This is a genomic window from Streptomyces sp. Rer75 (assembly GCF_013414305.1).
Lineage (GTDB): Bacteria > Actinomycetota > Actinomycetes > Streptomycetales > Streptomycetaceae > Streptomyces > Streptomyces himastatinicus.
Genome location: NZ_CP058693.1, coordinates 7,904,519 through 8,019,861 on the forward strand (window position 1 = coordinate 7,904,519; position 115,343 = coordinate 8,019,861).

At 72.6% G+C, this 115,343-nt stretch carries 96 protein-coding genes (1 of these 96 cut by a window edge); 60 read left to right on the forward strand and 36 right to left on the reverse strand.

The window, feature by feature from the left end:
- Both HYQ63_RS34005 and HYQ63_RS34010 read right to left on the reverse strand, forming a co-directional pair.
- A protein-coding gene (locus HYQ63_RS34005; RefSeq protein WP_179937599.1) for a glucarate dehydratase family protein crosses the window boundary here: on the reverse strand, positions 1–50 show its 5' portion. It extends 1,291 nt beyond the left edge of the window; 50 of the gene's 1,341 nt are visible here — the first part of the coding sequence; its start codon is at positions 48–50; its stop codon lies beyond the left edge, outside the window.
- Positions 47–1,039: a 5-dehydro-4-deoxyglucarate dehydratase gene (locus tag HYQ63_RS34010; RefSeq protein ID WP_179937600.1), complete on the reverse strand. Its 993-nt coding sequence runs from the start codon at positions 1,037–1,039 to the stop codon at positions 47–49. The genes HYQ63_RS34005 and HYQ63_RS34010 overlap by 4 nt, the downstream gene beginning before the upstream one ends.
- Before the next feature lie 115 nt (positions 1,040–1,154).
- On the opposite strand from HYQ63_RS34010, the gene HYQ63_RS34015 reads away from it, so the two are divergent.
- Complete coding sequence (locus HYQ63_RS34015) at positions 1,155–1,937, forward strand: IclR family transcriptional regulator (protein WP_179937601.1); 783 nt, start codon at positions 1,155–1,157, stop codon at positions 1,935–1,937.
- Positions 1,938–2,056: 119 nt separating this feature from the next.
- Here the strand turns inward: HYQ63_RS34015 and HYQ63_RS34020 are convergent, their stop codons facing one another.
- The 3 genes from HYQ63_RS34020 to HYQ63_RS34030 all read right to left on the reverse strand — a co-directional run bounded on the left by HYQ63_RS34020 (position 2,057) and on the right by HYQ63_RS34030 (position 3,479).
- Positions 2,057–2,500: a carboxymuconolactone decarboxylase family protein gene (locus HYQ63_RS34020; protein WP_257232315.1), complete on the reverse strand. Its 444-nt coding sequence runs from the start codon at positions 2,498–2,500 to the stop codon at positions 2,057–2,059.
- Between the two features lie 93 nt (positions 2,501–2,593).
- The gene (locus HYQ63_RS34025) at positions 2,594–3,070 is read right to left on the reverse strand and encodes an Rrf2 family transcriptional regulator (protein WP_218929596.1); all 477 of its coding nucleotides are present in this window, start codon (positions 3,068–3,070) and stop codon (positions 2,594–2,596) included.
- A 172-nt stretch (positions 3,071–3,242) separates the two neighbouring features.
- On the reverse strand, positions 3,243–3,479 hold the full coding sequence (locus HYQ63_RS34030; RefSeq protein ID WP_257232316.1) for a multidrug efflux SMR transporter: 237 nt from the start codon (positions 3,477–3,479) through the stop codon (positions 3,243–3,245).
- A gap of 164 nt (positions 3,480–3,643) precedes the next feature.
- On the opposite strand from HYQ63_RS34030, the gene HYQ63_RS34035 reads away from it, so the two are divergent.
- Positions 3,644–4,201, forward strand: coding sequence for a TetR/AcrR family transcriptional regulator (locus HYQ63_RS34035; protein ID WP_179937604.1), 558 nt, complete (start codon positions 3,644–3,646; stop codon positions 4,199–4,201).
- A 35-nt stretch (positions 4,202–4,236) separates the two neighbouring features.
- On the opposite strand, the gene HYQ63_RS34040 is transcribed toward HYQ63_RS34035, so the two are convergent.
- From HYQ63_RS34040 to HYQ63_RS34060, 5 genes are all read right to left on the reverse strand, one after another.
- Entirely contained in the window at positions 4,237–5,253 is a 1,017-nt protein-coding gene (locus tag HYQ63_RS34040; RefSeq protein WP_257232317.1) for a helix-turn-helix transcriptional regulator, read from the reverse strand.
- A gap of 86 nt (positions 5,254–5,339) precedes the next feature.
- Positions 5,340–9,035: a S8 family serine peptidase gene (locus HYQ63_RS34045; RefSeq protein WP_179937606.1), complete on the reverse strand. Its 3,696-nt coding sequence runs from the start codon at positions 9,033–9,035 to the stop codon at positions 5,340–5,342.
- A 153-nt stretch (positions 9,036–9,188) separates the two neighbouring features.
- Entirely contained in the window at positions 9,189–10,739 is a 1,551-nt protein-coding gene (locus HYQ63_RS34050) for a GMC family oxidoreductase (protein WP_179937607.1), read from the reverse strand.
- A gap of 14 nt (positions 10,740–10,753) precedes the next feature.
- Positions 10,754–12,304, reverse strand: a complete 1,551-nt coding sequence (locus HYQ63_RS34055) for an APC family permease (protein WP_179937608.1) — start codon at positions 12,302–12,304, stop codon at positions 10,754–10,756.
- Complete coding sequence (locus tag HYQ63_RS34060) at positions 12,301–13,770, reverse strand: aldehyde dehydrogenase family protein (protein WP_179937609.1); 1,470 nt, start codon at positions 13,768–13,770, stop codon at positions 12,301–12,303. The genes HYQ63_RS34055 and HYQ63_RS34060 overlap by 4 nt, the downstream gene beginning before the upstream one ends.
- Before the next feature lie 189 nt (positions 13,771–13,959).
- On the opposite strand from HYQ63_RS34060, the gene HYQ63_RS34065 reads away from it, so the two are divergent.
- Together HYQ63_RS34065 and HYQ63_RS34070 are read left to right on the forward strand one after the other, a co-directional pair.
- Positions 13,960–14,598 (forward strand): DUF1266 domain-containing protein, encoded by a 639-nt coding sequence (locus HYQ63_RS34065; protein WP_179937610.1) that lies wholly within the window; start codon positions 13,960–13,962, stop codon positions 14,596–14,598.
- A gap of 42 nt (positions 14,599–14,640) precedes the next feature.
- Positions 14,641–18,063, forward strand: a complete 3,423-nt coding sequence (locus HYQ63_RS34070) for a hypothetical protein (protein WP_179937611.1) — start codon at positions 14,641–14,643, stop codon at positions 18,061–18,063.
- 17 nt (positions 18,064–18,080) lie between these two features.
- Here HYQ63_RS34070 and HYQ63_RS34075 read toward each other — a convergent pair whose 3' ends face one another.
- A complete protein-coding gene (locus tag HYQ63_RS34075; protein ID WP_179940788.1) occupies positions 18,081–19,454 on the reverse strand; it encodes a helix-turn-helix transcriptional regulator in 1,374 nt (457 codons plus the stop codon).
- A gap of 221 nt (positions 19,455–19,675) precedes the next feature.
- Between HYQ63_RS34075 and HYQ63_RS34080 the strand changes: the two genes are divergently transcribed.
- Positions 19,676–20,287 carry a hypothetical protein gene (locus tag HYQ63_RS34080; protein ID WP_306664856.1) on the forward strand — a complete coding sequence of 204 codons (612 nt, stop codon included), beginning with the start codon at positions 19,676–19,678 and terminating at the stop codon, positions 20,285–20,287.
- A gap of 118 nt (positions 20,288–20,405) precedes the next feature.
- A complete protein-coding gene (locus HYQ63_RS34085; protein WP_179937613.1) occupies positions 20,406–21,089 on the forward strand; it encodes a GPP34 family phosphoprotein in 684 nt (227 codons plus the stop codon).
- A gap of 27 nt (positions 21,090–21,116) precedes the next feature.
- Here the strand turns inward: HYQ63_RS34085 and HYQ63_RS34090 are convergent, their stop codons facing one another.
- Entirely contained in the window at positions 21,117–21,533 is a 417-nt protein-coding gene (locus HYQ63_RS34090) for an SsgA family sporulation/cell division regulator (RefSeq protein WP_179937614.1), read from the reverse strand.
- Positions 21,534–21,780: 247 nt separating this feature from the next.
- On the opposite strand from HYQ63_RS34090, the gene HYQ63_RS34095 reads away from it, so the two are divergent.
- The 3 genes from HYQ63_RS34095 to HYQ63_RS34105 all read left to right on the forward strand — a co-directional run bounded on the left by HYQ63_RS34095 (position 21,781) and on the right by HYQ63_RS34105 (position 25,266).
- Complete coding sequence (locus HYQ63_RS34095) at positions 21,781–23,313, forward strand: RNA polymerase sigma factor (protein WP_179937615.1); 1,533 nt, start codon at positions 21,781–21,783, stop codon at positions 23,311–23,313.
- A 134-nt stretch (positions 23,314–23,447) separates the two neighbouring features.
- A complete protein-coding gene (locus HYQ63_RS34100; RefSeq protein WP_179937616.1) occupies positions 23,448–24,515 on the forward strand; it encodes an oxidoreductase in 1,068 nt (355 codons plus the stop codon).
- 31 nt (positions 24,516–24,546) lie between these two features.
- Entirely contained in the window at positions 24,547–25,266 is a 720-nt protein-coding gene (locus HYQ63_RS34105; protein ID WP_179937617.1) for an endonuclease V, read from the forward strand.
- Here HYQ63_RS34105 and HYQ63_RS34110 read toward each other — a convergent pair.
- On the reverse strand, positions 25,263–25,766 hold the full coding sequence (locus HYQ63_RS34110; RefSeq protein WP_257232318.1) for a DUF1203 domain-containing protein: 504 nt from the start codon (positions 25,764–25,766) through the stop codon (positions 25,263–25,265). The two genes, HYQ63_RS34105 and HYQ63_RS34110, sit on opposite strands and share 4 nt — an antisense overlap.
- Positions 25,767–25,942: 176 nt before the next feature.
- On the opposite strand from HYQ63_RS34110, the gene HYQ63_RS34115 reads away from it, so the two are divergent.
- The 6 genes from HYQ63_RS34115 (at position 25,943) to HYQ63_RS34140 (ending at position 34,781) form a co-directional block, all read left to right on the forward strand.
- Positions 25,943–26,881 (forward strand): dihydrodipicolinate synthase family protein, encoded by a 939-nt coding sequence (locus HYQ63_RS34115; RefSeq protein WP_179937618.1) that lies wholly within the window; start codon positions 25,943–25,945, stop codon positions 26,879–26,881.
- A complete protein-coding gene (locus HYQ63_RS34120; protein ID WP_179937619.1) occupies positions 26,878–28,326 on the forward strand; it encodes a sialate:H+ symport family MFS transporter in 1,449 nt (482 codons plus the stop codon). Before HYQ63_RS34115 ends, HYQ63_RS34120 begins: the two co-directional genes overlap by 4 nt.
- A 100-nt stretch (positions 28,327–28,426) precedes the next feature.
- A complete protein-coding gene (locus HYQ63_RS34125; protein ID WP_179937620.1) occupies positions 28,427–29,599 on the forward strand; it encodes a CaiB/BaiF CoA-transferase family protein in 1,173 nt (390 codons plus the stop codon).
- Positions 29,600–29,633: 34 nt separating this feature from the next.
- Positions 29,634–30,848, forward strand: coding sequence for an acetyl-CoA C-acetyltransferase (locus HYQ63_RS34130; RefSeq protein WP_179937621.1), 1,215 nt, complete (start codon positions 29,634–29,636; stop codon positions 30,846–30,848).
- Positions 30,849–31,576: 728 nt separating this feature from the next.
- The gene (locus HYQ63_RS34135) at positions 31,577–33,778 is read left to right on the forward strand and encodes a 3-hydroxyacyl-CoA dehydrogenase NAD-binding domain-containing protein (protein WP_179937622.1); all 2,202 of its coding nucleotides are present in this window, start codon (positions 31,577–31,579) and stop codon (positions 33,776–33,778) included.
- Between the two features lie 118 nt (positions 33,779–33,896).
- Entirely contained in the window at positions 33,897–34,781 is an 885-nt protein-coding gene (locus tag HYQ63_RS34140) for an alpha/beta fold hydrolase (RefSeq protein WP_257232319.1), read from the forward strand.
- A gap of 19 nt (positions 34,782–34,800) precedes the next feature.
- Here the strand turns inward: HYQ63_RS34140 and HYQ63_RS34145 are convergent, their stop codons facing one another.
- Positions 34,801–35,559 carry a MerR family transcriptional regulator gene (locus HYQ63_RS34145; RefSeq protein WP_179937623.1) on the reverse strand — a complete coding sequence of 253 codons (759 nt, stop codon included), beginning with the start codon at positions 35,557–35,559 and terminating at the stop codon, positions 34,801–34,803.
- Positions 35,560–35,760: 201 nt separating this feature from the next.
- On the opposite strand from HYQ63_RS34145, the gene HYQ63_RS34150 reads away from it, so the two are divergent.
- Together HYQ63_RS34150 and HYQ63_RS34155 are read left to right on the forward strand one after the other, a co-directional pair.
- Complete coding sequence (locus HYQ63_RS34150) at positions 35,761–39,516, forward strand: glycoside hydrolase family 2 TIM barrel-domain containing protein (protein ID WP_257232320.1); 3,756 nt, start codon at positions 35,761–35,763, stop codon at positions 39,514–39,516.
- 90 nt (positions 39,517–39,606) lie between these two features.
- On the forward strand, positions 39,607–40,455 hold the full coding sequence (locus tag HYQ63_RS34155) for an oxygenase MpaB family protein (RefSeq protein WP_179937624.1): 849 nt from the start codon (positions 39,607–39,609) through the stop codon (positions 40,453–40,455).
- 28 nt (positions 40,456–40,483) lie between these two features.
- On the opposite strand, the gene HYQ63_RS34160 is transcribed toward HYQ63_RS34155, so the two are convergent.
- Positions 40,484–41,968 carry a M1 family metallopeptidase gene (locus HYQ63_RS34160; protein WP_179937625.1) on the reverse strand — a complete coding sequence of 495 codons (1,485 nt, stop codon included), beginning with the start codon at positions 41,966–41,968 and terminating at the stop codon, positions 40,484–40,486.
- A gap of 187 nt (positions 41,969–42,155) precedes the next feature.
- Between HYQ63_RS34160 and HYQ63_RS34165 the strand changes: the two genes are divergently transcribed.
- The 5 genes from HYQ63_RS34165 to HYQ63_RS34185 all read left to right on the forward strand — a co-directional run bounded on the left by HYQ63_RS34165 (position 42,156) and on the right by HYQ63_RS34185 (position 50,618).
- Positions 42,156–44,126: a Xaa-Pro dipeptidyl-peptidase gene (locus HYQ63_RS34165; protein ID WP_306664857.1), complete on the forward strand. Its 1,971-nt coding sequence runs from the start codon at positions 42,156–42,158 to the stop codon at positions 44,124–44,126.
- Positions 44,127–44,216: 90 nt separating this feature from the next.
- Positions 44,217–45,548: a M14 family metallocarboxypeptidase gene (locus tag HYQ63_RS34170; protein ID WP_179937626.1), complete on the forward strand. Its 1,332-nt coding sequence runs from the start codon at positions 44,217–44,219 to the stop codon at positions 45,546–45,548.
- A 99-nt stretch (positions 45,549–45,647) separates the two neighbouring features.
- A complete protein-coding gene (locus tag HYQ63_RS34175) occupies positions 45,648–47,450 on the forward strand; it encodes a BCCT family transporter (protein WP_179937627.1) in 1,803 nt (600 codons plus the stop codon).
- Positions 47,451–47,640: 190 nt separating this feature from the next.
- Positions 47,641–48,675 (forward strand): oxidoreductase, encoded by a 1,035-nt coding sequence (locus HYQ63_RS34180; protein WP_179937628.1) that lies wholly within the window; start codon positions 47,641–47,643, stop codon positions 48,673–48,675.
- Between the two features lie 305 nt (positions 48,676–48,980).
- A complete protein-coding gene (locus tag HYQ63_RS34185; RefSeq protein WP_179937629.1) occupies positions 48,981–50,618 on the forward strand; it encodes an ABC-F family ATP-binding cassette domain-containing protein in 1,638 nt (545 codons plus the stop codon).
- A gap of 248 nt (positions 50,619–50,866) precedes the next feature.
- Here the strand turns inward: HYQ63_RS34185 and HYQ63_RS34190 are convergent, their stop codons facing one another.
- The 4 genes from HYQ63_RS34190 to HYQ63_RS34205 all read right to left on the reverse strand — a co-directional run bounded on the left by HYQ63_RS34190 (position 50,867) and on the right by HYQ63_RS34205 (position 55,408).
- A complete protein-coding gene (locus HYQ63_RS34190; RefSeq protein WP_179937630.1) occupies positions 50,867–53,251 on the reverse strand; it encodes a Tex family protein in 2,385 nt (794 codons plus the stop codon).
- 118 nt (positions 53,252–53,369) lie between these two features.
- Positions 53,370–53,513 carry an LPFR motif small protein gene (locus tag HYQ63_RS34195; protein ID WP_179937631.1) on the reverse strand — a complete coding sequence of 48 codons (144 nt, stop codon included), beginning with the start codon at positions 53,511–53,513 and terminating at the stop codon, positions 53,370–53,372.
- Between the two features lie 193 nt (positions 53,514–53,706).
- Positions 53,707–54,570, reverse strand: a complete 864-nt coding sequence (locus tag HYQ63_RS34200) for a hypothetical protein (protein WP_179937632.1) — start codon at positions 54,568–54,570, stop codon at positions 53,707–53,709.
- 79 nt (positions 54,571–54,649) lie between these two features.
- On the reverse strand, positions 54,650–55,408 hold the full coding sequence (locus HYQ63_RS34205; RefSeq protein ID WP_179937633.1) for an enoyl-CoA hydratase/isomerase family protein: 759 nt from the start codon (positions 55,406–55,408) through the stop codon (positions 54,650–54,652).
- 258 nt (positions 55,409–55,666) lie between these two features.
- Here HYQ63_RS34205 and HYQ63_RS34210 point away from each other — a divergent pair, with 258 nt between their 5' ends.
- Positions 55,667–56,245, forward strand: coding sequence for an ATP-binding protein (locus HYQ63_RS34210; RefSeq protein ID WP_179937634.1), 579 nt, complete (start codon positions 55,667–55,669; stop codon positions 56,243–56,245).
- On the opposite strand, the gene idi is transcribed toward HYQ63_RS34210, so the two are convergent.
- The 3 genes from idi to galE form a co-directional block, all read right to left on the reverse strand.
- Positions 56,178–56,792 (reverse strand): isopentenyl-diphosphate Delta-isomerase, encoded by a 615-nt coding sequence (gene idi, locus HYQ63_RS34215; protein ID WP_179937635.1) that lies wholly within the window; start codon positions 56,790–56,792, stop codon positions 56,178–56,180. The two genes, HYQ63_RS34210 and idi, sit on opposite strands and share 68 nt — an antisense overlap.
- A 55-nt stretch (positions 56,793–56,847) precedes the next feature.
- A complete protein-coding gene (locus HYQ63_RS34220) occupies positions 56,848–57,759 on the reverse strand; it encodes a cation diffusion facilitator family transporter (RefSeq protein WP_179937636.1) in 912 nt (303 codons plus the stop codon).
- A 110-nt stretch (positions 57,760–57,869) separates the two neighbouring features.
- Positions 57,870–58,850, reverse strand: coding sequence for a UDP-glucose 4-epimerase GalE (galE, locus tag HYQ63_RS34225; protein ID WP_179937637.1), 981 nt, complete (start codon positions 58,848–58,850; stop codon positions 57,870–57,872).
- Positions 58,851–59,118: 268 nt separating this feature from the next.
- On the opposite strand from galE, the gene HYQ63_RS34230 reads away from it, so the two are divergent.
- The 18 genes from HYQ63_RS34230 to HYQ63_RS34315 all read left to right on the forward strand — a co-directional run bounded on the left by HYQ63_RS34230 (position 59,119) and on the right by HYQ63_RS34315 (position 80,677).
- A complete protein-coding gene (locus HYQ63_RS34230; RefSeq protein WP_179940798.1) occupies positions 59,119–61,047 on the forward strand; it encodes a DUF5941 domain-containing protein in 1,929 nt (642 codons plus the stop codon).
- A complete protein-coding gene (locus HYQ63_RS34235; protein WP_179937638.1) occupies positions 61,044–61,781 on the forward strand; it encodes a sugar phosphate nucleotidyltransferase in 738 nt (245 codons plus the stop codon). Before HYQ63_RS34230 ends, HYQ63_RS34235 begins: the two co-directional genes overlap by 4 nt.
- Positions 61,769–62,842, forward strand: a complete 1,074-nt coding sequence (locus HYQ63_RS34240; RefSeq protein WP_179937639.1) for an iron-containing alcohol dehydrogenase family protein — start codon at positions 61,769–61,771, stop codon at positions 62,840–62,842. The genes HYQ63_RS34235 and HYQ63_RS34240 overlap by 13 nt, the downstream gene beginning before the upstream one ends.
- Entirely contained in the window at positions 62,808–63,599 is a 792-nt protein-coding gene (locus tag HYQ63_RS34245; RefSeq protein ID WP_179937640.1) for a CDP-alcohol phosphatidyltransferase family protein, read from the forward strand. Before HYQ63_RS34240 ends, HYQ63_RS34245 begins: the two co-directional genes overlap by 35 nt.
- Before the next feature lie 11 nt (positions 63,600–63,610).
- On the forward strand, positions 63,611–64,483 hold the full coding sequence (locus HYQ63_RS34250) for a glycosyltransferase family 2 protein (protein ID WP_179940800.1): 873 nt from the start codon (positions 63,611–63,613) through the stop codon (positions 64,481–64,483).
- Between the two features lie 80 nt (positions 64,484–64,563).
- Positions 64,564–65,496 carry an ABC transporter permease gene (locus tag HYQ63_RS34255; protein WP_179937641.1) on the forward strand — a complete coding sequence of 311 codons (933 nt, stop codon included), beginning with the start codon at positions 64,564–64,566 and terminating at the stop codon, positions 65,494–65,496.
- Positions 65,489–66,295 carry an ABC transporter ATP-binding protein gene (locus tag HYQ63_RS34260; protein WP_179937642.1) on the forward strand — a complete coding sequence of 269 codons (807 nt, stop codon included), beginning with the start codon at positions 65,489–65,491 and terminating at the stop codon, positions 66,293–66,295. Before HYQ63_RS34255 ends, HYQ63_RS34260 begins: the two co-directional genes overlap by 8 nt.
- A 473-nt stretch (positions 66,296–66,768) precedes the next feature.
- On the forward strand, positions 66,769–67,509 hold the full coding sequence (locus tag HYQ63_RS34265) for a TetR/AcrR family transcriptional regulator (protein ID WP_039936968.1): 741 nt from the start codon (positions 66,769–66,771) through the stop codon (positions 67,507–67,509).
- Between the two features lie 411 nt (positions 67,510–67,920).
- Positions 67,921–68,790 (forward strand): squalene synthase HpnC, encoded by an 870-nt coding sequence (gene hpnC, locus HYQ63_RS34270; RefSeq protein ID WP_179940802.1) that lies wholly within the window; start codon positions 67,921–67,923, stop codon positions 68,788–68,790.
- Positions 68,787–69,737 (forward strand): presqualene diphosphate synthase HpnD, encoded by a 951-nt coding sequence (gene hpnD / locus HYQ63_RS34275; RefSeq protein WP_179937643.1) that lies wholly within the window; start codon positions 68,787–68,789, stop codon positions 69,735–69,737. Before hpnC ends, hpnD begins: the two co-directional genes overlap by 4 nt.
- A gap of 55 nt (positions 69,738–69,792) precedes the next feature.
- A complete protein-coding gene (gene hpnE, locus HYQ63_RS34280) occupies positions 69,793–71,274 on the forward strand; it encodes a hydroxysqualene dehydroxylase HpnE (protein ID WP_179937644.1) in 1,482 nt (493 codons plus the stop codon).
- The gene (locus tag HYQ63_RS34285) at positions 71,271–72,368 is read left to right on the forward strand and encodes a polyprenyl synthetase family protein (RefSeq protein ID WP_179937645.1); all 1,098 of its coding nucleotides are present in this window, start codon (positions 71,271–71,273) and stop codon (positions 72,366–72,368) included. Before hpnE ends, HYQ63_RS34285 begins: the two co-directional genes overlap by 4 nt.
- Before the next feature lie 124 nt (positions 72,369–72,492).
- On the forward strand, positions 72,493–74,436 hold the full coding sequence (gene shc, locus HYQ63_RS34290; protein ID WP_179937646.1) for a squalene--hopene cyclase: 1,944 nt from the start codon (positions 72,493–72,495) through the stop codon (positions 74,434–74,436).
- Positions 74,436–75,188, forward strand: a complete 753-nt coding sequence (locus tag HYQ63_RS34295) for a 1-hydroxy-2-methyl-2-butenyl 4-diphosphate reductase (protein ID WP_179937647.1) — start codon at positions 74,436–74,438, stop codon at positions 75,186–75,188. The genes shc and HYQ63_RS34295 overlap by 1 nt, the downstream gene beginning before the upstream one ends.
- Positions 75,139–76,155 (forward strand): adenosyl-hopene transferase HpnH, encoded by a 1,017-nt coding sequence (gene hpnH / locus HYQ63_RS34300; RefSeq protein ID WP_179937648.1) that lies wholly within the window; start codon positions 75,139–75,141, stop codon positions 76,153–76,155. The genes HYQ63_RS34295 and hpnH overlap by 50 nt, the downstream gene beginning before the upstream one ends.
- 22 nt (positions 76,156–76,177) lie before the next feature.
- Positions 76,178–78,088, forward strand: coding sequence for a 1-deoxy-D-xylulose-5-phosphate synthase (gene dxs / locus HYQ63_RS34305; protein WP_179937649.1), 1,911 nt, complete (start codon positions 76,178–76,180; stop codon positions 78,086–78,088).
- Positions 78,085–79,485: an aspartate aminotransferase family protein gene (locus tag HYQ63_RS34310; RefSeq protein WP_179937650.1), complete on the forward strand. Its 1,401-nt coding sequence runs from the start codon at positions 78,085–78,087 to the stop codon at positions 79,483–79,485. Before dxs ends, HYQ63_RS34310 begins: the two co-directional genes overlap by 4 nt.
- 19 nt (positions 79,486–79,504) lie before the next feature.
- Complete coding sequence (locus tag HYQ63_RS34315; RefSeq protein ID WP_179937651.1) at positions 79,505–80,677, forward strand: serpin family protein; 1,173 nt, start codon at positions 79,505–79,507, stop codon at positions 80,675–80,677.
- Positions 80,678–80,912: 235 nt separating this feature from the next.
- On the opposite strand, the gene HYQ63_RS34320 is transcribed toward HYQ63_RS34315, so the two are convergent.
- A complete protein-coding gene (locus tag HYQ63_RS34320; protein ID WP_123108055.1) occupies positions 80,913–81,731 on the reverse strand; it encodes a tyrosine-protein phosphatase in 819 nt (272 codons plus the stop codon).
- 173 nt (positions 81,732–81,904) lie between these two features.
- Between HYQ63_RS34320 and HYQ63_RS34325 the strand changes: the two genes are divergently transcribed.
- Positions 81,905–84,016, forward strand: coding sequence for an alpha-galactosidase (locus HYQ63_RS34325; protein ID WP_179937652.1), 2,112 nt, complete (start codon positions 81,905–81,907; stop codon positions 84,014–84,016).
- Between the two features lie 66 nt (positions 84,017–84,082).
- Complete coding sequence (locus HYQ63_RS34330) at positions 84,083–84,880, forward strand: SGNH/GDSL hydrolase family protein (RefSeq protein WP_179937653.1); 798 nt, start codon at positions 84,083–84,085, stop codon at positions 84,878–84,880.
- A gap of 37 nt (positions 84,881–84,917) precedes the next feature.
- On the opposite strand, the gene HYQ63_RS34335 is transcribed toward HYQ63_RS34330, so the two are convergent.
- On the reverse strand, positions 84,918–85,361 hold the full coding sequence (locus HYQ63_RS34335) for an ATP-binding protein (RefSeq protein WP_234357236.1): 444 nt from the start codon (positions 85,359–85,361) through the stop codon (positions 84,918–84,920).
- Positions 85,362–85,498: 137 nt separating this feature from the next.
- Here HYQ63_RS34335 and HYQ63_RS34340 point away from each other — a divergent pair, with 137 nt between their 5' ends.
- The 3 genes from HYQ63_RS34340 (at position 85,499) to HYQ63_RS34350 (ending at position 87,518) form a co-directional block, all read left to right on the forward strand.
- Positions 85,499–86,365: a helix-turn-helix transcriptional regulator gene (locus HYQ63_RS34340; RefSeq protein ID WP_123108059.1), complete on the forward strand. Its 867-nt coding sequence runs from the start codon at positions 85,499–85,501 to the stop codon at positions 86,363–86,365.
- Between the two features lie 3 nt (positions 86,366–86,368).
- Entirely contained in the window at positions 86,369–86,620 is a 252-nt protein-coding gene (locus HYQ63_RS34345; protein WP_123108060.1) for a DUF397 domain-containing protein, read from the forward strand.
- A gap of 109 nt (positions 86,621–86,729) precedes the next feature.
- The gene (locus HYQ63_RS34350) at positions 86,730–87,518 is read left to right on the forward strand and encodes an SAM-dependent methyltransferase (protein ID WP_306664858.1); all 789 of its coding nucleotides are present in this window, start codon (positions 86,730–86,732) and stop codon (positions 87,516–87,518) included.
- Between the two features lie 138 nt (positions 87,519–87,656).
- Here HYQ63_RS34350 and HYQ63_RS34355 read toward each other — a convergent pair whose 3' ends face one another.
- The 6 genes from HYQ63_RS34355 to HYQ63_RS34380 are packed head-to-tail and all read right to left on the reverse strand — an operon-like array spanning position 87,657 to position 93,808.
- Positions 87,657–88,505: an STM4011 family radical SAM protein gene (locus tag HYQ63_RS34355; protein WP_179937654.1), complete on the reverse strand. Its 849-nt coding sequence runs from the start codon at positions 88,503–88,505 to the stop codon at positions 87,657–87,659.
- A gap of 16 nt (positions 88,506–88,521) precedes the next feature.
- A complete protein-coding gene (locus HYQ63_RS34360; RefSeq protein ID WP_179937655.1) occupies positions 88,522–89,868 on the reverse strand; it encodes an STM4012 family radical SAM protein in 1,347 nt (448 codons plus the stop codon).
- 16 nt (positions 89,869–89,884) lie between these two features.
- Entirely contained in the window at positions 89,885–90,679 is a 795-nt protein-coding gene (locus HYQ63_RS34365) for an STM4013/SEN3800 family hydrolase (protein WP_179940806.1), read from the reverse strand.
- Positions 90,680–90,698: 19 nt separating this feature from the next.
- Positions 90,699–91,838 (reverse strand): STM4014 family protein, encoded by a 1,140-nt coding sequence (locus HYQ63_RS34370; protein ID WP_179937656.1) that lies wholly within the window; start codon positions 91,836–91,838, stop codon positions 90,699–90,701.
- Positions 91,819–92,799 (reverse strand): STM4015 family protein, encoded by a 981-nt coding sequence (locus HYQ63_RS34375; protein ID WP_179937657.1) that lies wholly within the window; start codon positions 92,797–92,799, stop codon positions 91,819–91,821. Before HYQ63_RS34375 ends, HYQ63_RS34370 begins: the two co-directional genes overlap by 20 nt.
- Positions 92,800–92,854: 55 nt before the next feature.
- Positions 92,855–93,808: an STM4015 family protein gene (locus HYQ63_RS34380; protein ID WP_179937658.1), complete on the reverse strand. Its 954-nt coding sequence runs from the start codon at positions 93,806–93,808 to the stop codon at positions 92,855–92,857.
- 222 nt (positions 93,809–94,030) lie between these two features.
- Between HYQ63_RS34380 and HYQ63_RS34385 the strand changes: the two genes are divergently transcribed.
- The 6 genes from HYQ63_RS34385 (at position 94,031) to HYQ63_RS34410 (ending at position 99,827) form a co-directional block, all read left to right on the forward strand.
- Positions 94,031–94,357, forward strand: coding sequence for a hypothetical protein (locus tag HYQ63_RS34385; protein WP_179937659.1), 327 nt, complete (start codon positions 94,031–94,033; stop codon positions 94,355–94,357).
- A 94-nt stretch (positions 94,358–94,451) separates the two neighbouring features.
- Complete coding sequence (locus HYQ63_RS34390; RefSeq protein ID WP_179940808.1) at positions 94,452–95,606, forward strand: DUF6745 domain-containing protein; 1,155 nt, start codon at positions 94,452–94,454, stop codon at positions 95,604–95,606.
- Positions 95,607–95,706: 100 nt separating this feature from the next.
- Positions 95,707–96,627, forward strand: a complete 921-nt coding sequence (locus tag HYQ63_RS34395; protein WP_179937660.1) for a glycoside hydrolase family 19 protein — start codon at positions 95,707–95,709, stop codon at positions 96,625–96,627.
- Between the two features lie 53 nt (positions 96,628–96,680).
- Positions 96,681–97,532 (forward strand): GNAT family N-acetyltransferase, encoded by an 852-nt coding sequence (locus HYQ63_RS34400; protein WP_179937661.1) that lies wholly within the window; start codon positions 96,681–96,683, stop codon positions 97,530–97,532.
- A 129-nt stretch (positions 97,533–97,661) separates the two neighbouring features.
- Positions 97,662–98,891, forward strand: a complete 1,230-nt coding sequence (locus HYQ63_RS34405; RefSeq protein WP_179937662.1) for an MBL fold metallo-hydrolase — start codon at positions 97,662–97,664, stop codon at positions 98,889–98,891.
- A 99-nt stretch (positions 98,892–98,990) separates the two neighbouring features.
- Positions 98,991–99,827, forward strand: a complete 837-nt coding sequence (locus HYQ63_RS34410) for a chitosanase (protein WP_179937663.1) — start codon at positions 98,991–98,993, stop codon at positions 99,825–99,827.
- Positions 99,828–99,931: 104 nt separating this feature from the next.
- Here the strand turns inward: HYQ63_RS34410 and HYQ63_RS34415 are convergent, their stop codons facing one another.
- The 3 genes from HYQ63_RS34415 to HYQ63_RS34425 form a co-directional block, all read right to left on the reverse strand.
- Positions 99,932–100,621 (reverse strand): gamma-glutamyl-gamma-aminobutyrate hydrolase family protein, encoded by a 690-nt coding sequence (locus tag HYQ63_RS34415; RefSeq protein WP_257232322.1) that lies wholly within the window; start codon positions 100,619–100,621, stop codon positions 99,932–99,934.
- Positions 100,622–100,637: 16 nt separating this feature from the next.
- On the reverse strand, positions 100,638–102,098 hold the full coding sequence (gene eat / locus HYQ63_RS34420) for an ethanolamine permease (protein WP_257232687.1): 1,461 nt from the start codon (positions 102,096–102,098) through the stop codon (positions 100,638–100,640).
- Positions 102,099–102,227: 129 nt separating this feature from the next.
- The gene (locus HYQ63_RS34425; RefSeq protein WP_257232323.1) at positions 102,228–103,031 is read right to left on the reverse strand and encodes a FadR/GntR family transcriptional regulator; all 804 of its coding nucleotides are present in this window, start codon (positions 103,029–103,031) and stop codon (positions 102,228–102,230) included.
- A 97-nt stretch (positions 103,032–103,128) separates the two neighbouring features.
- On the opposite strand from HYQ63_RS34425, the gene HYQ63_RS34430 reads away from it, so the two are divergent.
- From HYQ63_RS34430 to HYQ63_RS34445, 4 genes are all read left to right on the forward strand, one after another.
- The gene (locus HYQ63_RS34430; protein ID WP_179937666.1) at positions 103,129–104,496 is read left to right on the forward strand and encodes a glutamine synthetase family protein; all 1,368 of its coding nucleotides are present in this window, start codon (positions 103,129–103,131) and stop codon (positions 104,494–104,496) included.
- A gap of 11 nt (positions 104,497–104,507) precedes the next feature.
- Complete coding sequence (locus tag HYQ63_RS34435) at positions 104,508–105,926, forward strand: aldehyde dehydrogenase (RefSeq protein WP_179937667.1); 1,419 nt, start codon at positions 104,508–104,510, stop codon at positions 105,924–105,926.
- A gap of 1 nt (position 105,927) precedes the next feature.
- Positions 105,928–106,734: a 3-oxoacyl-ACP reductase gene (locus HYQ63_RS34440; RefSeq protein WP_257232324.1), complete on the forward strand. Its 807-nt coding sequence runs from the start codon at positions 105,928–105,930 to the stop codon at positions 106,732–106,734.
- A gap of 92 nt (positions 106,735–106,826) precedes the next feature.
- Positions 106,827–107,777: a DUF2510 domain-containing protein gene (locus HYQ63_RS34445; RefSeq protein WP_179937668.1), complete on the forward strand. Its 951-nt coding sequence runs from the start codon at positions 106,827–106,829 to the stop codon at positions 107,775–107,777.
- Between the two features lie 52 nt (positions 107,778–107,829).
- Here HYQ63_RS34445 and HYQ63_RS34450 read toward each other — a convergent pair whose 3' ends face one another.
- On the reverse strand, positions 107,830–109,026 hold the full coding sequence (locus HYQ63_RS34450) for an alanine racemase (protein WP_179937669.1): 1,197 nt from the start codon (positions 109,024–109,026) through the stop codon (positions 107,830–107,832).
- A gap of 271 nt (positions 109,027–109,297) precedes the next feature.
- On the opposite strand from HYQ63_RS34450, the gene HYQ63_RS34455 reads away from it, so the two are divergent.
- Both HYQ63_RS34455 and mycP read left to right on the forward strand, forming a co-directional pair.
- Positions 109,298–110,416, forward strand: a complete 1,119-nt coding sequence (locus tag HYQ63_RS34455; protein WP_179937670.1) for a hypothetical protein — start codon at positions 109,298–109,300, stop codon at positions 110,414–110,416.
- The gene (gene mycP / locus HYQ63_RS34460; RefSeq protein WP_179937671.1) at positions 110,413–111,618 is read left to right on the forward strand and encodes a type VII secretion-associated serine protease mycosin; all 1,206 of its coding nucleotides are present in this window, start codon (positions 110,413–110,415) and stop codon (positions 111,616–111,618) included. The genes HYQ63_RS34455 and mycP overlap by 4 nt, the downstream gene beginning before the upstream one ends.
- Before the next feature lie 88 nt (positions 111,619–111,706).
- Here the strand turns inward: mycP and HYQ63_RS34465 are convergent, their stop codons facing one another.
- Positions 111,707–112,702: a serine hydrolase gene (locus HYQ63_RS34465; RefSeq protein ID WP_179937672.1), complete on the reverse strand. Its 996-nt coding sequence runs from the start codon at positions 112,700–112,702 to the stop codon at positions 111,707–111,709.
- A 96-nt stretch (positions 112,703–112,798) separates the two neighbouring features.
- On the opposite strand from HYQ63_RS34465, the gene HYQ63_RS34470 reads away from it, so the two are divergent.
- Complete coding sequence (locus HYQ63_RS34470) at positions 112,799–113,533, forward strand: SseB family protein (protein WP_179937673.1); 735 nt, start codon at positions 112,799–112,801, stop codon at positions 113,531–113,533.
- Positions 113,534–113,653: 120 nt separating this feature from the next.
- Positions 113,654–114,451 carry an MIP/aquaporin family protein gene (locus HYQ63_RS34475; protein ID WP_179937674.1) on the forward strand — a complete coding sequence of 266 codons (798 nt, stop codon included), beginning with the start codon at positions 113,654–113,656 and terminating at the stop codon, positions 114,449–114,451.
- A 123-nt stretch (positions 114,452–114,574) separates the two neighbouring features.
- Here the strand turns inward: HYQ63_RS34475 and HYQ63_RS34480 are convergent, their stop codons facing one another.
- Positions 114,575–114,934, reverse strand: coding sequence for a DUF1844 domain-containing protein (locus HYQ63_RS34480; protein WP_123105515.1), 360 nt, complete (start codon positions 114,932–114,934; stop codon positions 114,575–114,577).
- Between the last annotated feature and the right edge of the window lie 409 nt (positions 114,935–115,343).

The window sequence follows — 115,343 nt, forward strand, 5'->3', positions numbered from 1 at the left end:
TCGGGCGTCTGGGGGGTCGTGCCGGTCGTCTGCGCCTGAGTCTGCGTCATCGTGCGGCTCCCACGAGGTCGAGTCCGGTGGTCAGAAGGGCTTCCAGGTCGGCCAGATCGTCCGGGCCGGGGTCGGCGAGCGGTGCGCGCACCGGGCCGACCGGCCGCCCGCGCAGCCGCGCCGCCGCCTTGACCAGCGAGACGGCATAGCCCGGGACGCGGTCGCGCAGCTCGACCAGGGGTACGTAGAAGTCACGCAGCAGCCGCTCCACCGTAGCGTCGTCGCCGTCGCGCTGGGCGGTGAAGAAGGCGTTCGCGATCTCGGGGGCGAAGGCGTGCACGGCCGACGAGTACGCGGTGATGCCGATGCTGGCGTACGGGCGGGCCTGGACCTCGGCGGTCGCGGCGCCGTTGAAGAACAGGAAGTCGTCCGGCGCGGCCAGCTTCAGGCGCTGGAGCCGGTCCAGATCGCTGTGCCCGTCCTTGAGTCCGATGACGCCGGGGATCGCGACCAGCTCGCGCAGCCCGTCCATGGTGAAGGCGACCTGGTCGCGCTGGTACGCGATCAGCGGCAGCCGGGTGCGGGCGGCGATCTGCCGGATCTGCTCGACCAGCCCCGACTGCGGGCCCCTCACCAGATAGTGCGGCAGCACGAGCGCGGCGTCCGCGCCCGCCTCCTCCGCGATCCGGGCGAACCGCGCCGCCTGCGCCCAGCCGTAGCCGATCCCGGCGACGACCGGCAGCCGGCCGTCGGCCTCGCGGACGGCCGCGGTGATGACCTCGCGGTACTCGTCCTCGTCCAGGGAGAAGAATTCCCCCGTGCCGCACGCCGGGAAGATCGCGCCCGGGCCGGTCTCGATCTGCATCGCGAGGTAATCGCGGTACGCGGGCAGATCGAGCGCGGCCGCGCCGTCGCCCGCGGCCCCCTTGCCGCCCTCGCCCCCCTTGTCGCCGGTGAAGCTGGTCAGCGGGAACGAGAGCACGCCGCTCGCCATCCCGTCGCGCAACCGGGCCGCCGTCGTCGCCGCATCGGCCGTGAGGGCCGTCATGACTCGTCTCCCTATGTAGATGACATCTACGTATGAAGATAGAGGTTAGGAATGTGCACGCAGGGGCGTCAATAGGTGGGACACCGGTGCCGTGCCGCGGATTACGATGCGACCCATGGCGGAAACCGGTGGCGTACGCGAAGTGAAGTCCGCGGGCCGCACCGTGCAGCTCCTCGAACTGCTCGCGGCCCGCGGCGACCAGCCCGCCCGGCTCCGGGAGCTGGCCGAGGAACTGGACGTGCCGCGCAGCAGCATGTACGCGCTGCTCCAGACGCTCATCGACCGCGGGTGGGTACGCACCGACGTCACCGGCTCGCTGTACGGCATCGGCATCCGGGCCCTGCTCACCGGTACCAGCTACCTCGACAGCGACCCGCGGGTGCGGGCGGCACGGCCCTACTTGGACGAGGCGTCCGACGCCCTCGGCGAGACCATCCACTTCGCCCGGCTGGACGGCGGCGACGTCGTCTACCTCGCCACCCGCGAGTCGCACGAATACCTCCGGCCCTTCAGCCGGGTGGGCCGCCGCCTCCCCTCGTACGCCGGAGCCCTCGGCAAGGCGCTGCTCGCGGAACGCCCCGACGACGAACTCCCCCTGCCGGAAGGGCCCTTGGAGCCACTGACCCCGATGACCCACCCGGACCGGGCATCCCTGGTCGCCGACCTGGCCCGCACCCGGGAACGCGGCTACGCGGTGGACCGCGAGGAGGGCGTCACCGGCATCGTGGGCTTCGGCTTCGCCCTCCGGTACGACGCCCCGGCGGTGGATGCCATCAGCTGCTCGGTGCCGACGGCCCGGCTGACGGAGGGCCGGGAGGAGCGGATCGTGGCGGTGATGCGGGAGATCCGGGAGAAGATCGAAGCGGTGGTCCCGCGGGCGGCGACGCAGTGGCGGTAGCGGGGCTGGTGGCGGGCCGCTTGGGGCGCCGTCGGGCACACGCCAGTGTCGCTGGACGGGGCGCCCGCCGAAGTGGGCGCCCCTCTTCCGGGTGTGGTTCTGCGGTGGGTGTCAGGTCCTCATCGGAAGGAGCCGGCTACCAGGCCGGTGGCGACGTTCACACGATTCCAGGCGTTCACCGACGCAATCGCCATCACGAGGGCGGCGAGCGCATCCGGGGCGAAGTGGCGGGCGGCGGTGTCCCAGACGTCATCGGGTACGCCCTCGGGGTTGTCCGTTATCCGCGTGACCGCCTCGGCGAGCGCCAGCGCGGCGCGTTCCCGGTCGGTGAAGAACGGAGTGTCCCGCCACGCGGCGACCGACCAAAGCCGTTCGTTGGTCTCGCCCGCGTCACTGGCCCGGTGTGAGTGCAAGTCGACGCACACCGAACAGCCGTTGATCTGGCTGACACGCAATCTGACCAGTTCCAGGACATCGTTCGAAGCAGGACTGTCGTGGAGGAACTCCTCCATCGCGGACAGGGCCTGATAGCCACGTCCGGCGACCTTGTACACGTTCGCCATGCGAGGTTGCATTTCGATTCGATCCTTTCGTTTCTGAACAAAAGATGTTCAGGAATCTTTGTCGCGAAGGCCGCGCCCACGGCGTGACGCGGTTCAGCGTGCGGGTTGAGTCAGACGGTTCCGCGCCATCCGTGGCGCGTCAGGGTGCTTGCTCTCGACCGATTCCTTGATGTCGGCGAGCGTCTGGGCGGCAAGCTCCCGCCGCCACGCCAGCTCCGCCCGGCGCATCGCCTGTGAGACCAGGCAATGCTTGCGGTAGTCGACATCCGACCTCCCGCCGGGCCCGTCACGCATGATCTGCTGGCATCGGAAGGCGTCTCGCTCGCCCTCGATTGCGACCACGACGTCAAGGAGCGTGATCTGCTCCGGTACCCGCGCGAGCCGAAAGCCGCCGCGCGGCCCGGAGGTCGACGTGACGATCCCGGCGCGCGCCAACGCCTGCAGTTGCCGGTTCAGATACGCCGGCGGCAGGTCGTAGAAGGCCGCCAGCTTCCGCGCCGTCACAGCTTGGTGCTCCGCCCAGGCGAGGTTGAGGCAGCTGTGCAGGGCCCATTCGACACCCTCACTCATCTGCATACCTCGATATTTAGCATCCAGGACCTCCACAATCAAATGGCGGGGAGACGACCGGAAGACAGCCCCGGCCGTCTCCCCGTTTCCTCGGGCCCCTACTCGGTGGATGTGACCCGCGCGAGAGCAACTCCGGCAATGATGAGCGCCAGTCCGGCCACCCGGCCGGCGCTCACCGGGTCCTTGTGGATCGTGATGCCGAGGTAATGGCGCCGATTCCGGTGAACACCGCGTACGCCGTGCCCACCGGCAGGTCCTTCATTGCCAGCGACAGCAGGTAGACGGCGACGGCGGCGAGGAAGAAGCAGATCAGGGTGGGTAGCGGCCGGGTGAAGCCCGCCGTGGGCTTGATGCTCTGCGACCAGGCCACCTCCACGGCACCGGCGGCCAGCAGCAACAGCCAGCTCACGGAGTCGGCGGCGCGCGCTCGCGTCGAGGTGCAGCAGGGTGGAGCTCATGAGTGTGCCTCCCTGGGGTCAAGTGAAACGGACACCATGTCCGGTTGCGCGTTTCGAAGACTAGCAACCGGACAGGTTGTCCACCTATTCCGGAGGAGGCCCTAGGCTGGCCCCCGTGACCAAGGAACGCGCCGATGCCGCTCGCAACCGGGGAAAAGTGCTCGCCGCCGCGGCCGAACTGTTCGCCGCGAAGGACCCGCGCACCGTCACGATGGAGGACATCGCACGGGCCGCCGGCGTAGGCCGGGGGACGCTGTACCGGCGGTACCCGGACGTCGCCTCCATCGCCACCGCGCTGCTGGACGAACACGAAAAGGCCCTGCAGCACGAGTTGCTCCAGGGCCCGCCGCCGCTGGGACCGGGGGCGCCGCCCCACGAACGGCTGGCCGCCTTCTACACGGCCATGGCCGAACTCCTCGACCAGCACATCCATCTGGCACTCGGCGCCGAGATCGGCGCCAGGCGGTACGCCACCGGCGCCTATGGCTTCTGGCGCGCCCACGTCCTGGCCCTCCTCCGCGTGGCCGACGTGGCCGACCCGGACGCCCTGGCCGACACCCTGCTGGCCCCGCTGGCGCCCGACGTCTTCGCCCACCAGCGCGAGCGAGGAGTTTCGACCGCCCGCCTAACCGCTGCGCTCACCGAACTCGCCCGCGTCCTGGACCGCTGGTGACCTGAGGCAGTTTCGGGCGGATGCCGCGTTCGAGGCTAGGTCCAGCCTCGGTGGGCGGCTCGGGCGCCTGCTTGGAAGCGGCCTCGGGCGCCCAGGCGGAGTTGGAGGCTGCTGATGCGGCGGCGCAGGGTGCGCAGGCTGATGCCCAGGTGGCGGGCTATCGCTTCGTCCTTCATGCCCACCGCCAGCAGGCCCACCAGGTTGCGGTCCGCCTCGGTGAGGTCTTCGTGGCTCTCCTCCCGTACGCCGCTCAGGGGCGTGGCCTGCTGCCACAGGGTTTCGAAGAGGGTCCGCAGCGCGTCCGTGAGGGCGGAGTGGCGGACGATCACGGCGCAGTAGCCCGGGCCCGCGTCCGTGCTGGTCAGCGGCAGCATCGCGCAGCGGCCGTCGATGACCAGGAGCTTCATGGGGACGGCGGGGAGCACCCGTGCCTGTTCGCCGAGGGCGACCATGCCTTCGGCGTAGGCGAGGAGCTGGGGTGTCTCCAGGGAGGAGACGGAGTAGATCGTGCGGTAGGAGACACCGCGGCGCAGGACCTCGCTCTGAAGGTCGAGTTGCGGGGTGAGCGGGGCGAGGTAGGGCGGGGCATCGAAGAGGCAGATGTCGTGTTCGGCCCGGGCGTACAGCTCTTCCAGCCGCGCCGCGTTGGCGCTCTCGCCGTGCACCACTTCGATCAGTCCGGATGGTTCGGCGCGCAGCGCCCCGGCCGCGTAGACCTTGGCCAGGTCCTCGGCGGTGGCGGCGAGGAGTTCGGATTCGGTTTCGCGTTTGCGGATGAGGGCCCGCACGGCGATGCGGGGGTCGACGGGGCGCAGTCCGCCCGTGGAGTCGGGTGCCTGGAGGAGGCCGAGGCGTAGGAGGCGGGCGCAGCCGCGGCGGATGCGGGAGGGGGAGGTGCGGAGCAGCTCCGACCAGCCGGTGACGCCCGCGTCGGGCTGGTGGAGGATCGCGTGGTACAGCGTCTCGTCGAAGTCGGAGACCCCCGCCGCGGCCCAGGGGCTCGGGGGCGCGGCAGGGGTCTCGTCGGATGCGGATGCTGCTCTGCTGTCCACTTCTGGCGGCTCCAGCGTGTCGATGCAACGATTCAAACAACGGCACGCTAGACGGTGTTTGTTACCGCCGAAGGAAGGATTTCAGCCTACTTCAGGCCATATGCACGAATGACCGTTTGATCGATTCGGTTGCCGTCGGCGTCGGTGGCCTGGACGCGCAGGCCGGTGAAACCGTTGGTGGCGCCGAGCCGGGGGTGGTCGACGGTGGCCCGGTACGCGGCGCCGGTGCGATCGAGTTTCACCGCCTTCCAGGTGGCGCCGTCGTCGTAGGTCACCCACGCCTTGAGCGAGCGCACCTTCGCTGCCTGGGCGCCCTCCTGGTGGCGTGGGGTGAGGCCGAAGGTGAAGCGGTGTCCGGCCTTGGCGCGGCCCAGCAGGTCGACGCCGAGGTCGTAGTCGAGGGAGAGCAGGGGGAGGGCGGTGGCCTCGGCGGTGTGGGCGGAGGTGAAGTCCCACTGGGTGGTGGTCCTGGTCGAGTACGCCGACCAGGCGGCGGTGCGCCGTGCGTCGATGGTCAGCCGGTAGTCGGCCTTCGCGGCCGGTACGGCGAAGGTGCCCGAGCCGTAGGACGCCTCGCCGACCAGGGTGCCGTCCGCGTACAGGCTGGTCTTGACCGCGTCCACGCCGTCCTTGGCCGCGCCCGCGGAGCCGTAGTGTCCGGTGCCCGAGTCGGAGAACTCGGGGATGGCGAGGGTGAGTTGGTCGCCTTCGCGCTGCGATGTGCCGAACTCGGCGGCGGTGGTGGGGCGGATGGCGGGCGACAGCCAGTCCACGGTCTCCTTCGTCCCGGGCGCGTAGGTCCGCAGCGGTGACCACTGCCGTCCGCCGCCGTCGTAGTCCTGCATGGCGGTGTGCCAGACGCGGGTGTCGGGGTCGGCGGTGTAGTACTCGGTGCGCTCGGTGCCGAGCGGCACCTCGGACTTCTGCTCCACCGAGAAGCGCTGGTAGGGGCGGTAGGTGTGGGTGGCCTCGGCGCCGAGCTGGTCCTTCCCGGGGGCGTGGTAGCGGGCGGTGACCTTGTGGGTGGTGCGGCTGTTGAGCGGGTACGTGAGGTTCTCGCCGATGGCGTCCCGTTCCGGCAGTACCGCGTCGTACAGGTACGGGCTGTTGGCCGTGCCGCCCAGCTCGATGGTCACCTTGGACTGGCCGTCCAGCAGGCTGAGCAGCTTGTCGCCCTCCTCGCCGGGTACGGACATGACGGGGATGGTCGCGCTGTCGACCGCGGTGATCCACAGACCGGCCGTGGTCTTGCGGTAGGCGAGGACGTAGGCGGCGCCCGCCTTGGTGGCGTTGACGACCGCTTCGTCGGGCCATCCGTCGGGCGCCAGGCCCACCAGCACGGCCTTGCCCTTCACGTCCAGGCCCTCGAAGTCCTCGGGCGTACCGGCCCCGGCGGACACCAGCCGCACCTTCCGCTTACCGTCGATCTTGACGGGCCAGCCGGTGTACGTGGTCGCGTACTGCGGGTTCAGCGTCACCCGCTCGGGGCTGGTGACGCGCGCGGTCAGCTCGGTCTTCTCCAGTCGCCAGCGGCTGTAGAACTCGAAGAGGCCCTCGGTGACCTTCTCGGTCGGCGCCGCGTAGATGTGCTTCTTCCACTTGCCCATCGAGTAGGTCAGGCCGAAGGAGCTGCCGCCCTCCAGCTCCCGGTGCCAGGAGGTCGTCACGCCCTGGGATTCCGGGTCCTTCTCCTTGGTCTTTGGCTTGATTTCGACGGCCTTGCGGGCGTCGAGGGTGAGGGCGGTGTCGCCCGTCAGCTCGATCTGCGGATCGCCCACGACGCTCGTCGCGACCTCGCGCTTCCCGCTGTCGTAGACCGGGATCCAGGTGGCGAGGGAGTACGTGCCCGGCGGCAGCTGGAAGGTGTCGGAGCCGCGCATGAAGCCGAACTGGTTCTGGCTCCCGTCACTGAGCCGCTGGAGGGTGTAGAGCCCCCCGGGCGACTGGTTGCCCTCGCGGTCCAGGAGCGTGACGTTGAGGTCGTGGAGCTTCTCGGCCTTCTCGTAGGCGACGGCGGTGGTCACCTTGACCGTGCCGCCCGCGCCGTCGTCACCGGTGGCGGTGATGTATCCGGCGTGGCGGCCCGCAGCCGCCTTGGCCGGGTCGACGGTGACCAGGGCCTTCACTTCGCCGTTCGCGGGCACGGTCACGGTGTCGGAGCCGAGCGTGAGGGAGTCGTCGCCGACCGAGGACGCCAGCTTCAGCGTCACCGGCTTGTCGGTGGCGTTGGTGTACCTGATGGTTTTGGGGTCGGCCTGGTCGGCGTCGTACGCGTACTGGCCGTAGTTGAGGACCGGGGTCCCGAACACGTTCTGGGTGGCCGCGCGCGGTACGTCGACCCGGCCGTCGCCCTGGGTGAACGGGCCGTCCGACGCCCTGGTCCTGGCGGTGCTGGCCAGGGCGTCCTTGATCTGCCGGCCGGTCCAGTCGGGGTGGGTCTCCGCGACGATCGCCGCCGCGCCCGCGACGTGCGGCGTCGCCATGGAGGTGCCGCTCGACGTGGTGTACAGGTCGTTGACGGGGGTTCCCATGGTCGTACCGGCCGCGCGGGCCGCCGTGATGTTCACGCCGGGCGCGGTGATGTCGGGCTTGATCGCGTAGTCCCCGGTGCGCGGTCCGCGGCTGGAGAAGGTCGCCCACTTGTCGGACTTGTCGACGGCGCCGACGGTGAGGGCCGAGTCGGCGATGCCGGGGGTCTCCACGGTCCCTTCGAACGGGCCGGAGTTGCCCGCCGCGATCACGAACAGCGCGCCGGAGGACGCCGACAGCTGGTCGACCGCCTCGCTCAGCGGATCCGAGGGGCCGGACGCCGGGCCGCCGAGCGACATGGAGACGATCTTGGCATCGGAGGCGGCGGCCCACTCCATGCCCTCGATGATCCACGACGAGTAGCCCTCGCCCGCGTCGTTCATCACCTTGCCGACCAGCAGCTTCGCGCCCGGCGCCACGCCCTTGTACTTCCCGTCGGACCCGGCGCCGCCGCCCGCGATGGTGTCGGCCACATGGGTGCCGTGGCCGTGGCCGTCCTTGACGGTCTGGTCCGGGACGAAGCTCTTGGAGTCGGCGACGGCGTCCTTGACGTCCGGATGGGTGGCGTCGATGCCGGTGTCCAGCACGGCGACCTTGACGCCCTTGCCGTCGTGTCCGGCCTTCCACATCTCCGGGGCGCCGATCTGCGGGACGCTGACGTCGAGCGACGCCTTGACCTTGCGGTCCAGCCAGAGCTTCCGTAACCCCTTGTCGCGGCTGACGTCGGCCCAGAAGTCCGCCGCGTCGGCCTTTGCGGCGCTGAGCGCCGCACCGTCCACGCTGCTCAGGGCGAGGGTCTTGCGCGCGCCCTCGGGGGTCGGGTGCGCGCCGTCGGTGCGGTAGGTGGCGATGACCGGGATCGAGCCGGTCTTCCGGTCGTCGTAGCCCTGCTTCACGAGTTGGGTGATGTTGAACAGGCCCGCGTCGACCCGGCCCTTGGACATCAGCCGGAGCGCGTCCACGGGTACGACGCTGATTTCCTCGTCCTGCTGGGTGGTCACGAACTCCGCCGACTCGCGGCCCGGCGCCCGCTGCACCTCCACGGCGTACGTGCCGTCGGGGCCGGTGGTGACGGTGACCGTGTCACCGGTGATCAGGGTGACCGTGTGCTGTTGCGTACGAACCGGCGGGGCGGTCTGTGGGGCCTTCGCGGCGGACCGGGACGGCTGGGCGCCGACCGCCGGGGCGGCCATGGCGGCGGCCACCACACCGGCGGCGCCCACCACAGCCACGAGGCGACGCACTCTTCGCATCGGCTGGCTTCCTCCCTCATCGCATCCGACTCTCCTGTCGGAAGGTGCGATCAGAGTGGTCGCCGGGGGTGTGCGGGCTCAAGGGAATCCTGTGGCCGCGCGGTGCCAACGCCTTGATTGGCCACCGGAGTTACATGGGTGGGCCGGGTGCCGTCATGGGTGGCGGCGCTTGAGCATGTCGGCGCATTTCTCGCCGATCATCATCGTGGTGATGCACGGGTTGACGGCCACCAGGTGCGGCATCACCGAGCCGTCGGCCACCCGAAGCCCCGTCACGCCCTTGACCCGCAGCTGCGGGTCGAGCGGGGCGGCCGGGTCGTCGGGGGCGCCCATCTTCGCCGTGCACGACGGGTGGTAGACGGTGTTGTGGGTGTCGCGGATGTACGCGAACAGCTCGTCGTCGGTGTCCACGTCGGGGCCCGGGGCGAGTTCGGCGCCCGCCCAGAGGGCCAGGGCGGGGCGGGCGGCGATGTTGCGGGCCAGCCGCAGGCCGTAAATCATCACGCGGATGTCGTGGTCGTGGGTGAAGTAGCGGGGGTCGACCTTCGGCTTGTCGCGGAAGTCGCGGGAGCGCAGCCGTACGGTGCCGGTGGAGCGGGCGCGGGTGACATTCGGCGTGAGACAGAAGGCGTTCTCGGACGTCGGATAGCCGTGGCGGTAGGTGTGCATGTCGAACGGCACGGACCCGTAGTGGAACATGAGGTCGGGCCGGTCGAGATCGGGCTCGGTGGCGGCGAAGATGCCGATCTCCCACCACTGGGTGGAGCTGCGGACCATGGGCTGTTCGGCGTTCCACATGATGACGCCCTCGGGGTGGTCCTGGAGGTTCTCGCCGACGCCGGGGGAGTCCACGATCACCTCCACCCCCACGTCGCGCAGATGGTCCGCGGGCCCGATGCCCGACAGCATCAGCAGCTTCGGGGTGTCGATGGCGCCGCAGGAGACGATGACCTCGCGCCGGGCGTGCACGGTGTGGGTGCGGATGAGGTCGGGGGCGAGGTAGTCGACGCCGATGCAGCGCCGGTCCGCGTCCAGCAGCAGCCGCTTGGCCTGGAGCCCGGTGCGTACGGTCAGGTTGGGACGCCCGGACATGACCGGGTGGAGGTAGGCGACGGAGGCGGAGCAACGGGTGCCGTCCTCGCGCGCGTTGATCTGGAACCAGTGGGCGCCGCGCACCACCGTCTCGCCGGTGTTGAACGGCGTGAGGGGGATGCCCGCCTCCTCGCACGCGGCCAGCAGCGCCCGGCCGCACGGGTCGTGGGGCGGCACGGTGCGCAGGGTGACCGGGCCGCCGCGGCCGTGGTGGTCCCCGGGCGCGTCGTTGTTCTCCAGCCGCTGGAACAGCGGGTACGTCTCCTCGGCGCTCCACCCCGTACAGCCGGCCCCGGCCCATTCGTCCAGGTCCTCGGCGGGCGCCCAGAAGGCGATGCAGGAGTTGTGGGAGGAGCAGCCGCCCAGCACCTTGGCGCGGGCGTGCCGCAGGAAGCTGTTGCCCTTCTTCTGCGTCTCGACGGGATAGTCCCAGTCGTAGCCGGACTCCAGCAGCGCCATCCACCGCTCCAGCCGCAGGACGTTGTCGTCGCCGACGTCCGAGGGGCCCGCCTCCAGGAGGCACACCGACACCGACGGGTCCTCGCTCAGCCGGGCCGCGACGACCGACCCGGCCGTGCCGCCCCCGGCCACCACGTAGTCGAATTCGTCCACGGGCCTGTCCTCCCTCACGGGGTGGTGGGGGCGGCGTGCTCGGCGAGTACGCCGGTGTGTCTGCGCTGCACGAACCAGTAGTAGGCGAAGCCACCGAGGGCGACGACGGCGATGAACAGGACCGCGCCCCAGCGCAGATACCAGTGCTGCGGACCGGTGGCGTTGTAGACCTCGGTGCGCGGCCAGGCGAGGTTGACGGACATCGCGAGGCCCCACAGCACGGCCAGCACGTTGACCGGCACGCCGAAGCGGCCCAGCGAGAAGCGGCCGGTGGCCGGTTGCCACCGGCCCCTCAGCCGCCGCACCAGCATGGGCAGGGTGACCAGCAGATACGCCATGTAGATCATGATGATCGCGATGCTGGTGACCACCGAGAAGATCTGCGGCTGGTTGATGTTGATGACCAGGATCGCGACCGCCACCACACCGATGAGGATCGCCGGGAGCACCGGCGTCTGGAAGCGCGGATGGACATGGGCGAGCCGGGAGCCGCCGGGCAGGTTGTTGTCCCGCGCCATGGCGAACATCAGCCGGATGCCGGCGGTGTGCACGGCCAGCGCGCACACGGTGATGGCGACCACCACGCACCACAGCATGATCTCGCCCATGGTGGTTCCGAGGGTGGTCAGCACCACGTACTGGAGGCCGTCCTCCGCCAGCGCCTTCGCGTGCAGGTTCTCCACCGCCATCAGGGCGAACAGCAGGATGAACCCGCCGATGAGGAACGACGCGACGAGTGCCCGCAGGATGGCGCGCGGCGCGTTGCGGCCCGGATCCACGGACTCCTCGCCGAGCGACGACGCCGTGTCGAAGCCGTACATGACGTACGCGGAGGCCAGCGAGGCGGTCAGAAAGGCGCCGAAGTAGCCCAGCGACTGCCCCTCGTTGCGGCCGAAGGTGTCCAGCACGACGGACGGGCCGCGGGTGAGGTGCGCGGCCAGCAGCAGGATCAGCACGATCGCGGCGACCAGCTCGATGGCCACCCCGGCGGAGTTGATACGGGCCATCAGCTTCACCCCGAAGCCGTTCACCAGGGTGGTGAACAGGATCAGGATCGAGCCCAGCACGACCGCGTTGGCCGCCCGCTCGGTGCCGCTGCTGCCGTCGCCGACGAGCTGGAACCACGAGGAGATCTGCGGCAGCGTGATCTGGTACGCGAGCGCCACCGCGGCCAGCGACACCATCGAGGCGGTCATCATCATCCAGCCGCCCAGCCAGCCGACGTGCGGACCGCCCAGCAGCTTGGACCAGTTGTACACCGACCCCGCCACCGGATAGCGCCCCGCCAGCTCGCAGAAGCACAGCGCCACCATCAGCTGGCCGAGGAACACCATCGGCCATGACCACCAGTAGGCCGGGCCGCCGTGCGTCACGCCGAAGTAGAAGAGCTGGAAGGTGCCGGTGAGGATGGAGATGTAGCTGACCCCGGCGGCGAAGGTGTGGAAGTTGCCGAGCGTGCGCTTGAGTTCCGGCCGGTAGCCGAGTTCGGTGAGCGAGTCGTCGTCGTGTGCGGTGTCCGCCCGGGGGCCGGGGCGGGGTGGCTCGGTGGGATCGGACGCCGTCACGCGAACCACCGCTGGGGGCGGGGCGCGGTGTTGCGCCAGATGTGCTTGGCCTCCTGGTACTCGTGCAGCCCCGCGGGGCCCAGCTCACGGCCGATGCCCGACTGCTTCATCCCGCCCCACTCGGCCTGCGGGACATACGGATGGAAGTCGTTGATCCAGACCGTTCCGGCGCGCAGCCGCGACGCCACCCGGTGCGCCTTCTCCGCGTCCTGCGTCCACACCGCGCCCGCCAGCCCGTACACCGTGTCGTTGGCGAGCGCCAGCGCCTCCTCCTCGTCCCGGAACCGCTCCACCGTGAGCACCGGGCCGAACGACTCCTCCTGCACCACCGTCATGTCCGGCGTGCAGTCGTCCAGCACCGTCGGCAGGTAGTAGTGGCCGCCCTCCAGCGACGGTTCGTCGGGCGGGCCCCCGCCGCAGCGCAGCACCGCGCCCTCGTCGATCCCCGCCGCCACGTAACTGGCCACCTTGTCGCGGTGCGCGGCCGAGATCAGCGGCCCGGTGCGGGCGTTCTCGTCGAACGGGCCACCGAGCCGGATCGCCCGGGCGCGGGCCACCACCTCGTCCACGAACGCGTCGTGCACCTGCTCCTGGACCAGCAGCCGCGCACCCGCCGAGCACACCTGCCCGGAGTGCAGGAACACGGCCGTCAGCGCGTAGTCGACGGCGGTGTCGAAATCGGAGTCGGTGAAGACGATATTGGGGTTCTTGCCGCCCAGCTCCAGAGCGATCTTCTTGACCGTGGGCGCGGCAGCCGCCATGATCCACCGCCCGGTCATCACCCCGCCCGTGAAGGACACCATGTCCACCCGCTCGTCCGTGACCAGCGGCGCGCCCGTCGTCGATCCGGCCCCCAGGACGAGATTGGCCGCGCCCGGCGGCACCCCCGCCTCGGTGAGCAGCCGCAGCAGCCCGATCGCGGTGTGCGGGGTCAGCTCGCTGGGCTTGAGGACGAACGTGTTCCCGGCGGCCAGCGCGGGCGCCACCTTCCAGGCCGTCTGGAGCAGCGGATAGTTCCACGGCGTGATCAGGGCACACACCCCGACCGGTTCGTGCACCACCCGGCTGTCGATCTCCGGGCTGCCCGCGTCCAGCACCCGGTCCGCGCCACCGGTGGCGACCAGATGGCCGAAGTAGCGGAAGCACCCCGCGATGTCGTCGAGGTCGTACTCGCTCTCCACCAGCCGCTTCCCCGTGTCCAGGGACTCGGCGCGGGCCAGATCCGCCTTGTCGCGCTCCAGCAGATCCGCCACGCGCAGCAGCAGCCGCCCGCGCTCGGCGGCCGGAGTGCCCGGCCACGACCCGCGGTCGAACGCGTCCCGGGCCGCCGCGACGGCCACGGCCATGTCCTTCGGCCCGGCCTCGTCCACCGTGGCCACCAGGGACCCGTCCGCCGGGCAGCGGATCTCCCGGGTGTGTCCGTCGAGGGCGGCGGTCCACTCTCCGCCGATGAACAGCTCCGGCATGTCTACCCCCTCGTTTTGGGGCTGTACGGCCGGTCGGGCGGGGTTGCGCGAGCGCCGGACGCACCCAGCCAGGGGGTGACCGACGCACGGCCGACCCACACCATGAGCGTAAGTGCCACCGGGCGCCCCCGCACGGCGTACGGACCCCGGTTGACCGCGGGCAGCGGCTCTGCCAGCATCATTCGCCTCATGGCTGGCTGGATACAGTTCGGCGGCACCCTGGTCAAGATGGCCGTGGGCCCGTCGGCAAAGAAGCGCTACCCCACCCCGCTGACCTCCCACCAGCGGTGGATGGTCTCGCTCGCGGCGATCCTCGCCGAGCGCACCCCGGGGCACTCGCATACCCTGCTGTACCCGCTCAAGCGCATCGACGTGTCGACCTCCCGGGGACGGCTCTCGGAGAGCTGGGGCATCACCACCACGGAGGACCTGCACGGCGTACTGCACCGGCTGGCGACCACGGGACACCGTACGCAGATGGCCGCGGCCATCGGGCACCCGCCGCTGGCCTGGGACATCGCCCGCTACGCGGACATCACCCGCTACGGCCTGGCCTCCGGGTACATCGACGAGCCCACCGCGTGGCGGCTGCTGCGCGAGGTCGTGGCGCCGGTCGCGCGCACGTACGGCTCGTGGAAGGAGTACGCGGACGACTTCATGACCGGCCGACTGGCCTGGATGCGCGCCCTCAGCGGCACCGACGACGAGGACTGGCCGGTGTCGCAGGAGGAGACGGCGCGGGCCGTCCAGCGGCTGGTGGACCCGATGAACCAGGACAGCCCCTGGCAGCGGACCCCCTGGGAGGCCATCTACCAGCCGGACGTCTGACCCGTCGCGTCTCCGGCCACCGGGCCGGGGAGAATCCTCCGCATGGTGTACGACCCCGACGCGCCCCGCGCCCTCGCCGACGAACTGATCGCCGCCCTCGACCCCTTGCCCTATCCGCGGCGCATGCGGGAGCTGGCCGTGCGGGTGAGGGTGGCCAGCGCCCAGGGCCAACTGGCCGGACTCGTCGGGGAGTTGACGGGGCGCGGGGCGTACGAGCGGCGGCTGGCCGCCGCCGCGGCCGCGATCGGCGGGCGGACCGGTCACCTGGAGACGCTGCTCACCGACCCCGACCCCCTGGTGCGGTGTCACGCCCTGAGAGGGGCCGGTGCCGGGGCGCGGGTCCGGGACGAGGCGCTGGAGGCGGCGTTCGAGGACGCGCCCGCCGCCGTACGGCGCCAGCTGATCCGGGCCGTCGTCGCCCAGCGCCGCACCGCCCTCGCCGACCGGCTGGTCGACCCGCTGCGGGAGCGCTGGGGCGACGCCGAGGCGGCGCGGCTGCTGCCGGGCTGCGGGGCGGACACCGTCGTACGGCTGCTGCCCGCGCTGTTCCACGCGGTCGGCAGCTGGCGGCCCCTCACCACCCGCCACCCCGCCGCCGTCCTCGACGAGGCCGAGCGGCAGCTGACCGCGCTGCCCGTGGCGCTGCGAGCCTCCTGGTGGCTGCGGTACGCGCCCGGGGTGGCGCTCGCCGCCCGGGCCGAACCGCACCGCGTACTGGACCTGCTGGAGCGGCGGTGCCACAGCCCGCTGCCCCCGCCGCTGTGGCACCGGCTGGGCACGCTGGTGGCCGCCGACCCCGGCCGTACGCTCGATCTGCTGCTCACGCCCGAGCACGCGCACCTGCTGCGCGGCCGGGGGCTGGAACGGGCCGTGCTGCGCCGCCTCGTGACGGCCGACCCGCCCGAACTCGACGCCCTGGGCCGAGCCCTGGCCCACGACGCCCAGGCCCTGGCGCGGCTGCTCACCGCCCTTCCGCCCGCCCGCCGCGCCGCCTTCTTCGACGCCGCCACCGCCGAACACGACCCCTCCCACGCCGCCCTGGCACCCGCCGTCCTCGACGCCCTGCCGCGCCCGCGCCGCCAGGCGGAGGCGCGCCGCATGGCCACGCAGGCACGCGAGCGCGGCGCGCACTGGGCCACGGTGCTCGAAGCGGTCGCGTACTTGCCGGTCGAGGAGGCGCGGGAGGAGCTGCTGACGGCCACTCGCCGCCCCGCCGCGGACGACCGCGCCACCGCCTACCCGCTGCTGATCCGCAACGCCGCCCGCTCCGGCGACCCGGACGCCGTCACCGCGCTGCTGCGGCAGCTGGAGCGGCTGCGCAACGAGCAGGACCCGGTGCGCCACGCCGCCCTCGACGCGCTCGCCGCGACCCCGCCCGCCCTGTTCACCGACGACGCCGCCGAACCCCTGGACCGCGTCGCCACCGACGCCATCCAGGCCCGCGACTCCTCCACCGCCACCCGGCAGGCGCTGCGCCGCCTCGCCGTCGCCCTGCTGCGCGAACACGCCGTCACCGGGCGGCGCGAACTGCTCGGCTGGGGCTTGCGCACCGTCACCCGGCTCGCGGGCAGCGTCGGCGCCGCCGACCTCGGCCGCCTCGACCACCAGCTGCGGCGCGGCCAGGAACACACCGTCTTCGAGGCGCTGCGCCCCTGGCTGGAGGCGGGCGCCGAACGCGTCGACCACGAGCTGACCTTCGCCCTCGCCCGGTCCCTCGGGCGGCGCGCCCACACCATGCCCGAGCTCCAGGAACTGCTGCGGCAGGCCATCGCGTTCGGCCGCGGCGAAACCGCCCGCACCGCGATCGCCCGGTGGCTGGAGCCGCCCCGCGAACGGGACGACCGGGTGGCCGAACTCCTCGCCCAGGAGCCCTCGGCCGCCGTCCTGCCCCCGGTCCTGGCCGTGCTGACCCGGCGCCGCACCGATCTGCTCGACCTCGTGCTCGGCGACACCCCGCCGTACGGCCGCTTCCTCACCCACGGCACCCACTGGACGCCGCCCACCGGCCGCGACGCCGCCCGCTGGCTGCCCCGCCAACAGGCAGCCGCCGCCCGCCTGCTGGCCAGGGCCGCGGCCGACACCACCCTGCCGCCGCTCGAGCGCGCCTCCGCGATCGCCCGCGCCGCGCCGCTCGACGAGGGCACGCCGCTGGTCAGGACGTGGGCCGCCGCCGAGGACGTGGTGCTCGCCGAGGCCGCGCTCGCCGCCCTGCCCCACACCCGCCGCCCCGGGGACGCCCTGCCGCTGCTGCTCGCCCACGCGGGCGGCGACCGCGCGCGGGTGGCGGTGTACGCGGCGGCCGGGGCCGCCCGGTACGTCGCACCGTCCCGGCTGGACCGGCTCATCCGCGGCGTCCTCGCGCCCGACGGCGTCGCCACCGCCGTACCGTCCGTCCCGGCCAAGGTCACCAGCCGCAAGGAGGCCGCCCGGATCGCCGCCACCCACCTCCCCGCACCCGACGCGGCCACCCTGCTCGCCGACGCCCAGGGGCTCCCCGGCCAGCACCCCGACGTCCAGGCCGTCTGCGTCCGCTTCGCGGCCCGGCTGCTCGGCACCAAGCGCGCCTGGGAGCTGCTGACCGCCGCGGCCGGCGGGCGCCGCGAACTGCGCCACGCCGTCCTGCGCACCCGGCCGCTCGACCTCCCCGAACTCCACCGCGAGCGCTACGCCCAGCTCATCCGCGTCGTCTGCGACACCGAGGACCCCGAGGTGGCCGCCTCCGGCCACGCGGCGCTCGCCCGCTGGTCGCCCTGGGCGCCGGACGCGGCCGCGCTGCTGGTCGCGGCCGTCACCGACCTCGGCAACCGGGCCAGTTGGCGGTCCGCCGCCGACGCCCTGCTCGCCCTCATGGCCGCCGCGCCCGACGGCACCTCCGAGGACAACCCGCTCGCCTGGGCGCTGGCCGCCCTCGTCACCGCCGACGCCCGGACCGGCATGCCCGACGCCGAACCGGACCGCGACCGGCCCGCCCGCCAGCGCATCCGCCACCTGGCCACGCGACTCGCCCAGCACGGGCGGATGCGGCCGCGGGAGATGCGGCGCCACGCGCTGGGCGCCGCCGAACTCCTCGCCGGATACGAGACGTTCGTCCCCGAGGCCGCCCACGTCCTCGTCCACGCCCTCGACCTGGACGCCCGGCCGAGCGCGCTGACCGCCGCGCTCGCCCGCCTCGCCCGGCTGCACGCCTCCCGCCCCGCGCTCGCCGCCCGCACCGCCGACGTCCTGCGGGACCGGCTCACCGCCGCGTCCCGGCCGGGCGGGCGGGAAGGGCTGCTGCGCGCCGCGTGGCAGCTGGAGGAGGACGGCGGACACGCCGCCGGGCTCTTCGCCGCGGTGCTCACCGGCGTCGGCGGCCCCCGTACGGAATGGGCGGAGCCCTGGCGGGAGCGGGTGCGGGGCTTGCGGCGGCATCCGCACCCGGATGTGCGGGACGCGGCGCTGCGGCTGACGACGGTGGGGGAGTAGGGCCCTTCGGCCGCTCCTCAGCTGCCGTCGCGCCAGGCCCCTTCGCCGTAGTCGTACCCGTACGTGGGGCGGCCCTTGATGCCGCTGGTGCGGAACGGCGCGCCGTTGTCGTCGATCCGCACCGTCCCGGAGCGGTCCCCGCTCGTCCACTCCAGCTCCAGGTACCAGCGGCAGTCGCAGCCCGCCGTACGGGCGTTGATCAGCAGCACCTCCGGGTCCGACGCCGAGACGCGGTACGGGAAGCGGACGGCGGGGATCGGCTTGCCCTCGTCGTTGCCGTCGGTGGGGCGGGCCTGCGGGCGGGCGGCGTCCAGGTCGACGGAGAAGGCGCGCGGGGTGAGGGCGCCGCCGCAGCCGTTGTCCATGGCGAACGACGACCAGGCGAGCGGCGTACGGCGCCCCACGACCCGTACGTGCAGGGCCCGTAGTACGACCGCGGACTCCGCCCGCCCCTGGACGGTCGCCTCGACGTTGGTGGTCCCGCCGTGCACCGCGTCATGGGCGGCGGCCCAGGCCGGGGCGTCCCGCTCGGTGGGCGGTGGGGCGACGTCGGCGGGCGGCCGGTCGATGACGTAGCGGTGGTCGCAACCGTTCTCCCAGACGTGGGAGCGGGTGCTGAGCGTGAGGGGCAGGCGGGTGGGGCCGTTCCGGGGCGGACGGGTCGCGCCGGGCGTGGCCGTCGCGTCGCCGTCGTGCCGTCCCGGCTTCTTGCTGTGCGGCGCGCCCGACCGCGGCCCGTCGCCGCTCTCCTCGCGGTCCAGATGGCCGCGGGCGGTGGGCCCGGCGGCGGGCGGGCGCGTGGCGGGGGCCTTGGGCGTAGCCGATGCCGGGGGCGAGGCGGCAGAGGGGCTCCCCGGCTGGCCGCCACCGCCCGACGACCGCACCTCCACGGCCGTGACGGCGAGGACGACGACGGCGGCTGCGCCCGCCACCAGGGCCCACGGCCGAGTACGCCATGCGGCACGGGCCGCCCCGCCGGACGCGGCCCCGTCTGATGCCGCCCCGTCTGATGCCGCCCCGTCTGACGCCGCGTCGGACGAAACGGCCCGTAAGCGCGCCCGCGCCGCGAACCGCTCGCGCGCGGTGCCGCCCGCCGCCTCGCCCCGGTCGGCTGCCCGAGCTGCCCGAGCCGGCCGGTGCGCGTCGGCGAGGATCCAGCGGCGGTGGAGGGCGATCAGCTCCTCCGGGGTCGCGCCGCACAGGCGGGCGAAGCGCTCTACGGGGGCGTAGTCCGTGGGGACAGCGTCGCCGTTGCAGTAGCGGTGCAGTGTGGACGTGCTGACGTGCAGGTGTGTGGCCAAGGCCCCGTAGCTGCGTCCCGAACGCTCCTTCAGCGCGCGCAGGCTCTCCGCGAACTCCTCGACGTCATCGGCTCTGCCCACCGGCCCCATCCCCCTCCTCGTACCGCTGGAACGTCCCGCGGGCGCGTTCCAGGGTGTCGTCATCCCCCCCCAAGTCAGCGTACGTGCAGGCATTCCCGCGTCCCGGATGCCACGCCTGCCGTAGCGGTCGCGGCGCGGTGCCGCACAGTCTTGGACTGCCGCCGCGAACTCCGCGGCCATGGCACCCATACGAATGGCACTCATACGAAGCGGGGAACCCTTCCATGCGCATGTCTTCGCAACGCCTCCGCGCCGCCGCCCTCGGCGCCCTCACCGCGGCCGCCCTGGTGGCGGGATCCGCGACCGCAACCGCGGCCCCGGGCACGCCCGGCCACCTCGTACCGAAGGAGCTGCCGCCGCACCCGTCGTCGGACTGGTACGCGAGCGACGTCACCCCGGGGCTGCCCGGAGACGTCCCCTTCTGCGTCGAGGACACGCTGCCCTCGGCCGGGGCCACCCATCGGACCTTCTGGACCGAGTACGACACGTCCGCGAGCCAGATCGTGGTCAAGGCGGCCACCGTGGACGCGGCGCGCAAGCTCGCCGCGGCCGCCGAGAAGAAGGTACGGAACTGCGCCGCCGACTGGGAGGGCGACTTCCCCGAGGGCACGGCGTCCTGGCGGGACTACGGCACGCTCCCGGCCGAGGACGGCGCCCATGTGTACGGGGTCCACACCTCGTACCCGGACTCGGAGCCGGGCATCCACCTGTTCGGGGTGGGGCGTGACGGGCGGACCGTCACCGTCGTCGCGTGGGGCGAGATGGGGACCTACGAGCACGCCCCGGTCGACGCGTTCCGGCGGACGACCACCACGGCGGTCGTGAAGCTGTACCACCCGTAAGGGCGGCGCAGGCGGCTACGCGCACACACAGGGGGGTGCGCGTCGCCGTCGCCGCGGGAGGGCACACGGTTAGGGTCGGTGCACCCGCCCGACCGGATCACGCCGCCCGGAGGATCCCGTGCCGAACGGTTCGCTCTCCCTCGCCGCCACCCTCTACCTGCTCGCCTTCGACCCGGACAGCGGCAAGCCCGTCACGCATCTGGGCTATCTCGTCCAGGCCGGGGCGCTCACCGAACTCGCGCAGCGCGAGCTGCTCGTCGACGCGGAGGGCTGTCCGAAGCCGCTGCCCGACGCGCGGACCGGGGACCCGGCGCTGGACGGGCTGCTGGAGCTGATCGAGGAGTCCCGGCCGCGCACCTGGGGGACCTGGGTGGGACATCACCCGCATCTGACGGAGAAGGCGGTACGGGACCAGCTGCGGGGGGCCGGGTATGTGCGCGTGACCTCACGGCGGGTGCTCGGCCTGTTCCCGGTCAAGGAGTACGGGCTGGAACGGTCGCAGCTGGTCGCGGAGATGCGGGACGAGGCGGTGCGCGTCCTGTACGGGGGACTGCCCGCGGCCGAGGTGTCCGAGCGGGACGCCGCGCTGATCGCGCTCGCCGCCGCGGGCGGGCTGACGACCGTCGTCACGCACAAGGACCTCAAGGCGCACCGGAAGCGGATCGCGGAGCTGGAGGCGCGCAGCGGCGCGCCGGGGGCCGCGCTGGAGGGCGTGGTCGACCATGTGCGGGCGGGGCTCGCCGCCGCGGTCGCCACGGCGCTGTCGGCGGCGACCGCCGCCGCGGCCACGACCACCAACTGACCCGGTTGCCCGGCGAACGGATTTCTCTCAGGAGCAGTCTCTGAGCAGGGACGCCAGCCCGTCGTCCAGGTCCAGCTCCCCGCCCTCGGCCCCCTCCGGCACCACCGCGTACGAGCGGGCCAGGAACCGCCGCAGATCCGCGGTGTCGAACTGCACCATCGCCATGCCCTCGGGGGCGTGGAACTCCAGCACGGTGCGCTGCGTTCCGCACGGCCACATCTGGACGTCACCGCTGCCCGCGGGTCCGCGCAGTCCGGCAGCGAGCAGTTCGCGCCCAAATGTCCACTCCACGGCGGAACCGTCGAGGGACGCGGTGGGCGGGAAGGAGACGCGGACGGCGAACGGATCGTCGCGCTCGTAGCGCAGGCATGCCGGGATGGCGCGTGCTTCCGGGGTCGACGCGATGAGGTGGGCCTGGACTGCTTGGTCGATGACAGTGGTCACAACGCCTGCTCCCTTGCGATTGCGATCGGTGCGGGTCCTCGCCGTCTCTACGTCCATAAGACGTACGGGCTGACTGGCCAGTGCACCCGCGCGGGGCGTGACGTGCGTCACGACCGGTTTTTCGGGGGGACATACGGCATTTAGGCTTGCCAAATCCATGCACGGTCTCGGGTGCCGTGCGGAGCTGTTACAAAACTTCCGCCGCACTCCGCTCTCCCGAGGCACCCACCCCAGGGGTTGTTCCACCATGACCGAACGTCCCGCGGCGCCGGACGCGGCCGCGTACACCCGGCTCTACGAATCCGAATATCCACGACTTGTCGGGTACGCCCGCACCCTCACCGGCAACCCCTGGACGGCGGGGGACCTCGTCGCCGAGGCGCACTTCCGCGTCTGGCGGCGGCTGCGCGCGGGGGAGTCCATCGACACCGACGCCATACCGGGCGAACTGACGGGCGTCATCCGCGGGCTCGCCGTGGCCTCGGTGAACTGGGGCCCGCCGCAGCAGGCCTCGCTGCTCGAACCGCTGATACGCGTCCTCGGCGAGCTGCCGCAGCGCTGGGTCACGGCGCTCTGGCTCGCCGAGGCGGAGGATGCGTCGCCGGAGGAGGCGGCCCGTCGTACGCGGACGACCGCCGAGGCCGCGGCCGCGCTCGTGGAGCGGGCCCGGGAGAGCCTGCGCCACGAGTTCCTGCGCGCGCAGCCGGGCACCCCGGCGAGCGCGGCGTGCGGTGGCCACTGGGACGGGCTGCCCGGCCATGTGCAGGGCACGGACGACCCGCACCAGGCCGAGCGGATCGCGGTGCACATCGACGGCTGCCGGGACTGCCGGTCCCGGATGGAGCGGCTGGTGGCGGCCGATGGCCGACTGGCCGCGCTGACCGGCCCGGCGTTGCTGGCGCTGTACGACCGGGGCACCGCGCCGTATCTGCGGCCGCTGGTCGCCGCGGGCGGCTGGGCCGCGACGGGCGCCGCGGCCGCGGGCGCCGGGACCGCTGGGGTGGGCGGTTCGGCGACCGTGCCGATCGGCGCCGCGCACGCGGCTCCGGCGAACGGCCCGCTCGTCTCCGGTCGCCGGTCGATGCGCCACCTGATGCACGGGCAGGTGCGCGAGGCGGGACCGGTCGCGGTCGCGGTGGCCGGGGCCGGGGTGCTGTTCGTCGCGGGTGCGGCGGTCATGACGGGGCTCGCCCTCACCAACGGCGGCGCGGCGGAGGCGGGTCAGCCCGCGGCGGCATCGGCGCCGAGTCATGAACCTTCCGACTCCTCACCTTCGTCGGGTTCGTCCGGTACGGACGCGACGGACGCCGCGTCGCAGAAGCCGGACGCGCCGCGGACGGACGGCACGCGTGAGGCGTCCCGGAGCAAGCCGTCCACGAAGGCGCCGGGCCCGTCGGACGTGCCGTCGAGCGCGGTGTCCCCTTCGCGGTCCACCACGCCGCCGGCCGCTCCCTCGGACCCGTCGTCGGACTCGTCGGACTCGCCCTCGGAGAAGCCGACGGCGCCGACCAAGTCGCCCAACCCATCTGAATCCGGGTCGACTCCGACATCCGACCCCACCTCCGACCCCTCGTCGCCCTCGCAGGACCCGACGGACGACGGTGGCTCCGACAGCGGTTCCGACGGCGGTTCCGACAGTGGTTCCGGTGGCGACAGCGACGGCGGCGGCACGAGCGACCCGCAGGAGACGCCGAGCCAGCCCGACAACCCGACCTCGGCGCCCACCGACGACTCGGAGAACTGCGTATCGGTGCTGGTACGGCTCTGTGTGAACGAGTGAACCGGCACGGCTGACGGCCGATCGGCGGCGCCCGCGGATGTCCGCGGGCGCCGCCGCGTGCTGGACGGCGTATCGCCCATGGGCTAGCTTCCCGCCCCATGACGGGCATGGGGATCATGGGCATGATGAGACGCATGGCGGCCGCCGGACTCTGCGGGGCGGCGCTCGCCGCCGCCCTCGCCTCGCCCGCGCAGGGCGAACCGGCCGGTGGGGCGGACGGTGTACGCGCCGGCTGGCGGCTGAAGGACAGCGGCACCGACGCCCGCTTCCGCGGACTCGCCGCCGTGAACCGCCGGACCGCCTGGGTCGCGGGGACGAAGGGCACGGTGCTGCGGACCCGCGACGGCGGCCGCAGTTGGCGGAACGTGTCCCCGCCCGGTGCGGAGGGGCTGGAGTTCCGCGACATCGAGGCGTTCGGGGCGCGGCGCGCGGTGGTGCTGGCCATCGGCGAGGGCGAGGCGTCGCGCGTCTTCGTCACGGACGACGGCGGCACCACCTGGAGCGAGACGTTCCGTAACCCCGATCCGCGCGCCTTCTACGACTGCCTGACCTTCTTCGACGCGCGCCACGGCATCGCGCTCAGCGACCCCGTGGACGGCAAGTACCGCATCCTCGGCACCGGTGACGGCGGCCGCACCTGGCGCGTTCTGCCCTCGGGCGGGATGCCCGCCGCGCAGCCGGGCGAGTCCGCGTTCGCCGCGAGCGGGCAGTGTCTGGTGAGCGCCGGGCGCCGGGACGCCTGGTTCGCCACCGGAGGCGCCGCCACCGCCCGGGTCTTCCACACCGCCGACCGCGGCCGCACCTGGACCGTCGCCGACGCGCCGCTCCCCGCCGGTGACCCGGCCCGCGGCGTGTTCGCCCTCGCCTTCCGCGACACCCGCCACGGCCTCGCCGTGGGCGGCGACTACCGACCCGGCCAGCCGTCCCCGCGCGCGGCCGCGGTCACCGCGGACGGCGGCGCGGCCTGGACCCCGGCCACCCAGCCCCCGCCCGCCTACCGTTCGGGCGTCACCTGGCTGCCGTACAGCCACCGCACCGCCCTCGCGGTCGGCCCGACCGGCACGGACGTGACGGCGGACGGCGGGCGCACCTGGCGCGCCCTCGACCCGGGCTCGTACGACTCGGTGGACTGCGCCCCGGACGGCGGCTGCTGGGCGTCGGGCGAGAAGGGCCGCATCGCCCGCCTGGAGCCGACCCGGTAGAGGTGTGCGCCGGGCGGTAGCGTGACCGGTCATGACGAGCGCCATCGATCCCCGCTATGAACTCCCGCGCGACTGGCCCACGACCGAGGCCGAGGCGACCGCCGTGCAGGAGCGGCTGCGGGGATCCGTCCGCGCGGAGGGCGGGGCCGTGCCCGCCCCGGGCGGCGGGGCCGGGGCGGTCGTCGGGGTGGACGTGGCGTACGACGACGAACGCGGCGTCGTCGCGGCGGCCGCCGTCGCGCTGGACGCCCGCACCCTCGCCGTCGTCGGGGAGACGACGGCGGTCGGCCGGGTCACCTTCCCGTACGTACCCGGGCTGCTGGCGTTCCGCGAGATCCCGGCCGTACTGGACGCGCTCGGCGCCCTCGACCGGCACGGTCACCGCCCCGACGTCGTGGTGTGCGACGGCTACGGCCTCGCCCACCCCCGCCGCTTCGGGCTGGCCAGCCACTTGGGGGTGCTCACCGGGCTGCCGACGATCGGCGTCGCCAAGAACCCCTTCACCTTCCGCCACGACCCGCCCGGTCCGCGCCGCGGCGACTGGACGCCGCTGCTCGACGGGGACGAGGAGGTCGGCCGGGCGCTGCGCACCCGGGACGGGGTGAAGCCGGTGTTCGTGTCCGTCGGCCACCGGGTGACCCTCGACGACGCCTGCGCGTACACCCTCCATCTGGCCCGCGACTACCGGCAGCCCGAGACCACCCGCCGCGCCGACGCGCTGTGCCGCCGCGCGCTGGCGGAGGCCGTTTAGCGGGCCCGCCGCGTTTCGGCCACGAAGCAGCCGAACTCGACGCAGCGCACATGCACCGCGGCCACCTCGGGGTCCGCGTACAGCTCCGCCAGGGTCTCCTCGCACGCCTCCTGCCCGCCGCCGGTCAGCAGGCGGCCGCGGAGGATGTCGCCCTTCGCGGAGTAGGCGCGCAGCACCCGGTGGTCGCCCCACATGCCGGACGGGAAGCCGGGGCCGGTCCAGCCGCCGCACTCCTCGGCATGGATGAAGACCGGCCCCTGCTCGTCGTACGGACCGGGCTCGGCGCCCGTCTCCTCGGCCCAGCGCCGCAGCGGGGCGTAGGAGACGAGGGCGATGGTCTCGCCCGGGAGGCTCCGGCCCAGGCAGCAGCGCAGCGGGCTGTTGCCGTCCTCGTCGTCCACCACCATGCGCGGCGGGTTGCCCGCGTCGTCCCTGATCCGCAGCTGCTTCGCCACCTCGGGCGCGATGGCCCGGATCTCGTAGGTCATGTTGTCGCTCATGCGTTTCATCGTCGTCCGCGGGTGCCGCGGTGTCCGGCGGTATTCGGACGGGACGCTGGGCGTACTTGACAGTGAGCTGGTGCTGAGTCAGATTCGCCCCAAAACATAGGACGTCCGACGTCCGTATCACCCGGCTATTCCCCCGTTCGTCGCGCAGCGCAGAAAGCAGGGTCCAGATGAGTCTTCCGGCTCCGCTCACCGGTGTCGTCCCGCCCCTGTGCACTCCCCTCACCCCCGCCGGTGAGGTCGACCGGGTCTCCCTCGCCGCCCTCGCCGAGCGGCTGATCGACGCGGGCGTGAGCGGCCTGTTCGCGCTCGGCTCCAGCGGCGAGACCGCGTATCTGGGCGACGGCAGGCGCCGTACCGTCCTGGAGACGGTGATCGAGGCGGCGGCCGGGCGGGTGCCGGTGCTCGCCGGGGCGATCGACATGGCGACCGAGCGGGTCGTGGACCACGCCCGTACCGCCGCCACGCTGGGCGCGGACGCGATCGTGGCCACCGCGCCCTTCTACACCCGCACCCATCCGGTGGAGATCGCCGACCACTTCCGGCGGGTGCGCGAGGGCGCGGGGCTGCCGCTGTTCGCGTACGACATCCCGGCCTCCGTCCACTCCAAGCTGACGCCCCGGATCGTGCTGCCGCTGGCCGCCGACGGCACACTCGCCGGGCTCAAGGACAGCAGCGGCGACGACGGCGCGCTGCGGCGGCTGCTCGTGGCGGCCCGCCGCCGCGGCCTCACCGACTCCTTCTCCGTGCTCACCGGTTCCGAACTCGCCGTGGACGGCGCCCTGCTGGCCGGTGCCCACGGCGTCGTCCCCGGGCTGGGCAACGTCGACCCTGCGGGCTACGTACGGCTCTACGAGCACGCCCGCGCGGGCCGCTGGGACCGGGCGCGGGCCGAACAGGACCGGCTGGCGGCGCTGTTCGCCCTCACCGACGCCGGTGATCCGGACGTGATGGGCGGCAGTTCCTCGGCGCTCGGCGCGTTCAAGGCGGCGCTGCACCTGCTGGGCGTCATCGCCTGCCCGGCGACGGCCGCGCCGCAGGTGCCGCTGGGGGACGACGCGGTGAAGAGGGTGCGTCAACTGCTGGAAGAGGGAGGGCTGTTGTCGTGACGGTCGAGGCATCGCACGGGCCCTGGTACCGCGAGGTCTCCCGGCGGCAGTGGAAGTCGCTGTTCGCCGCCTGGATCGGCTATCTGCTCGACGGTTTCGACTTCGTGCTCATCACGCTCGTGCTGACCGAGATAGCCGACGAGTTCGACCTCAGCGCGGCGTCGGCGGCGAGCCTGGTCTCGGGCGCCTTCATCACCCGCTGGCTCGGCGGGGCGCTGCTCGGGGCGATGGGGGACCGGTACGGGCGCAAGCCCGCGATGGTCGCCAGCATTCTGCTCTACTCCCTGGGCACCTTCGCGTGCGGCTTCGCCTGGAACTACTTCAGCCTGTTCGCCGCCCGGCTGCTGATTGGCATGGGCATGGCTGGCGAGTACAGCGCGAGCGCGACGTACGCCCTGGAGAGCTGGCCCGCCCAGCTGCGCAACCGCGCCTCCGGCTTTCTGATCTCCGGCTACGCGGGCGGCACCATCATCGCCGCCGAGCTGTACAAGTGGGTCGTACCCGCCTGGGGCTGGCGCTGGATGTTCTACGTCGGCGTCCTGCCCGTGTTCGTCGCACTGTGGGTGCGGCGCGCGCTTCCCGAGGCGGGGGACTGGCACGAGGAGGTGGCGGCGTCCGGCGCAGCCCGGCCCAATCCGTTCCGCCCCCTGTTCACCGGCCGCCTCGGGTACCTCAACGCGGCCCTGGCGGTGGCCGCGAGCGCCGCGCTGTTCTGCGTCTTCACCCCGCTGGGCGCGGGCTGGCGGTGGCCGCTGTCGCTGCTGGCGGCGGGCGCCCTGCTCGCCTTCGCCGCCCAGCTCGGCGGACGGCGCGGCTGGCTGGTGTACGTGGCGCTGATGTGCACCGTCTTCTGCGCCTTCCTCTACAGCTGGCCCATCCAGGCGCTGCTGCCCACCTATCTGAAGACCGAGCTGGGGTACGCGCCCTCCGAAGTCACCGACGCGATGTTCTACGCGGGCTTCGGCACCATGGTCGGCTGCTGGCTGGCCGGGTTCGCCGGTGACCGGTTCGGGACCCGGCGGGCCTATGCGTACACCCTGCTCGCCTCGCTGTGCTTCGTCTTCCCGGTCTTCGCGGTGCGGGACACGCTCGTGGGGCTGGGGGTGCTGCTGTTCTGTCTGCTCGCCCTGAGCCAGGGCATCTCCGGCATCCTGCCGAAGTACATCGCGAGCCACTTCCCCACGGAGAGCCGCGCCGCGTCGCTCGGCTTCGTCTACAACACGGGCGCCCTCGGCGGCGCGGTGGCCCCCGTGCTGGGTGCGCACCTGGCGGAGGGCATGCCGCTCGGGCAGGCCCTGGCGGTGCTGACGTCCGGTCTGACGCTGGTGGTGATCGTGCTGGTGGGAGCGGATGTGCCGCGCCGACTGGGCCGTCTGGTGGACCCGGAGCTCGCCGACGACCACCTGCTGCGGGAACGCCCGCTCCCGGCGGACACGCCGCGCTGAACACCCCGCCCCGGGTGGGGGCTTGTGGAATGGGGGGTGCGTTCCTAGCATCGGCGGTGTTACAGCGGTGGTGTCATACAGAGGCTGAGGACGGACCCGGATGGCGGCGGCAGCAGACGTGGGCGGAGCGACGGGGCACGGGCCGCTGGCCGGGGTGCGGGTGGTGGAGTTGGCCGGAATCGGGCCCGGGCCGTTCGCGGCCATGCTCCTCGGCGACCTGGGCGCCGATGTCGTACGGGTCGACCGCCCCGAGCGCCCCGGGGGCCTGAAGATCGACCCGGCGTACGACCTCGCCAACCGCAACAAGCGGTCCGTCCTGGTCGACCTGAAGTCCGAGCGCGGCCGGGACGCCGCGCTCGGCCTGATCGAGCGGGCCGACATCCTCATCGAGGGCTACCGCCCCGGCGTCGCCGAGCGGCTGGGCCTCGGCCCGGACACCTGCCTGGAGCGCAACCCCCGGCTCGTCTACGGCCGGATGACCGGCTGGGGCCAGGACGGCCCGCTGTCCGCGACGGCCGGGCACGACATCGGCTACATCGCCATCACCGGCGCCCTGGGCATGACCGGGGAGGCCGACGGCCCGCCGGTGGCGCCCGCGAACCTGCTCGGGGACTACGCGGGCGGCTCGCTCTACCTCGTCATCGGCGTCCTCGCCGCCCTCCAGCACGCCCGCTCCGGCGGCACCGGCCAGGTGGTGGACGCGGCGATCGTGGACGGCACCGCGCATCTGACCGCCGTCCTGCACGGCATGATGGCGGCCGGCGGCTGGCAGGACCGCCGCGGCAGCAACCTCCTCGACGGCGGCTGCCCCTTCTACGGCACGTACGAGACCGCCGACGGCGGCCACATGGCGGTCGGCGCGCTGGAGCCCGCGTTCTACGCCGAGTTCATCGACCTGCTCGGGGTCGCCGACCAGGCACCGGCACGCAAGGACATCGACGGCTGGGACCGGCTGCGCGCCGTCATCGCCGCCCGCTTCAAGGAGCGCACCCGCGAGGAGTGGACGGCGGTGTTCGCCGGGTCGGACGCCTGCGTCGCGCCCGTCCTGTCGCTGCGCGAGGCCCCCCACCATCCGCAACTCGCCGCCCGCGGCACCTTCGTCGACGAGGCGGGCATCACCCAGCCCGCGCCCGCCCCGCGCTTCTCCGCGACCCCCGGCCGGGTGCGCGGGGGCCCCGCCCGGCCCGGCGCGCACGCCGCCGAAGTGGCCCGCGACTGGGGCGTACCCGACGTCACTCCGACGACGCCGACCGCCGGCGAGTCCCCCTCCTGACGCGCCAACCGCCCACCCCCGAAAGGCAGCAGACGTGAGCACCGAAGCGTACGTGTACGACGCCATCCGCACCCCGCGCGGACGCGGCAAGGCCGACGGCGCCCTGCACGGCACCAAGCCCGTCGACCTCGTCGTGGGCCTCATCCACGAGATCCGGCGCCGTTTCCCCGAGCTGGACCCGGCCGCGATCGACGATGTGGTGCTCGGCGTCGTCAGCCCGCTCGGCGACCAGGGTTCCGACATCGCCAAGGTCGCCGCCATCGCGGCGGGGCTCCCGGTCACCGTGGCGGGCGTCCAGGAGAACCGCTTCTGCGCCTCGGGCCTGGAGGCCGTCAACCTGGCCGCGGCCAAGGTCCGTTCGGGATGGGAGGACCTGGTGCTGGCGGGCGGCGTCGAGTCGATGTCGCGCGTGAAGATGGGCTCCGACGGCGGCGCCTGGTTCGCCGACCCGATGACCAACTACGAGACCGGCTTCGTCCCCCAGGGCATCGGCGCCGACCTCATCGCCACCCTCGGCGGCTACACCCGCCACGACGTGGACACCTTCGCCGCGCTGTCGCAGGAGCGGGCGGCCCTGGCCTGGAAGGAGGGGCGCTTCGACCGCTCCGTCGTCCCGGTCCGCGACCGCGCCGGGCTGACCGTCCTCGACCGCGACGAGCACATCCGCCCCGGCACCACCCCCGAGACCCTGGCGGGGCTCAAGCCGTCGTTCGCGACGATCGGCGAGGCGGGCGGCTTCGACGCGGTGGCGCTCCAGAAGTACCACTGGGTGGAAGCCATCGACCACGTCCACCACGCGGGCAACTCCTCCGGCATCGTGGACGGCGCGGCCCTCGTCGCCATCGGCAACCGCGAGACCGGCGAGCGCTACGGGCTCACGCCCCGCGCCCGCATCGTCTCCGCCGCCGTCTCCGGCGCCGACCCGACCATCATGCTCACCGGCCCGGCCCCCGCCTCCCGCAAGGCCCTGGCCAAGGCCGGGCTGACCATCGACGACATCGATCTGGTCGAGATCAACGAGGCGTTCGCGGCGGTCGTGCTGCGCTTCGCCGAGGACATGGGCCTCGACCTGGACAAGGTCAACGTCAACGGCGGCGCGATCGCGATGGGCCACCCGTTGGGCGCCACCGGCGCGATGATCCTCGGCACGCTGGTGGACGAGCTGGAGCGGCGCGGCGAGCGGTACGGGTTGGCGACTCTGTGCGTGGGGGGTGGCATGGGCATCGCGACGGTGGTCGAACGGCTGTAGTCGTGCCCGGGCCTTTCCCCACCCCGCCCCTTCCCGAACCAGGGGCCCCGCCCCTGGCCCCCACCGGGGCTCCGCCCCCGGCCCCGGACCCCACCGGGGCTTCGCCCCTGGGCTCTACCTGGTCCCGGGGCTGGGCCTCACCGTGCTCTGCCACTGGGCCATACCGGGCCCAGGGGTTGGGCCCTACCGGGGCTCTGGGCCGGGCCCGACTGGGCTCCGGGCCTGGGACCCACCCGGGGCTCTGCCCCTGGGGGCTCTACCTGGGGCTCGGCTCCTGGGCCGCCGGGGCTGCGCCCCTGGGCCTTTCGGGGCTTTGGCTCTGGGCTCCACCCGGGGTTTCGGCCTTGGGCCTTCCGGGGCTCCGGCTCCGGGCCCACTCGGGGCTCCGCCCCTGGATCCCACTCGGGGCTCCGCCCCTGGATCCCACTCGGGGCTCTGCCCCTGGGCTCCAGCTGGGGCTCGGCTCCTGGGCCGCCGGGGCTTTGCCGCTGGGCCTTTCGGGGCTTTGGCTCTGGGCTCCACCCGGGGTTTCGGCCCTGGGCCCTCCGGGGCTCCGGCTCCGGTCCCGGTCCCACCCGGGGCTCCCGCCCCCGGCCCCGCCGGGGCCCGCGCGGCGGGGCCGCGGAGGGGCCCGGTGGGGCCGGGGACGGGGGAGCCCGTCCCGATCGTCATCCGCATCCGCTTCCGACCTGCTTCCGTTCCGCCCCCTCGCCCCTGGAGACCGTGAGATGAGCAACCCCGCCACCGCCTCGACCATCCGCTGGGAGCAGGGCGACGACGGCGTCGTCACCCTCGTGCTCGACGACCCCGGACAGTCCGCCAACACCATGAACGCCGCCTTCATCGCCTCCCTCGACGCGGTCGCCGACCGGCTGGAGGCGGAAGGCGAGTCGATCCGCGGCGTCATCATCACGTCCGCCAAGAAGACCTTCTTCGCGGGCGGCGACCTCAAGGACATGGTCACGCTGGGGCCCGACCAGGCCCAGCAGGCGTTTGAGACCAACCTGCGCATCAAGCGCGGACTGCGCCGCATCGAAACCCTCGGCAAGCCCGTCGTCGCCGCGATCAACGGCGCGGCGCTCGGCGGCGGTTTCGAGATCGCCCTCGCCTGTCACCACCGGGTCGCGCTCGACACTCCCGCGTCGCGAATCGGCTTCCCCGAGGTCACGCTCGGGCTGCTGCCGGGCAGCGGCGGGGTGGTCCGCTCGGTGCGGCTGCTCGGCGTCGCCGACGCCCTGCTCAAGGTGCTGCTCCAGGGCACCCGGTACGCCCCGCGCCGGGCGCTGGAGGCGGGGCTGGTGCACGAGGTCGTGGACACGCCGGACGAGATGCTGGCCAGGGCGCGCGCCTTCATCGACGCCCACCCCGAGTCGCGGCAGCCCTGGGACGAGAAGGGCTACCGGATCCCCGGCGGCACCCCGGCGGACCCGAAGTTCGCGGTCAACCTGCCCGCCTTCCCCGCCAATCTGCGCAAGCAGCTGAACGGCGCCCCCTACCCGGCGCCGCGCAACATCCTCGCCGCCGCCGTCGAGGGCTCGCAGGTCGACTTCGAGACGGCCCAGACCATCGAGGCCCGGTACTTCACCGAACTGGTCGTCGGCCAGACCGCCAAGAACATGATTCAGGCGTTCTTCTTCGACCTCCAGGCGGTCAACTCCGGTGCCAACCGGCCGCAGGGGATCGAGCCGCGCACGGTCCGCAAGGTCGCGGTGCTGGGCGCCGGCATGATGGGCGCGGGCATCGCCTACGCCTGCGCCAAGGCTGGTATCGAGGTCGTCCTGAAGGACGTCTCCGACGAGGCGGCCGCCAAGGGCAAGGCGTACGCGGAAGGGCTGCTGGCCAAGGCGGTCGCCAAGGGCCGTACGAGCGAGGCCCGGCGCGACGCCCTGCTGGCCCTGATCACCCCCACCGCCGACCCGCGCGACCTCGCGGGCTGTGACGCCGTCATCGAGGCGGTCTTCGAGGACCCGGCGCTCAAGCACAAGGTCTTCCAGGAGATCGAGTCCATCGTCGCGCCGGACGCGCTGCTGTGCTCCAACACCTCCACCCTGCCCATCACGATGCTGGCGGAGGGGGTTGAGCGCGCCGGTGACTTCATCGGGCTGCACTTCTTCTCACCCGTCGACAAGATGCCGCTGGTCGAGATCATCAAGGGTGAGCGCACCGGGGAGGAGGCGCTGGCCCGCGCCTTCGACCTGGTGCGGCAGATCAGCAAGACCCCGATCGTCGTCAGCGACTCCCGCGGCTTCTTCACCTCGCGCGTCATCGGACACTTCATCAACGAGGGCGTGGCGATGGTCGGCGAGGGCATCGACCCGGCCTCGGTCGAACAGGCCGCGGCCCAGGCGGGCTACCCCGCCAAGGTGCTCTCCCTGATGGACGAACTCACCCTGACCCTCCCGCGCAGGATCCGCGAGGAGACGCGGCGCGCGACGCTGGAGGCGGGCGGCGAGTGGCGGCCGCACCCGGCCGACGAGGTCATCGACCGCATGGTGGACGAGTTCGGGCGCCCGGGGCGCAGCGGGGGAGCGGGCTTCTACGAGTACGACGCGGCCACCGGCAAGCGCCTGGGGCTGTGGCCGGGGCTGCGCGAACACTTCGGCACCGGCGGCACCGGAGGCACCAGCGGCAAGAGCATCCCCTTCGAGGACATGAAGGAGCGCATGCTCTTCCGCGAGGCCCTCGACACGGTGCGGTTGCTGGAGGAGGGCGTGCTGACGTCCGTCGCCGACGCCAACATCGGCTCGATCCTGGGCATCGGCTTCCCCGGCTGGACGGGCGGGGTGCTCCAGTACATCAACGGCTACGAGGGCGGCGTGGCGGGCTTCGTGGCCCGCGCCCGGGAACTCGAGGCGGCGTACGGGGAGCGGTTCGCGCCGTCGCCGCTGCTGCTGGAGAAGGCGGAGCGGGGCGAACGCTTCACGGATTAACGGATGAGGGGACATTGAAGGGGCCCGGACCGGGGCGCCGATATCTGGCGAATATCGGCGCCTCGTTGGCGAGATATAGCCATGCATAAGTGCGCGCCGAGCGGGTGGACTGTCCCCCATGAGCAACACGAGCAACATGAGCAGCATGGGCAACGACCACCCCACCCCCACCGGCACCCTCTTCGTGCTGGTCCACGGGGCCTGGCACTCCTCCTGGCAGTGGGCGCCCACCCAGCGCGCCCTGGCCGGACTCGGCGCGGTGAGCCTCGCCGTCGATCTGCCGGGGCACGGCTTCGACGCCCCGGTGCCCTCGGGCTATCACGCCCCCGGCCAGCCGGGTCTGGCGACCGAGAAGTCCGCGCTGGCCGGGCTGACCCTGGAGGAGTGCGCCGGGGCCGTCGTCTCGGCGCTGCGCGCGGTGCGCGGCCACCGGCGGGTCGTCCTGGTCTCGCACAGCGCCGGTGGCGTCTCCGCCTCCCTGGCCGCGGAGCAGGCTCCGGAACTGGTCGACGAGCTGGTCTATCTGACGTCCGTCGTGCCCGCGGGACGCCCCCGCTTCGCCGACTACATGACGTCCCCGGAGCAGACCGCGACCACCCGCGGCCGGGGGCTGATGGTGGGCGACCCGGAGGCCATCGGCGCGTTCCGCATCAATCCGCTGTCCGCCGACCCGGAGTACGCGGAGGAGCTGCGGCGGGCCTACTACCACGACGTCCCCGCCGGGTCCTTCGACCGCTGGCGCCACGCCCTGAGCCCCGATATGCCGTTCGCGATACCGACCACCCCGGTCGCCCTCACCCGGGAGCGGTGGGGACGTATCCCGCGGACCTTCATCCGGTGCGCGGAGGACTGGGCGCTCACGCCCGCGGTGCAGGACCTGATGATCGCGGAGGCGGACGCGGCGATGCCGGACCAGCCGTTCGCGGTGCGGACGCTGCCGGGTGGCCACTCGCCGTTCGCCGTCCGCCCCGCCGAGCTGGCCGCCGCCCTCGTACAGAGCTGAGCGCACGCCCGACAAGGGCTCAGTCGGCGGCCATCCCGTACCAGGCGCGCAGCTCCTGCTTCATCGACCGCTGAAACGCGATCACCAGCGCCTGCACCACCAGCGGTTGCATGTCCGCCGACAGCGACTTCTTCGCCGCCACCCGCTCCGCCCCGCCGCCCGACTCCGGCTCCCGCTCCGGGCCCCACACCTCGTCGCGGAAGAGGCGGCCCAGCTCGCGGGCCACGGAGCGGCTGTGCTCCAGCACGACGGTGTGGGCCGCCAGGATCGTCTCCAGGTCGATCGGGACGTCCAGCAGCCGCAGGCCCAGGTGCAGCACTCCGGGGTCGACGCGGAAGACGTCCGGCCGGTCCGTGCGCTCCAGCGCGTGGAGGGCGGCCAGCCGGTCGACGTCCTCGTCCGACAGCGCGCGCCCCGCCCGCCGGGCCAGTTGGTCGCGGGTCGCCTCCTCGGGTGCCTCGGGCGCCCAGGAGGCGACGAGGGCGCGGTGGATGGCGAGGTCGTCCGCGCTCAGGTCCGCCGGGAGCTGCCGCAGATAGCGCTCGATGGCGGAGAGGGTCATGCCGTGGTGCTGCAACTCCTCGATCAGCGCGAGCCGCGACAGGTGCCCGGGTCCGTAGTGGCCCACCCGGCGCGGGCCGATGGCGGGCGGCGGAAGCAGCCCGCGGGTGCCGTAGAAGCGGATCGTACGGACGGTCACACCGGCCCGGGCCGCCAGCTCGTCGACGGTGAGGGTCGGTTCCTCGCTGGTCGACCCCTCGCTGTCGGGGGTGGTCATCGACGCGTCGCCTCGCTCTCCGGTGTGCTGCCCGATCGGGTACATCAGTATTGCTGTCTCATCATCACTGTGAAACCTTCCGTCCTCATCTGATCGCACAGAGATCCGTCCGCACCGTTGACGCTCTCTTTACCCGGCCAATAGCGTGCATCGCTGTTCAGCTGTGTTGGTTTTCTTGCGAATATGTGAGGTGAGGTCGGATTGGGCACGGTACGCGGCAGGTACGGCACACGACTGATCGCGGTGGCGGCTGCCATGGCCACGGCGCTCGGCGCCGCCCTCACCACGGCGGACAGCGCCGCCGGAAGAGCGCCGGACGCGGGCAAGTTCCCCGCCGATGTGCACAGTTACCTCGAGGATCCGGAGAAGACGGGTGAGGGCCAGGAGCCCCCGCACGCCCGGCTGAAGCCCACCGGGCCGGACGCGGAGAAGTGGCAGCGCAGCCTCGACGGCAGCTGGCGGTTCGCCCTCGCCGACAAGCCCGAGGACGCGCCCGAGGGCTTCTGGAAGGAGGACTACGACGCGTCCTCTTCCCGGGGATTCCAGCGCGTGAAGGTCCCGCACACCTGGCAGACCGACGACCTCGACCACCCGATCTTCCGCAACATCGACGGCGAGATCGTCCCCGAGAAACCCCCGAAGGTCCCGCGCGACGTCAACCCCACCGGGGCGTACCTCAAGGACGTCCAGGTGCCGAAGAGCTGGGACGGGCGGCGGCAGGTGCTCCGCTTCGACGGGATGACCTCCGCCGCGTTCGTCTGGGTCAACGGCCGCTACGTCGGCTACGACCAGGGCGGCTACGTCCCGGCCGAGTTCGACGTCACCGACTACCTGCGGCCCGGCCACAACCGCGTGGCCGTCCAGGTGCACCGCTGGAGCGCGGGCTCGTACCTGGAGGACTACGACCAGTGGCGCTTCGCGGGCATCTTCCGCTCCGTGTCGCTGTACTCCACCCCCAAGACCCGGATGGAGGACGCGTACGTCACCACCGACCTCGACACCGACTACCGGGACGCCACGCTGCGCACCGAGGTCGACATCGCGCGCGCCGAGGGCGGCGCGAAGGGGAAGCAGCGGGTCACGGGCGTGCTGTACGACCCGCGCGGCCGCGAGGTGCGGCGGCTGTCCGCCGAGGAAGCGGACGGCAAGGCCGAGCTGACGGCGGAGGTGAAGAACCCCGCCAAGTGGTCCGACGAGACGCCCAACCTGTACCGGCTGGTGCTGAAGCTGCGCGACGGCGACGGCAAGGTCACGCAGACCGTCCGGCAGAGCGTCGGCTTCCGCGAGGTCGAGGTCGAGGACAAGCAGCTCAAGCTCAACGGCAAGCGCATCCTCATCCGCGGCGTCAACCGCGCCGAGACCGACCCCACCACCGGCCGGTACGCCACCCGGGAGCGCATGGAGCAGGACGTACGGCTGATGAAGCGGCTGAACGTCAACGCGATCCGCACCTCCCACTACCCCTCGGACCCCTACCTCTACGAACTCGCCGACCGTGAGGGCATCCTCATCGACGACGAGATGGAGGTGGAGACCCACAGCTTCGAGAACTGCCCGGACGACTGCCTCGCCGAGAGGCCCGAGTGGCAGAAGGCGTTCCTCGAACGCCACCAGGGCATGGTCGAGCGGGACAAGAACCACCCCAGCGTCATCATGTGGGACACCGGCAACGAGGCCGGGCTCGGCAAGGCGCACTACACCATGGCCGAGTGGACGAAGAAGAACGAGCCGACCCGGCCGCTGTACCACCAGCCCAACCGGCCCGACGGCGACGCCCCCTTCGCCGACATCGCGGGGCCCCGCTACCCCACCCCCGCGTCCCTCGAATCCAAGGCCAAGACCTTCACCAAGCCGATCGTGATGGGCGAATACGCGCACGCGATGGGCAACAGCCTCGGCAACTTCCGGGAGTTCTGGGAGGTCATGCGGAAATACCCGGGCGCCCAGGGCGGCTTCATCTGGGACTGGGCCGAGCAGAACATCGAGCGCCCCCTGATCACCACCCCCGACTCCTCCGGCAACCGCATCGCCGCGAGCCTGTCCGGCAAGCCGCAGGTGGTCGACGGCAAGCGCGGCAAGGCGCTGTACCTGTCCGGTCTCGACGACTTCGTGGAGACCTACCGCGATCCGAAGCTCGATCTGACCGGCAAGGCGGTCACCCTCGACGCCCAGGTCAAGCCCGCCGAGGTGTTCACGGGCGACTTCACCATGGTCAGCAAGGGCGACCAGTACGTGCTGCGGATGAAGGACGCCGACACCCTGGAGTTCACGATCACCAGCGAGGGCAAGCCCCGCACGGTGACCGCGGACGTCCCCCAGGGCTGGACCGGCGCCTGGCACCGCGTCACCGGCACCTACGACGGCGGGCGCTTGAGCCTCTACGTCGACGGCAAGCAGCTCGCCGAGACCGCCTGGAGCGGCCGCATCGACTACACCGGCTACGACCTCGGCGTCGGCCGCAACGCCGACACGATGGAGGACGGCTACCCCGGACGCACCGCCAAGGGCACCATCGACCAGGTCCGCGTCTACGACACGGCCCTCGGCGCGGCCCGGCTCGCCGCCGGTGAGGACCCGAAGCGGGACGCCCTGATCGCCCTGGACTTCGACAGCTTCCAGCGCAAGGGCAGCTATCTGTCGTACGGCCTCTACGAGTCCGGGGTGGACGGCCTGGTCACCGCCGACCGCAAGCCGGAGCCCGAGACCGCCCAGCTCGCCTGGGTGCAGGCGCCGGTCCGGATCACCGACGCCGACGCCCGCGGCGGCAAGGTCAAGATCACCAACGAGCGCGTCTTCACCGGCACCTCCGACCTGCGCTTGCGCTGGAAGGTGACCGAGGGCGCGAAGACCGTCGCGAGCGGAACCCGCGCCCTGGACGTCGGGCCGGACGCGAGCGAAGAGGTCCAGCTGCCCGCCCCGCCCGCGAACCCGGACGGCTACGAGCGCTACCTCACCGTCCAGGCGGTGACCGCCCACGACGCGAACTGGGCGAAGGCCGGACACGTGGTCTCCTTCGGGCAGTTCGCGGTCGGCGGGAAGAAGGTCCCGGAGCCCGAGCGGGCGCGCAACGGCGACGCCAAGGCCACGTCCACCGTCGAGGGCGACACCGTCGAGGTCACCGGCCCCGACTTCCGCTACACCTTCGACAAGAAGAAGGGCACGCTCACCTCGATGCGCGCGGGCGGCCGTGAACTCCTCACCTCCGGCCCCGAACTCGACGTCTGGCGCGCCCCGATCAGCAACGAGCGCTCCGATTGGGGCACCGCCGAAGGCAAGCAGTGGCGCTCCCTCGGCCTCGACCGGCTGCGTGCCACCGTGGTCGGCATGGACGTGACCCCGGGCGACGACGGCACGGTCACCGTCGCCTTCCACACCACCGTGACCCCGCCCGAGGCGACCAACGCGTCCTTCGACCAGACCATGACGTACCGCGTCGACGGCTCCGGAGAGATCGGCGTCCGGCACCAGGTCCGGGCGCGAGACGAGGCGGCCAAGCTGTCGTACCTGCCGCGGGTGGGCATGAAGCTGAAGGTGCCGGAGCGGTACGACACGTTCCGGTGGTACGGCCGCGGCCCGGTCGAGAACTACAACGACCGCAAGGACGGCACGCCCATGGGCGTCTGGTCCTCCTCCGTCGAGGACCAGTACGTCGAGTACCTCAAGCCCCAGGACCACGGCAACCACGACGACGTGCGCTGGGCCTCGCTCACCGACGGCCGCGGCGGCGGCCTGCTGGTGTCGGGCGACCTGGAGGTGGGCGCGAGCGCGTACGACGACCTCGACCGCGCCGCCTACCCCCACCTCCTGAAGCGCAACGGCGGCTGGAACACCCTGCACGCCGACCACGCCGTCACCGGCGTCGGCGACACCCCGAACCCGGTGCGCGACCAGTACCGGGTCAAGGCCGACAAGGCGTACGACTACACCCTCACGCTGCGTCCGCTCCCGGCGGACTGACAGCGACCGCCCCTCCCAGCCGGTGCCCGGGCCCAGGCCCGGGCACCGGCGCGTTCTCCCGCAGCGAGGGGCGCGCGTGACGATGGAGGTATGAGCACCACATATCAGACCCCGCCGGAGCCGCCGCCCGTCGGCGGCATCCTGTGGTCCATCGCGGGCGACATACGCAGCGTCCTCGCCCTGCCCGCCGCCACGGCCATGCAGGTGGCGCACCCGGGCGTCGGCGCGGGCGTGGACCAGCACTCCGCCTTCCGCACCGACCCCTGGGGGCGTGGCGAGCGCTCCCTCCAGTCGGTCCAGCTGTGGGTGTACGGCGGGGAGCGGGCGGCGCAGGAGGGACGGCGGCTGCGTACGGCCCACGAACCCATCCGGGGCGTGGACGCGCACGGGCGCCCCTACCACGCGCTCGATCCCGCTCTCTACGCCTGGGTGCACGCCACCGCTTTCCCCGCCTACCTGCACGCACAGCGCTATCTGGGCCGCCGCCCGTTCACCGGGGCGGAGGAGCGGCAGCTCTACGCGGAGCTGCTCCGGGTCGGCCGGATCCTCGGCCTCGAGGACCGTGACATGCCGCGGACGGTCGAGGAGTTCTGGCCGTACTACCGGCGGGTGCTGCGCGAGGAGCTGGAGGCGACGGCCGTCGTACGGGAGCTCGTCGCGGCTGACGCGCCCCTGCCCCCGCCCGCCGCTCCGCTGCCGCGCGCCGCCTGGCCGCTGCTGCGCCCGCTGTTCCTCCGCTTCCGGGCGTTCCTGACGGCGGGGCTGATGCCGCCCGACGCCCGCGAGGTGATCGGGCTGCCGTGGACGGCGGCGCAGGAGCGGCGGCTGCGCCGGTTCGGGCTGGCCGTGCGGGTGCTGGTGCCGCTGCTGCCGGAGCGGTGGCGGTACCTCCCGATCGCCCGCGAGGCCCGCCGCGCCGCCCGCCGCCGGACCTCCTAGAACCAGGGGCCCGGCGGCCGACGCGACGTCACCGCTCGGAGTGCGCCGCCTGGATCTTCTGCCAGGACTTCGGCCGCACCGGCGCCTTCGCCGGGCTCAGCTCCGCCGCCCGCGCCTGCGTCGCCCCCGGCTTCGACGGGGTGAACAGCCAGGTGTCGAAGAGCGCGGCCAGCGGCTCGCCCGACACCTTCTCGGCGTACGCGACGAAGTCCTTCACCGAGGCGTTGCCGTACCGATTCTTCGTCGTCCAGCCCTTCAGGATCGCGAAGAAGTCCTTGTCGCCGACGCGGTTCCGCAGCGCCTGGAGCGCCAGCGCGCCCCGGTCGTACACCGCCTCGTGGAACTGGTTCTCCGCACCCGGGTTGCCCGGCTCGACCTTCCAGAACGGGTCGTCGGCCGGGTAGGAGTCGTACGTGTAGTCCGCCAGCTCCTGCGCCGTGCCCTCGCCCTCCTTCTCCGACCACAGCCACTGCGCGTAGCTCGCGAAGCCCTCGTTGATCCAGATGTCGCGCCAGTCCTTCACCGAGACGCTGTCGCCGAACCACTGGTGCGCCAGCTCGTGCACGACCACCGACACGTTCGAGCCCTTGGCGAACTTCTTCGGGCCGTAGAAGGGCCGGGTCTGGGTCTCCAGGGCGAATCCGGCGGACACGTTCGGCACATAGCCGCCCAGCGCCTCGAAGGGGTACGGGCCGAAGACCGTGGACTCCCAGTCGGCGATCTCGGCCGTCCGCTCGATGCTGGCCCGCGCCGCGCCCGCGGTGTCCCCGAGGTCCTTGCTGTAGGCGTTGAGGACGGGCAGCCCGTTCGCGGTGGTGTCCGTCGTGATGTCGAACTTGCCGACCGCGAGCGTGGCCAGATAGGTGGCCTGCGGCTTGCTGGAGCGCCAGTTGTAGCGGGTCCAGCCCAGCTGCGAGCTGTTCGACGTCAGGACGCCGTTGCTGATGGCCTGCGTACCGTCCGGCACCGCGACCGAGACGTCGTACGTGGCCTTGTCCAGCGGATGGTCGTTGCTCGGGAACCACCACCACGCCGACTCCGGCTCATTGGCCGCCACCCCGCCGTCCGGCGTCCGCTGCCAGCCCGTGAAGCCGCCCGCCTCCACCTTCGACGGCGTGCCGCTGTAGCGCACCACGACGGTGAAGGGACGGCCGGAGTCGAGCGCCGCGGACGGCGTGATCTCCAGCTCGTGGTCGCCTGTCCTGGTGAACGCCGCCTTCTTCCCGCCCACCAGCACCTCGCGCACATCGAGCGCGAAGTCGAGGTTGAAGCGGGACAGATCCTGCTTGGCCTTGGCGACGATCGTCGCCGTGCCCTCCAAGCGGTCCGTCTTCGGCTGGTACTTCAGCCGCAGGTCGTAGTGGGAGACGTCGTATCCGCCGTTGCCGTACGAGGGGTAGTAGGAGTCCCCGATGCCGGGCGCGCCGGGCGCCGGTTCGGCCGCCGACGCCGGGATCGCCAGCAGCAGGCAGGCCGCGGCCGCGCTCGGGACGATGAGTCTGTGGTGACGCACGAGTCCTCCAACTCGTAGGGGAGAACGATCACTCGCGACTCTATGTACTCCGTGTGCGCACTTCCCGTCCATCAATTATCTGACATGCAATCGACATCCAGCCGCCACAGGGCCCCGCCTTATTCATCAGGGCGCCGCGCCGTCCGCCCTCTTCTGCACAAGAGTTCACTCGCGCTACCGTCCGGCCGTGCTGCTACGTAGGCGGAAACCCCGCATCCACTGGGCCAGGCACCTCGTCCCGGCGGTCACCGCACTGGTGGCCGCCACCCTCTTACCGCTGTCTCCCCTCGGCACCTCACCGGCCCACGCGGCCACGGTGCGGGAGAGCAGACCCGTGTACTCCTACGACGACGCCATACGCGAATCCGTATGGGTGGACACGAAGCTCGACGGCGACGCGGACGGCAGGACCGACCGGGTCGCCGTCGACATCGTGCGGCCGCGCGAAGCCGCCCGGCAGGGCCGCAGGATTCCCGTGATCATGGACGCCAGTCCGTACTACTCCTGCTGCGGACGCGGCAACGAGAGCCAGACCAAGACCTATGACGCGAACGGCAAACCGGTCCTGTTCCCGCTCTTCTACGACAACTACTTCGTCCCGCGCGGCTATGCCACCGTCCTCGTCGACCTCGCCGGAACCAACCGCTCCGACGGCTGTGTCGACGTCGGCGGCCGCTCCGACATCCAGTCCGCCAAGGCCGTCGTCGACTGGCTGAACGGCCGCGCCACCGGCTACAGCGCCGCGTCCGGCGGCAAGCCCGTCACGGCGTCGTGGAGCAACGGCCGCACCGGCATGATCGGCAAGAGCTACGACGGCACCATCGCCAACGGCGTCGCCGCCACCGGCGTCAAGGGCCTGAAGACCATCGTGCCCATCGGCGCCATCTCCTCCTGGTACGACTACTACTTCGCCAAGGGCGCCGCCCTCTTCGGCTCCGGCCCGGACGGGCTCGCCTACCGGGTCGAGAGCGACGCCGCGCACGGGCGCTGCGACGCCGTACAGAAACGTCTCGTCGACGGTGCTCCGCGCAGCGGCGACTGGACCGGGCTGTGGAGCGCGCGCACTTACGTCCCCGACGCCCGCAAGGTGCGCGCCAGCGTCTTCGCCGTCCACGGGATGCAGGACCTCAACGTCCGCACCAAGCACCTCGGACAGTGGTGGAACGCGCTCGCCGACGCGGGCGTGGAGCGCAAGATCTGGCTCTCCCAGGCCGGACACGTCGACCCGTTCGACTTCCGGCGCGGAACCTGGGTCAAGACGCTGCACCGCTGGTTCGACCACTACCTCCTCGGCATCGACAACGGCATCGAGCGCACCCCCATGGCCGACATCGAGCGCGCCCCCGACCAGTGGTCCACCGACCGCGTCTGGCCCCCGTCCGGCACCCGGCAGACCACCCTGCGCCCCGGCCCCGGCGAGACTCCCGGCGTGGGTGTCCTCGGCACCGAGCGGGCCAGGCCCGGCGCCACCGCGGCCTTCACCGACGACCCCCGGCTGAGCGAGACCGACTGGGCCGCCGACATCGACCGGCCGACCGCGGCCAAGGCGGGCTTCAGCACGCCGCCGCTGACGAAGGACCTGCGGCTGTCCGGTTCCGGCACCGTGACGGTCACCGCCACCCCGTCCACCACCAGCGCCCACCTGAGCGCGGTCCTGGTCGACCTCGGCCCGGACACCATCCGCGACTACGGCGCGGCGGGCGAAGGGATCGTCACCCTCGACGACCGCACCTGCTGGGGGAGCAGCACGGCGGGCGACAGCGCCTGCTTCAAGGTGACCGCGGCCGACACGGAGGCGGTCGACCACACCGTCTTCAGCCGCGGCTGGGCCGACCTCGGCCACTACGCCGACGCCCGCAAGGGCCGTCCGCTGACCCCCGGCAAGCCGTACACCATCACCCTCGACCTGGCCGCCACCGACCACGTCGTCCCGGCGGGCCACCGGCTGGGCCTGATCATCGCCGGTACGGACGCCGGACTCCTCGAACCGCCCACCACCACACCCCGGTTGACCCTCGACCTCAACCGCACCTCGGCCCGCCTCCCGCTCGTCGGCTCCTTGCGGGCCGACGGCGCCGTGCCCGGGGCCGCCCCGTCCCCGGAGCGGCTGCGCGGCATGCGCACCCCGCACATCGAGTCGCCCCTGCCACAGCGCTGAGGTAACCCGGCACGCACCGGTGAGGCGTCCGCGCCCGGGCGCCTCACCGGGCACCACCGCACCGCATCGTGACCACAGGAGGTCCGCACCGTGTTCTCACCCGCACCCCTCATCCGCACCGCCGTCACCTGCGGCGCGCTCGGCGCGCTGGTCACCGGGTCGCTCCTGGCCGCGCCCGCCCGGGCCGAGCCGGGAGCGCCGCCGCGCACCGGATTCGAGGCCAGCAACGGGGCGCGCTGGACGACCCAAGACCAGGAGGCGGACTTCCTCGCGGCCGTCGACAAGGCCAGTGCGCGCGTCGCCGTCGACACCATCGGCGCCACCGCACAGGGCCGCCCCCTCAACCTGGTGCGGATCGGCGCCCCCGCCGCGCCCGCCGACGCCGCCCGGGCCGCCCGTGGCAACTCCCTGATGCTCATCTGCTCCCAGCACGGTGACGAGCCGTCAGGCCGCGAGGCCTGCCTGACCACCATCCGCGACCTCGCCTACGCCAAGGACCCGGGGACCCGCCGCTTCCTGGAGCGTACGAACGTCCTCGTCGTGCCCACCGCCAACCCCGACGGCCGGGCCGCCGACACCCGCGGCAACTCCGAGGGCACGGACATCAATCGCGACCACATCGCGCTCGCCACCGCCGAGTCCCGCGCCATGGCGCGCGTCATCCGCGACTGGCGCCCGGACACCGTGTACGACCTGCACGAGTACGGGGCCACCGTCCCGTACTACGTGAAGGACCTGCTGGCCCTGTGGCCGCGCAACCTCAACACCGCACCTCCCGTACACCGCGAGGCGCGTACCCTCTCGGACCGTTACGTGCGCCCGCACGCCGAGGGCGCGGGCTTCTCCACCGGCGTCTACGGGATCTGGACCGACCCGGAAACCGGCGAGCCGGTCAAGCAGGTGGCGGGCGACGGCCAGGAGCGGATCCTGCGGAACACGGCCGGGGCCAAGAACAGCGTCGGGCAGCTCGTCGAGACCCGTGTCGACCCGCTCACCGACGCCGAGAAGGCCGACCCCGCGGTCAACAACAAGCGCCGGGTGGGCTCCCAGCTCGCCGCCCTGGACGGCGCGTTCGACTTCGTGAAGGAGCGGCGTCCGCGGATCGAGGCCGCCACGACCGCGGCCCGGCTCTCCGGCTACGCGGACCGCGGCCCGGTGTACCTCGGCGGCGCGGACAACGACCCGGCCGGGGAGGGCGACGTCCTCCAGGACCCGCCGTGCGGCTACCGGCTGGACGCCGCGCAGTACGCCGGCATACGGGATGAGCTGGCCCTTCACGGGATACGGACGCAGGCCCTCCGTGACGTGGGTCACGATGTCCTCGTACCGCTGCGGCAGCCGCTGCGCGCCCTCGTCCCGCTGCTGCTGGACGGCCGCGCAGCCTATCACCTCACTGCTGGTCAGCGGGTGAACACATGCTGACACAGCGGGGGTCGTATTGACATACGTATCCGACTACTGGGTAGCCGCATATTCGTTCCAGTAAACCCAGTGAAAACAAACACAGTGAAAGGTTCATGCGTGACGGAGACACAGAAGGACACGGGGGACGTAAGAAACGACCCTCCGGTCACGGCAGACCTTCCCGGTAGTCCCGACCCGACCCCGGCTCCCCGGACCGACCGCGTGGTGTTCGGCGTATCCGCCGGGCTCACCCTCGCGTTCGTGATCTGGGGAGCCGTGTTCACCGGCGCGCTCGAGGATGTTTCGGACAGCATGCTGTCCGGGCTGATCCACAACGGTGGCTGGGCGTTCATCCTCGCCGCCACCGGGTTCGTGATCTTCGCGCTGTGGCTGGCGATGAGCCGCTACGGCAAGATCACGCTCGGGAAGGAAGGCGAGGACCCCGAGTTCAAGACCGTCTCATGGGTCGCGATGATGTTCAGCGCGGGCATGGGCATCGGCTTGATGTTCTACGGGGTGAGTGAGCCGCTGGCGCACTTCGTGACCCCGCCGCCCGGGACCGACCCCGGCAGCGCGGCCGAGAAGATGCAGGTCGCCATGTCCACGACGCTGTTCCACTGGACGCTCCACCCGTGGGCGATCTACGCGGTCGTGGGCCTCGCCATCGCGTACAGCACCTTCCGCCGCGGCCGCCGCCAGACCATCAGCGCCGTCTTCACCCCGCTGATCGGCAGCAGGCACGCCAACGGCGCGGGCGGCCGCGTCATCGACATCCTCGCGATCTTCGCCACCCTCTTCGGCTCCGCCGCGTCCCTCGGGCTCGGCGCGCTCCAGATCGGCAGTGGCATCGAGGTGCTCGGCTGGAAGAGCGATGTCGGCACCGGGCTGCTGGTCGCCGTGATCGCGGTGCTGACGGTCGCGTTCATCGCCTCCGCCGTGTCGGGCGTCGCCAAGGGCATCCAGTGGCTGTCCAACATCAACATGGTGCTGGCGCTGTTCCTGGCCGTGTTCGTCTTCGTGGCCGGTCCCACGATCATCATCCTCGACCTGCTGCCGACCTCCATCGGCTCCTACATCGGTGACCTGCCGCAGCTGGTCGGCCGCACCGAGGCGACCGGCGGCGACACCGTCGCGACCTGGCTGAGCGACTGGACCGTCTTCTACTGGGCCTGGTGGATCTCCTGGACGCCGTTCGTCGGCATGTTCATCGCGCGGATCAGCCGCGGCCGCACCATCCGGCAGTTCGTCGGCGGTGTGATCCTGGTGCCCAGCACCGTCAGCCTGATCTGGTTCGCCATCTTCGGCGGCTCGTCGATGAAGCTCCAGGCCGCGGGGAAGCTGGGCAAGGAGACCACGCCGGAGGGCCAGCTGTTCGGTGTGCTCGAGCAGTACCCGATGGCGAGCGTCATGAGCGTCATCGTGATGATCCTCGTCGGCATCTTCTTCGTCTCCGGCGCGGACGCGGCCTCGATCGTCATGGGCACCCTCTCGCAGAAGGGCTCCTTCGAGCCGAGCCGCTTCGTCGTCATCTTCTGGGGCGTGGTCACGGGCGCCGTCGCGGCCGTCATGCTGCTCGTCGGCGGCGGCGGTGACGACGCGCTCACCGGCTTGCAGAACCTGACGATCCTGGTGGCCGCACCCTTCACCCTGGTGATGGTCGGCCTGTGTTGGGCCCTGCTGAAGGACCTGCGCCGCGACCCGCTGATCGTGCGCGGCGAGAAGGGCGAGGAGGCGGTCGAGATGGCCGTCATCGCCGGACACGAGAAGTACGACGGCGAGTTCGAGATCCGGATCGGCCCGGCCGCTCCCGCCGAGAACATCGACGGTGCCGCCGGAACGGGCGAGGCCGAGTCCTCGACCGCGGACACCGCGAAGAACGATACGGGCGAGGACCGGGTCTCCACGAGCGAGACCCGCTAGCCCCCCCGTCCCACCCACGTGGTGTGACGACGCCTTCTCGCCGGACCCCTGCCGACGCGCCCAGCGCATCCCGGCCCGGGGCTCCGGCGAGAGGCGGTCCCGGGCCCGTACCGGGGATCACCCCTGCGTACTTTCCGCCCGTTATAGGCGAGTCGCGGTGGCACTGACCCGATGTGGGAATACTTGGGGCATGACCTCCGAGTACGCCACGTTCGGGCTGGTACCGGCCATGCGCGCCGGCGGCGTCCTGTCCGACGGCGCGTACCAAATGCACCGCGATTACCTGGACTTCGAGGTGAACGGCAGGCCCCTGCTGCCGCGCCTCGCCGACCTCGACGCCGTCTCCCCGCTCGCCTCCGACCTCGGCCCCACCGTCTTCGCCGAGCAGGTCCGCAGGCTCCTACTGGAGAGCGAGCCACCGCTCGACGGCGGGCGGTACGTCCTCTACGGCTGCCCCGAATGCGAAGGGCTGGCCTGCGGCGCGGTCACCGCCGTCATCGAACGGGACGGGCCCGACATCATCTGGCGGGACTTCCTCTGGCAGACCGACCGGACCACCCCCGAGGCCGAACGCGACGGCTACCACGGCATCGGCCCCTACCGCTTCCACGGCGACCAATACCGCGCCGAACTGACCCGGCTGCTGCACACCGTCGACGCCCACGACCTCTCCGCCCACCGCCGCGTCCTCCTCATCGGCGGACGCGCCGCCCTGCTCGCCAAGCTCGCCGCCGCGCTGCGGCGCACCGGCCTCGGCGCCGAGATCACGCTCGACGCGGTCGGCGCCCACGCGGGCGAACTCCGCCGCTACGGTGTGGTGTTCTTCGGCCGGACGATCCGTCAGGACGAGCGCGACGCCGTACGGGACGCCTTCGCGAAGGCCCGCTCCGACGCCGTGTTCATCACCGGCCTCGCCCCCATCGTCCCCCTGCTCGTCGCCCAGGTCGAACAGGCCCTGGACCGCACCCCGCCGGACCGCCGCCGCCTGGTCCGCCTGGCCGCCCGGGGCGGCGAAGCGCTCGTCGAGGTCGCCTCCGAGTGCCGCGTCCGCCTCGCCGCCCACCGCCTGGACCGTCTCTCCCGCCCCCACACCGTCGACCTCTACGACGCCCCCCTGCCCCCGGGCGTCCACCGCCTGCCCCTTCCCCCGAAAGCGGCCCGCGGCGAGTGCTTCCTGGTGGCTCGCACGACGGACACGGTCCTGACGGCAGCGACAGCGCCGTAGGGGCGCTGCGGGTGCGGATGTCCGTGCGGGTGCCGTGTGGGTGCGGATGTCCGTGCGGGTGCGGTGCGGGTGCGGTTCCCGTGGGTGGGTGGTGCGGGGGCCGGGGCCTCCGGGGCAGGGCCCTGGACCGTATATTTACGGCGCCGTTGCTCGGAAGCGTGACGTGACCGTCGGGCGATCGGCGCCACAAATACACGTCAGCGTCCAGGACCCCACCCCTGCGACCCCGACCCCCTCCCCGCCGTCGCCGACCGCGGCCCACCGGCCGCCATCGGCCCCGGGCGGCGGTTAGGATCGGGCGCCTTATGACTGCCACTCTCGTCGCCAAGGATCTGGCCGCCGGACACGGTGACCGCCCCCTCTTCTCCGGGCTCGACCTCGTCGTCGCCCCGGGCGAGGTCATCGGCCTCGTCGGGGTCAACGGGGCCGGGAAGTCGACCCTGCTGCGGTTGCTGGCCGGGCTCACCGACCCCGAGCAGGGCGCCATTCGGATCAGCCCGCCGCACGCCACGGTCGGCCACCTTCCGCAGGAGCCCGAGCGGCGGGCGGGGGAGAGCGTACGGGCGTTTCTGGCCCGGCGTACCGGCGTGGCCGCCGCGCAGGCCGACCTCGACGCCACCACCCAGGCGCTCGCGGACGGCGCCCCCGGCGCGGACGACGCGTACGCCGTCGCCCTGGAGCGGTGGCTGTCGCTCGGCGCCGCCGACCTCGACGAACGCGCCGACGAGGTCGCCGCCTCCCTCGGGCTCGACATCTCGCTCGACCGCCCCATGACCGCCCTCTCCGGCGGCCAGGCGGCCCGCGCCGGTCTCGCCTCGCTGCTGCTCAGCCGGTACGACGTCTTCCTGCTCGATGAGCCGACGAACGACCTCGACCTCGATGGCCTCCAGCGCCTCGAAACGTTCGTCACCGGACTGCGCGCGGGCACGGTGCTCGTCAGCCACGACCGCGAATTCCTGGCCCGCACCGTCGACAAGGTCCTCGAACTCGACCTGGCCCAGCAGCAGGTGAACCTGTTCGGCGGCGGCTACACCGCCTACTTGGAGGAGCGGGAGACCGCGCGCCGCCACGCCCGCGAACGCTACGAGGAGTACGCGGACACCCGTGCCTCCCTGGAGGCCCGGGCGCGGACCCAGCGCGCCTGGATGGAGAAGGGCGTCAAGAACGCCCGCCGCAAGGCCCCCGACGGCGACAAGGTCGCCCGGAACGCCCGCGTCGAGTCCACCGAGAAGCAGGCCGCCAAGGCGCGCCAGACGGATCGGCTGATCGAACGGCTGGAGGTGGTCGAGGAGCCGCGCAAGGAGTGGGAACTGCGGATGGAGATCGCCGCGGCACCACGCTCCGGCGCGGTCGTGGCGACCCTGCGCGGGGCCGAAGTGCGGCGCGGCGACTTCCACTTCGGCCCGGTCGACCTCCAGATCGACTGGGCCGACCGGATCGCGGTGACCGGAGCGAACGGCTCCGGCAAGTCCACCCTGCTGGCCGCGCTCCTCGGCCGCCTGCCGCTGGACGAGGGCCATGCGTCACTGGGGCCGGGGGTGGTGGTCGGCGAGGTCGACCAGGCACGCGCGCTGTTCTTCGGCGGCGAGGCGCTGCTGGATGCCTTCGGCGCGGCCGTACCGGAGTTGGCGCCCGCGGACGTACGGACCCTGCTGGCCAAGTTCGGCCTCAAGGCGGCCCATGTGCTGCGCCCCGCGTCCACGCTGTCCCCGGGCGAGCGCACCCGCGCGGCCCTCGCCCTGCTCCAGGCCCGGGGCGTCAACCTGCTGGTCCTGGACGAGCCCACCAACCACCTGGACCTGCCCGCGATCGAGCAACTGGAGTCCGCCCTGGCCTCCTACGAGGGCACGCTGCTCCTGGTGACCCACGACCGCCGCATGCTGGAAGCGGTCCACACCACCCGCCGCCTCAACGTAGCCGAGGGCCGAGTAACCGAGTCCTGACCCGTGCCGCACATACCCGAAGCCCGCCGCCCGGGCCCACCACCGAGCCCGTCCGCCCTCCGGGCGCCCGCTCCTCGGGCCTTGCGGCCTGTCCGGCGTCGGAAGGGGGGTTCGGGCGGGGCCCCACCACCCAGCCCGTCCGGCGCTTGAGGACCGGGGTCCAGGGGCGGAGCCCCGGCGGGGGTCCGGGGCGGAGCCCCGGTTACGGGAAGGGGCGGGGTGGGAAAACCCACCCGCCCCCACAACGGCTACCGCCGCTTCGGATCCACCAGCCCGGCCCGCCGCAACGCATCCGCCATCGCCCCATTGGCAGGAGCGGCATCACGCCCGCCGCCCCCACCCCGCTGACCGCCCCGCGAACCGCCGCCACCACGGCCGCCGCCACCCTGGCGCTGCTTGGGGGCGGAACGGCGCCCACCCTGCTCGGAGGAGCGGCCACCGCCACCCCCACCGGCGGCGGCCTCGTCGTCCAGCCGCAGCGTCAGCGAGATCCGCTTCCGCGGAATGTCCACGTCCAGGACCTTCACCCGCACGATGTCGCCCGGCTTCACCACATCCCGCGGGTCCTTGACGAACGTCTTGGACATCGCGGAGACGTGCACCAGCCCGTCCTGGTGCACCCCGACGTCCACGAACGCCCCGAACGCGGCCACGTTCGTGACGACGCCCTCAAGGATCATCCCGGACGCCAGGTCGCCGATCTTCTCGACGCCTTCCTTGAAGGTCGCGGTCTTGAAGGCGGGGCGCGGGTCACGGCCCGGCTTCTCCAGCTCCTTCAGGATGTCGGTGACGGTCGGCAGACCGAAGGCGTCGTCCACGAAGTCGTCCGGCCGCAAGCCGCGCAGCGTGGCCGTGTTGCCGATGAGCGAGGTGACGTCGCCGCCGGTGGAGGTGACCATGCGGCGCACCACCGGGTAGGCCTCGGGGTGCACGCTGGAGGCGTCCAGCGGGTCGTCGCCGCCGCGGATGCGGAGGAAGCCCGCGCACTGCTCGTACGCCTTGGGGCCGAGCCGGGCCACGTCCTTGAGGGCCTTGCGGTTGAGGAAGGGCCCGTTGGTGTCGCGGTGGGCGACGATGTTCTCCGCGAGCCCGGCGCCGATGCCCGACACCCGGCTGAGGAGCGGCGCGGAGGCGGTGTTGACGTCCACTCCGACGCCGTTCACACAGTCCTCGACCACCGCGTCGAGCGAGCGCGACAGCTTCACCTCGGACAGATCGTGCTGATACTGGCCGACCCCGATCGACTTGGGGTCGATCTTGACCAGTTCGGCCAGCGGGTCCTGGAGCCGCCGCGCGATGGACACCGCACCGCGCAGCGAGACGTCGAGGTCCGGCAGCTCCTGGGAGGCGAACGCGGAGGCGGAGTACACGGAGGCGCCCGCCTCGGAGACCATCACCTTCGTCAGCTTCAGCTCCGGGTGCTTGGCGCACAGCTCGCCCGCGAGCTTGTCGGTCTCCCGGGACGCCGTGCCGTTGCCGATGGCGATCAGCTCGACGTCGTGCTCGCGGGCCAGCTTGGCGAGCCGGTCCAGCGACTCCTTCCACTGGTTCCGGGGCACGTGCGGATAGATCGTGTCGGTCGCGGCCACCTTGCCGGTCGCGTCGACGACGGCCACCTTCACGCCGGTGCGGAAGCCGGGGTCAAGACCCATCGTGGCGCGCGTACCGGCCGGGGCGGCGAGCAGCAGATCGCGGAGGTTGGCGGCGAAGACACGCACGGCCTCGTCCTCGGCGGCCTGCCGCAGCCGCAGCCGCAGATCGATGCCGAGGTGGACCAGGACCCGGGTGCGCCAGGCCCATCGCACGGTGTCGGCCAGCCACTTGTCGGCCGGGCGCCCGCGGTCGGCGATGCCGAAGCGGTGTGCGATGGACCGCTCGTACGAGGTGGGGCCGGGGTCCTCGGACGGCTCCTCCGGCTCCAGGGTGAGGTCCAGGACCTCTTCCTTCTCGCCGCGGAACATCGCCAGCACCCGGTGCGAGGGCAGCTCGGTGAAGGGCTCGGCGAAGTCGAAGTAGTCGGCGAACTTGGCGCCGGCCTCCTCCTTGCCCTCGCGCACCTTGGTGGCGACCCGGCCGCGCTCCCACATGCGCTCGCGCAGCTCACCGATGAGGTCGGCGTCCTCCCCGAACCGCTCGGTGAGGATCGCCCGCGCGCCCTCCAGCGCGGCGGCCGGGTCCGCGACGCCCTTCTCGGCGTCCACGAACGCGGCGGCGGCCGCCGTCGGCTCCACGGTCGGGTCGCCGAGCAGCCCGTCGGCGAGCGGTTCGAGACCGGCCTCGCGGGCGATCTGCGCCTTCGTACGGCGCTTGGGCTTGAAGGGGAGGTAGATGTCCTCCAGCCGGGCCTTGGAATCGGCGGCGAGGATCTGCGCTTCCAGCGCCTCGTCCAGCTTCCCCTGCGACCGGACCGATTCGAGGATCGCGGCGCGCCGCTCCTCCAGTTCCCGCAGATAGCGCAGCCGCTCCTCCAGGGAGCGCAGCTGCGCATCGTCGAGCATCTCCGTCGCTTCCTTGCGGTAGCGCGCGATGAACGGCACGGTAGAGCCGCCGTCGAGCAGCTCGACGGCGGCCTTGACCTGCCGTTCCCGTACGCCGAGTTCTTCGGCGATCCTGCCTTCGATGGACGTCGTCACGATCACGCTCCGCTTTCGGTCTGCACTGCATCTGCATTGTGGCAGGTGGCACTGACGAAGCGGTCACGGATGACGTGTTCGGCGGGTGTCGGAGGACATTCGCGGGGCAGTACGGGGCTCAGACGTGCCTGCGGCGGCCTGCGCGGCCGGCCGTGTCGGCGGCACCGCCGAACAGCCGGGCCACGGCACGGAACGGAAGCGTCACCACCGTGGCGATCGCGGATCCGATGGCGCGGAGCACATCGGCGATAGCACGCAGCACTTCAGACCTCCCATCGGGTCGGGAGCGGGTCGACAGCCGCCGCCGGGCGCCGCACGTACGCGGAGCACGGGCACTCGCCGGCGTGCGCGGCGCGCGGTTGGGCGCCCGGTAAAAAGGGCGGCCGATCACTCAACAAGCGGGTATCCCGCCTCACCGCGCGCAAACCCGCCCCGACCCCGGGGGGGGGAGCGCGTCAGCTCTTGCTCAGGAGGTCCGCCGGGAAGGCGCCCGCCTCCATGGCCCGTGCCGTGAACGCCCCGGCCAGCTCCGTCAGCCGGGCCACCCCCGCCGCGCCCAGGTGCTCGTACGGGGCGGCGTCCAGGCGGTCCGTCTCGTCCTCCACGGACTCGCGCAGCTCGACACCGGCCGCGGTCAGCTCGCCCGCCTCGTCCAGCAGCCCGCGTGTCCGCAGCCGGTCCTGCCCGGCGGCCAGCTCCTCGGCCGTCCAGCCACGGGTCGCCAGGAGCCACTTCGGGGACATGCCCTTGCCGGTCGCCGTGTGGCTGACCAGGGCCTCCACCGCGTCGAGCCCGGCGGCGACGAGGGCCATCAGATGGGTGTCGCCGCGGTGCTCGCGCAGCAGGGTGGCGGCGTGCCACAGGGCCAGGTGCGGGGCCTCGGGCACGGGGAGGTCGGCGTGGGCGGCGTACAGGGGGCGCGCGGAGCGGGAACACGCCTCGGTGGCGCGCAGCGCCAGCTCGGCCGTCTCGGCCATCTCCTTCGAGGCCAGCGCGTCGTCCCCGAGCAGCCGCCGCAGCACGGAGTCGGCCGCCCGCAGCCGGGCCTCCAGGGCATCCTCGGGGGAGACCACGTCCCAGGCGCGCGGGATGTGGCGGGCGACCAGCTCGTGCTTGAAGTTGTAGAAGGTCGCGGTGACGGTTCCCGCGCCCACCCGGCCGAACGCCGCCGCACGGCCCACGAAGTAGACGGCCCTGCTGTCCTCCAAGCCCAGTGCGGCCAGTTCGTTGGCGTAGTCCGGGGCGAAGTAGACGGTGGAGTGCAGCGGATTGACGACGGAGTGGCAGCGCCGTATGGCGCGCTCGGGAAGTGTGGTCATGGACCGCACGCTACCGGCTGGTAAGGCACGCTGGCAGCCGGGTCCGGCAGTCCGGGTGCGGGGGCCGGTTCCGGTGCGGTCAGGGGACCGGTGGGGTCCAACCGAAGCGCGGCTCCCGGCGCCCCAGGAAGGCGGCGATCCCCTCCCCGGCCTCACCGCTGACCCGCGCCTGCTCCTGCCAGTACGCGATCCGCTCCGCGTCGGCGGGCCCGGCCGCGAACTCCTTGGCCGCCGCCTGGGTGAGCTGCGACCGGGACACCAGCACCCGCGTGAACTCCGCGATCCGCTTGTCCAGCTCGCCCGTCGGCAGCACCTCGTCGACCAGACCGGTGCGCAGCGCCCGCTCGGTGCCGATCAGCTCGCCCGAGAACAGCAGGTATTTGGTGCCGGCGGGCCCGATCAGCTCCACCAGCCGCCGCGTGGAGCCGGGGGCGTAGACGATGCCGAGCTTGGCCGGGGTGACCCCGAAGAGCGCGCCCTCCTCCGCGAACCGCAGATCACAGGCGGCGGCCAGCTGGCAGCCGCCGCCCACGCAGTAGCCGCGCACCGCGGCCAGCGTCGGCTTGGGGAAGGCCGCGAGGGCCTCCTCGGCGGGCAGCGCGAGGCCCGTCGACTGCTCGTACGTCGCGCTCAGCGAGCCGATGTCGGCGCCCGCGCAGAAGGTGTCCCCGTGGCCGGTGAGCACGAGCGCCCGTACGGCGGGGTCGGCGGCGAGCCGGTCGAGCAGCGGGGGCAGGGCGCTCCACATGGCCGGGGTCAGCGCGTTGCGCTTGGCGGGATTGCGGATGACGACGGTCGCTATGCCGTCCGTGACGTCGTGCCGCAGGCAGGGCTCCATGCGGCGGATCGTATCCGGGCCGTCGGGCCGAGCTCCTCCCGAGGGCTTCGGGCCGGGCCATCGGGCCGGGGTCAAGCGATAGGCACCAGGGGGCGTCATTCAGACGGGCAGGAACAGTCGAGCGAGTGACCCTGGCATACGCCAACGAACAAAAGCGGTCGATAGGCGTTAAGTTGTGTGCACTTCGCCGGTCCGTACCAGACCATTCCCAACACTCGACCCGAGAGGTCGAGCCGTGGCGATGGGTGGGTGTCGGGCATGGAGATCGTCGGGAGAGTCCCCTCCGAACCGGGGCACGCCCCACCGCGCGGACCGGCGGTCGGCGAGGGGGTGTGGCGGTTCACCGCACCGGCCCTGGAGTCCTCCGTACCGCAGGCCCGGCACGCGGTGCGCGATCTGCTGGCCCATCAGGGGGTGTCCGGGCAGGGCGATCTGGTGCCGAATCTGCTGCTGATCGTCTCCGAGCTCGTCACCAACGCGGTGCGGCACGCGGCGCTGCTCTCCCCGCAGATCGCGGTCGAGGTGTCGATCGGCCGGGGCTGGGTGCGGGTCGCCGTCGAGGACAACCATCCGTACCGGCCCAGACCCCTGGAGCTGGAGGCGGATCAGGGGCGGACCGGCGGCCGCGGACTGCTGCTGGTGCAGGCGATCGCGGAGGAGTCCGGCGGGCGGTACGACGTCGATCACACGGCGAGCGGCGGCAAAGCGGTCTGGGCGGCCCTGCCGCTGACCTCCGCCGCCCCCGGACCCGTGCCCGGCGGCGGCCCGCTCACCAGCCTGCGGCCGCCCCGGTCAGCTCCCGGATCGCCGGCCGGGCCGCGTCCAGCACGGTCATGAACCACGCCGAGAACGGGCCCTCCGCGCGCAGCTTCGCCAGCTCGTCCGGCGTGACGAAGGCCGTCTCGCCGATCTCCTGCGGATCCGGCCGCGGCGTCTCCTTCAGCAGCCCGACGAACAGGTGGTTGTACTCCTGCTCGACCAGTCCCGAGGCCGGGTCCGGGTGGTTGTAGCGGACCGTGCCCGCCTCGCCGAGCAGCGCGGGCGCGATGCCCAGCTCCTCGCCGGTACGGCGGGCCGCGGCCACGAACGGCGGCTCACCGGGGTACGGGTGGCCGCAGCAGGTGTTCGACCAGACGCCGGGGGAGTGGTACTTGCCCAGGGCCCGGCGCTGGAGCAGCAGCCGCCCCCGCTCGTCGAAGAGGAAGACCGAGAACGCCCGGTGCAGCTGTCCGGGCGCCAGGTGCGCCGCGAGCTTCTCCGCGGTGCCGATCGTGGTGCCGGCCTCATCGACCAGTTCGAGCATGATCGATTCCGTCGAGCCGTTCGGCGCGGGGGACGCGGCGGTGGTCTCGGCGGAGGGGCCGCTTGCGGGTGTGATCGGCATGACCGTCCTCATAGTTCCGACTTTGGCCCCCAAGTCTGCCGCACCCATGCACGTGTCACTGGCACAGCCGGGCTTCGTGATCAGCATGTCCACCCGGTTCCAGCTGAAACGTGCAGTGTGCGACGTCGAAATGCTCCCCCAGACACCCCTGGAGATCGTGCAGCAGCCGCTCATGACTCACCGCGTCGAGCACCGGCCGTCCGACCACCACATGCGCGGAGAGGACCGGCATCCCGGAGGTGATCGTCCACACATGAAGGTCGTGCAGCCCCTCCACGCCGGGCAGGGCGAGGATGTGGGCGCGCACCGCGGCCATGTCGACGTCCCGCGGTGCCGCCTCCAGGAGGACGTTCAGCGTCTCCCGGAGCAGGGCGTACGTACGCGGCACGATCATGAGCGCGATCCCGAGCGAGGCGATCGGATCGGCCGCCTGCCACCCCGTGGCCAGGATGATCCCGGCCGACACCAGCACCGCGACCGACCCCAGGGCGTCCGCCAGCACCTCCAGGAACGCACCCCGCACGTTCAGGCTCTCCCGCTGCCCGCCGCGCAGCAGGGCCAGCGACACCAGGTTCGCGGCCAGGCCGGCCGCGCCGAAGACGATCACCAGGCCGCCCCGGGTGTCGGCGGGTTCGAGGAAGCGCAGCACCGCCTCGTAGAGGATGTAGCCGCCGACCCCGAACAGCAGCAGACAGTTCCCCAGTGCCGCCAGGATCTCGGCGCGCGCGTATCCATACGTACGCCGCGGGCTGGGCGGGCGCCCCGCGAAGTGGATCGCCAGCAGCGACATGGCCAGCCCGAGCGCGTCGGTCGCCATGTGCCCGGCGTCCGCGAGCAGCGCGAGCGAATCGGCGAGCAGCCCGCCGACGATCTCCACGACCATCACGCTGACGGTGATGACGAGCGCGACCCGCAGCCGCCACCGATGCCCGGTGCCCGCGGTGCGGTGGTCATGACCTGCGCCCATGTCGGTACGGCCCTCCTGCCCGGGACGGCCCCCGTCCCCAGTGAACTACGCCGGGGCCGCGCCCCGGGCAGGCATACCGCCGTCCGGTCGAGCCGTGCTGGGGCCCGGGGTCAGCGCACCTCGGGGTGGCGGAGGCGCCAGCCCTCCCAGGCCGACTCCACCATCGCGCGCACGTCGTGCCGGGCGCTCCAGCCGAGCTCCTTGGCGATCAGGTCGGTCGATCCGACGACCCGGGCCGGGTCGCCCGGGCGGCGGGGCTCGACCACGGGGGCGGGCTCGCGGCGGCCGGTGACCTCGGCGATCAGGTCGGCCATCTCGCGCACCGAGACGCCCTGACCGGTGCCGATGTTCACCGTCAGGTCGCCCGCGCCCGGCTGCGCGGCCAGTCGGCGGGCCACGGCGAGGTGGGCGGAGGCCAGGTCCTCGACGTGGATGTAGTCACGGATGCAGGTGCCGTCCGGGGTGGGATAGTCGTCACCGAAGATCCTCGGGGCCTCCCCCCGTGTGATCCGCTCGAACATCATCGGGATGATGTTGAACACCCCGGTGTCGGACAGCTCGGGCCGCGTGGCACCCGCCACATTGAAGTAGCGCAGACAGGCCGTCGAGATCGAATGCGCCGCCCCCACGGCCCTGACCAGCCATTCTCCGGCGAGCTTGGTCTCTCCGTACGGGTTCATCGGGACGCACGGGGTGTCCTCGGTGACCAGTTCCACATCCGGCATGCCGTAGACGGCGGCGGAGGAGGAGAAGAGGAAGCTGCCGATCCCGGCGGCGGCCACGGCCTCCAGCAGCACCGTGAGGCCGTGCACATTCTCACGGTAGTAGCGCAGCGGCTGCTCGACCGACTCCCCGACCTGCTTCTTCGCCGCCAGATGCACCACGCCGGTGATGTTCAGCTCGGCGAACGTACGGTCCAGCAGCTCACGGTCCAGCGTGGAGCCGCGTACGAGCGGAACGTCCTCGGGCAGCCGCTCGGGGATTCCGCTGGAGATGTCGTCGAGGACGGCCACCCGCTCGCCGGCCTGGGCCATGGCCCGCACGACATGCGACCCGATATATCCGGCACCACCTGTGATCAGCCACGTCATGACGGCACCCTATCCACAGGTCAGGGCGGCGCCCGTTTGTCGAGGGGACACGCCATCCACCATGATGATCGACGGCGCGCGGAAGCGGTCGTTCCCCCGATCGTGTGGTGAATGTGCGGTGAACGGTCGCTGCATTCGATCCGATAGCCTCTGCCGACATGCCGCCCGCCCCACCCGGGACCGGGATGCGCGATACCCCCTGTTTCGAGGGCTGGGCCCGTGCCAGAGCGGCGCGGCCACCATGTCAGCTGCCAAGGAGTGAGTTCGTCTGTCGACCGCGATTCTCACCGGTGCCCCTGTCGCCGGCTCGTCTCTCCAGGACGACCTGCGGTCGCTGGGCTTCGACGTGCGCACGGCGATCGACGCGGCCGGGGTGGCGACGGAGCTGGCCGCCGTCCCGCCGCGTGAGCGGGTGGCCCTCGTCGACCACCGTTTCGTCGGCCACGGCCACGCCCTCCGGCTGGCGCTGACCGACCCCCGCTTCCCCGCCGCCGCCGTGTCCGGCGCGCTGACGGCGCAGCCGGAGGCGCGGGCCGCGCTGGCCCGCGCGGTCACGGCCGCCGCGGCGGCCCCCGGCACCGCCGGGCAGGCCGAGCGCGCGCCGTCGCCCGCGGGCGCCGCGGCCACGGCCGCCGGGCCGGGCGCCGGGCAGCTGGCCACGGTCGGCGACGCCGAGGAAACGGCGGAGGCCGGTACGCCCTCCCTCGTGGACGACATCGCGGCCGCCCTCGACGCCGAAGGCGCCACCCCCCACCGGCCCGAGCTGGGCGTGCTGGTCGCCACCGTGCCCGCGGACGAGGAGCGGCGGGCGGCGGCGCTGGCGCGGACCGCCGCGGTGGACGAGGAGAAGGTGCGGCTGCGCACCGCCGTGAAGGCGCGGGACGGCTTCTTCACGACCTTCTGCATCAGCCCCTACTCCCGCTACATCGCCCGCTGGTGCGCCCGCCGCGGGCTGACGCCCAATCAGGTCACCACCGCCTCCCTCCTCACCGCCCTCATCGCCGCAGGCTGCGCCGCGACCGGCACCCGGCCCGGGTTCGTCGCGGCCGGGGTGCTGCTGATCGCCTCGTTCGTCCTCGACTGCACCGACGGCCAGCTGGCCCGCTACTCGCTCCAGTACTCCACCCTCGGCGCCTGGCTGGACGCGACGTTCGACCGGGCCAAGGAGTACGCGTACTACGCGGGCCTCGCCCTCGGCGCGGCCAACGCCGACGGCGATGACGTATGGGCGCTCGCGCTGGGCGCGATGGTGCTCCAGACCTGCCGCCACGTCGTGGACTTCTCCTTCAACGAGGCCAATCACGACGCCACCGGCAACACCAGCCCCACCGCCGCCCTCTCCGACCGCCTCAACAGCGTCGGCTGGACGGTCTGGGTGCGGCGCATGATCGTGCTGCCGATCGGCGAGCGCTGGGCGATGATCGCCGTGCTGACCGCGCTCACCACGCCCCGCATCACCTTCTACGTCCTGCTCATCGGCTGTGCGCTGGCCGCCTGCTACACCACCGCCGGGCGCGTGCTGCGCTCGCTCACCCGCAAGGCGCGGCGCACCGACCGGGCCGCGCAGGCCCTCGCCGACCTCGCGGACTCGGGCCCGCTCGCGGAGCTGGTCGCCAAGGCGGCCGCCCGTAAGCCGGGGGCGTACCTGGCCCCGGTCGTGGCCGCCCTCGGCGCCGCGCTCCTCGTCGCCGGAGCCGCCGCGCTGCCCGCCGGGTCCTGGCTCGCCGTCGCGGGCGCCGCGCTCTACGCCGTCCTCGCGGGCTGCGCCGTCGCCGCACCGCTGAAGGGCCCGCTCGACTGGCTGGTGCCGCCCCTCTTCCGGGCCGCCGAGTACGGGACCGTCCTCATCCTCGCGGCACGTTCGCAGGTGAACGGAGCATTGCCCGCTGCTTTCGGGCTGGTGGCGGCCGTCGCCTACCATCACTACGACACGGTGTACCGCATCCGCGGCGGCACCGGGGCGCCCCCGCACGGGCTGGTGCGGGCGATCGGCGGGCACGAGGGGCGGATCCTGGTGGTCACGGCCATCGCCGCGCTGCTGCACGGCCAGAGCCAGGGCGGCCCGAACCAAGGTTTCACCATCGTGCTGACCGCGCTCGCCGTGGTCATCGCGCTGACGGTGCTCATCGAGAGCATCCGCTTCTGGGTGTCCTCCGGAGCACCCGCTGTCCACGACGAAACAGGAGAACCCGCATGATCGGCCTCGTGCTGGCGGCCGGCGCCGGACGGCGTCTGCGCCCCTACACCGACACCCTCCCCAAGGCCCTGGTGCCGGTCGACGGTGAGACCACCGTCCTCGACCTGACCCTCGGCAACTTCGCGGAGGTCGGCCTGACCGAGGTCGCGATCGTGGTCGGCTACCGCAAGGAAGCGGTGTACGAGCGCAAGGAGGCCCTGGAGCAGAAGTACGGCCTCAAGCTCACCCTGATTGACAACGACAAGGCCGAGGAGTGGAACAACGCCTACTCCCTGTGGTGCGCCCGTGACGCGATCAAGCACACCGTGATCCTCGCCAACGGCGACACCGTGCACCCGGTCTCCGTCGAGAAGACCCTGCTCGCCGCGCAGGGCAACGGCCAGAAGATCATCCTCGCGCTCGACACGGTGAAGCAGCTCGCCGACGAGGAGATGAAGGTCGTCGCGGACCCGGCCAAGGGCGTCCAGAAGATCACCAAGCTCATGGACCCGGCCGAGGCCACCGGTGAGTACATCGGCGTCACCCTCATCGAGGGCGAGGCCGCGGCCGACCTCGCCGACGCGCTGAAGGCCACCTTCGAGCGCGACCCCGACCTCTACTACGAGGACGGCTACCAGGAGCTGGTCAACCGCGGCTTCAAGGTCGACGTGGCCCCGATCGGCGACGTCAAGTGGGTCGAGATCGACAACCATGACGACCTGGCGAAGGGCCGTGAGATCGCGTGCCAGTACTGACGAGGCTCATCCCCTCGCCGCTCGTCGTCGACATCCGCGCGGGCGCCCTGGACGACCTGGCGGACGTCCTGGCCGACCAGCGGATCTCGTCCTCCGGCAAGCTCGCCGTCGCGATCAGCGGCGGCTCCGGGGCCCTGCTGCGCGAGCGGCTGGCCCCGGCGCTGCCCGGCGCGAGCTGGTACGAGGTGGGCGGCGGCACCCTCGATGACGCGATCAAGCTCGCCGACCGGATGAAGTCCGGGCACTACGACGCGGTCGTGGGACTCGGCGGTGGCAAGATCATCGACTGTGCGAAGTTCGCCGCGGCGCGCATCGGCCTCCCGCTGGTCGCCGTCGCCACGAACCTCTCGCACGACGGTCTGTGCTCACCGGTCGCGACCCTCGACAACGACGCGGGCCGCGGCTCGTACGGGGTGCCGAACCCGATCGCCGTGGTCATCGACCTCGATGTGATCCGCGAGGCCCCGGTCCGGTTCGTCCGCTCCGGCATCGGCGACGCGCTCTCCAACATCTCCGCGGTCGCGGACTGGGAGCTGTCCGCCCGCGAGACGGGCGAGCAGATCGACGGGCTCGCGGCCGCCATGGCGCGCCAGGCGGGCGAGGCCGTGCTGCGCCACCCGGGCGGCGTCGGCGACGACGGCTTCCTCCAGGTGCTGGCCGAGGGCCTGGTCCTCACGGGCATCTCGATGTCGGTCGCGGGCGACTCCCGTCCGGCGTCCGGTGCCTGCCACGAGATCAACCACGCCTTCGACCTCATGTTCCCCAAGCGCGCGGCGAGCCACGGCGAGCAGTGCGGTCTCGGCGGGGCGTTCGCGATGTACCTGCGCGGGGAGCACGAGCAGTCGGCGTTCATGGCCGAAGTGCTGCACCGGCACGGTCTTCCGGTGCTGCCCGAGGAGATCGGCTTCACCGTGGACGAGTTCGTCCAGGTCGTGGAGTACGCGCCGAAGACCCGCCCCGGGCGCTACACGATCCTCGAGCACCTCGACCTCTCATCCGACGCGATCAGGGACGCATACGCCGACTATGCCAAAGCAGTCAGTCAAGCCATCAGTGGCTGAACTCCGCCCGGTCGTTCACCCCGCGGGGGTGAAGGACCGGCGGAGCGGTGAGCACTGGGCCGGGCGCCTGTACATGCGGGAGATCTCGCTGCGCTGCGACCGGCACCTGGTGAACACCCGGGTCACGCCCAATCAGCTGACGTATCTGATGACCGTCTTCGGCGTCCTCGCCGCCCCGGCCCTGCTGGTGCCGGGGATCGCGGGCGCCGTGCTCGGGGTGCTGATGGTCCAGCTCTACCTGCTGCTGGACTGCGTCGACGGTGAGATAGCCCGCTGGAAGAAGCAGTTCTCGCTGAGCGGTGTGTATCTGGACCGTGTCGGCGCGTACCTGTGCGACGCCGCGGTGCTCGTCGGCTTCGGTCTGCGCGCCGCCGACCTGTGGGGCTCCGGGCGGATCGACTGGCTGTGGGCGTTCCTCGGCACCCTCGCCGCGCTCGGTGCCGTCCTGATCAAGGCCGAGACCGACCTCGTCGGGGTCGCCCGGCACCAGGGCGGTCTTCCCCCGGTCAAGGAGGCGGCCTCCGAGCCGCGCTCCTCCGGTATGGCGCTGGCCCGCAGGGCGGCCGCTGCGCTCCAGTTCCACCGGCTGATCCTCGGGATCGAGGCGTCGCTGCTCGTCCTGGCGCTGGCGGTCGTGGACCAGGTGCGCGGTGACCTGTTCTTCACCCGGCTGGGCGTTGCCGTACTGGCCGGTATCGCCCTGCTGCAAACCCTGCTTCACCTGGTGTCCATCCTCGTGTCGAGCAGGCTCAAGTGACGGGCGGCACGATGAAGGTCGGAGCGGTTGTCCTCACGATGGGCAACCGCCCCGAGGAGCTGCGCGCACTGCTCGACTCGGTCGCCAAGCAGGACGGCGACCCGATCGAGGTGGTCGTCGTCGGCAACGGCTCGCCGCTTCCGGCGCTGCCCGAGGCCGTACGGACCATCGAGCTGCCCGAGAACGTGGGCATCCCGGCGGGGCGCAACGTCGGCATCGAGGCGTTCGGACCGGGCGGCCGCGACGTCGACGTCCTGCTGTTCCTGGACGACGACGGGCTGCTGCCGGGCACCGACACGGCCGAGCTGTGCCGGGAGGCGTTCGCCGCCGACCCGCAGCTGGGCATCATCTCGTTCCGCATCGCCGACCCCGATACGGGCGTCACCCAGCGCCGCCATGTGCCCCGGCTGCGCGCCGCCGACCCGCTGCGGTCCTCGCGGGTCACCACCTTCCTCGGTGGTGCCAACGCGGTCCGTACCGAGGTCTTCGAGCAGGTCGGAGGGTTGCCGGACGACTTCTTCTACGCCCATGAGGAGACCGACCTGGCCTGGCGGGCGCTGGACGCCGGGTGGATGATCGACTACCGGTCGGACATGGTGCTGCACCATCCGACCACCGCGCCCAGCAGGCACGCGGTCTACCACCGCATGGTCGCGCGCAACCGGGTCTGGCTGGCCCGGCGAAACCTTCCGGCCCTGCTCGTACCCGTGTATCTGGGCGTCTGGCTGCTGCTCACACTGGCCAGGCGTCCCTCCAGGACCGCGCTTCGTGCCTGGTTGGGAGGGTTCCGCGAAGGCTGGAAGACCCCTTGTGGTCCACGGCGGCCCATGAAGTGGCGTACGGTATGGCGCCTGACCCGACTGGGCCGGCCTCCTGTCATCTGACAAGCTCGTATCAGATTACGCATCGAGCGCGACCGGGGCGCGGCCCCGCTCAGCGCACCCTGAAGACGAAAGTGTCAACTGTGAGCGAGACTACGCACGACAGTGCGGTCGCCGTGAGTGCCCCGCCCTCACCTGACGACGGCCTGTCCCCGGCCGAGCTGGCGAAGAAGTACGGGCTGTCGGTGAGCGGCGCCCGGGTGGGCCTCGGCGCGTACATCAGCCAGATGTGGGGCCGCCGCCACTTCATCCTGGCCTTTTCGCAGGCCAAGCTCACTGCGCAGTACAGCCAGGCCAAGCTGGGTCAGCTGTGGCAGGTGGTGACGCCGCTGCTGAACGCGGCGGTGTACTTCTTCATCTTCGGCCTCCTGCTGGGCGGCAGGGGCGGGATGGAGAACGAGCAGTACATCCCGTTCCTGGTGACGGGTGTGTTCGTCTTCACCTTCACCCAGAACTCCGCCATGGCCGGGGTGCGAGCGATCTCCGGGAACCTGGGGCTGGTGCGGGCGCTGCACTTCCCGCGGGCCTCGCTCCCGATCTCCTTCTCGCTCCAGCAGCTCCAGCAGCTGCTGTTCTCGATGATCGTGCTGGTCGTCGTCCTGCTGGGCTTCGGGCACTTCCCGGGCTTCGCGTGGCTCCTGGTCGTCCCGTGCCTGGCGCTCCAGTTCGTCTTCAACACCGGTCTGGCCCTGATCATGGCCCGGATGGGCGCCAAGACCCCGGACCTGGCGCAGCTGCTGCCGTTCATCCTGCGCACGTGGATGTACGCCTCCGGCGTGATGTACCCGCTGGAGCACATGCTCCAGAAGGCGGGGGCGCACTCCTGGGTGTCCGACGTCCTGCTGGCGAACCCGGCGGCGGTCTACATGGATCTGATGCGGTTCGCGCTGATCGACGGCTTGCCCGAGGCCCTGCCGACGCACGTCTGGGCGCTGGCTCTGGGCTGGGCGGTACTGGTCGGCGTCGGCGGCTTCGTGTACTTCTGGAAGGCAGAGGAGCAGTACGGCCGTGGCTGAACAGACACTCGAAACCGTCGAATCGGCCGCGCCCGCCGAGGCGCGTGTGCCCACCGTCGTCGCCGACGACGTCCACATCGTCTACCGCGTCAACGGCGGGCCCCGCGGCAAGGGCAGCGCCACCGCCGCCCTCAGCCGGATGCTCCGCCGGAAGAACGCCCCCGGCATGCGCGAGGTGCACGCCGTGCGCGGCGTCACCTTCGTGGCCTACCGCGGTGAGTCGATCGGCCTGATCGGCTCCAACGGCTCCGGCAAGTCGACCCTCCTGAAGGCCGTGGCGGGCCTCCTGCCCACCGAGCGCGGCAGCGTCTACACCGACGGCCAGCCGTCGCTGCTGGGCGTCAACGCGGCCCTGATGAACGACCTCACCGGTGAGCGGAACGTCATACTGGGCGGTCTGGCCATGGGGATGTCGCGCGAGCAGATCCGCGAGCGATATGCGGACATCGTGGACTTCTCGGGCATCAACGAGAAGGGTGACTTCATCACCCTCCCGATGCGCACCTACTCCTCCGGCATGGCGGCCCGCCTCCGCTTCTCCATCGCGGCGGCCAAGGACCACGACGTCCTGATGATCGACGAGGCCCTGGCCACCGGTGACCGGAAGTTCCAGAAGCGCTCCGAGGCCCGCATCCGCGAGCTGCGCAAGGACGCCGGAACGGTCTTCCTCGTCAGCCACAACAACAAGTCCATCCGGGACACCTGTGACCGGGTGCTGTGGCTGGAGAAGGGCGAGCTGCTGATGGACGGCCCGACGGACGAGGTCATCAAGGCCTACGAGAAGGAGACCGGCAAGTAGCCGAAACCCGCCGGGGGTCGGGGCCGCGAGGCGGCCCCGGCCCCTCGTCGTGCCCCGACCTGTGGAAAAGCTCACGCACTGTCACCCCGCCCCACTAAGGTGGTGGTCAGAAATTCATCGGGCTTACGGGGGGTGACACATGCGACCGCTGCCGGGGATTGACCACCGCGGGCGAAGCGGAAGCTGTATTCCGCATCGGGGGAGGGATGTGGTGAACACACGTCCACCAAGGGGAATTTCGCCCCTCTGCCGGGGCGCGGGCGGGCCGTCCGGGGCGTCCCGGGACACCGCGGCAGGCCGCCGACCGGCCGTCCCTCGGTTCCGGCCGCGGTCGCGCGGTCTCCCCGTGGGCCGTTCGCGGACCGTGAGTGACGCAGAGGTACCGCCGCTGCCGCTGTTCACTAAACGGAGGCGCTGTATCGTGTGCGTGTACGCCGGGTTGCCGAGCGGCGGGGTATGAGGGAGGGGGACGCGTGTCGCCAGGGGAAGCGCACGTCGCACCGTACTCACGGCGCGAGCGGTTGCGCATTGCGACCATCCGCGAGATCAAGGACGTCGCCCGGACGCTCCTGGTTCAGGAGGGCCCGGAAAATGTGACCATCCGGGCCATCGCGCGTGAGATGGGCATGACCGCGCCGGCCGTCTATCGCTACTTCAGCAGCCGGGACGCACTGATCCTTCAGTTGCGGGTGGACATCTTCGCGGAAATGGCCCGCTACATGCGCGGGGTCATCGGGCAGCTCCCCGAGGGCGAGCCCGGTCGCAGACTGATCGGCGGCGCCCGGGCGCTGCGCGTCTGGGCCATCAAGCACCCGCATGAGTTCGGGCTCATCCTCGGACCCTGGGCCCCGGGCCTCGGGCGCGAGGAGACCAAGCCGGAGCGCACCATGGGCTGGGTCTTCGGGTCCGTCTTCTCCGACCTGGTCTCCGACCTGTGGCGGGTGCGGGGCTTCCCCGCCCCCGAGGAGGGCGAGCTGGAACCGGCGCTCGCCCGCCAGCTCGGGGCGCTCAGCGAGGACCAGGGCGTCGACATGCCGCCCGGTGCCATCGCCGTCATGCTGCGCTGCTGGGCGCGGCTGTACGGGGTGATCTCCATGGAGGCGCTGGGGCACATGTCGTTCGGGCTGTCGGAGGGGAAGTCGTTCTTCGAGTTCGAGCTGCGCGACCTGTGCACCATGCTCGACATCACCGAGTTCTACGACGAGGCCGCCTGACCCCGCCACCGGGCAGGGTCGGGCTGCCGGGCAGGGTGCGGGGCCGCTCCGGGGTGTGGCCCCGTACGCGTGTGCGTCGAGGGGCGTAAGCTGTAGCAATGCCCAACCGGATCACGTCGGACCTGTGCGGCTGTCCCCTGTTCGGGGGTGTGCGGCCGGACGCCGTTGACGTGTCGGCGCGGCGTGTCCGGATCGTGCCGACCCTGGTAACCGGTGTAGAACGGGGGATGTGACGGCATTGGCTCCACGGCCCATCTCCAGTACGCCCACGGGCCCCGGTCACCGGGATCCGCGCGGCGTCGTGGCCCTCGCCCGTACGCCTGGCTGTCCACGGTGACCGCGGAGGACGAGCGCAGCGGGTCCTCCACCATGTCGGGCAGCCTGAGCGGCGGACAGGAAGCCGCGCGTGCCGTGCTCGACAAGGCCGCGCACGAGAACTTCCCCGTGGCCCCCTTCTTCGTCCCCCGCGCCTGGCGCGCCGACCTCATGGCCGTCTACGGCTACGCCCGGCTGGTCGACGACATCGGCGACGGCGATCTGCCGCCCGGCGGCGCCGACGCCGAGCTGCTGGGCCTCGACCGGTCCCTCGCCGACGATCCCGTAGCGATGCTCGACGCCTTCGAGGCCGACCTCGACCGCGTCTTCGACACCGCCTCCGCCGCGCAGCCCCGCCATCCGCTGCTGAGCGCGCTGCGCCCCACCGTCCGCCGCCACGGCCTCACCCCGGCGCCCTTCCGAGGACTGATCGAGGCCAACCGCCAGGACCAGCGGGTGAGGCGGTACGCCTCGTTCCAGGAGCTGCTGGACTACTGCGAGCTGTCCGCCAACCCGGTGGGGCGGCTCGTCCTCGGCATCACCGGCACCGCCACCCCCGAGCGGGTCCGCCGCTCCGACGCGATCTGCACCGCCCTCCAGATCATCGAGCACCTCCAGGACGTCGCCGAGGACCTCCGCAGGGACCGCGTCTACCTCCCGGCGGAGGACATGAAACGCTTCGGGGTGACCGAGGCCGACCTCGCCGCCCCGAAGGGCGGTGCATCGGTGTGTGCCCTGGTCGCGTACGAGGCGGAACGCGCCCGAGACCTGCTGAATGAAGGCGCGCCCCTGGTGGGTAGCGTCCACGGCAGGCTCAAGGTGTTGCTCGCCGGATTCGTGGCCGGGGGGCGGGCCGCCCTGCGGGCGGTCGCGGCCGCGGGACATGACGTACTCCCTGGACCGCCCAGGCCCACCAAGCTCAGCCTGCTGCGCGAGGTGGGGGCGACACTGCGACGAGAGGGGTGAGCCGGACCGTGGACGGATTTCCGCACGCGTCCGCGCCAGTGCTCGCGGCATACCGCTACTGCGAGGCCGTGACCGGGCACCAGGCCCGCAACTTCGCCTACGGCATCAGGCTGCTGCCCACCGAGAAGCGCCACGCGATGTCGGCGCTCTACGCCTTCTCGCGCCGCATCGACGACATCGGCGACGGCGCGCTGGCCGCCGACGCCAAGCGGACCCGGCTCGCCGAGACCCGCGGACTGCTCGACCGGATCCGTGGCGGCGAGATCGAGGAGGACGACACCGACCCGGTGGCCGTCGCGCTCACCCACTCCGCCCGGCTCTTCCCGATCCCGCTCGGCGGGCTCGACGAGCTGATCGACGGCGTGCTGAAGGACGTGGCCGGGGAGACGTACGAGACCTGGGACGACCTCAAGGACTACTGCCGCTGTGTGGCGGGCGCCATCGGGCGGCTCTCCCTCGGCGTGTTCGGCACCGTACCCGGCGCGCGCGATGCCTCTCGCGCCCCCGAATACGCCAATACGCTCGGCCTCGCACTGCAACTGACGAACATCCTGCGCGACGTCCGCGAGGACGCCGCGACCGGACGCACCTATCTGCCCGCCGACGACCTCGCCAAGTTCGGCTGCACCACGGCCTTCCACACCTCGGTCGCCCCGGCCGACGCCGACTTCACCGGGCTGGTGCAGTTCGAGGTCCGGCGCGCCCGGGCGCTCTTCGCCGAGGGATACCGGCTGCTGCCCATGCTGGACCGGCGCAGCGGGGCGTGCGTGGCCGCCATGGCGGGCATCTACCGCAGACTCCTGGAGCGCATCGCCCACGACCCCGCGGCCGTCCTGCGTGGCCGCGTTTCGCTGCCGGGCCACGAGAAGGCGTACGTCGCGGTGCGCGGCCTCGCCGGGCTCGACACCCGCGCCGCCGTCCGCCGCGGAGCTGGGGGGATCCGGTGAGCCACGCAACCTCGCGGCCCGGCGCCGCGTCGTGTTCACCCGAGGGGGTGAACACATGACAGTCCGCAGCGCACACTCCGCCGACCGGCCGCCGGGCCCGGCAGGCCGCCCCGAGGGGGCGGCCGCGCTCGTCATCGGCGGGGGGCTCGCCGGGACCACCGCGGCGCTCGCGCTCGCCGACGCCGGGGTGCGCGTCACGCTGGTCGAGGGGCGCCCCCGGCTCGGCGGGCTCGCCTTCTCGTTCCGCCGCCCCTCACCGGCCGGTGAGCTGACCGTCGACAACGGCCAGCACGTCTACCTGCGTTGCTGCACCGCGTACCAGTGGTTCCTGGACCGGATCGGCGCCGCCCGGCTCGCCCCGCTCCAGGGCCGGCTGGACGTACCCGTCGTGGATGCCGCCGCGCGGCCCGGACGGCGGCTCGGACGGCTGCGCCGCACCGGCCTCCCGGTGCCGCTGCACCTGGCCGCGAGCCTCGCCACCTACCCGCACCTCTCGCTCGCCGAGCGCGCCCTGGTGGGCCGCGCCGCGCTCGCCCTGGGGCGGCTCGACCCGCTGGACCCGGCGCTGGACGCGGAGGACTTCGCGGGCTGGCTGCGCCGCCACGGCCAGTCGCCGCGCGCCGTCGAGGCGCTGTGGGACCTGGTGGGCGTGGCCACCCTCAACGCCACCGCCCGGGACGCCTCGCTGGGCCTGGCCGCGATGGTCTTCAAGACCGGGCTGCTCTCCGAGGCGGGCGCCGCCGACATCGGCTGGGCCCGCACCCCGCTCGGCGAGCTGCACGACACCCTCGCCCGCGCCGCCCTGGACGCGGCGGGCGTACGGATCGAGCTGCGCACCCGGGTGACCGCCGTCACCGCCGACGGGGGCCGCTGGACCGCGCACACCGACCGCGGCCCGCTGCACGAGCCGGTGGACACCGTGGTCCTCGCCGTACCGCAGCGGGACGCGCACGCCCTGCTGCCCGACGGCGCCCTCGACGCCCCGGACCGGCTGCTGCGGATCGGCACCGCGCCCATCCTCAACCTGCACGTCGTCTACGACCGCACCGTGCTGCGCCGCCCGTTCTTCGCCGCGCTCGGCAGCCCCGTCCAGTGGGTCTTCGACCGCACCGACGCCTCGGGGCTGCGGGACGCGCCGGGCGCCGGGGACAGCCAGTATCTGGCGGTGTCGCAGTCCGCCGCCGGGGACGACATCGACCGTCCGGTCGCCGAGCTGCGCGCCCGCTATCTGCCGGAGCTGGAGCGACTGCTCCCGGCCGCCCGCGGCGCACAGGTACGGGACTTCTTCGTCACCCGGGAGCGCACCGCGACGTTCGCCCCGGTCCCCGGCGTCGGCCGGCTGCGGCCGAACGCCCCCACCAACGCGCCCGGCCTCTATCTGGCCGGTGCGTGGACCGCCACCGGCTGGCCCGCGACCATGGAAGGCGCCGTGCGCAGCGGGCTCACCGCGGCCCGTGCCGCCCTCTCAGAAACCGGCCGCTCGCATGTGATTCCGCTTCCCGCCGTCGGCGGGGGGACGCCCAAGGAGGCGGCATGAGCACCACCACAGAAACCAGAGGAGAGACCGTGACCCCGGCGACCCCAGCTGTCGACTACGCAGGCGTCATCGCGCTGCTGGAGCGCGGCCGAACGCTTGCCACGCCGGTGCTGCGCGCGGCGGTGGACCGGCTGGCCCCGCCCATGGACACCGTCGCCGCCTACCACTTCGGCTGGATCGACGCCGATGGCCGGCCCGCCGCGGGCGACGGCGGCAAGGCGGTGCGCCCGGCGCTCGCGCTGCTGTCCGCGCAGGCGGCCGGTGCGGACCCGGAGGTCGGGGTGCCCGGCGCGGTCGCGGTCGAGCTGGTGCACAACTTCTCGCTGCTGCACGACGACCTGATGGACGGTGACGAGCAGCGCCGGCACCGCGACACGGTGTGGAAGGTGCACGGACCGGCCCAGGCCATCCTGGTCGGGGACGCGCTCTTCGCCCTCGCCGGGGAAATACTGCTGGAGCTGGGCACCGTGGAGGCGGGCCGGGCCACCCGACGGCTCACCTCCGCGACCCGCAAGCTGATCGACGGCCAGGCGCAGGACATCTCCTACGAGCACCGGGAGCGGGTCACCGTCGAGGAGTGCCTGGAGATGGAGGGCAACAAGACGGGCGCCCTGCTCGCCTGCGCCGCCTCCATCGGTGCCGTGCTCGGCGGCGCCGACGACCGCACCGCCGACACCCTGGAGCGGTACGGCTACCACCTGGGGCTCGCCTTCCAGGCCGTGGACGACGTGCTCGGCATCTGGGGCGACCCGGTCTCGACCGGCAAGCAGACCTGGAGCGACCTGCGGCAGCGCAAGAAGTCGCTGCCGGTGGTCGCCGCCCTGGCCGCCGGGGGCCGGGCCTCCGAGGACCTGGCCCAGATCCTTGCGGCCGACGCGAACAAGCCGGAGGACGAGTTCGCCGACTTCAGCGAGGAGGAGTTCGCCACCCGCGCCGCGCTGATCGAGGAGGCGGGCGGCCGGGACTGGACCTCGGCGGAGGCCCGGCGGCAGTACGCGACGGCCATCGAGGCCCTCGACGAGGTGGACATGCCCGGCGAGGTACGAGATCAGTTCGTGGCGCTCGCGGACTTCGTCGTCGTCCGGGAGCGATGATCAATCACTGACCGCGCCTAGGCCCGTAGGAGTAGGACCAGGCTCGCAGTCGCCGGCCGGCACCAGCCCGGTGCCGGCCGACGGAGGCCCCAACGACGGCAGATCACACTGCAGAGGGGAAGCCATGACAGCGACAACCGTCCAACCGTCCGAGTCATCCGAGTCCGAGACGTTGGTGCTCGCCCGCAAGGCGACGGCCCGCGCGGTCCAGCACCTGCTCTCCCGCCAGGACGAGCAGGGCTGGTGGAAAGGCGACCTGGAGACCAACGTCACCATGGACGCCGAGGACCTGATGCTCCGGCACTTCCTCGGCATCCAGAACCCCGACGTGCTCGACGCCGCAGGCCGCTACATCCGCGCGCAGCAGGCCGCGGACGGCACCTGGGCCACCTTCCACGGCGGCCCGCCGGAGCTGTCCGCCACCATCGAGGCGTACGTCGCCCTCCGGCTGGCCGGTGACGCGCCCGACGCACCCCACATGGCGGCCGCCTCGGCCTGGGTGCGGAACAACGGCGGCGTCGCGAACAGCCGCGTCTTCACCCGCATCTGGCTGGCGCTCTTCGGCTGGTGGCGCTGGGAAGACCTGCCCGAGCTGCCACCGGAGATCATCTACTTCCCGTCGTGGCTGCCGCTCAACCTCTACGACTTCGGCTGCTGGGCGCGGCAGACCATCGTGCCGCTCACCATCGTCTCCGCGAAGCGCCCGGTGCGCCCCGCCCCGTTCTCCCTCGACGAGCTGCACGCCGACCCGCGAAGACCCGATCCGCCGCGCCCGGCCGCCCCCCTCGCCTCCTGGGACGGCGCCTTCCAGCGGCTGGACCGGGCCCTGCACCTCTACCGCAAGGTGGCGCTGCGCCCGCTGCGCCGGGCCGCGCTGCGCTCCTGTGCCCGCTGGATCGTGGAGCGGCAGGAGAACGACGGCTGCTGGGGAGGCATCCAGCCGCCCGCCGTCTACTCCGTGATCGCGCTCCACCTCCTCGGCTACGACCTCGACCACCCGGTGATGCGCGCCGGACTGGAATCGCTGGACCGCTTCGCCGTGTGGCGCGAGGACGGCAGCCGCATGATCGAGGCCTGTCAGTCCCCGGTCTGGGACACCTGTCTGGCCGTCATCGCGCTCGCCGACGCCGGACTCGCCCCCGACCACCCCGCCCTGGTCAAGAGCGCCGACTGGATGCTCGCCGAGCAGATCCACCGGCCCGGCGACTGGTCGGTCAAGCGGCCCCGGCTCGCCCCCGGCGGCTGGGCGTTCGAGTTCGACAACGACAACTACCCCGACATCGACGACACCGCCGAGGTCATCCTCGCGCTGCGCCGCGTCGACCACCCCCACCCGGAGCGGATCGCGGCGGCCGTGCGGCGCGGGGTGCGCTGGACGCTGGGCATGCAGTCCCGGAACGGGGCGTGGGGCGCGTTCGACGTCGACAACACCAGCCCGCTGCCCAACCGGCTGCCGTTCTGCGACTTCGGCGAGGTCATCGACCCGCCGTCGGCCGACGTCACCGCCCATGTCGTGGAGATGCTGGCCCACGAGGGCGGCGCCCGCGACCCGCGCACCCGGCGCGCCGTCGGCTGGCTGCTGGCCGAGCAGGAACCCAGCGGCGCCTGGTTCGGCCGCTGGGGCACCAACTACGTGTACGGGACCGGCTCCGTCGTCCCCGCCCTGGTCGCCGCCGGGATCCCGGCCACCCACCCGGCCATCCGCCGGGCCGTGCGCTGGCTGGAGAGCGTGCAGAACGAGGACGGCGGCTGGGGCGAGGACCAGCGCTCGTACACCGACCCCGAGTGGATCGGCCACGGCACCTCCACCGCCTCCCAGACCGCGTGGGCGCTGCTGGCGCTGCTGGCGGCGGGGGAGCGGGAGAGCAAGGCGGTCGAGCGCGCGGTCGGCTGGCTCGCGGCCACCCAGGACCAGGACGGTTCCTGGGACGAGCCGTACTTCACCGGGACCGGCTTCCCCTGGGACTTCTCCATCAACTACCACCTGTACCGGCACGTCTTCCCGCTCACCGCGCTCGGGCGCTACGTGAGCGGTGAGGCCACCGGGGCGCGGCCGCGGAGGACCTGATGGCCTCCGGACCGGCCCCGGACACCGGCGGTGCCCCGCTGCTGATCGCCTGCGCGCTCGGCATCGAGCGGTTCGCGCTGCGGGGGGCCGGTCTCGGCGCGGCCGGTTCCGGGGCCGCCGCCGGGCCGGTGACGGTGCTGCGCACCGGCATGGGACCGCAGGCGGCCGAGCGGGCGGTGAGCCGTGCGCTGGCCGAGGGGCCGGGCCGGGGCGTCCGTACCGCCGTCGTCGCCACCGGTTTCTGCGCCGGGCTGGCGCCGGGGATGCATCCGGGGGACCTGGTGGTGGCCGACGAGACCCGCGACCCGGCCGGTCACACCCCGTGCCACGGCAGCCGGATCCTCGCCGAGGCGCTGGCCCGCCATGCCCGGCGGACCCGCGGTGGCGCCGGGCGCACGGGCACCGTCCACATCGGGCCCGTCGTCGGCTCCAACCATGTGGTGCGGGGTGGGGAGCGGGCCGATCTGCACGCCACCGGGGCCATCGCGGTGGACATGGAGTCCGCCGCCACCCTGCGCAGCGCGGTGCGCGGCGGGGCACGCCCGGTTGCGGCCGTCCGGGTGATCGTGGACGCTCCTGAACATGAGCTGGTCCGCATCGGGACGCTGCGCGGTGGAATATCGGCTTTCCGGGTACTACGAACTGTTCTTCCCGCTTTCTTCGACTGGCACCGTTCCTCTTTCCTCTCAGGAGATGAGCTAGATGGCCATGCCGCTCCGCCAGACCATCCGGGTCGCGACGTATCTCTTTGACCAGAAGGTGCTCAAGCGGCGGGACAAGTTCCCGCTGATCGTGGAGTTGGAGCCGCTGTTCGCCTGCAATCTCAAGTGCGAGGGCTGCGGCAAGATCCAGCATCCGGCGGGGGTGCTCAAGCAGCGCATGCCGGTGGCGCAGGCGGTCGGCGCGGTGCTGGAGTCGGGTGCTCCGATGGTCTCCATCGCGGGCGGTGAGCCCCTGATGCATCCGCAGATCGACGAGATCGTCCGGCAGCTGGTGCAGCGGAGGAAGTACGTCTTCCTGTGCACCAACGCGATGCTGCTGCGGAAGAAGATGGACAAATTCACCCCCTCCCCGTACTTCGCGTTCGCCGTGCACATCGACGGGCTGCGCGAGCGGCACGACGCTTCGGTGGCCAAGGAGGGCGTGTTCGACGAGGCGGTGGAGGCGATCAGGGAGGCCAAGCGGCGCGGTTTCCGGGTCACCACCAACTCCACCTTCTTCAATACCGACACCCCGCAGACCGTCGTCGAGGTGCTCGACTTCCTCAATGACGACCTCAAGGTGGACGAGATGATGATCTCGCCCGCCTACGCCTACGAGAAGGCGCCAGACCAGGAGCACTTCCTGGGGGTCGAGCAGACCCGCGAGCTGTTCCGGAAGGCGTTCGCGGGCGGCAACCGCAGGCGGTGGCGGCTCAACCACAGCCCGCTCTTCCTGGACTTCCTGGAGGGCAGGACCGACTTCCCGTGCACCGCCTGGGGCATCCCGAACTACTCGCTCTTCGGCTGGCAGCGCCCCTGCTACCTGATGAGCGACGGCTACGTCCCCACCTACCGCGAGCTGATCGAGGAGACCGACTGGGACAAGTACGGCCGGGGCAAGGACCCGCGCTGCGACAACTGCATGGCCCACTGCGGCTACGAGCCCACCGCCGTCCTGGCCACCATGGGCTCGCTCAAGGAGTCGCTGCGCGCGGCCCGCGAGAGCGCCGTGGGCTGACACACGAGGAGGGGAACCGAGCATGCCGCTGCTGGAGAACATCCGGGGCCCGCACGACCTCAAGGCGCTGACCGGGGAGGAACGTACCGCGCTCGCCCAGGAGATCCGGGAGTTCCTGATCACCGCGGTCGCCAGGACCGGCGGCCACCTGGGCCCCAACCTGGGCGTCGTCGAGCTGTCCATAGCCCTGCACCGCGTCTTCGACTCGCCCGCCGACCGCATCCTGTGGGACACCGGCCACCAGAGTTACGTCCACAAACTGCTCACCGGCCGCCAGGACTTCTCCAAGCTCCGCGGCAAGGGCGGGCTCTCCGGCTATCCGTCGCGCGCCGAGTCCGAGCACGACGTCATCGAGAACAGCCACGCCTCCACCGCGCTGGGCTGGGCCGACGGCCTCGCCAAGGCCAACGAGATCCGCGGCCGCACCGACCACGTGGTCGCGGTCATCGGCGACGGCGCGCTCACCGGCGGCATGGCCTGGGAGGCGCTCAACAACATCGCCGCCGCCCGCGACCGCCCGCTGATCATCGTCGTCAACGACAACGAACGCTCCTACGCCCCCACCATCGGCGGCCTCGCCGGCCACCTCGCCACCCTCCGCACCACCGACGGCTACGAACGCTTCCTCGCCTGGGGCAAGGACGTCCTCCAGCGCACCCCCGTCGTCGGCCAGCCGCTGTACGGATCGCTGCACGGCGCCAAGAAGGGGTTCAAGGAGACCTTCGCGCCGCAGGGCATGTTCGAGGACCTGGGGCTGAAGTACGTGGGCCCGATCGACGGGCACGACATGGAGGCCGTCGAGGGGGCGCTGCGCCGCGCCAAGCGGTTCCACGGCCCCGTCCTGGTGCACTGCCTCACCGAGAAGGGGCGGGGCTACCGGCCCGCCCTGGAGGACGAGGCCGACCGTTTCCACACCGTCGCCGCGATGGACCCGCTCACCTGCGCACCCCTCATCCCCTCCGGCGGCCGGTCGTGGACGTCGGTGTTCGGCGAGGAGATGGTGCGGATCGGGGCCGAGCGTCCCGACGTGGTGGCGCTCACCGCCGCCATGCTCGACCCGGTGGGCCTCGCGGGCTTCGCCGAGGCGTACCCGGACCGGGTGTGGGACGTCGGCATCGCCGAGCAGCACGCGGCGGTCTCGGCGGCCGGGCTCGCCACCGGCGGGCTGCATCCGGTCGTCGCCGTCTACGCGACCTTCCTCAACCGCGCCTTCGACCAGCTGCTGATGGACGTGGCCCTGCACCGGTGCGGGGTGACGTTCGTCCTCGACCGGGCCGGGGTCACCGGCACCGACGGGCCCAGCCACAACGGCATGTGGGACATGTCCGCCCTCCAGGTGGTGCCGGGCCTGCGGATCGCCGCCCCGCGCGACGCGGACCAGCTGCGCGCGCAGCTCCGGGAGGCGATCGACGTGGACGACGCGCCGACCGTCGTCCGCTTCCCCAAGGAGTCGGTGGGGCAGCCCGTCCCGGCGCTGGAGCGGATCGGCGGGATGGACGTGCTGCGCCGCGGCGACGACGTACTGCTCGTGGTGGCCGGGGTCATGGCGCCGGTCGGGCTGCGCGCCGCCGAGCTGCTGGCCGAGCGCGGCATCGGCTGCACCGTGGTCGACCCGCGCTGGGTCAAGCCCGTCGACCCCGAACTGCCCGCGCTCGCGGCCCGCCACCGCGCGGTGGCCGTCGTCGAGGACAACGTGCGCAGCGCCGGGGTGGGCGCGGCGATCGGCCAGGCGCTGCGGGACGCCGGGGTCGACCTGCCGCTGCGGACCTTCGGCATCCCCGAGGCGTTCCTGCCGCACGCCAAGCGCGGCGAAGTGCTCGCCGACATCGGACTCACCCCCGCCGAGATAGCGGGCCACATCGGTGCGGCCCTCGCCCGTACCGATGCGCGCACCGCCACCGGGGAGGCCGCCGCCAAGGAGAGGGACGCATGACAGCAGCCGAGCAGCGCTCGGGTTTCGACCTGGGCAAGCTCCTGGCCGGACGCGGGTCCGAGCGCTACGACCTGCACGCCCGGTATCTCAACCACCAACTGCCGCGGATGCTGCACACCATCGGCTTCGACAAGGTCTACGAGCGGGCCGAGGGCGCGTACTTCTGGGACGACGAGGGCCAGGACTACCTGGACATGCTCGCCGGTTTCGGGGTGATGGGCCTGGGCCGCCACCACCCCGTCGTCCGCAAGGCGCTGCACGACGTCCTGGACGCCTCGCTCGCCGATCTGACCCGCTTCGACTGCCAGCCGCTGCCCGGGCTGCTCGCCGAGAAGCTGCTCGGCCACGCCCCGCACCTGGACCGGGTCTTCTTCGGCAACAGCGGTACGGAGGCCGTCGAGACCGCGCTCAAGTTCGCCCGCTACGCGACCCGCAAGCCGCGCGTCCTCTACTGCGAGCACGCCTTCCACGGGCTCACCACCGGCTCGCTGTCGGTCAACGGCGAGGACGGCTTCCGCGAGGGCTTCGCCCCGTTGCTGCCCGACACCGCGATCGCGATGGGCGACCTGGACGCGCTGGAGCGGGAGCTGAAGCGCGGGGACGTCGCCGGGTTCGTGGTCGAACCGATCCAGGGCAAGGGGGTGCACGAGGCGCCGCCGGGCTTCCTGCGGGCCGCGCAGGAGCTGCTGCACCGCCACAAGGCGCTGCTGATCGCCGACGAGGTGCAGACGGGGCTCGGCCGCACCGGGGACTTCTTCGCCTACGGTCACGAGGACGGCGTCGAACCGGACCTGGTGTGCGTGGCCAAGGCCCTGTCCGGTGGCTACGTCCCGGTCGGCGCGACCCTCGGCAAGGACTGGATCTTCAAACGGGTCTACTCCTCCATGGACCGGGTCCTGGTGCACTCCGCCAGCTTCGGGGCCAACGCGCAGGCCATGGCGGCGGGGCTCGCCGTCCTCGCCGTCATGGAGGACGAGCAGATCGTCGCAGGCGCCCGCCGCACCGGCGAGCTGCTGCGCGACCGGCTCACCGCCCTCATCGACCGGTACGAGCTGCTGCACGACGTACGCGGCCGCGGGCTGATGATCGGCATCGAGTTCGGCAAACCGGACTCGCTCGGGCTGCGCAGCCGCTGGGCGATGCTCCAGGCCGCGCGGAAGGGGCTGTTCGCGCAGATGGTCGTGGCGCCGCTGCTCCAGCGCCATCGCATCCTGACCCAGGTCTCCGGCGACCATCTGGAGGTCATTAAGCTGATTCCGCCGTTGATCATCGGCGAGCGGGAAGTGGACCGCTTCGTCGACGCGTTCACGGCGGTCATGGATGACGCACACGGGGGCGGCGGCCTGATGTGGGAGTTCGGCCGGACCCTCGTCAAGCAGGCGGTGGCCAACCGCTGACGAGCAGGGGGGACCGGCGATGACCGACGCGACCGCCGTAGGGGCCGTCAACGCGCTGACCGGACGATGGGTGCGGGCCGCCGTGAGCGGCGAGGAGTCCACCGTCCTCACCGGCGCCGGGGCATGGCCGCTGCTCGCCCTGCTCGCGGGCGCGGCGAGCGGCCCGGCGCGCGGCGAGCTGGAGGGAGCGCTCGGCGTCGGCGCGGACGGCGCGACGGCGCTCGGCCGCGAGGTCGTCGGGGCGATGGACGCGATGGACGGCGTGGCGGCGGCCACCGGACTGTGGACCCGTCACGACCTGCCGGTGCGGCCCGAATGGGAGGCGGAGCTTCCGCAGGGCGTACGCAACGTGCTGACCGGCGACACCGAGCGCGACGGCAAGGAGCTGGACGCGTGGGCGTCCCGGCACACCGGGGGCGCGATCGCCGAGATGCCGGTGCCGCTGACGCCCGTCACCCAGCTGGTGCTGGCCGGGGCGCTCATGGTGAAGACGGCCTGGCGGCAGCCGTTCCAGCCGGGCATGCTGACACCGAAGGACGGGCCGTGGCAGGGCCGGTCGCTGGCCGGTCTCCGGCGGACGACGGACGACCTCGACGGGGTGCTGCGGGTCGTCCCCGAGAGCCCGGCCGGTCCGCTCACCCTGTCCGGGGTCGCGGGGGACAACGGGATCGATGTGCATCTGATCCTCGGCGGCGAGGGCGTTCCGGGCGGCCAGGTGCTGGAGGCCGGGATCGGCGCGGTGGCCGGGGCGTACCCGGGGTGGGGAGGCTCGGCGCTGCCGTTCGGCGAGGCGGGGCCCGGTGTCACGGTCACGGAGGTCGCGAGCTGGGACGACACCCCCTCGGTCGGCCTCACCACCCCGCAGTTCACCGTGCATGCCCGGCACGATCTGCTGCGGCACGCGGAGCTGTTCGGGCTGCGCACCGCGCAGGACACCTCCCGCGGCCACTTCCCGGGGATCAGCCCCAGCCCGCTGGCGATCTCCTCCGGTCAGCAGTCCATGACCGCGTCGTTCAGCGCCGAGGGCTTCTGGGCGGCGGCCGTGACCGCGATGGCCCTGGCGCCGGGCGGGGGCCCGCCGCAGCGGACGGCGAAGCGGATCTCGGTGACGTACGACCGCCCGTTCGGCTTCCTGGCCGTGCACCGGGCCAGCGGTCTGGTGCTGACGGCGGGCTGGGTCACCGAGCCCTAGGGGGTGTCCGCACAGTCGCGTCGGGTCAGCCCGCGGCGTCTGGTGCGTGCGATCGCAAGGCGGAGGGTCGTCCTTGTAGTGGGCCTACTCGGACGGGCCCGACAACGCAGCGAGCGTGCGTGCCAGGCGTCGCGGGCCCGGCGGGACTGTGCGGACACCCCCTGGGCCGGGGCCGACACCCCCTGGGGGCGGCCGGGCCTTCGCTGAGCCGGGCCTTCGCTGACGAAACGGGCCGTCAGCCGGTGAGCATCCGGTCCCGCAGCCGCTCGCGCTGCGGGGCGGTGAGCCCCAGGCCCTCGGTGAGATAGCGCTCGGTGGTGCCCCAGGTCTCCTCTATCGTCTCGAACGCCGCCGCCAGATAGGTGGAGCGCGCGTCGAAGAGGGGGCTCAGCAGCGCCAGCACCTCCGGGGACATGGGGTCGGACCCGTCCGCGGGATTGCCCTTGCGCCAGATCTTGTAGCGGCGGTGGGCGGCGGCCGACTCCAGATAGTCGGCCTCGATGGCCTCCCGGTCGACCCCGAGCGCGAGCAGCGTCACCGCGACCGACAGACCGGCCCGGTCCTTGCCCGCGGAACAGTGCATCAGCACGGGGGAGCTGTCCTCCGCCATGGCGCTGAGCACCCGGCCGTGCTCGACGATGCGGCTGGTGATGATGGCCCGGTACGCGTTGATCATCCGCCGCTCGGCGCGCCCGTCGTCCAGCAGCTCGCGCAGGGTGTTGAGGTCGCCCTCGCGCACCATGGTCCAGAACCCGGCGCCGTCGGCCGGGTCGGACAGCGGGAGGTTCACGTTCCGCACGCCGGTGAGGGAGACGTCCGGGCCCTCCAGCTTGATGTCGGCCGCGTTGCGGAAGTCGAAGACCGTGTGCAGGCCGAGCGAGTCGAGGAAGGCCGCGTCGCTGTCGGTGGCATGGGCGAGGTGGCCGCTGCGGAAGAGCACGCCGGGCCGTACGCGCCGGCCGTCGGCGGTCGGCAGCCCGCCGACGTCGCGGAAGTTCCGTACCCCCACCAGCTCGGGTTCGGCCTGCGGGACCTGCGGCGACGGCTGCGTCACGGGCGCTCCTCACGATCGGCCGCCGCGCCGCTCGTCGACGAGGCGGGCTCTGCTGACCATACGACATTGCGTTCCTGCTGCAATCAGTTCTGCGGATCGTGAGCCGGGGGCCATTGCCGTGCGGGAAAGCCTGACCGATGATGTTGGGACCTGTGGGGAATCGGGGATGTGTGATGATTGAAATCGGCGGAAACGGTCGGCTCTGGCTGCTCTCGGGGCGACACAGCAGCTACGCCCTGCACCTCACCGACGAGGACGCCCTGCTCCATCTCCACTGGGGCCCGCGCCTCGCGGTCCCGGACGCCGAGGCCCTCGCCGCCGAACCTCTGCCCGCTGAGCGAGGGTTCGAATCACCGCTGGACGGGCGCGAGGAGTACCCGGTGGAGGGCGGCCCGCGCTTCGTGCGCCCCGCTCTGTCCGTCCGCGCGGCGGGCGTACGGGGCACCGAGTGGCGCTTCGAAGAGAGCACCGTCAGCGGCGACGAGCTGCGGCTGCGCTTCCACGACCCGCTCCACCACCTCGACATCACCCTCCACTACCGGATGCGGGACGACGGCGACGTCATCGAGCGCTGGACCACCCTCACCCACACCGGCGCCCCGGACGACGCCCCGCTGGAACTGCTGCGCGCCGACTCCGCCGCCTGGTCGCTGCCGATCGGCGAACGGCGGCGGCTGAGCCATCTGTACGGGCGGTGGGCCGCCGAGAGCCGGCTCGCCCGCACCGACCTCACCCCCGGCGAGAAGGTCATCGGCAGCCGCCGCGGCCACACCAGCCATCAGCATCTGCCCTGGATCGCGATCGACGACGGCACGGCCACCGAGGAGAGCGGCGAGGTGCACAGCTGCGCGCTCGCCTGGTCCGGGTCCTGGCGGATCGCCGTCCAGCGGCTCGCCGACGGCACCGTACAGACCGTCGGCGGCGTCGGCCACGACGAGGCGGGGCTGCTGCTCCTCGCGCCCGGCGAGTCCTTCACCACCCCGGTCTTCGCGGGCCTGTGGACCGACGGCGGCTTCGGGGCCGCGAGCCGCGGATGGCACGCCTGGCAGCTCGCCCACGTCGTCCCCGGCGCCGACCGGGAGCGGCCGGTCCTCTACAACTCCTGGGAGGCCACCGAGTTCGAGGTGAGCGAGGAGCAGCAGCGCTCCCTCGCCCGGCTCGCCGCCGGGCTCGGCGTCGAGCTGTTCGTCGTGGACGACGGCTGGTTCGGGTCCCGTACCAGCGACCGGGCCGGGCTCGGCGACTGGACCCCCAACCCCGACCGCTTCCCGCACGGGCTGAAGCCCCTCGCCGACGAGGTGCACGGGCTGGGCATGCGGTTCGGCATCTGGGTCGAACCGGAGATGGTCAACGCCGACAGCGACCTCTACCGCGCCCACCCCGACTGGGTGCAGCACCATCCCGGCCGCACCCGCACCGAGTTCCGCAACCAGCTGGTGCTCAACCTGGCCCGGCCCGATGTCCGCGCATATCTGTGGGAACGGCTGGACACCCTGCTGAGCAGCGCCCCCATCGACTATGTGAAGTGGGACTTCAACCGCTCCTTCACCGACCCCGGCTGGCCCGGCGACCCGTATCCGCAGCGGCTCGGCATCGAGCACGTCCGCGGGCTGTACGACCTGCTGGGGCGGCTGCGCGCCGCCCACCCCGGTGTCGCCTTCGAGTCCTGCTCGGGCGGCGGCGGGCGGATCGACCTGGGCATCCTCGGCCTCACCGACCAGGTGTGGACCTCGGACAACACCGACCCGCTGGACCGCCTCGCCATCCAGCACGGGTTCAGCCAGCTGCACCCGGCCCGGGTGATGGCCGCCTGGGTCACCGACAGCCCCAACGTGATGGGCAACCAGCGCACCAGCGGGCTCGGCTTCCGCTTCATCAGCGCCATGGCCGGGGTGCTGGGCGTCAGCGGCGACCTGACGAAGTGGAGCGAGGCCGAACTCACCGAGGCCCGCGACTGGGTGGCGCTCTACAAGCGGATCCGGCCCGTCGTCCAGCACGGTGAGCAGTACCGGCTGCGGCCGCCCGGCGACGGCGGGCTCAGCGCGGTGCAGTACGTACGCGGCGGGGAGACGGTGGTGCTGGCGTGGCTGCACGGGCAAAGCTACGGCGAACCCCAGCCCCGGTTGCGGCTGCGCGGCCTGGACCCGGCCGCCGCGTACGAGGACCTGGCCACCGGGACCGTCCACCGGGGCGCGGTGCTCGCCCATCACGGTCTGCGCACCGGGCTGCGCGGTGATCTGGACGCCGCCGTATTCCACCTCCGCCGAACTGACCAGGTGGGATAACTCACCCCTGGTCAAGGGCTGGTTACGGTGGCGTAGGTCACGTGTCGGGGTGAATGATGTCCGGATGTGGCAGACGATTCGCAAAGACTCAAGAGTGAAGTGATCGGGTCGTACGCAGCCATCGGGGACAGCTTCACCGAGGGCGTCGGCGATCCCGGTCCGGACGGCGTGTTCATCGGGTGGGCCGACCGGCTCGCCGTGCTCCTCTCCGACCGGCGGCCCGAACACGAATTCCGCTACGCCAACCTCGCGGTGCGCGGCCGGCTCCTGGACCCGATCGTCGAGGAGCAGGTGCCGCGGGCGATCGACCTCGGTCCCGACCTGGTCACCTTCTGCGCGGGCGGCAACGACATCCTGCGGCCCGGCAGCGACCCCGACGATGTCGCCCGGCGCTACGAGGCCGCCGTCGCCGACCTCACCTCCCGGGTGCCCACCGTGCTGTTGTGCACCGGCTTCGACACCCGGGGGATTCCGGTGCTCCGCCATCTGCGGGGCAAGATCGCCACGTACACGGCCCATGTGCGGGCGATCGCCGACCGCTACGACTGCCCGGTGCTCGACCTGTGGTCGCTGCGCTCGGTGCAGGACCGGCGGGCCTGGGACGACGACCGGCTCCATCTGTCGCCCGACGGGCACACCCGGGTCGCGCTGCGGGCCGGTCAGGTGCTCGGTGTCGAGGTGCCCGCCGACCCCGACCAGCCGTGGCCGGAGGAGGGGCAGCGCACCCCCGCCGAGGTGCGCCGGGACAACATCCACTGGGCGCGCGAGTATCTGGTGCCCTGGATCGGGCGGCGGCTGCGCGGGGTGTCCTCGGGGGACCATGTGGAGCCCAAGCGCCCGGATCTGCTGCCGCTGCGGCCCTGAGCCGGTCCCTCAGTCCTTCAGGCCAGGCCTCAGTCCTTCAGGCCAGGTAGGCCCATACGGCGCGGCCCGTGCCGCCCGTGTGGGGCCGTACGCCCCATGCCTGGGACAGGGCCTCCACCAGCATCAGCCCGCGTCCGCCCTCCTGATCCACGCTCACCGACGACCGCGCCTGCGGCACCGTGCGCGCGCAGCCCTGGTCGGCCACCTCGAGGCGCAGCCGGGTCCCCATCAGCTGCAAGGAGCAGCGCACCTCGTCGCTGGAGGTGTGGCGGACCGCGTTGGTGAACAGCTCGGAAACCACCAATTCGGCGCTGTCGCGGGTGTCCTGGTCGACACCCCACGAGCGCAGCCGCAGGACGACATGCCTTCTCGCCTCCGCGACGGACGTGCTCAGCGCCGGGAGACGAAACGCGTCCTGAAGGCACGCAGCGACCGTCGAGCCGCTGTGCCCTAACCGGAGAGCCTCGTAGGAAGGAGCCACGTCCGACACTATGCTCTGTCACGATCGCTTGTGACAAGGTTCAGTCTGTAAATTACAGAATCGCAAGGACAGACTGTTCCGAAAGCTGAGCCCGTGCCAGACTGCTGTGCTGTGACAGTAAGTGGAGGGGGACGATAGTGGCGGATGCGCGGTCGGGTGGTGCCCCGACCGTCCTGCGGGTCGTGCTCGGCAAGCGACTCCAGGACCTTCGCGAGAAGTCCGGGCTGTCCTTCGAACAGGCCGGACGGGCGCTCGACGTCACCCATGCCACGATCCGGCGCATGGAGAAGGCCGAGGTCGGCCTGAAGCTCCCGTACGTCGAGAAGCTGTTGCGCACGTACGGCGTCACCGACCCCGAAGAGGTCGAGGCCTTCCTCTCCCTTGCCAGGGAGGCCAACAAGAACGGCTGGTGGCACCGGTTCCGGGACGTCCTGCCCGACTGGTTCAACACGTTCGTGAGCCTCGAGGTGGAAGCCAACCTCATCCGCGCCTACGAGCCGCACTACATCCCCGGGCTGCTCCAGACCGAGGACTACTCCCGCGCGGTGCTCCGCGCGGGCATGCCGCACGCCCCCGAGACCGAGATCGAGCGCAACGTCGCGCTGCGGATGGAGCGGCAGGCCCTGTTGCGCCGCCCCGATCCGCCGATGCTGTGGGTGGTGATGGACGAGACGGTGCTGCGCCGTCCCATCGGCGGGCCCGAGACCATGCGGGCCCAGATCGGCCGGCTGATCGAGGTCGCCGACTCACCCCAGATCAGACTGCAGGTCATGCCGTTCGACGCCGGCCCGCACCCGGCGATGTACGGCCCCTTCCATATCTTCCGGTTCCCGATCCCGGAGCTGCCCGACATCGCGTATACGGAGACGCTCGTGAGCGGCTCCTACTTCGACCAGCGCGATGACGTCTCGGCGTTCCTGGAGGCCCTGGACCGGATGTGCGCGCAGGCCGCGCCTGCACAGACCACTCAGGCCATTCTGAGTGGCATTCGCAAGGAGATCTGAACGATGGATCGCATATGCGGGAGCCGCGTCTACAGCGGCATGCCGGCCAGGGACCTCGGTTCCGAGGGCTGGCACAAGCCGTGGAGCGGTGGCAATGGGGGAAGCTGCGTCGAGGCGATGAGGTTGAAGGACGGTCGGGTGGCGCTGCGCCAGTCGACCGACCCGGACGGACCGGCCCTGATCTACACCCACCTGGAGATGAAGCGCTTCATCCAGGGGGCGAAGGCGGGCGAGGCCGACTTCCTGCTCCTGTGACGCCCGCGCGACCGAGGGGGAACGAGGGGGACAGACAAGGGGACATGGTGTGACCGACCGACGATTACCCGGACAGCGATTATCCGCGTCGCGGATCCCCGGATCGCTCGTGTCCGGCCAGGACATCGACACCAGCAGACCGCATCCGGCCCGGATGTACGACTACTACCTGGGGGGAAAGGACAACTACGAGATCGACCGGGAGGCCGCCGAGCGCATCATCGGGCAGTCCCCGGACATCCTCGACAGCGCTCGCGCCAACCGCCAGTTCCTGCTGCGCGCCGTCCGTACGGTGGTGGCGAGCGGCGTACGGCAGATCATCGACATCGGGACGGGCATACCGACCTCGCCCAACACCCATGAAGTGGCCCGGGAGATCGCCCCGGACACCCGGGTCGTGTACATCGACAACGACCCGATCGTCGCCGCGCACGCGGACGCCAAACTGACCAGCACCCCCGGTACGCACTTCGCGTCGGCCGACGCGCGCAGACCCGCCGACATCCTGGCGCATCCGGCGGTGCGCGACGGCATCGACTTCTCCGAACCCGTGGCGCTGCTGCTGGTCGCGGTCCTCCACTTCGTCTCGGACGCGGAGGACCCGGCGGGGATCATCGCCACCCTGACCGGGCCGATGGTCCCCGGAAGCCATCTGGTGATCAGCCACGGCACCATGGACTTCCACGGCCCCGACCGGGTGGCCGATGAGGTGTACCGGAAGTCCACCGCCCGGCTGAGCCTGCGCGGCCACGCCGAGATCGTCCCGTTCTTCGACGGGTTCACGATGCTCGATCCGGGGCTGGTGCGGGTGCCGCTGTGGCGCCCGGACGGACCGCCGCCGGACGCCGGGGCGCTCGCGTCCATCGGGGTCTACGGCGGAGTGGGCCGCAGGGACTGAGGAGTGAGCACCCCTTTTTTGGGGCTCGGTTCGCCTCCGGGGCGCTTTCAGCCGCTGTCGACGGTCGACCGTGCTCGACCCCTCGTTCCTCGGGGTCTCCGCGCGCTCTCCCTTTCGACAGCGGCGCGCCCCTTCGGCTCACTCGCCCGTGGCGGGGATCCGCTCCAGGACCCCGCCCGCGAACACGTCGTACAGCGGCAGCGACTCCAGGTGGACGTAGCCGATGTGGCAGTCGCACACGGCGAGCGGACAGGACCGGGGCCGCAGCGCCGCGCGGTACGAACCGTCGTACAGATTGCCCAGCTCCGTGCGGACGAAGTGGCAGCGGCGCACCGTGCCGTCACCGTCCACCGAGATCACCGATGCGCCGGTCCGGCACGGCAGACCGGCGCTTCGGTGCGGATGGCGGCTGTAGCCGAAGAGCGGATCGAGCGCCGTCCAGTCGGCGGCCTCGGCGTCCGTGTAGGTGTGGCCCTCCGCCGCGTTCACCCACAGATAGACCTGCTCGGGCAGCTCGGCGCGCAGCCTGCGGGCCTGGTCGAGATGGCCGGGGAGACCGACGATCCCCACGCTGTGGCGCACCCCGCGCGCGGCCAGCTCCCGGCACTTGGCCAGGAACCGGTCCTGCGGCGTCTGGCCCGGGTGGTACGTGCACCACAGCGCGAGCGTGTCGCGGTCGGCCTCGGCCGTCCAGTCGGTGCGGCAGCTCAGATTGGTCTGGATCGCCACCCGCTCGATGTGCGGAAGACGGCTCAGCTCGGTGAGCGCACGGCGGTACCAGGAGCGCGTCAGCCCCTCGCCCCACGGTGTGAACAGCACTGAGAGCCGGTCGCCCGACTGCTCCCGGGCCCATGCGGTGAAGCGCTCCAGCGCGGCCCGGTCGGCGCGCAGCGCCTCCCGGCTGTCGCGCCGCTTGGCGAACGGGCAGTAAGGACAGTCGTAGTCGCAGGAGGCCAGCGGGCCCCGGTACAGGATCGTCAGGTCCACGGCGGCCGCCCCGCTCTCACTTTGCCTCGTACGCGGCCATCGCGGCGCGCACGGCGGGGGAGAACAGCTCGGGGCCGAGCGCGTCGGAGTGCGCCAGGCCCTCCGCAGACAGCCTCAGCCGGCCGGGCTCCGCGGCCGGATCCAGCCAGCCGCGCGCGGCGAACCGGGCCAGCTCCTCGGGGAAGTCCTCGGCCGGGTCGGCGGCGAACCGCGCCCGGTACGCGGCCACGTCCAGGCCCTCGGCCCGGAGGACGGACTGGAGCAGATGGCGGCGGCGGGCCTCCTCGCCGGTGATCGCCCGGCCGTGCTCGGCGTGCCCGAAGTCGGCCGCGGGCCGGGAGACGTAGTCGTCGATGATGCCGCGTATCTCCCGCATGTCGACCGCGTAGTCGAAGGAGTAGTGCAGCCCGGAGGTGTAGGAGCGGGCGCCGCAGCCCAGGCCGATCATTCCGTCCGTCTGGCAGGCGTAGTCCTCGCCGCCGGTCGCGGGCGCGTCCGCGCGGCGGAACATGCGCATCGAGACCTGCTCATAGCCGCGTCCGAGCAGATGGTCCCGGCCCAGCCGGTACAGCCGCAGCCGCCGCTCGTCCCACTCGTGGTCGGTCTCGGCGGCCTCCTTGCGGCCGAGGCCGGTCAGCGGGCGGACGTAAAGGGGATAGAGATACAGCTCCTCGGGGTGCCAGGCGAGGGCCGCGTCCAGGGAACGCAGCCAACTGCGCTCGCTCTGCCCGTCGATCCCGTAGATCAGGTCGATGTTGAGGACGGGGATGCCCGCCGCGCGGATCCGGGTCAGCGCCGCCTCGACGTCGGCCCGGCGCTGCGGCCGGACCGCCGAACGCGCCTCCGCGTCCACGAAGCTCTGCACGCCCAGGCTCAGCCGCGTCGTACCGCGCGCGGCGAGCACGGCGAGCCGGTCGGCGGTGGCGGTGGCCGGGGACGCCTCGACGGAGAGCGGCACGGCGGCCAGATCCGCGCCCATCCGCTTCTCGGCGATGTCGCACAGCCGCTCCAGCTCGGCCGCCTCCAGGAACGTCGGGGTGCCGCCGCCGAAGGCCGCGGCGGCGAACCGGGCGCCGTCGCCCAGCGCCTCGGACACCGCGTCCGCCTGGCGCTCCAGCGCGTCCAGATAGGCCGTGGTGAGGCCCTCCGGGGCGCCGATCCGGGTGAAGAGGTTGCAGAAGCCGCAGCGCACCTCGCAGAACGGGATGTGCAGATACAGCGACAGCGCGTCCTTCGGCTCGTCCGCCCACAGCTCGCGCAGCGCGGGCCGGTCCGTCAGCGCGTGGTACGCGGTCTTGTGCGGATAGGCGTAGACGTACGACTGGTACGGGCGGACGGTCGGGGCGCTCGTGGCGGTGTTCATCGGACCTCGAAGGAACTCAGAGGAAGAAGTGGGTGTACGGCACGGTCCAGACGGCCTCGTGGCCGAGCCGGTGGCCCGTGTAGCCGCCGTCGCCGTACGCCGTGCCGTGGTCGGAGCAGACGATCGCGAAGCCGGGACCGCGGCCGCTCATCGCGGCGAAGAGACGGCCGATGTGGCGGTCGACGTACTCCAGCGCGGCGGCGTGGGAGGCGCGCGAGTCACCGCTGTCGCGGGTGGCGCCCGGCAGATGGAACCAGTTGGGCTGGTGCAGCGCGGACACGTTGACGAACAGGAACAGCCGCCGGTCCGGGTCGAGGTCCCGGGCCACCCGCTCGGCGCACGCGATCTGCGCCTCGAAGGAGGTGGGGGAGGGGACGCCGAACTCCGGCTCCCAGTGGCTCTCCTGGAAGTAGCCGGGCAGCACCGAGCCCAGCGGCCCCCGCTTGGTGAAGAAGCCGACGCCGCCGATGCACACCGTGCGGTACCCGGCGGCCGCGAGCCCGGTCACCAGGTCGGGGGTGTCGTAGACGTACGTGCCCCCGGCCGTGGTCTCGCTGCCCGCGAAGCGCGCCGCGAACAGCCGCGGGTGCGGGCCCGGCCGGGCCGGGGTGGGCAGAAAACCGGCGAACATGGCCTGGTGGGAGGCGTAGGTGAAGCTGCCCGGCGCATGCCGCTCCTCCCAGGCCCCGCCCGGCATCCGGGCGGTCAGGTTCGGGATCCGGCCGTCGGCCGCGAGTTCGGCGGCGACGTCGTAGCGCAGCGTGTCGAGGGTGACGAGCAGCAGATCGTGGCTGCCCACGACCGCGTTCATGTCGGGTTCGGAGAGCGGGTCAGACAGCGGCATCGTGGTGGTCCTCCCCGTGCGTGCGCACCACGGCGGCGATCTGCGCCGCGTACGTGTCCTGCCCCTCGGCGCCGCTGCCGGGCAGCCCGGTCAGCCGTGGCAGCAGATCGCCGAACGCGTTGACCTCGCCGACCGCGAACTGGCGCCACCCGGTGCCGGGCAGCAGATCCACCCCCACGCACAGGGTGTCCGGGAAGCAGGCCGCCGCCCGCTCCGCCGTGCCCAGCACGGTGCTCCACGCCACCCCGGCCGCCTCAGCGGTCGCGCGGGCGGCGGCCAAGTCGCCGCGCACGCCCCCGAGGTGGAGATTGGTCATGGGGGAGCGGCTGGTCCGCACGACGGCGTGGGTCGCCCGGCCGTCGACCACCACCACCCGCAGATCGGCGGCGCGCTTGTCCTGGGACGCCTTGGGCAGCCAGCGCTCGATGTGCAGCCCGTCCGGGGCGAGCGTGTCCAGGATCGCGGCGACGTCCCGCTCCGTGTCGTACCGCCGGACCCGCAGCGAGTTGAAGAGCGAGCCGTCCTCCGCCCGCTCCACCGAGGTGGTGGCGCGGATGCGGCCCGGCCCCGCGTACTCGACCGCGAGCACCCCCGAGGCGGACGAGCCGTGCGCGAGCTTGACGAACGCACGGTGCATGCCGCCGGCGCCGAGCGCCGCCCGCACATCGTCCCAGCCGCGCACCGGCGGCGCCTGCGGACCGGAGGTCGGCGAATACGGCACGGGGACGTCCGCCGCGTCCAGCACCCCGTGGGACAGCCGCTTGTCGAACAGCACGGCCAGCTCGCCGGGGTCGTCCAGCAGGGTCGCGCCCGCCGTGTGCGCGGCCTTCGCGACGGCCCGTGCGGCGTCGGTGAACCGGGCGTACCAGCGGGCGGTGCCCTCGACCCGGGTCGGGTCCCCGGCCCCCCGCAGCAGCTCGTCCACCTCGTGGTCCTCGCCCGGCGACTCGATCCGCACGATCTCGCCCGGCTCGAACTCCGCACCGCCGCACAGCACATCGCGCCAGGCCAGCACCCGCGGCGCGGCCAGCCCGGCGGCCAGGGCGGCGTCGGCGAACATCTCCACCCGGCGATGGCCGGGATTGCCGACGACCGCGAGCCGCACGCTATTCGGAGACGGCGACATAGCGGTACTCCTCCTCCTCGCCGTCATCGTCGTCGTCCCAGCGGTCCGGCTCCTCCTGCTCCGACACGTTCACCTCGACCCCGGACGGCTCCAGCGCGTCGCACACCCGCCGCATCATCGCGTCGGACAGATAGTGGTGGTGCAGGTCCAGCGCCAGCAGATGGGTCAGCGGCTGGCCGGTGAGCAGGGCCTCGGCGCCCGCGTCGCCGAGCGTGCCCATGGACAGGTCGAGCGAGGCGAGCTGGGCCACGACCGGCGCGGACGCGACGGCGGCGGCGATCTCGTCCTGGATCTCGCTGTCCTGGAGCCCGAGATGGGTCAGCGCGGGGAAGCGGGCACCGGAGAGGACCGGCGCGAGATCGGCGACCGTGGCATCGCCGCCGTACTGCTCCACCCCCAGCCACAGCGCCAGGTGCTCCAGCCGGGGCAGCTCGCTCGCGCCCACCGCGCGGACGATCTCGCCCGGCAGCCCGCCGGACTCGAACCGCAGCACCCGCAGCCGCTCATGGCGCACCGGCCGGAAGGCGAGACCCCCCGAGCCGCAGCCGCGCACCACGAACTCCTCCAGGCGCGGGTACGCCTCCAGGACGGGCGTGACGTCGTCCATCCGCAGCCAGGACAGCTCGCACTGCTCGGACATCACATCGGCGAGGAACAGCCCGCGCAGCGCGGGCAGCCGGTCCGCGGACGCGATCAGGGCGTCGAGCACCGGGCGCACATCGGAGTAGCCGTCCTCGCCCCACCAGTTGCCGATGATCACCGCACGGACGCGGTCGGCGGCCACGGTGTCCAGGAACGCCGTCCACAGCTCGGGGAACGGGCGGCTCTTGTCCCAGTTGGTGGCGATCCGCCAGGCGACGGATTCGGCGGGCGGCAGATCATCGGCATCGGCTCCGGTGTCCGTGCTGGTGTAGTCGCAGACGGGCAGACCGGCGAAGGACTCCTGATAGTGGCCGATCATGGCTGGACGCTCCTCACGTATGTCCTGACGTCTGTGGTCGGGTGCCGGGCGGCCCTCACTCGGCGACGGCCGTGTAGCGGTCCACTTCGCCGTCGTACTCGTCCTCGTCGCCCTTCTCGGACAGCGCGACCTCCACCCCGGACGGCTCCAGGGCGTCGCGCAGCCGCTGCTCCATCGACTCCGAGAAGTAGTTGTGGTCCAGGTCGAGCCGCCGGAGGTGGGTGAGCGGCTGGCCCTCGAGCAGCGCCGCCGCGCCCTCGTCGGTGAGCACGCCCATGGACAGTTCGAGCGATGCGAGCTGGGCGACGACCGGTGCGGAGGCGACGGCGGCGGCGATCTCGTCCTGGATCTCGCTGTTCTGGAGGCCGAGGTGGCGCAGCGCGGGGAAGCGGCCGCCGGACAGCAGCGGGGCGAGGTCGCCGACGGTGGCGTCGCCTCCGTACTCCTCGACGCCGAACCACATCTCCAGGTACTCCAGGGCGGGCAGCTCGCTGTCGGCCACGCCCCGCACCACCTCACCGGGCAGCCCGCCGGTCTCGAAGCGGAGCCTGCGCAGGTTCTGGTGCTCGGCGGCGGGGAACCGCAGGCCGGAGCCGCCGCGGACACCCAGCTCCCGCAGCCCGGGGTAGGCGTCCAGGACCGGGGTCACATCGGACTGCTGGATCCAGGAGATCTCGGCGTCCTCCGCCGTCAGATCGCCGATGAAGACCGCTTCGAGGGAGGTCAGCCGGTCCTTGGCGGTCACCAGCAGATCGACGATCACCCCGGCGTCCTCGTCGTACACCTCGCCCCACTGACCGATGATCAGCGCCCGCACCCGGGAGGCGCCGACCGTGGTCAGGAACCGCTCGAAGCGCTCTTCGAAGACCTCGCCCGACTCGGCGTAGGGGTTGTAGGAGATGCGCCAGGCCGCGGCGTCCGGCGCGGGCAGCCGCGGCTCCTCGTCGGCCCGCGGGAAGTCGAAGACCGGAAGTCCGTGCAGTTCCGTCAGGCTGTCGGCGTAGGACATGGGCGCGGGTTCTCCTGGTGGGTTCGATCGGGCGTACGTGATTCCCGATGGCGTGCGAAGAGTTGTACCAAGCGCCACCGACAGCGGCCCCGGCGGGAGTTGTCGGTCGGCCGTTGTCGGACCCCCTGCGTACCGTCAGGACCATCGACCGGCCGCCGTGCGGCGACCGGTGGACCGATGACGGCTGCGGTCGCGAGGCAGGCCGCGGGGGAAGGGGAGGGCATGTACCGACAGGGAGACGTCCTGATCGTGCCGGTGGCGCGGGAGTCGCTGCCGCCGGGCACCGAGACGCTGCCGCAGCAGCCCCGGGACGGGCGGGGGCGGCTGGTGCTGGCGCTCGGCGAGGTGACCGGGCACGCGCACGCGGTGGTCGGACCGGGCACGCTGGTGCGCGAGTCGGGGCCGTTCGGCGCCTCGTATCTCCATCTCCCCGACGGCGGACGGGTGGTGCACGAGGAGCACGCGGCGATACCGCTGCCCAAGGGGTGGTACCGGGTGGTGCGTCAGCGGGAGTACGTGCCGGGCGCCGTGCGCGTCGTGGCGGACTGAGAGCGGGGGACGAGGACGAATGACGACGACACCGACACCGACGACACGGGTGACGACGACACCGATGACGACGACCCCGATGACGACGACACCGATGACGACGGCGGTGGACTGGCGGGCGGTGGCCGCGGCGACCGGCCCCGCGGACCGCGAGGCGGCCGAGGCGGGCATCCGGCTGGCGTACGAACAGGCCGGGCTGGCGCCGCCGGAGCGGATCGTGTGGACCGGCTCCCCGCTGGCGGGCACGGCGGCCGCGCTGCTGCTCACCGGGCAGGGGGAGGGGCTGCCGGGCGAAGCCGCCGAGCGGGCCGCCGACACGCTGGCGGCCGCCGGGATCGAGCCGGTGGCGGGCGCCGCGGGCGCCTCGGTGCGGGACGCGGTGCGCACCCGCCCCTGGGCGCGCGCCCGGCAGCGGGCGCACACCGCGCTGGGCCCGTCCGGATGGGCCGAGCGCTGGGCGCTGACGGGGGCGCCGCTGTGGGACGTCACCCGGGCGCTGACCGAGCGCATCCGCACGGGCGTCATCGAGTCCCTGGCGGAGGGGACGGGTGCGGAGGGGACGGGTACGCAGCGGGCGGATCGGGAGACGGCCGTCCGGCTCGCCCTGCTGGACGCGGTGCTGGGTCAGCATGACGCGCCCTGGCTGGCCTCCGTCGCCGACGGTCCCGGTGGCACCGGTGTCCCCGATGGTGCGGACGGCCCGGATGACGGGCTCGCCGGGCCGTCCGCGGTCGCCCGCGCCGCGGGCTGGTGGTGGCCGTACGAGAAGGCCGTGGTGATCGCGGAGCGCCCGGCCGAGCTGCACCGCGACGAAGCGGGCCGCCTCGACCGCGGCGACGGCCCCGCGCTGGCCTTCCCCGACGGCTTCGCGCTGTACGCGTGGCGCGGCATGCCGGTGCCCGCGGAATTCCTCGACCAGCTGGGCGAGCTGACCCCGGACCGGATCCGCGCCGAGGAGAACGCGGAGCTGCGCCGGGTGATGCTGGAGCACTACGGCTACGACCGCTATCTCGACGAGTCCGGTGCGCAGCCCGTCCACCGGGACGAGACGGGCGTGCTGTGGCGCATCGACCTGGTCGACGACGAGCCGGTGGTGATGGTCGAGGTGGTCAACTCCACGCCGGAGCCGGACGGTACGCACCGCACGTACTGGCTGCGTGTACCACCCCGCACCCGGACCGCCCGCGAGGGCGTGGCCTGGACCTTCGGCCTGGAAGCCGAGACCTATGTGCCGGAGCGCGAGACCTGAGCCGGACGCCCGCACGCCACATCGGCTTGGTCTGGACCTTGACTGGTATAGACCAAGCCGATTGAGTGTCCTCCGACAACACGAGGATTGGGGTGGTCCCATGTGGAGACGACGCGCCATGACATGGTTCGCCGCACTGGCGGCGGCGTGCGCCTTATTGTTTGGCATGCCCATGGCCTCCGCGTCGGCGGACTCGGCGGACTCGGCGGGCACGGCGGACACGGCCCCGCGCGCGGCCTGTAGCTACCCGGACTGGGTCGCGGGCAAGTGGTACGTGACCGGTGACATCGTCCGGTACACCGACGGCAGGTACTACCGGGCCGAGCACGACAACCCGGGCTACGACCCGGTGATCAGCACCTGGTACTGGGAGCCGTACGACTGCGGCGGGGGCGGGACCTCCGGCTTCGTCGTGAGCGAGGCGCAGTTCAACCAGATGTTCCCGAACCGGAACGGCTTCTACAGCTACCAGGGCCTGACCGCCGCCCTCGGCGCCTACCCCGGCTTCGCGAACACCGGCAGCGACACCGTGAAGCGGCAGGAGGCCGCCGCCTTCCTCGCCAACGTCAGCCATGAGACCGGCGGTCTCGTCCACATCGTCGAGCAGAACCAGGCGAACTACCCGCACTACTGCGACTGGAACCGGCCCTACGGCTGCCCCGCGGGCCAGGCGGCGTACTACGGCCGCGGACCGATCCAGCTCAGCTGGAACTTCAACTACAAGGCCGCGGGCGACGCCCTGGGCATCGACCTGCTGAACAACCCCTGGCTGGTGCAGAACGACTCCGCGGTGTCCTGGAAGACCGCCCTCTGGTACTGGAACACCCAGACCGGCCCGGGCACCATGACCCCGCACAACGCCATGGTCAACCAGCGCGGCTTCGGCGAGACCATCCGCAGCATCAACGGCAGCCTGGAGTGCAACGGCGCCAACCCGGGCCAGGTGCAGAGCCGGATCAACGCGTACCAGAGGTTCGTCCAGATACTCGGCACCACCCCCGGCTCGAACCTGAGCTGCTGACGTCGGAATAAATGAGGTGCGCCGGGCGGGCCGTGCGCGCCAGCCTGGACGGCATGGCGTGGACGACGACCGACGACCTCGATGCGTTCCGGGCCGTCGCGGGCGCGTTCCTGCGCGCCCGCCCGGTCCGGCACACCGTTCTCCTCACCGTCGTCTCCTCGCTGGAGGCGGCGGGCAGCGGCCGTTACGGCGACCAGCCGCCGGTCTACGGCTGGTGGCGGGCGCCCTCGGGCGCCGTCGACGGTGGTTTCGTCCGCACCCCGCCCCATCCGCCGCTGCTCTCCGCCATGCCCGCGGCGGCGGCGGACGCGCTGGCCCGCCACCTCGCCGGGGCGGACCGGCCGCGGATCACCGGGGTGACCGGCGCGCGCCCGGTGGCCGAGGCGTTCGCGGACGCCTGGGAGCGGCACACCGGGGAGACCCGCGGGGCCGGCCACGTGCAGCGGCTGTACCGGCTGCACACCCTGACCCCGTCCGGGCCCGTACGGGGGCGGGCCCGGACGGCCACCACCGCCGACCGCGACCTGCTGCTGAGCTGGTACGAGGCGTTCGGCCGCGACACCGGAGCGCTGCCCGGGAACGAGGTGGCGCGCGCGGTGGACGACCGGCTCGGCCACCACGGCGCCCTGCTGTGGGAGGTGGACGGCGAGCCGGTGGCCACCGCCGCGGTGAGCCGCACGATCGCGGACACCGTCCGGGTCTCGCTCGTCTACACCCCGCCCGAGCTGCGGGGACAGGGGTACGCGGGTGCGGTCACGGCCGCCGTGAGCCGGGCGGCGCGTACCGCGGGGGCCGAGCGCGTGCTGCTCTTCGCCGACCTCGCCAATCCCACCAGCAACGCCCTCTACCAGCGGATCGGTTACCGCCCGGTCGAGGATCACCTGCGCCTGACGTTCACACCCTGAGAACGACCTGAGCAGACCCGGAGACCTCTTCCGGAACAAGGTCACCGGTCGAGAGAGTTGTGACAGTGCAGCAGCACAACAGCACAGGCCATGGGGTGCCCCGTCGCTCCCCTTCACCCAGGAGGTGCCGTGACCGGTCCCAGCCCTCAGCGTGCCCGGCTCGCCACAGCCCTGCGCCCCGCCGCCTTCGGGGCGGACCCGGCCGGGGAGCGGATGGAGCGCATCCGGCGGTCCCCGAACTTCGCGAACGGTGTCTTCACCAACCCCGGCGGCGGCCGCACCGCCCCCTCCGGCTCGATGCTGAAGTTCCTCCCCACGTACTTCCGCAGGGAGCAGCGGGTGCGCCGGGCCCCGGCCGGGACCGTGCCGGTCCACCCCACCACCCTCGCCGACCTGGCCACACCGCCCGCCTCCGGGCTGCGGCTGACCTGGATGGGCCACTCCAGCGTGCTCGCCGAGATCGACGGGCGGCGGGTGCTGTTCGACCCGGTGTGGGGTTCGCGCTGTTCGCCCTTCGCGGCCGTCGGGCCCAAGCGGCTGCACCCCGTCCCGGTGCCGCTGCGGGAGCTGGGGCCGGTGGACGCGGTGGTCATCTCCCATGACCACTACGACCACCTGGACATGCCCACGATCCGCGCGCTGGTGCGCACCGGCACCACGTTCGTCGTACCGCTCGGGGTCGGCGCGCATCTGGAGCACTGGGGCGTACCGGCGGACCGGATGACGGAGCTGGACTGGCACGAGTCCACCGATGTGGCGGGGCTGTTGCTCACCGCCACCCCCGCCCGCCACTTCTGCGGCCGCGCGCTGCGCAACACCCAGCACACCCTGTGGGCCTCCTGGGTGGTGGCCGGGCCCGAGCACCGGATATTCCACAGCGGGGACACCGGGTACTTCCCCGGCTTCGCGGAGATCGGTACGTCGTACGGGCCGTTCGACGCGACCATGATCCAGATCGGGGCGTACAGCGAGTTCTGGCCCGACATCCACATGACCCCCGAGGAGGGCATGCGCGCCCACCTCGACCTCCAGGGCGGCGAGCCCAGCCGGGGGATCATGCTGCCGATCCACTGGGGCACCTTCAACCTCGCCCCGCACCCGTGGGAGGAGCCCGCCGAGGGCACCGTCGCCGCGGCGCGCGCCGCGGGGGCGAGGGTGGCCGTGCCGCGCCCGGGCCAGCCCTTCGAGCCGTTGCACGGGCTGCCGCTGGAGACGTGGTGGCGGGCGGTGGCGGCCCCGTCTGCGACGGCCTACCCGGACGTCACCGAGGACGCCGCCGAGAACGTGCACCCGCCCAAGGGTCCGGTCGATACGGCGGGAGGCGACACCGACCCCGCGGTGCCCATTCCGCAGCCGTAGTACGCCAGTTGAGTCGAAAGCCTTGTGGGTGGTGTGGCGCGCTCGCTTCAATGGTTAGGAAACATTCCTAACGGACGACTCAAGCGAACGGAGTCCCCCATGTCCAGAAGGATCGGCCTGACGGCGGCAGCCGTGGCGTTACCCGCCGCGCTCGTGTTCACCGGCGTCGGAGTGGGCCAGGCCGCCACCCCCGTCCACTCCCCGGCTCAGCAGGCGGGCGTGGCGGCCAACCTGGACGATCCGGCCAAGAAGGAGATCGCCATGAAGCTGGTCTCCAGCGCCGAGAACTCCTCCCTGAACTGGCGCGCCCAGTTCAAGTACATCGAGGACATCGGCGACGGCCGCGGCTACACCGCCGGCATCATCGGCTTCTGCTCCGGCACCGGCGACATGCTGGAACTCGTCGAGTACTACACCCAGCAGAAGCCGGGCAACGTCCTCGCCAAGTACCTCCCCGCCCTGCGCAAGGTCAACGGCAGCGACTCCCACAGCGGCCTCGACCCCAACTTCACCAAGGACTGGAAGACGGCCGCCGCCGACAAGGCTTTCCAGAACGCACAGGAGCACGAGCGCGACCGCGTCTACTTCAACCCGTCCGTCAAGCAGGGCAAGGACGACGGCCTCGGCGCGCTCGGCCAGTTCATCTACTACGACGCGATCGTCATGCACGGCCCCGGCAGCAGCAAGTACAGCTTCGGCGGCATCCGCAAGACGGCCATGTCCAAGGCCAAGACCCCGGCCCAGGGCGGCAACCAGACCACGTACCTCAACGCCTTCCTCGACGCCCGCAAGAAGGCCATGCAGAGCGAGGAGGCACACAGCGACACCAGCCGGGTCGACACCGCGCAGCGCGTCTTCCTCAACGCGAAGAACTTCGACCTGAACCCACCGCTGAAGTGGAAGGTCTACGGCGACTCCTTCGAGATTCCGTCCTGACCGGCGTTGTGACTCGGGCTACCGGCCGGGGGAGTGGGTGCTCGAAGCGGAGATGAGCTTCGAGCACCGCCCACCCCCCGGATGCCCTCCCCTCGGGCTGGAGGTCAGCGGCTCGCCGCCGCCACCAGCGCCCGCATGACGCGTAGGTCGTCGCCCGCCTCCGGGTGCCACTGCACGCCCAGCACGAAGCCGTCCGCGCCGGGTCGCTCCACGGCCTCCACCGTGCCGTCGTCGGACGCGTACGCGCCGGCGATCAGGCCCTCGCCGAGGTGGTCCACCGACTGGTGGTGGTACGTGGGTACGGACAGGGGCTCCGGTAGTGCCTCGGCCAGCCGCGTGCCGGGGACCGGCTTCACCTCGTGCTGGTCGAAGACGCCGGGCGGGCCCGCGTGGGCGTCCAGGTGCTGGTGGAGGGTGCCGCCCAGCGCGACGTTCAACAGCTGCATGCCCCGGCAGATGCCCAGCAGGGGGACGCCTGAGGACAGCGCCGCCTCGATCAGGGCCAGCTCCCAGGCGTCCCGCTCCCGCGCGGGCGGGCCCGTGCGGGGGTCGGGGGTGGCGCCGTACCGTACGGGCTCCACGTCCGGGCCGCCGGAGATCACGACGGCGTCGAGGCGGGAGACCACGGCGGCCGCCGAGCCCGCGGCGGGGTCCGGGGGCAGCATCGCGGCCAGGCCCCCGGCGCGCTGGACGAGTTGGTGGTACCCGGCGGGGAGCAGGGCGGCGGGGAGGTTCCAGACGCCCCAGTGCGCCGAGGCTTCGAGGTAGGTGCTGATGCCGATCAGAGGGGGCAAGGACGGGTCCAATCTCTCAGTCGCGGGACAGTTCGGCCTCGGCCTCCGCCAGCGCCGCGAACTCCTCCTCCGGCGCCGACGCGACCAGACGGTGGCGGCTGTAGAAGGCGAAGTAGGCGAGCGCCACGGCGTAGACGCCGAGGGCGATGAACGCCGCGTCCTTGTCCACCAGGAAGGTGGCCACCAGCGCCGAGCAGGCCAGGAGGAAGGCGAGGGACGAGGTCACGATGCCGCCGGGGGTGCGGTACGGGCGGTCGAGGCCCGGCTCGCGGCGGCGGAGGACGATGTGGGAGAGCGACATCAGGGCGTACGAGATGGTGGCGCCGAAGACCGCGACGTTCAGCATCCGCGCGCCGTCGCCCGACCAGGCGGCGAGGCCGAAGCCGATGGCGCCGGGGACGAGCAGGCCCAGGTAGGGGGCCTTGCGGCGGCTGGTCAGGGAGAGGAAACGGGGGAGGTATCCGGCCCGGGAGAGGGCGAACAGCTGCCGCGAACCGGCGAAGATCAGGGAGAAGAAGGAGGCGACCAGACCGGCGAGCCCCGCGTAGTTGACGACGCGGGACAGAGTGGTGGGCTCGCCGTCCGGCTGGAGCGCCTCGACCAGCGGGTTGCCCGCGTCCTGTACGGCGTCCGCACCGCGCGCGCCGGTGGCGGCGAGGAAGGTGAGCAGGGCGAGGACCAGCAGGATGCCCATCGACGAGGCCATGGCCTTGGGCAGGGTGCGCGCAGGTTCGCGGGTCTCCTCGGCCGCGAGGGGGACGCCCTCCACGCCCAGGAAGAACCACATGCCGAAGGGGAACGCCGCCCAGATGCCGAGCAGTCCGAACGGCAGCCAGGAGTTGGAGCCGAACGCCGAGTGGTCGACCGCGATGTCGTTCAGCGAGCGCGAGTCGAAGTCGGTGAAGGCGGCGACCGCGAAGATCAGCAGCGCGGCGACGGCGATGGCGGTCACGATGAGGCTGAACCGCAGGGCCTCGCCCACGCCCCACAGATGGATCCCGATGAAGATCACGAAGCAGGCGAGATAGACCGGCCAGCCGGACTCCAGGCCGAAGAGGCCGAGCGATTCGACGTAGTCGCCGATGAAGATGGAGATGGCGGCGGGGGCGAGGACGTATTCGATGAGGATCGCCGTGCCGGTGAGGAACCCGCCCCAGGGGCCGAGGGCGCGCCGCGCGAAGCCGTAGCCGCCGCCCGCGGTGGGGAGGATCGCGGCGAGTTCGGCGAGGGCGAAGACCATGCAGGTGTACATCAGGCCCATGAGCACGGCCGCGATGGCCAGCCCGCCGAAGCCGCCCTCGGCGAGGCCGAAGTTCCAGCCGGAGAAGTCGCCGGACACCACATAGGCGACGCCGAGGCCGGTCAGCAGCAGCGGACCCGCGCTGCCGCGGCGCAGGGTGCGCCGCTCCAGGTACCCGTCTTCGCCGGGTTCGCCGGGGTCGGGGGAGGTGCGGGCGGTCTCGGTTCCTTCAGTCATGTCAGCCATGGGCACTCCTGGCTTCGCACGAGGGGACGGGCGCGGTGGGGGACGGGGGTGGGGATTGGTGTGGGGGCATACCTTTGCCGTACGGGGAGGGTCCGCGCAAGACCCTCCGCGGAAAAAGGGCTACGGCAGGAACCCGCGCAGCAGCGCCGCCGTGCCCTCGCAGTGCTCCCGCATCACCTCGCGCGCCCCGTCCGCGTCCCCGTCCAGCACCGCCTCGACCAGCGCGCCGTGCTGGGCCTGGGAGTGCTCCAGGTTCCGTACCAGCAGCGGGATGCAGTCCAGCAGGTCGTTGACGGTGGCGCGGACGGCCGCGTACTGGGCGGCCAGCGACGGTGAGCCCGCCAGCTCGGCCAGGGTCAGGTGCAGCATCGTGTCCAGCCGCCGGTAGTCGGTCAGCGGGGCGTCGCGCGTCGCGTCGAGGGCGGCGCGCAGCCGCGTGGCCTGGGCGTCGGTCAGGCCGTGCGCGGCGCACAGCCCGGCCGCGCCGACCTCCAGGACCTCCCGGAAGCGCAGCGTGTCCTCGACGTCCACCGCCTCGACCCGCCGCCGCAGCTCGTCCTCGCCGCCCGCGGCGGGCTCCGGCCGGGCCCGTACGAAGGTGCCGCCGTACCGGCCGCGGCGGCTCTCCACGATCCCCTGGTCCTGGAGGACCTTCAGCACCTCGCGCAGGGTCACCCGGCTGATCCGCAGCCGCTCCGCCAGCTCGCGTTCGGCCGGGAGGCGGCCGCCGTCGGGGACCAGCCCCAGCCGTACGACCTGGAGTATCTGCTCCAGCGCCTCCTCGAAGCCGTTTCCGGCGCGCACCGGGCGCAGCACCGGCGCCAGCCGGTCCCCGGCCGCGCCGCCGTGCGTGCCCAAGCTCCCGCCCGCGCCCGCGCCGCCGATCCCGCTCCGGCCCGCGCCCTCGCTTCCGCCCTCGCTCATGGAACCCTCCGCACCTCCTTCCCAATCAATGGTCTGCGGTATTACCTTAAGGCCACTCCGCGCCCCCCACACCCGTCCGAAGCCAGGAGGCACCACCGTGGCAGACCGCACGCCCCCGCTCTCGGTCGACGAGCTGACCAGGCTCGTCGCCGCCGGGGAGATCGACACCGTCGTCCTGGCCTTCACCGACATGCAGGGCAGACTCCAGGGCAAGCGGTTCGCCGCCCGCTTCTTCCTGGACGACGCCCTGGAGCACGGCACCGAGGGCTGCAACTACCTGCTCGCCGTCGACGCCGACATGAACACCGTCGGCGGCTACGCCATGTCCTCCTGGGAGCGCGGCTACGGCGACTTCGCCCTCCAGGGCGACACCGCCACCCTGCGCCGCACCCCCTGGAACCCCGGCACCGCGATGCTCACCGCGGACCTCTCGTGGCACGACGGCTCGCCCGTGGTCGCCTCCCCGCGGCAGATCCTGCGCCGCCAGCTGGACCGGCTCGCGGAGCGCGGCTGGACCGCGTACGCCGGGACCGAGCTGGAGTTCATGGTCTTCAGGAACACCTACGAGCAGGCGTGGGACAGCGGCTACCGCGGGCTCACCCCCGCCAACCAGTACAACGTCGACTACTCCATCCTCGGCACCGGCCGCGTCGAGCCCCTGCTGCGCCGCATCCGCAACGAGATGGGCGCCGCCGGGATGACCGTGGAGTCGGCCAAGGGCGAATGCAACCTCGGCCAGCACGAGATCGCCTTCCGCTACGACGACGCGCTGACCACCTGCGACCAGCACGTCATCTACAAGACCGGCGCCAAGGAGATCGCCGCCCAGGAGGACATGGCGCTCACCTTCATGGCCAAGTACGACGAGCGCGAGGGCAACTCCTGCCACATCCACCTCTCGCTGCGCGACGAGGCCGGGCAGCCCGTGCTCGCGGACGACGACGGCCCGTACGGCATGTCGAAGACCATGCGCCACTTCCTGGCCGGGCAGATCGCCGCGATGCGCGACTTCACGCTCCTCTACGCCCCCAACATCAACTCCTACAAGCGGTTCCGGCCCGGCTCCTTCGCGCCCACCGCCGTCGCCTGGGGCCCGGACAACCGCACCTGTGCGCTGCGCGTCATCGGCCACGGCCATGCGCACCGGCTGGAGAACCGGCTCCCCGGCGGCGACGTCAACCCGTATCTCGCCGTCGCCGGAATGGTGGCCGCCGGGCTGTACGGGATCGAGCAGGAGCTGGAGCTGCCCGAGGTCTGCACCGGCAACGCGTACACCGGCGACGCCGCACACGTGCCGACCTCGCTGCGCGACGCCGCCGAGCTGTGGCGGGCCAGCCCCATAGCGCGGGCCGCGTTCGGCGACGAGGTGGTCGAGCACTACCTCAACATGGCCCGCGTCGAGCAGGAGGCGTACGACACCGCCGTCACCGACTGGGAACGCTTCCGGTCCTTCGAGCGCATGTGAGGAACCACCCCGTGACCAACGAACACCCCCACGAGCACCACATCCTCAACCCGGCCACCGAGGAGGTCATCGCCACCGTCCCGGCCGCCACGCCCGCCGACGTGGACGCCGCCGTCGCCCGCGCCGCCACCGCACAGCGCGGCTGGGCCGCCCTCGCCCCCGCCGACCGGGCCCGGCTGCTGCGCCGCTTCGCCGCCACCGTGGACGACCACATCGAGGAACTGGCCGCGCTGGAGGTCCGCGAGGCGGGCCACCCCATCGGCAACGCCCGCTGGGAGGCGGGCAACGTCCGCGACCTGCTGGAGTACGCGGCCGGGGGAGTGGAGCGGCTGAGCGGCGCCCAGATCCCGGTCGCGGGCGGCCTGAACGTCACCTTCCACGAGCCGCTCGGCGTGGTCGCCGTCATCGCGCCGTGGAACTTCCCGATGCCGATCGCCGGCTGGGGCACCGCGCCCGCCCTCGCCGCGGGCAACGCCGTCCTCCTCAAGCCCGCCGAGACCACCCCGCTGACCGCGCTCCGGCTCGCCGAACTCGCGCTCGCCGCCGGGCTGCCCGAGGGGCTGTTCCAGGTGCTGCCCGGCGCCGGGCCGGTGGCCGGGGCCGCGCTGGTCGAGCACCCGGGCGTGGCCAAGGTCGTCTTCACCGGGTCGACGGCCGTCGGCAAGGAGATCATGGCGAAGTGCGCGGCGGGCGTGAAGCGCGTGACGCTCGAACTCGGCGGCAAGAGCCCCAACATCGTCTTCGCCGACGCCGACATCGAGGCGGCGGCGATCGCGGCCCCCGGCTCGTTCCTCGACAACACCGGCCAGGACTGCTGTGCCCGCAGCCGGATCCTGGTCCAGCGCGGCGTCTACGACCGGTTCATGGAGCTGCTGGAGCCCGCCGTGACGTCGTTCACGGTCGGCGACCCGGCCGACCCCGCCACCGCCATGGGCCCGCTGATCTCCGCCGCGCAGCGGGAGCGCGTACGGTCCTACGTCCCCGAGGACGCGCCCGCCGCCATCCGCGGCGAGGCCCCCGGCGGCAAGGGCTTCTGGTACCCGGCCACGGTCCTGGAGGGCGCCGCGCCCGGTGACCGCACCGCCGTGGAGGAGATCTTCGGACCGGTGGCCGTCGTCCTCCCCTTCGAGGACGAGGCCGACGCCGTACGGCTGGCGAACGCGACCGACTACGGCCTCTCCGGCTCGATCTGGACCCGGGACGTGGGCCGCGCGGTGCGCGTCTCGCGCGCCGTCGCCGCCGGGAACCTGTCCGTCAACTCGCACAGCAGCGTGCGCTACGCGACTCCCTTCGGCGGCTACAAGCAGTCCGGTCTCGGCCGGGAGCTGGGCCCCGACGCCCTGACCGCCTTCACCGAGACCAAGAACGTGTTCATCAGCACCGAGAACAGCACCGAGAACAGCAGCGAGAACAGCACCGAGGAGCAGTGACGTGACCGAGACCGTGACCGAAACTGTGGCCGAGACCCCCGTGTGCCGCCGCCTGGTGGGCCGTACCGCGGTCATCACCGGAGCGGGCAGCGGCATCGGCCTGGCCACCGCGCGCCGCTTCGCCTCCGAGGGCGCGCGCGTCGTGTGCGCCGACATCGACGAGTCCGCGGGCAAGGCCGCGGCCGACGAGGTCGGCGGGCTCTACGTCCAGGTGGACGTCACCGATCAGGAGCAGGTCGAGGCGCTGTTCAAGACCGCGTACGACACCTATGGCTCGGTCGACGTGGCGTTCAACAACGCGGGCATCTCGCCGCCCGACGACGACTCGATCCTCACCACCGGCCTTGACGCCTGGAAGCGCGTCCAGGAGGTCAACCTGACCTCCGTCTATCTGTGCTGCAAGGCCGCGCTGCCCTATATGCAGCGGCAGGGCAGGGGGTCCATCATCAACACGGCCTCCTTCGTGGCCGTCATGGGCGCCGCGACCTCGCAGATCAGCTACACCGCCTCCAAGGGCGGCGTGCTGGCGATGTCGCGCGAGCTGGGCGTGCAGTTCGCGCGCGAGGGCATCCGGGTCAACGCGCTGTGCCCGGGGCCGGTCAACACCCCCCTGCTGAAGGAGCTGTTCGCCAAGGACCCGGAGCGGGCGGCGCGGCGGCTGGTGCACGTACCGGTGGGGCGGTTCGCCGAGCCGGAGGAGATCGCGTCCGCCGTCGCCTTCCTGGCCAGCGACGACTCCTCGTTCATCAACGCGGCCGAGTTCCTGGTGGACGGCGGCATCGCCGGGGCGTACGTCACGCCGATCTAGGCCCCGCGGGGAAGCGCCTTATGGCCGGGCGCGCAGTCCGCGCAACCCCGGTGTACGGAGCCGACCCGTGGCCATAAGGTGACGGCGTGAGCATGAACACGCCCCCGGGCTGGTATCCCGATCCCGGTTACACAGGCCACGGCCCCGCCCTGCACCGGTGGTGGGACGGGGCCACCTGGACCGAGTACACGCGCGACGCCACCGCCCCGGCGGAATCGCCCTTCAGCCCGCCGCCCGCGCCCGGCTACGCGCCCGGCCCGGACGGCGGCCGGGGGAACGGCCGCGGCCCCCGGGTCGCGGTGCTCGCGCTGTCCGTGGGGGCCGTGGTCGCCGCGATCATCGGCGGCATCGTGCTGCTGGGCGACAGCGGGGACGGGGGTGACGGCGACCGGGCGAACCCGCTGCCGACCGCCCCCGCTCCGCCCGGGGACGGCGACGACGCCCCCTCGGACGCCCCGTCCGACCTGCCCACCGACGGCCCCAGCGCGGCGCCCACCGGCGACCCGAGCATCGCCCCGGACGCCGCCAGCGGCATCAGCCTGCCCGTGCTGTCGGGCTGGCAGGCGGGCCGCAGCAGCGCCGGCGGCGCGGGCGTGACCACCTCGCGCTACCCGTGCCCGGGCGACCCCTCCACCGACTGCGTCCGCGGCGGGGCCTTCTCCCGGACCGCGAGCGGCTTCAAGGCGGACACCGCCAAGGGCATCGCCGAGGAGGACATAGCCCAGAACGCCGAGGAGTCCTACGGCACGGACGAGGACACCGACCGCAAGGCGTACGGCGGGATCTCCTCGCACAAGCGGCTCAAGGAGGAAGAGGTCGACGTCGCGGGGGAGGAGGGCTATCTGGTGCGCTGGAAGGTCACCACGAAGAAGGGCGACGACGGATACGTCCAGTCCCTCGCCTTCCCGTCGCCCACCGTCCCCGACACCATGGTCCTGGTGCGCTTCGGCTTCGACGTGAGCGACAAGGCGCCGCCGCTCGGCGACATGGACAAGATCGTCGAGGGCATCGAGGCACTGGCGGGCGACGGCCGGTCCATATAGGCCGGTCCATATGGTCCGGTTCGTGGAGGACGGGGGACGGGCGCGGGGCCGACTACAGGAAGGTGCGGCCCTCGCCCCGGTACGTCGGTACGGAGTCCACCACCCGGTCGTCGTCGACCAGGTGCAGCGTCGCGAACCGCTCGCACAGCTCACCGGCCTTGGCGTGCCGGAACCACACCCTGTCGCCGATCAGCAGATCGTCGGCGGCCGTGCCCAGCAGCGGGGTCTGCACCTCGCCCGGGCCCTCCTGCGGGTCGTAAGCCAGCCCCTCCGGCAGATACGGCACCGGCAGCCGGTCCCGGCCCGCCGCCCCGGACGCCGGATATCCGCCGCCGAGGACGGTCACCACGCCCACGCCCGGGCGGCGCACCACCGGCTGGGCGAAGAGGGCGGCCGGGCGGCCCCGGAAGGACGTGTAGTTGTCGAACAGCCGCGGCTGGTAGAGCCCGGACCCGGCGGCGATCTCCGTCACCGCGTCCTCGGCGGCGGTGTGCTGCACGCTGCCCGTGCCGCCGCCGTTGACGAATTCCAGGTCCGCCACCGCCCGTACCGCCCGCACCGCCGCCGCCCGGCGGTCCGCCAGCTCCCGGCGCGCGGTGCGCTGCATCAGCCGGATCGCGCGGGAGCGCAGCGGACGGCCGGTCACCGCGTCGCCCACCCCCGCCACATGGCCCTCGTAGCCCATCAGCCCGACCACCCGGAAGCCGGGGCGGCGCTCGATCTCCCGCGCCAGCGCGGCCAGCTGCTCGGGGGTGCGCAGCGGTGAGCGCAGGGCGCCGACGCGGATCCGGCCGCCCAGCATCCGCAGCGAGGTGTCCAACTCCAGGCAGACCCGGACCTCTTCGGTCCCGGCGCGCACGCTCTCGATCAGGTCGAGCTGGCCGATGTCGTCCACCATCACGGTCACGGCGGCGGAGAGCTTGGGGTCGCTGGTCAGGGTGGCGTAGCCGTCCCGGTCGGTGGACGGATAGGCGAGGAGGACGTCGTCGAAGCCCTCCCGGGCCAGCCACAGGGACTCCGCGAGCGTGAAGCTCATGATGCCCGCGAACCCGTCCCGCGCCAGGGCCCGTTCCAGCAGCGCCCGGCACCGCACCGACTTGCTGGCCACCCGGATCGGCTTGCCTCCCGCCCGGCGTACCAGGTCGCGTGCGTTGTCGTCGAAGGCCCTCAGGTCGACAATCGCCACGGGTGCTTCGAGATGGGCGGTGGCCCGGTCGTAACGGGCCCGGTCAGCGGCGGAAGAGGACATGTCGTGAAGCTTGCCAGACCGCGATTACCGCTGGGTAGAGGGCGGCCGGTGCGCAGGGTGCCCGGTGCCCCGTAGAGTGTCGCGCACGCCACGACCGGCAGGTCAGCGGCGTGATGTCCGTATTCGGGCCCGCCTGCCCGAAAGGCGGTGGGGCGGCGCGGCGAGCCGGACGGAGCGACGTGAACCAGGTCTCGAGGGGCGCGAGGGGGTGCCGGTGAGCGCGGACGCGGAACAGGCGCACTCTTCTCGTCGTACGCCCCCACCTCGCCCTGTGCACCCCCCGCGCACCGCGCCCACGCCCCGGTCCGCGCCCCCACCGCGCAACGGCACCCCACCGCGCAACGGCACCCCGCCCAGCGCCCCGCCCGGTTTCGGTCCGCCGGTCTTCGGTCCGCCCGGCTTCGTCCCGGACCCCGCCACCCCGGTGCTCGGCGTCCCGGCGAAGGTCCCCTTCCCCCGGGGCGCCACGCGCGGCGGACGGAACACCGGCCGTACCGGCGGTCCGAGCGGCCCCGCCGCCGACAGACCGCACGTACCGCCGCGCCCGACCACCCCGCCGCGTCCCACCGCCCCGCCGAGCGCCGGAACCGGCCATCACCGCGCGCGCAGCCGCAAGGTCGCCGCCGCCGTCTCCCTCGTCCTCGGCCTCGGGCTGCTCGTCGGCGCGGCGGCCGGCAGCTGGCTGGGCGACAGCCCCGACGCGACGCCCTCGGCCGCCGACACCTACGCCAAGACGCGCGCCGCCTGGCACAGCGTCCCCGTGGACGACCTCTTCCCCCGCACCCTGCGTGGCAAGGGCGACGGCCCCGGCGGCGCCGACCGCCTCTGGACCCGGGTCGCGGTCGCCCCCGACAGCAGTTGCGGCGGCGGCTTCGACCCGCTGCTCACCAAGGCGCTCTCCCCGGTGGGCTGCGAACGCCTGCTGCGCGCCACCTACACCGATTCCACCAGCACCAGGGTGACCACCGTCGGCCTGCTGATCACCGCGGCCGATACCGCCGGGATGACGGCCCTGCGGCAGCGCTTCGCCGACGACAAGCTGGACGAACGCGCCGATCTGATGCCCCGTCCGTACGCCGCGAAGGGCACCGCCGCGGCCCGCTTCGGAGACGACCAGCGCGCGAGCTGGCGGATCCGGATCCTGACCGACGCACCCGCCGTCCTCTACGCCGTTTCCGGATTCGCCGACGGACGCAAGGTCACCGACCCCCAGTCGGCGGGCGAGGCCACCCGGCGCGGCGCGACCTCCGCTCCCGCCCAGTCCGGCCTCGGTAACGATGCCCGCGGCCTCACCGACGCGACCGAGGACGCCTTCCGCCACGCCCTGTCCCAGGCCCCGGAGGCGCCGGGGACACCGGGCCCGTCCGGTGAGCGGGGGAGCGGCTCATGAGGACCGCGCGGCGCATCGCCGTCAGCCTCGCCGCCGCCGGGCTGACCCTGGTGCCCGTCGCCCCCGCCCGGGCCGACGGCATCCAGGCCCAGGAATGGGCGCTCGACGCCATTCACACCCGCCAGGCGTGGCAGACCACCAAGGGCGCGGGCGCGACCGTCGCCGTCCTGGACACCGGCGTCGACGACCGGCACCCCGACCTCAAGGGGCAGGTGCTGCCCGGCAAGGACCTCATCGGCTTCGGCGCCGAACGCGGCGACCGCCCCTGGGCCCGGCACGGCACCGCGATGGCGGGCATCATCGCGGGCAGCGGACACGGCGCGGGGGGCAGCGAAGGCGTGCTGGGCGTCGCGCCCAAGACCAAGATCCTGCCGGTGCGGGTGATCCTGGAGGACGGCGACCCGCAGCGCGCCAAGGCACGCAGCTCCCGGGGCGGCGCGCTCGCGAAGGGCATCCGCTGGGCCGCCGACCACGGCGCCGACGTGATCAACCTGTCCCTGGGCGACGACAGCGCGTCGGCCCACCCCGAGTCCGCCGAGGACGCCGCCGTGCAGTACGCGCTGCGCAAGGGCTCCGTCGTGGTCGCCTCCGCGGGCAACGGCGGCGACAAGGGCGACCGCGTCTCCTACCCGGCCGCCTACCCCGGCGTGATCGCGGTGACCGCCGTCGACCGCTACGGCAACCGCGCCGCCTTCTCCACCCGCCGCTGGTACGCCACCGTCGCCGCGCCCGGCGTCGACGTGGTGATAGCCGACCCCGACAAGCGCTACTACGAGGGCTGGGGGACCAGCGCGGCCGCCGCCTTCGTCTCCGGCGCCGCCGCCCTCGTCCGCTCCGCCCACCCCGACCTGAGCCCGCGTCAGGTCCGGCAGCTGCTGGAACAGACCGCCCGGAGCCGCCCGTCCGGCGGCCACAGCGACGAGCTGGGCGCGGGCGTGGTGGACGCCGCGGCGGCCCTCAAGGCGGCGGCGAAGACGAAACCCGAGCCCCAGCAGCCCGCCGCCGCGGCGTCGTCACGGCGCTTCTTCGGCTCCGGCCCCAGCCGGACCGGCGCCTCCGGCGACGAGGGCGGGGTCAACGAGACGGCGCTGTTCGCAGCCGCCGCCGGGGCGGGCCTGGTGGCCGCCGCGATCGTCCTGTGGCGCGGCTCGGGCCCGCTGCGCACCCCGCGCGCCCTGCGGCGCCTGTCCCGTACGCGCTGAGGGACCCGTACGCACCGGACGCCGCCGACGGGGCCGTACGCGCGGGGCGCCTGACGACCCGTACGCACCGCGCGCCCTGCAACGCGGCCTACGCCCGGAGCGTCGCGGCCGCCCCCACCGCGGCCCGCGCGGCCTGCTCGACCAGGGCCACGCCGGTGTTCATGTTCTTGCTGCCGTCGGAGAGCACCGCCACCAGGTACGTCCGCCCGCTCGCGGTGACCTGGCCGATGCTGTTGACGTCCCACAGCCCGGTGGTGCTGCGCGGCAGCCAGCCGTTCTTCAGCCGGGTACCGGCGCCCGCGTCGGCGGCGGCCGAGACACCCCAGTCCTGGCCGGTGGCGATCCGGCCCATCAGCGTCCGGATGTACGCCCGGGAGTTCGCGTTCAGCGCCGAGCCGTCCCCGAACACCGCGCGCAGCAGCCTCAGCTGGTCGGCAGCGGTGGTCCGGGTCAGCCCCCACAGCCCCGCCCGGCCGCCGCGGGTGTGGGTCAGGCCCAGCCGGTGCTGCGCCGCGTCGAGCCCGTCGGCGCCGCCGATCACCTTCCACAGCGCGGTCGCCGCGCCGTTGTCGCTGTGCTCGATCATCACGGTGGCGGCGTCGCGCTCCTTAGCGGTCAGCCCGCGCCGCTCGTCCTGCGCCTTGAGCAGCAGCGCCGCGAGGATGCCGACCTTGACGATGCTCGCCGTGTCGTACGCGCGGTTGCCGTACGTCGCGCTCGCCCCCGACCGGGTGTCCAGGAGGGCCACCGCGAACTCACCGTCACACTCGCGGGTCACCGGGGCCAGCGCGTGGCCCAGCGCCTGACGCAGCGTACGGGGCGATGCGGCGGGCGGGGCCGCCGATGCCGTCGAGGGCGCCCCGACCTCGGTCACCCGCTCCACGTCGCCTCCCTGGATGTCGCCCGCCGCGCACCGCGGGCCGGCGCTCGGCCGCAGCTGGGCCCTCGTCGGTGCACTGGTGTCCGCCGCGCACCCCAGCAGGGTCATCGCGAGTGCCGCCACGACCGCGATCACGGCCGGGCGGCGCGCTCTTCGACCGGGGCCGCGGCCCCGGTCCAGCCCCCCTGACGTGTCGGTCTCCATGGAGGGCGAGGCTAGACTCCCCCGCCGCGCGACGGGGGACAAGGTGATGAACAACCCATGAGAAAGACCTCACGGCGGCCCCGATACCCTCATGGAGTGGCGCTCAAGAACATCCCCGACCCCGGCTTCTCCGGCGACGACGGCTCCGCCGACGCCCGCCTGACCGCGGCGCTCGCCGCCTGGGCCGACGACCGCACCGCCGAGCCGGAGGTGCTGGCCGCGCTCACCGAGGCGCGGCTGCTCGTGCCCGTGGTTGCCCTCCTCGGCGAGGTGGAAGAAGGGCCCGACGGGCTGCGCCGCGAGAAGACGAGCGACATGGCCGTGCCCACCCTGGAGGCCCCGGGCGGCCGCCGCGCCCTGCCCGCCTTCACTTCCCTGGAGACCCTGGCCCGCTGGCGCCCGGACGCCCGCCCCGTCGCCGTACCGCTGCGGCAGGCGCTGGAGGCGGCCGCGCACGAGAAGGCGGACACCCTGGTGCTGGACCTCGCAGGACCGGTGCCGTACCAGGTCACCGGGCCCGCCCTGCTCGCCCTCGCCGAGGGCCGGACCAGCACCGATCCGCTCGCCGACCCCGCGGTCGCGGAGGCGGTGCGTACCGTGCTGGCCGCCGAACCCGAGGTGGTGCGCGCCCATCTGGCCCCGGCCGCGGACGCCGACGGCATGCTGGCGCTGGCCCTGGCCCCGCACGCCCCGGCGCGCGAGACGGCGCAGCGGGTGGCGGGCGCGCTGGCGGCCGACGAGACGCTGCGGGCCAGGCTGGTGCGCGGGCTGAACCTGGCGCTGCTGCCGCCGGACGCGACCGTGCCCGGGGAGCCCCTCTTCAGCCGCTGATACTGGCCTCGGTAAACCACCGCTGACCTGCGACGGAACGGTCATCGGCAGGCGAAATCACCCGATACGCCCCACAATGCATAGGGCAACTGGCGGTCCGAGCGATGCGAGGAGAACGCCATGGAGACGAGAACGGTCGTATCGGAGTTCACCGGAACCGCGCTGCTGGTCCTCTTCGGCGTCGGTTCCCTGGTCCTGGCGGGTGACTACATCAACGCCGTCGGCATCTCGCTCGCCTTCGGCTTCATCCTCATCGCGCTCGCCTACGCGTTCGGCCGCATCTCGGGCTGCCACATCAACCCTGCGGTCACCCTGGGGATGCTCCTGGCCGGGCGGATCGACCTACGCAGGGCCGCCGAGTACTGGGTCGCGCAGCTGGTCGGCGGGATCGTCGGCGCCGCCGTGCTGTTCCTGCTCGCCAAGCAGGTGCCGAGGCTGCGTACGGACGACGCGTTCGGCAGCAACGGCTACGGCGGCCGGTCCCCGGTGGGCCTCGGTGCGGGCGGGGCGTTCCTCGCCGAGGTGCTGCTCACGTTCCTGCTGGTCTTCGTCTTCCTCATGGTGACGGAGAAGGTGACGCTGGCCGGGATCGAGCCGGTGCCGGTGGGGCTCGCGCTCGCCGCCGTCAACCTGGTCGGCATCCCGCTGACCTGGACCTCCGTAAACCCGGCGCGCAGCCTCGGCCCGGCGCTGTTCGCGGGCGGCGGGGCGCTCTCCCAGCTGTGGGTGTTCCTGATCGCGCCGCTGGTCGGCGGGGTGCTCGCGGCCGTCGTCCACCGGTTCACGCATCTGCACCCGGCGGGCCAGGCCGAGGAGGAGCAGGCCGCGGAGCCGCGGCCCGGCCCGTGGGGGCGGATGCGCGGCGGGCACCGCCCCGAGGCGGGCGGCCCCGAGACCAAGGGCCCGGAGGCGGCATGAGCCCGGGGGCGATCCCGGTGGCCATCCCGGGGGCGCCGCCCGCTCCCGTCCGCCGCCGGGCGGGCAGGGCTCGCGCCCCGCCGCGCGCCGGAAGCGACAGACGCCTCAGATGCGCTGGAAGCGTCAGAAGACCGGGCCGGTGAACTTCTCGCCGGGCCCCTGGCCCGGCTCGTCCGGGACGGCCGACGCCTCACGGAAGGCGAGCTGGAGCGACTTGAGGCCGTCCCGCAGCGGGGCCGCGTGGAAGGAGCTGATCTCGGTGGCGCTCGCCGTGATCAGACCGGCGAGCGCGTTGATCAGCTTGCGCGCCTCGTCCAGGTCCTTGTGCTGCGGGCCCTCCTCGGCCAGCCCCAGGTTCACCGCCGCGGCGCTCATCAGGTGCACCGCGACCGTCGTGATCACCTCGACCGCGGGTACGTCCGCGATGTCACGGGTCATACGGTCGAAGTCGGGGGTCGGCTGCCCGCTGTTGGCGTCGCTCATGGTGGTCGAAGGCTCGCTTCCTGGTGGATGATGGGCTCCACCCTAGGACGCCGCCCGTCGGCCGCTCGTACCGGTCGGGGGAACCGGGCGTGTGACATGGACGACGGGCCCCGTCGCCGTCTCTCCGACCACCCGGTGAGCATCCCGCGCGGGTCCTGGTATCGTAGGTAAACGACCGGCCGGTCACTCGCGTGTCCGGCCCACAAGTGGAGGCTCCGAACTCCCACCTCCCGACCTCGGGTCGGCAGGTCAACGGTCAGGCTGCGCCCCGCGGTGACTCGCGGCGGTGCTCCCGGTCAGTGAGGAGCCCCGCCTGTGTACCGTCCGGGGCGTTTTGTGCTTCTCGGCTCGGTGGTCTCTATACAGACGTAACGCGGCAGTCCGCCAGGCGGTCGCGTGGTGCAACCGA

Coding starts and splice junctions, on each gene's coding strand:
- HYQ63_RS34010 (WP_179937600.1), bottom strand. CDS start 1,039: ATGACGGCCCTCACGGCCGATGCGGCGACGACGGCGGCCCGGTTGCGC.
- HYQ63_RS34015 (WP_179937601.1), top strand. CDS start 1,155: ATGGCGGAAACCGGTGGCGTACGCGAAGTGAAGTCCGCGGGCCGCACC.
- HYQ63_RS34020 (WP_257232315.1), bottom strand. CDS start 2,500: ATGGCGAACGTGTACAAGGTCGCCGGACGTGGCTATCAGGCCCTGTCC.
- HYQ63_RS34025 (WP_218929596.1), bottom strand. CDS start 3,070: ATGAGTGAGGGTGTCGAATGGGCCCTGCACAGCTGCCTCAACCTCGCC.
- HYQ63_RS34045 (WP_179937606.1), bottom strand. CDS start 9,035: ATGCGAAGAGTGCGTCGCCTCGTGGCTGTGGTGGGCGCCGCCGGTGTG.
- HYQ63_RS34060 (WP_179937609.1), bottom strand. CDS start 13,770: ATGCCGGAGCTGTTCATCGGCGGAGAGTGGACCGCCGCCCTCGACGGA.
- HYQ63_RS34065 (WP_179937610.1), top strand. CDS start 13,960: ATGGCTGGCTGGATACAGTTCGGCGGCACCCTGGTCAAGATGGCCGTG.
- HYQ63_RS34070 (WP_179937611.1), top strand. CDS start 14,641: ATGGTGTACGACCCCGACGCGCCCCGCGCCCTCGCCGACGAACTGATC.
- HYQ63_RS34075 (WP_179940788.1), bottom strand. CDS start 19,454: ATGGGGCCGGTGGGCAGAGCCGATGACGTCGAGGAGTTCGCGGAGAGC.
- HYQ63_RS34080 (WP_306664856.1), top strand. CDS start 19,676: ATGTCTTCGCAACGCCTCCGCGCCGCCGCCCTCGGCGCCCTCACCGCG.
- HYQ63_RS34095 (WP_179937615.1), top strand. CDS start 21,781: ATGACCGAACGTCCCGCGGCGCCGGACGCGGCCGCGTACACCCGGCTC.
- HYQ63_RS34100 (WP_179937616.1), top strand. CDS start 23,448: ATGGCGGCCGCCGGACTCTGCGGGGCGGCGCTCGCCGCCGCCCTCGCC.
- HYQ63_RS34105 (WP_179937617.1), top strand. CDS start 24,547: ATGACGAGCGCCATCGATCCCCGCTATGAACTCCCGCGCGACTGGCCC.
- HYQ63_RS34110 (WP_257232318.1), bottom strand. CDS start 25,766: ATGAGCGACAACATGACCTACGAGATCCGGGCCATCGCGCCCGAGGTG.
- HYQ63_RS34115 (WP_179937618.1), top strand. CDS start 25,943: ATGAGTCTTCCGGCTCCGCTCACCGGTGTCGTCCCGCCCCTGTGCACT.
- HYQ63_RS34125 (WP_179937620.1), top strand. CDS start 28,427: ATGGCGGCGGCAGCAGACGTGGGCGGAGCGACGGGGCACGGGCCGCTG.
- HYQ63_RS34135 (WP_179937622.1), top strand. CDS start 31,577: ATGAGCAACCCCGCCACCGCCTCGACCATCCGCTGGGAGCAGGGCGAC.
- HYQ63_RS34140 (WP_257232319.1), top strand. CDS start 33,897: ATGAGCAACACGAGCAACATGAGCAGCATGGGCAACGACCACCCCACC.
- HYQ63_RS34145 (WP_179937623.1), bottom strand. CDS start 35,559: ATGACCACCCCCGACAGCGAGGGGTCGACCAGCGAGGAACCGACCCTC.
- HYQ63_RS34155 (WP_179937624.1), top strand. CDS start 39,607: ATGAGCACCACATATCAGACCCCGCCGGAGCCGCCGCCCGTCGGCGGC.
- HYQ63_RS34180 (WP_179937628.1), top strand. CDS start 47,641: ATGACCTCCGAGTACGCCACGTTCGGGCTGGTACCGGCCATGCGCGCC.
- HYQ63_RS34185 (WP_179937629.1), top strand. CDS start 48,981: ATGACTGCCACTCTCGTCGCCAAGGATCTGGCCGCCGGACACGGTGAC.
- HYQ63_RS34200 (WP_179937632.1), bottom strand. CDS start 54,570: ATGACCACACTTCCCGAGCGCGCCATACGGCGCTGCCACTCCGTCGTC.
- HYQ63_RS34205 (WP_179937633.1), bottom strand. CDS start 55,408: ATGGAGCCCTGCCTGCGGCACGACGTCACGGACGGCATAGCGACCGTC.
- HYQ63_RS34210 (WP_179937634.1), top strand. CDS start 55,667: ATGGAGATCGTCGGGAGAGTCCCCTCCGAACCGGGGCACGCCCCACCG.
- idi (WP_179937635.1), bottom strand. CDS start 56,792: ATGCCGATCACACCCGCAAGCGGCCCCTCCGCCGAGACCACCGCCGCG.
- HYQ63_RS34220 (WP_179937636.1), bottom strand. CDS start 57,759: ATGGGCGCAGGTCATGACCACCGCACCGCGGGCACCGGGCATCGGTGG.
- galE (WP_179937637.1), bottom strand. CDS start 58,850: ATGACGTGGCTGATCACAGGTGGTGCCGGATATATCGGGTCGCATGTC.
- HYQ63_RS34235 (WP_179937638.1), top strand. CDS start 61,044: ATGATCGGCCTCGTGCTGGCGGCCGGCGCCGGACGGCGTCTGCGCCCC.
- HYQ63_RS34245 (WP_179937640.1), top strand. CDS start 62,808: ATGCCAAAGCAGTCAGTCAAGCCATCAGTGGCTGAACTCCGCCCGGTC.
- HYQ63_RS34250 (WP_179940800.1), top strand. CDS start 63,611: ATGAAGGTCGGAGCGGTTGTCCTCACGATGGGCAACCGCCCCGAGGAG.
- hpnE (WP_179937644.1), top strand. CDS start 69,793: ATGACAGTCCGCAGCGCACACTCCGCCGACCGGCCGCCGGGCCCGGCA.
- HYQ63_RS34285 (WP_179937645.1), top strand. CDS start 71,271: ATGAGCACCACCACAGAAACCAGAGGAGAGACCGTGACCCCGGCGACC.
- shc (WP_179937646.1), top strand. CDS start 72,493: ATGACAGCGACAACCGTCCAACCGTCCGAGTCATCCGAGTCCGAGACG.
- HYQ63_RS34295 (WP_179937647.1), top strand. CDS start 74,436: ATGGCCTCCGGACCGGCCCCGGACACCGGCGGTGCCCCGCTGCTGATC.
- hpnH (WP_179937648.1), top strand. CDS start 75,139: ATGGCCATGCCGCTCCGCCAGACCATCCGGGTCGCGACGTATCTCTTT.
- dxs (WP_179937649.1), top strand. CDS start 76,178: ATGCCGCTGCTGGAGAACATCCGGGGCCCGCACGACCTCAAGGCGCTG.
- HYQ63_RS34310 (WP_179937650.1), top strand. CDS start 78,085: ATGACAGCAGCCGAGCAGCGCTCGGGTTTCGACCTGGGCAAGCTCCTG.
- HYQ63_RS34315 (WP_179937651.1), top strand. CDS start 79,505: ATGACCGACGCGACCGCCGTAGGGGCCGTCAACGCGCTGACCGGACGA.
- HYQ63_RS34325 (WP_179937652.1), top strand. CDS start 81,905: ATGATTGAAATCGGCGGAAACGGTCGGCTCTGGCTGCTCTCGGGGCGA.
- HYQ63_RS34345 (WP_123108060.1), top strand. CDS start 86,369: ATGGATCGCATATGCGGGAGCCGCGTCTACAGCGGCATGCCGGCCAGG.
- HYQ63_RS34360 (WP_179937655.1), bottom strand. CDS start 89,868: ATGAACACCGCCACGAGCGCCCCGACCGTCCGCCCGTACCAGTCGTAC.
- HYQ63_RS34365 (WP_179940806.1), bottom strand. CDS start 90,679: ATGAACGCGGTCGTGGGCAGCCACGATCTGCTGCTCGTCACCCTCGAC.
- HYQ63_RS34370 (WP_179937656.1), bottom strand. CDS start 91,838: ATGTCGCCGTCTCCGAATAGCGTGCGGCTCGCGGTCGTCGGCAATCCC.
- HYQ63_RS34375 (WP_179937657.1), bottom strand. CDS start 92,799: ATGATCGGCCACTATCAGGAGTCCTTCGCCGGTCTGCCCGTCTGCGAC.
- HYQ63_RS34380 (WP_179937658.1), bottom strand. CDS start 93,808: ATGTCCTACGCCGACAGCCTGACGGAACTGCACGGACTTCCGGTCTTC.
- HYQ63_RS34385 (WP_179937659.1), top strand. CDS start 94,031: ATGTACCGACAGGGAGACGTCCTGATCGTGCCGGTGGCGCGGGAGTCG.
- HYQ63_RS34390 (WP_179940808.1), top strand. CDS start 94,452: ATGACGACGGCGGTGGACTGGCGGGCGGTGGCCGCGGCGACCGGCCCC.
- HYQ63_RS34395 (WP_179937660.1), top strand. CDS start 95,707: ATGTGGAGACGACGCGCCATGACATGGTTCGCCGCACTGGCGGCGGCG.
- HYQ63_RS34400 (WP_179937661.1), top strand. CDS start 96,681: ATGGCGTGGACGACGACCGACGACCTCGATGCGTTCCGGGCCGTCGCG.
- HYQ63_RS34410 (WP_179937663.1), top strand. CDS start 98,991: ATGTCCAGAAGGATCGGCCTGACGGCGGCAGCCGTGGCGTTACCCGCC.
- eat (WP_257232687.1), bottom strand. CDS start 102,098: ATGACTGAAGGAACCGAGACCGCCCGCACCTCCCCCGACCCCGGCGAA.
- HYQ63_RS34425 (WP_257232323.1), bottom strand. CDS start 103,031: ATGAGCGAGGGCGGAAGCGAGGGCGCGGGCCGGAGCGGGATCGGCGGC.
- HYQ63_RS34445 (WP_179937668.1), top strand. CDS start 106,827: ATGAACACGCCCCCGGGCTGGTATCCCGATCCCGGTTACACAGGCCAC.
- HYQ63_RS34450 (WP_179937669.1), bottom strand. CDS start 109,026: ATGTCCTCTTCCGCCGCTGACCGGGCCCGTTACGACCGGGCCACCGCC.
- mycP (WP_179937671.1), top strand. CDS start 110,413: ATGAGGACCGCGCGGCGCATCGCCGTCAGCCTCGCCGCCGCCGGGCTG.
- HYQ63_RS34465 (WP_179937672.1), bottom strand. CDS start 112,702: ATGGAGACCGACACGTCAGGGGGGCTGGACCGGGGCCGCGGCCCCGGT.
- HYQ63_RS34475 (WP_179937674.1), top strand. CDS start 113,654: ATGGAGACGAGAACGGTCGTATCGGAGTTCACCGGAACCGCGCTGCTG.
- HYQ63_RS34480 (WP_123105515.1), bottom strand. CDS start 114,934: ATGAGCGACGCCAACAGCGGGCAGCCGACCCCCGACTTCGACCGTATG.